The sequence below is a fragment of the Lunatibacter salilacus genome (assembly GCF_009797935.1).
Lineage (GTDB): Bacteria > Bacteroidota > Bacteroidia > Cytophagales > Cyclobacteriaceae > Lunatibacter > Lunatibacter salilacus.
This window is the reverse complement of record NZ_VOLC01000001.1, coordinates 570471-685813: the sequence shown is the minus strand read 5'-3', so window position 1 is coordinate 685813 and position 115343 is coordinate 570471. Positions and strand designations below refer to the sequence as shown.

General features: G+C 41.8%; 88 protein-coding genes and 2 pseudogenes (1 of these 90 only partly in view). 50 read left to right on the top strand and 40 right to left on the bottom strand.

Going from position 1 to position 115343, the window contains the following annotated elements:
- From FQ608_RS02715 to FQ608_RS02690, 6 genes are all read right to left on the bottom strand, one after another.
- Positions 1-731 carry the 5' portion of an ATP-binding protein gene (locus FQ608_RS02715; protein WP_158856246.1) on the bottom strand. The gene continues 454 nt to the left of window position 1, outside the view, so the window shows 731 of its 1185 coding nt (coding positions 1-731); the start codon lies at positions 729-731; its stop codon lies off the left edge, out of view.
- Between the two features lie 310 nt (positions 732-1041).
- On the bottom strand, positions 1042-1212 hold the full coding sequence (locus FQ608_RS02710) for a hypothetical protein (protein ID WP_158856245.1): 171 nt from the start codon (positions 1210-1212) through the stop codon (positions 1042-1044).
- A 364-nt stretch (positions 1213-1576) separates the two neighbouring features.
- Positions 1577-3856, bottom strand: coding sequence for a hypothetical protein (locus tag FQ608_RS02705; protein WP_158856244.1), 2280 nt, complete (start codon positions 3854-3856; stop codon positions 1577-1579).
- Positions 3857-4017: 161 nt separating this feature from the next.
- Entirely contained in the window at positions 4018-4791 is a 774-nt protein-coding gene (locus FQ608_RS02700) for a hypothetical protein (RefSeq protein WP_158856243.1), read from the bottom strand.
- A gap of 189 nt (positions 4792-4980) precedes the next feature.
- Positions 4981-6039 (bottom strand): aminotransferase class I/II-fold pyridoxal phosphate-dependent enzyme, encoded by a 1059-nt coding sequence (locus tag FQ608_RS02695; RefSeq protein ID WP_158856242.1) that lies wholly within the window; start codon positions 6037-6039, stop codon positions 4981-4983.
- Positions 6040-6046: 7 nt separating this feature from the next.
- Entirely contained in the window at positions 6047-7063 is a 1017-nt protein-coding gene (locus FQ608_RS02690) for a dipeptide epimerase (RefSeq protein ID WP_158856349.1), read from the bottom strand.
- A gap of 148 nt (positions 7064-7211) precedes the next feature.
- Here FQ608_RS02690 and FQ608_RS02685 point away from each other — a divergent pair, with 148 nt between their 5' ends.
- The 7 genes from FQ608_RS02685 (at position 7212) to FQ608_RS02655 (ending at position 19709) form a co-directional block, all read left to right on the top strand.
- Positions 7212-8690, top strand: a complete 1479-nt coding sequence (locus FQ608_RS02685; RefSeq protein ID WP_158856241.1) for a M14 family zinc carboxypeptidase — start codon at positions 7212-7214, stop codon at positions 8688-8690.
- Between the two features lie 27 nt (positions 8691-8717).
- Complete coding sequence (locus FQ608_RS02680) at positions 8718-9341, top strand: class I SAM-dependent methyltransferase (protein ID WP_234364018.1); 624 nt, start codon at positions 8718-8720, stop codon at positions 9339-9341.
- Positions 9342-9631: 290 nt separating this feature from the next.
- Positions 9632-11686 carry a M3 family metallopeptidase gene (locus FQ608_RS02675; RefSeq protein WP_394351621.1) on the top strand — a complete coding sequence of 685 codons (2055 nt, stop codon included), beginning with the start codon at positions 9632-9634 and terminating at the stop codon, positions 11684-11686.
- 595 nt (positions 11687-12281) lie between these two features.
- Entirely contained in the window at positions 12282-13367 is a 1086-nt protein-coding gene (locus FQ608_RS02670) for a DNA cytosine methyltransferase (protein ID WP_158856239.1), read from the top strand.
- Positions 13334-16210 carry an ATP-binding protein gene (locus FQ608_RS02665; RefSeq protein WP_158856238.1) on the top strand — a complete coding sequence of 959 codons (2877 nt, stop codon included), beginning with the start codon at positions 13334-13336 and terminating at the stop codon, positions 16208-16210. Before FQ608_RS02670 ends, FQ608_RS02665 begins: the two co-directional genes overlap by 34 nt.
- Positions 16146-17912: a response regulator receiver domain gene (locus tag FQ608_RS02660; protein ID WP_158856237.1), complete on the top strand. Its 1767-nt coding sequence runs from the start codon at positions 16146-16148 to the stop codon at positions 17910-17912. Before FQ608_RS02665 ends, FQ608_RS02660 begins: the two co-directional genes overlap by 65 nt.
- 6 nt (positions 17913-17918) lie before the next feature.
- Entirely contained in the window at positions 17919-19709 is a 1791-nt protein-coding gene (locus tag FQ608_RS02655) for an ATP-dependent nuclease (protein ID WP_158856236.1), read from the top strand.
- A 133-nt stretch (positions 19710-19842) separates the two neighbouring features.
- Here the strand turns inward: FQ608_RS02655 and radA are convergent, their stop codons facing one another.
- Entirely contained in the window at positions 19843-21222 is a 1380-nt protein-coding gene (gene radA / locus FQ608_RS02650; protein ID WP_158856235.1) for a DNA repair protein RadA, read from the bottom strand.
- Positions 21223-21350: 128 nt separating this feature from the next.
- Positions 21351-24161, bottom strand: coding sequence for a DNA polymerase I (gene polA / locus FQ608_RS02645; protein WP_158856234.1), 2811 nt, complete (start codon positions 24159-24161; stop codon positions 21351-21353).
- 218 nt (positions 24162-24379) lie between these two features.
- Between polA and FQ608_RS02640 the strand changes: the two genes are divergently transcribed.
- Both FQ608_RS02640 and FQ608_RS02635 read left to right on the top strand, forming a co-directional pair.
- Complete coding sequence (locus FQ608_RS02640) at positions 24380-24688, top strand: hypothetical protein (RefSeq protein WP_158856233.1); 309 nt, start codon at positions 24380-24382, stop codon at positions 24686-24688.
- 108 nt (positions 24689-24796) lie between these two features.
- A complete protein-coding gene (locus tag FQ608_RS02635; protein ID WP_158856232.1) occupies positions 24797-25249 on the top strand; it encodes a hypothetical protein in 453 nt (150 codons plus the stop codon).
- Positions 25250-25303: 54 nt separating this feature from the next.
- On the opposite strand, the gene FQ608_RS02630 is transcribed toward FQ608_RS02635, so the two are convergent.
- Positions 25304-25738: a hypothetical protein gene (locus FQ608_RS02630; RefSeq protein ID WP_158856231.1), complete on the bottom strand. Its 435-nt coding sequence runs from the start codon at positions 25736-25738 to the stop codon at positions 25304-25306.
- A 206-nt stretch (positions 25739-25944) separates the two neighbouring features.
- On the bottom strand, positions 25945-26541 hold the full coding sequence (locus FQ608_RS02625) for a hypothetical protein (RefSeq protein WP_158856230.1): 597 nt from the start codon (positions 26539-26541) through the stop codon (positions 25945-25947).
- A 180-nt stretch (positions 26542-26721) separates the two neighbouring features.
- Between FQ608_RS02625 and gltX the strand changes: the two genes are divergently transcribed.
- The 5 genes and pseudogenes from gltX (at position 26722) to FQ608_RS02605 (ending at position 30615) form a co-directional block, all read left to right on the top strand.
- The gene (gene gltX / locus FQ608_RS02620) at positions 26722-28260 is read left to right on the top strand and encodes a glutamate--tRNA ligase (protein ID WP_158856229.1); all 1539 of its coding nucleotides are present in this window, start codon (positions 26722-26724) and stop codon (positions 28258-28260) included.
- A 37-nt stretch (positions 28261-28297) separates the two neighbouring features.
- On the top strand, positions 28298-28495 hold the full coding sequence (locus FQ608_RS02615) for a hypothetical protein (RefSeq protein WP_158856228.1): 198 nt from the start codon (positions 28298-28300) through the stop codon (positions 28493-28495).
- Positions 28496-28542: 47 nt separating this feature from the next.
- The gene (locus tag FQ608_RS02610) at positions 28543-29184 is read left to right on the top strand and encodes a porin family protein (RefSeq protein WP_158856227.1); all 642 of its coding nucleotides are present in this window, start codon (positions 28543-28545) and stop codon (positions 29182-29184) included.
- Positions 29185-29407: 223 nt separating this feature from the next.
- Positions 29408-29829 (top strand): annotated as a pseudogene (locus tag FQ608_RS27365) (ATP-binding protein); the annotation flags it as partial.
- A gap of 198 nt (positions 29830-30027) precedes the next feature.
- Positions 30028-30615, top strand: coding sequence for an ATP-binding protein (locus FQ608_RS02605; RefSeq protein WP_394351620.1), 588 nt, complete (start codon positions 30028-30030; stop codon positions 30613-30615).
- A gap of 131 nt (positions 30616-30746) precedes the next feature.
- Here FQ608_RS02605 and FQ608_RS02600 read toward each other — a convergent pair whose 3' ends face one another.
- Positions 30747-32129 (bottom strand): RagB/SusD family nutrient uptake outer membrane protein, encoded by a 1383-nt coding sequence (locus FQ608_RS02600; RefSeq protein ID WP_158856226.1) that lies wholly within the window; start codon positions 32127-32129, stop codon positions 30747-30749.
- Between the two features lie 20 nt (positions 32130-32149).
- Positions 32150-35119, bottom strand: coding sequence for a SusC/RagA family TonB-linked outer membrane protein (locus tag FQ608_RS02595; RefSeq protein ID WP_158856225.1), 2970 nt, complete (start codon positions 35117-35119; stop codon positions 32150-32152).
- Positions 35120-35760: 641 nt separating this feature from the next.
- Here FQ608_RS02595 and FQ608_RS02590 point away from each other — a divergent pair.
- Positions 35761-36426 carry a YdcF family protein gene (locus FQ608_RS02590; RefSeq protein ID WP_158856224.1) on the top strand — a complete coding sequence of 222 codons (666 nt, stop codon included), beginning with the start codon at positions 35761-35763 and terminating at the stop codon, positions 36424-36426.
- Between the two features lie 43 nt (positions 36427-36469).
- Positions 36470-38173 carry a pectate lyase gene (locus tag FQ608_RS02585; protein WP_158856223.1) on the top strand — a complete coding sequence of 568 codons (1704 nt, stop codon included), beginning with the start codon at positions 36470-36472 and terminating at the stop codon, positions 38171-38173.
- A gap of 34 nt (positions 38174-38207) precedes the next feature.
- On the opposite strand, the gene FQ608_RS02580 is transcribed toward FQ608_RS02585, so the two are convergent.
- Positions 38208-39149: a class I SAM-dependent methyltransferase gene (locus tag FQ608_RS02580; protein WP_199856291.1), complete on the bottom strand. Its 942-nt coding sequence runs from the start codon at positions 39147-39149 to the stop codon at positions 38208-38210.
- Positions 39150-39377: 228 nt separating this feature from the next.
- Here FQ608_RS02580 and FQ608_RS02575 point away from each other — a divergent pair, with 228 nt between their 5' ends.
- Complete coding sequence (locus FQ608_RS02575) at positions 39378-39860, top strand: very short patch repair endonuclease (RefSeq protein WP_158856221.1); 483 nt, start codon at positions 39378-39380, stop codon at positions 39858-39860.
- A gap of 146 nt (positions 39861-40006) precedes the next feature.
- Here FQ608_RS02575 and FQ608_RS02570 read toward each other — a convergent pair whose 3' ends face one another.
- The 6 genes from FQ608_RS02570 to cysS all read right to left on the bottom strand — a co-directional run bounded on the left by FQ608_RS02570 (position 40007) and on the right by cysS (position 47749).
- Complete coding sequence (locus tag FQ608_RS02570) at positions 40007-41083, bottom strand: restriction endonuclease (protein ID WP_199856290.1); 1077 nt, start codon at positions 41081-41083, stop codon at positions 40007-40009.
- The gene (locus FQ608_RS02565) at positions 40983-42233 is read right to left on the bottom strand and encodes a DNA cytosine methyltransferase (protein WP_158856220.1); all 1251 of its coding nucleotides are present in this window, start codon (positions 42231-42233) and stop codon (positions 40983-40985) included. Before FQ608_RS02565 ends, FQ608_RS02570 begins: the two co-directional genes overlap by 101 nt.
- A gap of 219 nt (positions 42234-42452) precedes the next feature.
- The gene (locus FQ608_RS02560) at positions 42453-43904 is read right to left on the bottom strand and encodes a sialate O-acetylesterase (protein ID WP_158856219.1); all 1452 of its coding nucleotides are present in this window, start codon (positions 43902-43904) and stop codon (positions 42453-42455) included.
- 96 nt (positions 43905-44000) lie between these two features.
- Positions 44001-45158 (bottom strand): galactokinase, encoded by a 1158-nt coding sequence (gene galK / locus FQ608_RS02555; RefSeq protein ID WP_158856218.1) that lies wholly within the window; start codon positions 45156-45158, stop codon positions 44001-44003.
- 121 nt (positions 45159-45279) lie between these two features.
- Positions 45280-46266, bottom strand: a complete 987-nt coding sequence (locus FQ608_RS02550; protein WP_158856217.1) for a M28 family peptidase — start codon at positions 46264-46266, stop codon at positions 45280-45282.
- Positions 46256-47749, bottom strand: a complete 1494-nt coding sequence (gene cysS, locus FQ608_RS02545; RefSeq protein ID WP_158856216.1) for a cysteine--tRNA ligase — start codon at positions 47747-47749, stop codon at positions 46256-46258. Before cysS ends, FQ608_RS02550 begins: the two co-directional genes overlap by 11 nt.
- A gap of 153 nt (positions 47750-47902) precedes the next feature.
- Between cysS and FQ608_RS02540 the strand changes: the two genes are divergently transcribed.
- The 3 genes from FQ608_RS02540 (at position 47903) to infB (ending at position 52775) form a co-directional block, all read left to right on the top strand.
- Positions 47903-48373 carry a ribosome maturation factor RimP gene (locus FQ608_RS02540; RefSeq protein ID WP_158856215.1) on the top strand — a complete coding sequence of 157 codons (471 nt, stop codon included), beginning with the start codon at positions 47903-47905 and terminating at the stop codon, positions 48371-48373.
- 5 nt (positions 48374-48378) lie between these two features.
- The gene (gene nusA / locus FQ608_RS02535) at positions 48379-49626 is read left to right on the top strand and encodes a transcription termination factor NusA (protein ID WP_158856214.1); all 1248 of its coding nucleotides are present in this window, start codon (positions 48379-48381) and stop codon (positions 49624-49626) included.
- Between the two features lie 71 nt (positions 49627-49697).
- Positions 49698-52775: a translation initiation factor IF-2 gene (gene infB, locus FQ608_RS02530; protein WP_158856213.1), complete on the top strand. Its 3078-nt coding sequence runs from the start codon at positions 49698-49700 to the stop codon at positions 52773-52775.
- Between the two features lie 1079 nt (positions 52776-53854).
- Here infB and FQ608_RS02525 read toward each other — a convergent pair.
- Both FQ608_RS02525 and hemH read right to left on the bottom strand, forming a co-directional pair.
- Positions 53855-54787: a sugar phosphate isomerase/epimerase family protein gene (locus tag FQ608_RS02525; protein WP_199856289.1), complete on the bottom strand. Its 933-nt coding sequence runs from the start codon at positions 54785-54787 to the stop codon at positions 53855-53857.
- A 1141-nt stretch (positions 54788-55928) separates the two neighbouring features.
- The gene (hemH, locus tag FQ608_RS02520; RefSeq protein ID WP_158856212.1) at positions 55929-56996 is read right to left on the bottom strand and encodes a ferrochelatase; all 1068 of its coding nucleotides are present in this window, start codon (positions 56994-56996) and stop codon (positions 55929-55931) included.
- Between the two features lie 241 nt (positions 56997-57237).
- Here hemH and FQ608_RS02515 point away from each other — a divergent pair, with 241 nt between their 5' ends.
- The gene (locus tag FQ608_RS02515) at positions 57238-59388 is read left to right on the top strand and encodes a cation:proton antiporter (protein WP_158856211.1); all 2151 of its coding nucleotides are present in this window, start codon (positions 57238-57240) and stop codon (positions 59386-59388) included.
- A 30-nt stretch (positions 59389-59418) separates the two neighbouring features.
- On the opposite strand, the gene FQ608_RS02510 is transcribed toward FQ608_RS02515, so the two are convergent.
- Both FQ608_RS02510 and FQ608_RS02505 read right to left on the bottom strand, forming a co-directional pair.
- Complete coding sequence (locus FQ608_RS02510) at positions 59419-60675, bottom strand: cation:proton antiporter (protein ID WP_158856210.1); 1257 nt, start codon at positions 60673-60675, stop codon at positions 59419-59421.
- A 10-nt stretch (positions 60676-60685) separates the two neighbouring features.
- The gene (locus FQ608_RS02505; protein ID WP_158856209.1) at positions 60686-61516 is read right to left on the bottom strand and encodes a universal stress protein; all 831 of its coding nucleotides are present in this window, start codon (positions 61514-61516) and stop codon (positions 60686-60688) included.
- 343 nt (positions 61517-61859) lie between these two features.
- Here FQ608_RS02505 and FQ608_RS02500 point away from each other — a divergent pair, with 343 nt between their 5' ends.
- The 4 genes from FQ608_RS02500 (at position 61860) to FQ608_RS02485 (ending at position 66718) form a co-directional block, all read left to right on the top strand.
- Positions 61860-64367 carry a TonB-dependent receptor domain-containing protein gene (locus FQ608_RS02500; protein WP_158856208.1) on the top strand — a complete coding sequence of 836 codons (2508 nt, stop codon included), beginning with the start codon at positions 61860-61862 and terminating at the stop codon, positions 64365-64367.
- Between the two features lie 210 nt (positions 64368-64577).
- The gene (locus FQ608_RS02495) at positions 64578-65654 is read left to right on the top strand and encodes a c-type cytochrome (protein ID WP_158856207.1); all 1077 of its coding nucleotides are present in this window, start codon (positions 64578-64580) and stop codon (positions 65652-65654) included.
- A gap of 123 nt (positions 65655-65777) precedes the next feature.
- Complete coding sequence (locus FQ608_RS02490) at positions 65778-65972, top strand: hypothetical protein (protein ID WP_158856206.1); 195 nt, start codon at positions 65778-65780, stop codon at positions 65970-65972.
- Positions 65973-66067: 95 nt separating this feature from the next.
- Complete coding sequence (locus FQ608_RS02485; protein ID WP_158856205.1) at positions 66068-66718, top strand: hypothetical protein; 651 nt, start codon at positions 66068-66070, stop codon at positions 66716-66718.
- A gap of 4 nt (positions 66719-66722) precedes the next feature.
- Here FQ608_RS02485 and bglX read toward each other — a convergent pair whose 3' ends face one another.
- Positions 66723-69017, bottom strand: a complete 2295-nt coding sequence (gene bglX / locus FQ608_RS02480) for a beta-glucosidase BglX (RefSeq protein ID WP_158856204.1) — start codon at positions 69015-69017, stop codon at positions 66723-66725.
- Positions 69018-69256: 239 nt separating this feature from the next.
- On the opposite strand from bglX, the gene FQ608_RS02475 reads away from it, so the two are divergent.
- Positions 69257-70186 (top strand): hypothetical protein, encoded by a 930-nt coding sequence (locus FQ608_RS02475; protein WP_158856203.1) that lies wholly within the window; start codon positions 69257-69259, stop codon positions 70184-70186.
- 295 nt (positions 70187-70481) lie between these two features.
- On the opposite strand, the gene FQ608_RS02470 is transcribed toward FQ608_RS02475, so the two are convergent.
- The gene (locus FQ608_RS02470; RefSeq protein WP_158856202.1) at positions 70482-71303 is read right to left on the bottom strand and encodes an ion transporter; all 822 of its coding nucleotides are present in this window, start codon (positions 71301-71303) and stop codon (positions 70482-70484) included.
- Between the two features lie 275 nt (positions 71304-71578).
- The gene (locus FQ608_RS02465; RefSeq protein WP_158856201.1) at positions 71579-71962 is read right to left on the bottom strand and encodes a DUF983 domain-containing protein; all 384 of its coding nucleotides are present in this window, start codon (positions 71960-71962) and stop codon (positions 71579-71581) included.
- Between the two features lie 359 nt (positions 71963-72321).
- Here FQ608_RS02465 and FQ608_RS02460 point away from each other — a divergent pair, with 359 nt between their 5' ends.
- The 6 genes from FQ608_RS02460 (at position 72322) to FQ608_RS02435 (ending at position 79586) form a co-directional block, all read left to right on the top strand.
- Positions 72322-73005, top strand: coding sequence for a response regulator transcription factor (locus FQ608_RS02460; protein WP_158856200.1), 684 nt, complete (start codon positions 72322-72324; stop codon positions 73003-73005).
- Positions 73002-74255, top strand: coding sequence for a sensor histidine kinase (locus FQ608_RS02455; RefSeq protein WP_449405372.1), 1254 nt, complete (start codon positions 73002-73004; stop codon positions 74253-74255). The genes FQ608_RS02460 and FQ608_RS02455 overlap by 4 nt, the downstream gene beginning before the upstream one ends.
- Positions 74256-74323: 68 nt before the next feature.
- Entirely contained in the window at positions 74324-76657 is a 2334-nt protein-coding gene (locus FQ608_RS02450) for an outer membrane beta-barrel family protein (protein ID WP_158856198.1), read from the top strand.
- Positions 76658-76962: 305 nt separating this feature from the next.
- Entirely contained in the window at positions 76963-77739 is a 777-nt protein-coding gene (locus FQ608_RS02445) for a 3-keto-disaccharide hydrolase (protein ID WP_158856197.1), read from the top strand.
- Positions 77740-77777: 38 nt separating this feature from the next.
- Positions 77778-78590 (top strand): glucose 1-dehydrogenase, encoded by an 813-nt coding sequence (locus FQ608_RS02440; protein WP_158856196.1) that lies wholly within the window; start codon positions 77778-77780, stop codon positions 78588-78590.
- Between the two features lie 102 nt (positions 78591-78692).
- Entirely contained in the window at positions 78693-79586 is an 894-nt protein-coding gene (locus FQ608_RS02435) for a bestrophin family protein (protein WP_158856195.1), read from the top strand.
- A 124-nt stretch (positions 79587-79710) separates the two neighbouring features.
- Here the strand turns inward: FQ608_RS02435 and FQ608_RS02430 are convergent, their stop codons facing one another.
- The 8 genes from FQ608_RS02430 to FQ608_RS02395 form a co-directional block, all read right to left on the bottom strand.
- A complete protein-coding gene (locus tag FQ608_RS02430) occupies positions 79711-81285 on the bottom strand; it encodes an SLC5 family protein (RefSeq protein ID WP_158856194.1) in 1575 nt (524 codons plus the stop codon).
- 24 nt (positions 81286-81309) lie between these two features.
- Positions 81310-82695 (bottom strand): neutral/alkaline non-lysosomal ceramidase N-terminal domain-containing protein, encoded by a 1386-nt coding sequence (locus FQ608_RS02425; protein WP_158856193.1) that lies wholly within the window; start codon positions 82693-82695, stop codon positions 81310-81312.
- A gap of 6 nt (positions 82696-82701) precedes the next feature.
- Positions 82702-83532: an SDR family NAD(P)-dependent oxidoreductase gene (locus FQ608_RS02420; RefSeq protein ID WP_262885464.1), complete on the bottom strand. Its 831-nt coding sequence runs from the start codon at positions 83530-83532 to the stop codon at positions 82702-82704.
- Positions 83533-83679: 147 nt separating this feature from the next.
- Positions 83680-85035 (bottom strand): aspartate aminotransferase family protein, encoded by a 1356-nt coding sequence (locus FQ608_RS02415; RefSeq protein WP_158856192.1) that lies wholly within the window; start codon positions 85033-85035, stop codon positions 83680-83682.
- Between the two features lie 62 nt (positions 85036-85097).
- The gene (locus FQ608_RS02410) at positions 85098-86318 is read right to left on the bottom strand and encodes a Gfo/Idh/MocA family protein (RefSeq protein ID WP_158856191.1); all 1221 of its coding nucleotides are present in this window, start codon (positions 86316-86318) and stop codon (positions 85098-85100) included.
- A 34-nt stretch (positions 86319-86352) separates the two neighbouring features.
- A complete protein-coding gene (locus FQ608_RS02405; protein WP_158856190.1) occupies positions 86353-88140 on the bottom strand; it encodes a RagB/SusD family nutrient uptake outer membrane protein in 1788 nt (595 codons plus the stop codon).
- A gap of 31 nt (positions 88141-88171) precedes the next feature.
- On the bottom strand, positions 88172-91363 hold the full coding sequence (locus tag FQ608_RS02400; protein ID WP_158856189.1) for a SusC/RagA family TonB-linked outer membrane protein: 3192 nt from the start codon (positions 91361-91363) through the stop codon (positions 88172-88174).
- Positions 91364-91826: 463 nt separating this feature from the next.
- Complete coding sequence (locus FQ608_RS02395; RefSeq protein WP_158856188.1) at positions 91827-92468, bottom strand: GntR family transcriptional regulator; 642 nt, start codon at positions 92466-92468, stop codon at positions 91827-91829.
- 350 nt (positions 92469-92818) lie between these two features.
- Here FQ608_RS02395 and FQ608_RS02390 point away from each other — a divergent pair, with 350 nt between their 5' ends.
- Complete coding sequence (locus tag FQ608_RS02390) at positions 92819-93895, top strand: ATP-binding protein (protein ID WP_158856187.1); 1077 nt, start codon at positions 92819-92821, stop codon at positions 93893-93895.
- Positions 93896-93912: 17 nt separating this feature from the next.
- On the opposite strand, the gene FQ608_RS02385 is transcribed toward FQ608_RS02390, so the two are convergent.
- Positions 93913-94848 (bottom strand): hypothetical protein, encoded by a 936-nt coding sequence (locus tag FQ608_RS02385; RefSeq protein ID WP_158856186.1) that lies wholly within the window; start codon positions 94846-94848, stop codon positions 93913-93915.
- An 885-nt stretch (positions 94849-95733) separates the two neighbouring features.
- Between FQ608_RS02385 and FQ608_RS02380 the strand changes: the two genes are divergently transcribed.
- Entirely contained in the window at positions 95734-97083 is a 1350-nt protein-coding gene (locus FQ608_RS02380; RefSeq protein WP_158856185.1) for a hypothetical protein, read from the top strand.
- Between the two features lie 80 nt (positions 97084-97163).
- Positions 97164-98078, top strand: coding sequence for a glutaminase (locus FQ608_RS02375; protein WP_158856184.1), 915 nt, complete (start codon positions 97164-97166; stop codon positions 98076-98078).
- Between the two features lie 29 nt (positions 98079-98107).
- Here FQ608_RS02375 and FQ608_RS02370 read toward each other — a convergent pair whose 3' ends face one another.
- Complete coding sequence (locus FQ608_RS02370) at positions 98108-98341, bottom strand: DUF433 domain-containing protein (protein WP_158856183.1); 234 nt, start codon at positions 98339-98341, stop codon at positions 98108-98110.
- A gap of 391 nt (positions 98342-98732) precedes the next feature.
- On the opposite strand from FQ608_RS02370, the gene FQ608_RS02365 reads away from it, so the two are divergent.
- Positions 98733-99599 (top strand): LytR/AlgR family response regulator transcription factor, encoded by an 867-nt coding sequence (locus FQ608_RS02365; protein ID WP_158856182.1) that lies wholly within the window; start codon positions 98733-98735, stop codon positions 99597-99599.
- A gap of 9 nt (positions 99600-99608) precedes the next feature.
- Here the strand turns inward: FQ608_RS02365 and FQ608_RS02360 are convergent, their stop codons facing one another.
- Entirely contained in the window at positions 99609-100451 is an 843-nt protein-coding gene (locus FQ608_RS02360; RefSeq protein ID WP_158856181.1) for an endonuclease/exonuclease/phosphatase family protein, read from the bottom strand.
- A 283-nt stretch (positions 100452-100734) separates the two neighbouring features.
- Here FQ608_RS02360 and FQ608_RS02355 point away from each other — a divergent pair, with 283 nt between their 5' ends.
- Positions 100735-101898, top strand: coding sequence for an acyltransferase family protein (locus FQ608_RS02355; RefSeq protein WP_158856180.1), 1164 nt, complete (start codon positions 100735-100737; stop codon positions 101896-101898).
- 326 nt (positions 101899-102224) lie between these two features.
- Positions 102225-102614: a DUF5053 domain-containing protein gene (locus tag FQ608_RS02350; RefSeq protein WP_158856179.1), complete on the top strand. Its 390-nt coding sequence runs from the start codon at positions 102225-102227 to the stop codon at positions 102612-102614.
- A 75-nt stretch (positions 102615-102689) separates the two neighbouring features.
- On the opposite strand, the gene FQ608_RS02345 is transcribed toward FQ608_RS02350, so the two are convergent.
- From FQ608_RS02345 to FQ608_RS02335, 3 genes are all read right to left on the bottom strand, one after another.
- Positions 102690-103193 (bottom strand): hypothetical protein, encoded by a 504-nt coding sequence (locus tag FQ608_RS02345; protein ID WP_158856178.1) that lies wholly within the window; start codon positions 103191-103193, stop codon positions 102690-102692.
- Between the two features lie 340 nt (positions 103194-103533).
- Positions 103534-104295 carry an alpha/beta fold hydrolase gene (locus tag FQ608_RS02340; RefSeq protein ID WP_158856177.1) on the bottom strand — a complete coding sequence of 254 codons (762 nt, stop codon included), beginning with the start codon at positions 104293-104295 and terminating at the stop codon, positions 103534-103536.
- A 29-nt stretch (positions 104296-104324) separates the two neighbouring features.
- Positions 104325-105041, bottom strand: coding sequence for a pyridoxine 5'-phosphate synthase (locus FQ608_RS02335; protein WP_158856176.1), 717 nt, complete (start codon positions 105039-105041; stop codon positions 104325-104327).
- 159 nt (positions 105042-105200) lie between these two features.
- On the opposite strand from FQ608_RS02335, the gene FQ608_RS02330 reads away from it, so the two are divergent.
- The 12 genes and pseudogenes from FQ608_RS02330 to FQ608_RS27960 form a co-directional block, all read left to right on the top strand.
- Positions 105201-105650 carry a GatB/YqeY domain-containing protein gene (locus FQ608_RS02330; protein WP_158856175.1) on the top strand — a complete coding sequence of 150 codons (450 nt, stop codon included), beginning with the start codon at positions 105201-105203 and terminating at the stop codon, positions 105648-105650.
- A 4-nt stretch (positions 105651-105654) separates the two neighbouring features.
- Positions 105655-106200, top strand: a complete 546-nt coding sequence (locus tag FQ608_RS02325; protein ID WP_158856174.1) for a CvpA family protein — start codon at positions 105655-105657, stop codon at positions 106198-106200.
- Complete coding sequence (locus FQ608_RS02320) at positions 106184-106753, top strand: anthranilate synthase component II (RefSeq protein WP_158856173.1); 570 nt, start codon at positions 106184-106186, stop codon at positions 106751-106753. The genes FQ608_RS02325 and FQ608_RS02320 overlap by 17 nt, the downstream gene beginning before the upstream one ends.
- A 124-nt stretch (positions 106754-106877) precedes the next feature.
- Positions 106878-107543, top strand: a complete 666-nt coding sequence (locus FQ608_RS02315; protein WP_158856172.1) for a CBS domain-containing protein — start codon at positions 106878-106880, stop codon at positions 107541-107543.
- A gap of 6 nt (positions 107544-107549) precedes the next feature.
- A complete protein-coding gene (locus FQ608_RS02310; RefSeq protein WP_158856171.1) occupies positions 107550-108425 on the top strand; it encodes an NAD kinase in 876 nt (291 codons plus the stop codon).
- Positions 108426-108493: 68 nt separating this feature from the next.
- On the top strand, positions 108494-109261 hold the full coding sequence (porG, locus tag FQ608_RS02305) for a type IX secretion system protein PorG (RefSeq protein ID WP_234364015.1): 768 nt from the start codon (positions 108494-108496) through the stop codon (positions 109259-109261).
- Between the two features lie 95 nt (positions 109262-109356).
- Positions 109357-110094, top strand: a complete 738-nt coding sequence (locus tag FQ608_RS02300) for an isoprenyl transferase (protein ID WP_158856170.1) — start codon at positions 109357-109359, stop codon at positions 110092-110094.
- Positions 110095-110099: 5 nt separating this feature from the next.
- The gene (locus tag FQ608_RS02295; RefSeq protein ID WP_158856169.1) at positions 110100-112811 is read left to right on the top strand and encodes a BamA/OMP85 family outer membrane protein; all 2712 of its coding nucleotides are present in this window, start codon (positions 110100-110102) and stop codon (positions 112809-112811) included.
- A 2-nt stretch (positions 112812-112813) separates the two neighbouring features.
- Positions 112814-113338 carry an OmpH family outer membrane protein gene (locus FQ608_RS02290; RefSeq protein ID WP_158856168.1) on the top strand — a complete coding sequence of 175 codons (525 nt, stop codon included), beginning with the start codon at positions 112814-112816 and terminating at the stop codon, positions 113336-113338.
- A 20-nt stretch (positions 113339-113358) separates the two neighbouring features.
- On the top strand, positions 113359-113901 hold the full coding sequence (locus FQ608_RS02285; RefSeq protein ID WP_158856167.1) for an OmpH family outer membrane protein: 543 nt from the start codon (positions 113359-113361) through the stop codon (positions 113899-113901).
- Positions 113902-114034: 133 nt separating this feature from the next.
- Complete coding sequence (locus FQ608_RS02280; RefSeq protein WP_158856166.1) at positions 114035-114430, top strand: hypothetical protein; 396 nt, start codon at positions 114035-114037, stop codon at positions 114428-114430.
- Between the two features lie 295 nt (positions 114431-114725).
- Positions 114726-114794, top strand: a pseudogene (locus tag FQ608_RS27960) (type II toxin-antitoxin system VapB family antitoxin); the annotation flags it as partial.
- Positions 114795-115343 lie beyond the last annotated feature (549 nt).

Here is a 115343-nt window from a genome sequence, read left to right as displayed (position 1 = left end):
ATAATGAAAATCAGCTTTTTCATATTTTTGATCGTCTTATGAGTCAATTCTTCAAATGGTGCGATATCCATTTCCAAGACCAGGTTCGTTGTTTCTAAAAGCCTTTGTTTGTATAAATCTTTTCCTTCTCTGTAAAATGGATAATACCCAAATTCAAGGTACTGCTCAAAAAGAGATAGCATATCCAATCGATCAGATAGTTCTTCTGATAGCTCTTGATGTTTTTCAAGCAAATCCGTTAGCTTCAATGGTTGGAGGTTTAATCCTTTTTCGAAGTTGATAAATTCTCTAAAGGAAAGCCCTGCTAGATGATAAACTGCCGATCTTCGGGATAGATCTGCCTTTCCTTTACTTAATTCCAATATAGAAGAACCAGATACGATAAAACTTGCGTCAACATAATTGTCATAGATTGATTTTAAATCCGAAGACCAATGGGCATATCGGTGAACCTCGTCCAAATAAAATCTACGATATCCTTCCTGGTATAAGTCTTCTATTAATTCAACCAATCTATTTTCCTCAAACCAATAGTCATCCAAGCTCAGGTAAATGGACTTCGAATTACCTTCCTGCATATTTTGTAGCATAAGAGTGGTTTTTCCAGCTCCTCGATGTCCAAGGATAACAACCAACCTTTGTGTCCAATCAATTTGACCGATAAGATATCTTTTGAAGGTAGGAAGGGTGCCATGTTGTTTCCTTCTTGAGATTTCTATTAACCGTTTCATAATGTTTTATCTAAAAAACAAAAATAACTAATGTTTTTTAGATAAAACAAAATCTATAATTGTTTTATGTGAAAAGCACAAAGATTATTAGAAGCTTAGTTAGTCCCACTCGAAATTGTGACTTTCTCTGGACGGTTCAAATGTATGCTTGAGTGCATACAATACCTCTAATTTCTGTTTTGATAGGTTCCTCTTTTCGATCAACTCAGGGAATGAAATGGACAAATAATCCCCGGGAATCCTTCTCCCGACTGCCCCCTAAATCCCCCTGAAGGGGGACTTCAAATTCCGTGGATTGAGATGATTTTTCTCACTTGACCGAATCTAACTCCCTCCCTTTCAGTTGAAAATCCTGTGATAGCGTAGCGGTGACAGGAGGGAGGGCTGGGGTGGGGCAACTACGGAGCTGGATTCCTACTACTAGGTAGATTAGCTCCACAAACCCCATAAAAAAGAAAAAAGCTATGAAATAAAATCTCATAGCTTTAGTCAATTAACAATAAACCCAAAATAACCTGCTGTAGGAGAAGGAGTCGAACCTCCACGGGGCAGTTAGGCAAAAACACGAGCTCGATGTTTGCTTTATCCTGAATTCCCCACCCCCGAGACCGGAGGGCATGTCTGCCAGTTTCATCATCCTACAGTATAAAAGACCATTTGTCTTTGTTTGATATGTCAAAGGTAATAGATGACTACTTATGTTGCAAATAAAATCATAAAAAATTTAAAAAATATTTTTATGGCAACGTTTTACCAGTTTGGTTGCTAATTCCATAATTGGGCCTTGATCCGTATAGTCTCCTTCTTTACCTTTGATTTCGCAGGTTGTCTGTTTGGTCGAATCCCTATTGTTTTTCAATCAAATAATATATCGTTTGAAACTCAGACCCAGCAATAATAGCCTTTTGATCATGGATGGGAACTGTCCGAGAAGTTTTATTCCCATCATGATCCAATACTGAAATGGTGTAATCGTTTCTCGCTGGAAGGTGAATGGTAAGATCAAGAGGCTCCAATAAAAGCGGGCTGCTTCCCTTAGCGATCAACTTGTCACCGGATTCGCTATATTCCATACCAGTATTTCGACCTCTTGCTACGGTAGTCAATAAGATGCGGTTGGCCGTCTCCAAACCTTTATCTTTCTCCAAACTACCCAAAAGAATGACTGCAAAGGGATTTGATGAGGTAATTTGCCAGTCTCCAAGTTCGATTGTTTTGTCTGGTAAGAAACCCACTACTCCTTTTGTACCATCGGTGTTGATGGTAAAGTATCCCTTATCTCCATAATGCCAATCCAACTCTCCCGTTATCGACTGTATCGAATTTTCCGTCAAATTATGATATGCTGAAATATCTGGTAATTTGGTTTCTAAGTGTTCATCGGTAAAGGCGATCGGCATCCGTCCTATGGCTAAGGTGTTTGGAGTGAAGGTTCCTGCAAATTCTTTATCGTCGAACCCCTGAGTTACTTTTTCATCAAACCCCAATTTTCCATGCTCCAAGGAAGGAATGTGTACATTTCTGGTGGTTATCACGTCACTTTCTGTGACATCTCCACGGTAGATCATGCGAGCTAGCGCTGGATAGAGTCCCATATGAAGCGGACTTGTGGCGTTGTACACACCATGATGCTCAGATTCCAGGAAAGGTGAAAATCGAGGGATATCCGTGGCAAAAGAAAAAGAGGCATCCCATCCCTGCAATCCCATGCCATATGCTGCAATAATGGGGGTTGCCTCGGCAGTCCATTCATTCGGAACCAGACTCATCCATTCCGAAAAAGAGAAAGGTCTATCGACAACCTGCTGCATGCCGCTAGATAATAACCCCGAACCTGGATTTTGAAGCATGGATGAGTTCTTGACATTTCCGGTGTCCAGACGGTGGCCGCCAGCTCCCCCGCCGAAATAATTGTGGCGGTCGATCATTCCTACACTATAGTCAGCGTGCAAATTGTAGAAATGTGAGATTCCAGACCCTGCTTGCCAGCATGAGCCAACCAGTATTCCTTTATACCCTACATCTCTAACCGCCTTTTCAAATTTTTGATAATATTCCATCTGTTTTTCATATAAGAAAAGCATCTTGTCCAAAAGGTGTTGCTCGACTGTGCTATTTTCACGGACAGCCCTATCATAAGCCTGCGAAAAAAGGCTGTGGTTGGGTTGGGGGTAAATGTTAAAATCCTTTAAAGATTCGCTCTCGGGCAAGACCTGGTCCGCCGATGTTTTTTCGAGAGACCTTCGGGGTTTTTTGAAACCCCAAAGGTCGGCTTCGGGATTTACCTCTATCCCCCATGCTTTCTCAAGTTGTTCTTGAGATCCATACCTATCCAGCAGCCATTCCGAAAACATCCGACACAGTAGCTTTCGGTAAGTAGGAGCTTGGTCTAAGGACCGCTCAATGGCACTCCAGAAAATATTGTCTTCATTTTGAAACTCGACAAAGGCCAGACCCGGATCATCTGCGTATCGTTGACCTGTTATGGGATTCACATGGCTGAGCATATTGACGGTCAATGCGATATTGAGGTCCTGCAGATCCGGGGCAAAATTCACCAAACTGGACGTTGATCCATTTAGGTGGGCCCAAGGATATGAGAGGTTTTTGATCTCTTCATAGGCTATAAGGGAGGAACTGTCACCGGGAAGAACCTTATGCCCGTAAATATGCGACCATCCGTAGTAAAGGCCTTTTTCTTTCAGTTTTGCATGAAAGTAATCCAGACGGCCCATCTTATCCGGATCAAAGCGTGTAGAGTGCACTCCGTCATTTGCATTCCAAGTGAACTTGTGAAAGCGGATGGCATTTACGCCATACTTGGCCAGAAAGTCAACAAACTGATCTGCGAGTTCCTCCTTCGGGTAGGTATTGCTGCCATTGATATTAGTTCCCCAGAATTTCACGGGTGTTCCGTCCTCAAAAAGCAGGTTAGCTCCTTCCATTGTAACAAAACCATGCTTGCCTGCTGGGGCTTCGAGCCAATCCTGCATGCCGATCTCCCCTTTTTCAGGGCTACTAGTTGGCTGAAAGGCAAACCATTCCGTCTCTTTTTTAGGGCTCCAAGTTAAACTTAAAAAAATAACAATTGCGAAGATTAGGTAGTTTTGCACGAAAGAAGTCATGAGAAGATGATTTTGGGTTATGATGCTTAAAGTTAAGAATCATACATAACATCCTACCCCTTTTTCATCCATTTAACTCTTTAGGGCTGCCTTTTTAATTGAGAGTGAAAAATTTGACTATCCGTTTTTCATTTTGTCGTTTTAAATGAAATTTTTAGGTGTTACAGCTGAAAAAACAGCCCAAACACCGCAAACTGCACCAAGGTAAAGTTGTAGACCTCATCCACATTAGCTCCTCCCTCAAGAATCCTATACCCAGCTTTTATGTCTGTTTTAGCTGTTAGAGGAATACGGGTTCCCAAAAACACATCAAAGGCTCTTCCGGGCCCCCCGGCCAATCCATCTCCTTCTAGGTAAATTCGGGTTCGATTTTCCAGTTTATATTCGGTATAGAGATGTAGCAGAGGCACAAATCCGATATCATCTTTGCGGTCCGCAGTCCCCATTTCATTATCAAGCCTAACGCTGGCATCGCGAATTTTCGCCGTAAATCCCGCTCCCACTGTCCAAGGACCGTTCACAATGAAATCTCTACGGTAGGTTAATCGATAGCTGTTGAATTGATAAAATCCTTTTAGTGTTTCTCCAGCATCAAATGTCGAGGTTTGAAAGTCAATCGCTTGATTGGGTGTTCCCGTATAGTTCACAAACAAGGGAGCGATCAAACCAAAAAGGTGATTTCTTTCGTTCCAGGTGTAGCCAACCCTTACCCGGAATGGAACTACAGCGCCTTCCACATCAAAATCATTTTTAAAACTAAATAATGTTCCTGTTTCATTGGGAATCCGCACGTCGTTATACCCCAAAAAGGCCAACCCCGATTCAGCGTCAATAGACCATTGCGCTTTGCTTGGGGTAATTTGCAGAAAAATGAACGCAATGAAAAAGATACTGCTTATAACTTGAATGCGAGGATTGAATGGTTTAAAGTTCATCGTAAAATTTTTTAGTTGAATAACCTAATTCAAAATTTGTGCCCCTATAGGAGATAAAAGCTAAGGTAAGTTCTTTTAAATGGTGAATCCTTTCTGTTTTGGACGAATTTTGGATAATCATTCAACGAAAAGAATAATTATGTATCTGCGCGGAGCGAATAATAATTTCGACAGCTACTTAATTGCTACTTAATTCTTTAAGCTTTTTAAAACAGTTATCAAATGAGACAAATCCTCTCTACTATGAGTGGCGGTAAGAACCAGTCTGTTCAAAGAAGAATCCAAGGGTCCCGGATAGGGAAAAGAAGACGCAATAATTTTTTCTTCAAGAAGTTTTTCTACCCAACCTCTCTCCTGAAAAGTCACCACGGGAAATCCATCCAGCATGGTAAAATCCAGCATGGATTGAATGCTTTGAAAAACGGCTGCGGTATTTTCACGAAGCTTTTTGTGTTGGGCTTTATATAAGTCCTGCCCGTTTAGAAAGGCATGTAAAAATGCTGGAGCTGGCGGGGAGGAAGATCGGAAAATAGGAAGTCCATCGACCTTATCCAATAGATTTTTTGAACCTAAAATTACTCCCGCAGGCAGGGATAAGGCCTTTCCCAGAGACCCACACACCAACAAATTTGGTGTTACATGCTTCCATTGACTATAGGTACCAAAAATAGAATCTCCGACTACCCCGAAAGCATGGCTGTCATCAATCAACACAAAGTACTCATTTACAGGTGCCAACTCCGTAATCCAGCCAAAATCGTGTATCTGTGGTTTCAAGGGGTTGACAGCGTTCGATAGAATCCCGATTCGTTGCCCCATCAAGTTTTTGGATTTTTCCAGGCACTGTTGGGACCAGGAATCAAAGCTTTGGTGGGGATTTCCGCTTTGGCCTTGTGGCAAAATAGCTGGATGGGCATCCGGTGCAACCCATATTAGATCCACCTCCTTTCGAAGAAACTCCACAGCCAAGTGTCCAGCTAAAAAACCGCTGCTAAGTAAGCGTACTTTTTCCGCCCCTGTTTGTGCTGCAAAATATAATTCAAACGTATCATAAATCGCCAGCTGCACGTTGCTATGTCTGCTTGAACCATGGTTGGCTCCGTATTTTTTTATTCCCTCAATAAGTAGCTTTTCAAAGGCTGGAACTTGGGACATACCCAAATAGGCAGTACCTGCAAATTGCAAGTATTCCTCTCCTTCTGCTACCAGCCTAGAGTTGGCTCTGTCTGTAACAAGATGTTTTCCCATCCCTCGATTAGCCTTCAAGCAATTTGGCTCCCGTTCCCGGCCGATCAGGAAAAATGACCCCATCGGGTGAAATTTTCACCCCGGCAGCAATATCCTTAGACAAAAGCATTGCACCGTCCATATCCACATAATCCAGAATCGCTGCCAGATGGGCGATTGCTGAGATTCCTACCGAAGATTCCGTCATACATCCTACCATGGTTTTCATACCCAGACTTTTCGCCTCTTTAATCATGCGAAGCCCCGGCGTTATCCCTCCCGCCTTTACTAACTTGACATTGATCCCATGAAACAATCCATGGCATTTTTTGACGTCGGATTCAACAATGCAACTTTCATCGGCAATAACCGGCAGGGCACTGTGGTTGAAGACTTCCTTCATCCCCTCCAAATCATCTTTGCCCAGGGGTTGTTCCATAAACTCGACTCCTAGGGATTTTAATTCTACTGAATAACGGATCGCCTGCTCTGCAGTCCAAGCGCAGTTCGCATCAATGCGGAAGATGGCATCGGTATGTTTTCGGAGTTCCCGGATAATTTCCATATCATGATCAGTTCCCAGCTTTATTTTATAAAGTGGCCAATCAAATTCCTTCATTTTGGAAACCATTTTTTCCACAGACGCTATCCCAATGGTGAAATTGGTCAAGGGGATGTTTTTGGGATCAAATCCCCAATACTCATATAGCTTTTTCCCCTGTTTCTTGGCAAAAAGATCCCAGGCCGCCATATCCAAGGCACATTGTGCAAAGGGATTGTTGGAAAAAAGAACCTTGGTTTTCTCCCAGAGAACTTCTGGGTGCTGGATGGACTCCTTTTCGAGTAATGGCTTGGCTGCTTCCAAGGTGGCGGTCATATTTTCCACATTCATCCCGTAAAATGGGTTGGTGGTAGATTCACCCAAACCATACTGGTCCCCGTCGGTCAGCTTTACAATGATGGTCGTCTGAACATCCCGGCTTTGATGGGCAATGGTGAAGGTATGTTTTAGGGGCAATTCTTTAACCAAAATTTCAATATGCATAGCTTGTTTTTCCAAGTAAAGTCAAAATTTAACCCCATTTCTACAGGGATTCAGGGTATAAAGGTAGAATAGATTATTTTCATTTAGAATTAAAATAATGATTTTGATTGTACCTTTAGGGAGTAAACCACCAATCCAACTCTTGAATATGCGAAACATATTATCCGTCGGTTTTCTTTTCTTTCTTATTAGCTTATCCACGTCCTGTTCCCGCCCTGAAAGGAAACTTGATGCTCCAACTATTGCAGTAGAAGACCTTCGCCGGGCCGCTGAAATGTACCGTGAGAAAGCATTTCCGGTACGTCGGTTTTCCCATGCAGACATGATCCCTCATATACATAAGAGAAGTAATTTATTCTCTCAGGAGATCTTGGGCCAATCCATCGAAGGGAGGGATATTTTCAGGCTCGATTTTGGTCAGGGAACGAAAAAGGTGATGCTTTGGTCCCAGATGCATGGCAATGAAAGTACCGCCACCATGGCCCTGTTTGATCTGTTTAATTTTCTGGAAGGGGCTGATGACGGATTTGAGGAAATTCGAAATACCCTTGCTGAAAATCTGCATATCCGCTTTATTCCCATGGTAAACCCCGACGGTGCGGAACGTTTTGTCCGCAGAAATGCCTGGGAGATAGATTTAAATAGGGATTTTTTACACGGCACTTCGCCTGAAGCAGTGATTTTAAAACAGGCCAGGGATAATTTTGAGCCGCGGTTTGGATTTAACCTGCACGATCAAAACACATACTATACCGCCAAAGGCTCACGCAATCCAGCCACAATTTCCGTTTTAGCTCCCGCCTACGACGAAGCCACAAGCATCAACGATGTTCGAAGCAACGCCATGAAAGTTATCGTGGGAATGAATGAGATCTTGCAGAAGGAAGTGCCCGGCCATGTAGGCAAATACAATGATGCTTTTGAGCCTAGAGCCTTTGGAGACAACTTTCAGAAGCGAGGTACCAGCACTATCCTTATTGAATCGGGTGGTTATCCCAATGATCCCGAAAAACAATATATCCGGCGGCTGAATTTTATGATTATTTTGAACGCACTATACCAAATTGCCACCGAAGGATTTACTGACTATACAGTGGAAGCCTATTTCGCCATACCTGATAATGAGTCACGTTTGATGGACCTGTTAATTAAAGGCGTTGCTTTAAACGACAGTGTAAACTACAGGGTAGATCTGGGAATTCGTAGGAGAGAGGTGGAGGTAGCTGATCCGCTGGATTACTATGTTTCCGGAAGTATTGCAGATTTGGGAGATTTGTCGGTTTTTTACGGTTATGAGGAAATTGATGAATCTGGCTTGGTGATAGTTCCAGGAAAGACCTACGAACAGCCAATAAATTTTGATAGTTTTACACCAGATGATGCAGTTGAATTACTTCGTTCCGGATATTTGGCAGCAACTACCGCTGAAAGTTTTTCAGGAGCTCTGCATAATTTACCGATAATTGTACTGTCGGGAAAGAAAGAGATCCCTTTTGGAACAGCAATCGGAAGCCCTACTAATTTCTTTTTGCAAAAAGAGGACATACTAAAGTTTGCAGTGATTAATGGATACCTTATTGATTTGGCAATTCCCGAGGCTATTCGATGGAAACAGAAGGTTTTATAAAAAAACGCTAATTTTTAAGCAGTATATATGATGAAAAAATCAACAGTAGAAGATATACGCAAACGATTTGACGGGGACGTAGAGCGGTTTTCGCAATTAGAGACCGGACAACAAGCTGTCATTGATGCGCCTCTGATGATGGAATTAATTACAGAAGCAGCGAGTAAGTCAACCCCTAAGGCAAAGCGAATTTTGGATATAGGATGTGGGGCTGGCAACCAGACATTAAAACTGTTATCGGGACTACCAAACCTTAATTGCGACTTGTTGGATTTAAGCGGACCCATGTTGAAAAGGGCCTATGAGAGAGTGTCAAATCAAACGAATGGATTAGTACGAACCTTTCAGACGGATATTCGGCATGCGGATTTACAGTATGATGCCTATGACATACTCCTAGCCGGAGCGGTTCTCCACCACCTTCGAGATGATGAAGATTGGTTACGAACCTTTACCAAGTTATTTAGCCTTTTGAAGCCCGGAGGAAGCCTATGGATTTCAGATATGGTTCACCACGATGATCCGGCTATTCAGGAGTTGATGTGGAATAGATATGGTAAATACCTTACGACGCTGGGAGGTGAAGATTATAAAGAAAAAGTGTTTTCCTACATCGCTATTGAAGATTCTCCAAGATCACTCACTTATTAAATTAACTTATTGCAAGAAGTAGGCTTTAAACAGGTCGAAATTCTTCATAAAAACAGTTGCTTTGCCGCTTTCGGCGCAATAAAATAAAAGTTAGTCAAATTGATCAGCGTCTTCGAACCGGTGAAGTTCCACTGGTCAGATTATATCTGGAACCATCGGAAGCTTCTTAGTTGTTTCTTAAATCAGAAAACTGCTAACATTAAGAATATATGATGCGTACATCGATAGTTCTAATTATTGTCTCTGCCCTCTGGATAGGATGCGATACCAACGAAGAAAAAACAGATATTATGAATCCATTCTTTGAGGCGTATGACACGCCTTTTGAAGTTCCCCCATTTGATAAAATCAAAAACGAACACTTTGCTCCGGCTGTCAGGGAGGGAATTGTACAAAAGGAAAAAGAAGTAGACGCCATCGTCAATAATCCGGAAGCACCTACCTTTGCAAATACTGTCGAGGCATTGGAATATTCGGGTGAAACCCTGTCAAAGGTCTCCCGGGTTTTTAGCAATTTAAATTCGGCCAATACCAACGACGAGCTGCAGGCCATCGCAAAAGAATTGGCCCCGGAGATTTCCAAACACAGTGACAATATCAATCTGAATGAAAAGCTATTTGCCCGGGTGAAAACCATTTGGGATTCAAAAGATGATCTTGGGCTAAATGCCGAGCAACATATGTTGCTGGAAAAAATGTACAAGTCATTCGTAAGAAACGGGGCAAACCTCAATGAAGCGGATAAAGAAAAATTGCGTGAGATCAATTCAAAGCTATCATCGCTAACCCTTCAGTTTGGTCAGAACCTGCTTGCGGAGACCAATGCCTACCAACTGTGGATTGATGATGAAGCGGATTTATCCGGTTTGCCTCAGGAACTCGTAACCACCGCATCAGCGGACGCAAAGGCAGCCGGGAAAGAAGGTCAGTGGTTGTTTACCCTCCAAAACCCCAGCATCATGCCCTTTTTGCAATATGCGGATAATCGGGAATTGCGAAAGCAGATTTGGGAGGCCTATAAAAACCGGGCAGATCAGGGGAATGAATATGACAATAAAGAAGGTCTAATCGAAACCGCAAACTTACGCCGTGAAAAAGCCCAACTCCTAGGCTATCAAACCCATGCGGACTATGTATTGGAGGAGTCCATGGCAAAAAATGCCGCAAATGTCTATACCTTACTTAACCAACTTTGGACCCCTGCCTTGGCGAAGGCAAAAGTCGAACGGGATGAAATGCAGGCCATGATTAATTCTTCTGGTGAGAGTTTTGAGCTGGAGCCTTGGGATTGGAGGTATTATGAGGAAAAGCTGCGGCAGCAGAAGTTTGAACTCGATGAGCAGGCCATTAAGCCCTACTTTGCCTTGGACAAAGTGCAAGAAGGGGTATTTATGGTGGTTAAGAATCTATTTGGGTTGACCTTTGAGTTGATTCCTAATATCCCTACCTACCATCCCGATGCGAAAGCGTATGAGGTTAAGGAAGCGGACGGTACCCATGTAGGTGTATTGTACATGGATTTTCATCCAAGAGCTTCAAAGCGTGGAGGAGCATGGATGACTTCTTACCGGTCGCAGAAAACCGAAAATGGAGAGAGAAAGGCACCCATTATTTCCATCGTCTGCAATTTTTCCCGACCTTCAGGAAATGCCCCCGCACTCCTGACATTTGATGAAGTCACTACCTTTTTCCACGAGTTTGGCCATGCTTTGCATGGGTTGCTTTCTAATGTGCAGTACCAGAGTTTGGCCGGCACATCGGTTCCAAGGGACTTTGTAGAGCTGCCTTCCCAAATTATGGAAAACTGGGCTACCGAACCGGAGGTGATGAAACAGTATGCGATTCATTACGAAACGGGAGAAGTCATTCCCGATGAACTGATCGAGAAATTGACCAAAAGTGGAACCTTCGGTCAGGGTTTTGGCACAACGGAATACTTGGCGGCGTCTTTACTTGATCTGGATTACCACACCCAAACCGAGCCGATTACTGAAGATGCTACCACCTTTGAAAATGAATCCGTAGCGGAAATGGGATTGATTGATGAGATTATACCGAGGTATAGAAGCACCTACTTTCAACATATCTTTAGCGGCGGTTATTCTTCCGGCTACTACAGCTATATCTGGTCGGGGGTATTGGATACAGATGCTTTCCAAGCCTTTAAGGAAACGGAGTTATTTAATGCCGAAAAAGCCTTGGCATTCCGAAAGGAAATCCTTGAGCGTGGCGGAACAGATGACCCAATGAAAATGTACGTCAATTTCAGGGGAGCAGAACCTACGATTGATGCGCTGTTGAAAAAGAGGGGATTGGATGAGGCGAGTTTGTCGGTGACGAAGTAGATTCATTAGGGTGAGAAATAGAAAAAGCTGATTTTTGGCTGGCTATTTCTTACCTTTTCTTATTGCGTTGGCGTCGTTGTATGAAAATCCGGCAAAAAGATTGGTGAGTTAATTCACTGCATTTTGGTTTGTTTAAACGTTTTACAAAAAGTTAGAAGTCAATAACTAACCATTTTAAAATAATTTTGATTATTGAGTATTCTGCTCACAACCCTGAGTAAATGGTGCTTTTTAAGAATCGCCTGTATTAGTTATTGTTTTCCCAGACAATTTGTTTTATTATTGTTTAAAGAAAATTCAAGAGAAAATTTCAAGTAAATTAACTTAATCATGGATCTTTAAAAGAACAGTAGAGTTGTATTTTTACATGTTAAGATTGAACTTAGCGATAATCATAATTTAATTAGACGAATCGGCAGGTCAAAAAAGTTTCAAAATTAAATGTCAACATAAATCGGTTGATCTTTAAGTAATATTAGCTGATATTTTGTGAATTGAGCGAAAATCATTCTTATTTGTTGGGTGGGAGTTTTCAGATAGTCTGATTTAGATCTTAAATGCATCATATGTTTAGAAACCTAAAGTGAGAGATAGAATGGAAAAAATAGATTTGAAAGCAGTAGACTTCTTCTGTGGTGCAGGCGGGGTAAGTTGCGGATTCAAAAATATTGGTATCAAAGTACTTGCTGGTATTGACATTGACCCTAAATTTAAGAGGACGTATGAGGAAAACAACGGGGCTGGATTCTTGAATATGGATGTGTCTAATCTCGCACCCGATAAGCTTTGCGATTACATTCCGATAGAAAAAAATGATAACAATCTTATCTTTGTAGGTTGCAGCCCTTGTCAGTACTATTCAAATCTTAAATCTGACAAAACCAAATCAAAACAAGGGCGTTTACTGCTGGAAGATTTTAAGGAGTTTGTACTTCATTATCTTCCAGGATTCGTTCTTATTGAAAATGTTCCGGGACTTGAGACGAAAGCTGGTAGCCCTTTACATAATTTTAAGAAAGCATTAAGCGGGCAAGGTTACGTTTTTGACCAGAAGATACTCAATGCAAAATATTTTGGAGTACCTCAAAACAGACGTAGGTTTGTTTTAGTCGCAAGTAGAATTTCGGAAACTATCTCACTTCCCAACCAGAATCTAAGGAAAGAGCAAATTGTAAGTGTGAAGGATGCTATCGGCAATTATGAGCAATTTCCAAAGATTGCAGCGGGAAATGAAGACAAGTCCAACTTCCTTCACGCAACATCAAGATTGTCCAAGCTTAATCTTGAACGATTGAAACATACTCCAAAAGATGGTGGATCCAGGAAAGCATGGGCCTCCAATGAAAATCTCCAACTAGCTTGCTATAAAAACCACGATGGGCACCACGATGTTTATGGACGAATGTTTTGGAACAAACCTGCCCCAACACTCACTACTCGCTTTATTTACACCAGCACTGGAAGATATTCGCACCCCGAACAGAATCGAGGAATATCTTTGCGTGAAGGAGCTACTCTCCAAACATTTCCATTGAACTATAACTTTTATTCTTCTAACAAAGGGGTTATCGCTACAATGATTGGAAACGCAGTTCCTCCAAAGTTGGCAGAAGCAATTGGACAAGCATTGATAGAACACTGGGATAGATGGCAAAATTTAGAGCAAAAGCAAGAGCTGTAGAACTTTTAGGTAAAGGACAAATTGCAGATCTCCCCACTGCAATAACGGAGCTTTGGAAGAATGGCTATGATGCCTATGCAAAAAATCTCGTTTGTCGCTTATTTTTAGAAACATACAAAGACAATAAAAAGCCACTTTTTTTAATATCAGACGATGGTTTTGGAATGTCAGAAAAGGACATAATTGAAAAATGGTTTGTTCTCGGTACGGATTCCAAAGCTCGCGGGGAAAAAATAGAGCCACATTTTGGATTAAGTAGAAGAACGCCAATGGGTGAAAAGGGAATCGGGCGACTTTCTGTTTCGTATTTGGGAAATCAGCTCCTTATGTTGACTAAAAAGCAAGAAAAAATAGCTAACGCCTTTCTTATTGATTGGAGGATTCTGGAAAACTATGATTTCTATTTAGATGATCTCAACATTCCTCTTTTTTCTTTTTCAACTAAAGACGAATTTAAAAAAAAGGAAACTATTGCCGTAGCAGAATTCCTTCAAAACCTAGATGAAAAACGATGGGGTGAGCAAAAGGATTTAAGAAAGCAAATTTTAGATGATTGGAAACCACATTCACCTGCCAGTTTTATTTATGAGGAGATAATTGCTGATTTTCTAAATAAAGAATATCACGGAACCACATTCTTGGTTTTTACTCCACATGAGCAACTCATTGAACTTTCCGACAAAGATCGAATTGAACTAAAAAAAGATGGAGCTTTAACTGATTTACGTTCCTCACTAAGTGGAATGCATAATGATTTAAAAAATTCAAAGAAAGATTTTGAGACCAAATTCATAGTACACGATTCTTCTGGAAAATACGATCTTACCGATGAGTTTTTTACGCAAGAAGAGATGAGAAATGCTGACCATTGGTTAAAAGGAGAAATTGATGAGAATGGATATTTCTCTGGTGAGATCCGCATCTTTAACCACCGTGAAAAATACACTTTCAGACCAAATCGACCACCCGGTAAGACAAATTATGGTTCATTCAACATTGAATGGGGCTCTTTGGAAGGGGACCAAAAAAGTTCACTACTAAATTCGGAAAAGTACAAAAGGCTTAATGAAAAACTCGAAACATTCGGTGGTTTATATGTTTATCGAGATGACTTTAGAGTTTTACCCTATGGAAGGAGTGAATTTGATTTCTTAAAATTTGAAGAGCGAAGGGGGCGTGGTCAAGGGTATTATTTCTTTGCTCATAGGAGATTTATAGGCTACATTGATTTAACGAGAGAAAAAAATCCCAATCTTAAGGACAAGGCTGGGCGAGAAGGGTTTATCCAGAATAGGGCGTATCGTGATTTTAGGGAAGACCTTATTGAATTGTTTGTGGATATCGCAAAGCGATACATGCGTAAAACTCCAGAAGGAGAAAATGCGACATATCGACAATCTCAGTTAGAGGAAATTCAAGAAAAATACACCCGGCAACAGGAAGCTGCGAAAAGGAAAAATGCCAAAACTAAAAAGGCATTTCTTGAGCAACTTAAGGAAAATAAACCGCAAATTGTCGATTTGCAAACTGAAATTTTAAATTTAGCTAGGCAGTTGAATGTAGAAGCAGACCAGTTGGAAATTAATTATAACAATTACAATAGGTTGGTTTCGAAACTCGAAGATAGAAGAGCGGAAATGAGAAATTTAAAACTGGTTAAACCACAAGCTGTTAAAATTACTAAGAGTCAAGAAAAAGAATATCTGAATTATCAAAAAGAATATGCAGTAGCTGAGGATAGAGTTAGTTCGTGTATAAAAATAATTGAGGAAACGCGTAGTAAAATCAATGCTGAGAATCTGAAACTCGAATACAGTGAAAAGTTTCGATCCCACTTAAAATACATTGAAAAACTCTTTTCAAGTTTTCAAAGTATTGGCAAAGAATCATTTAACCGAGTCAATCACCTATTATCAGAAGAGCTGACTGCACAGATTGATCATTTTATAGAGCAAAGCAAAATCACCAAAATCTTGCCAAATGACAGTATCAAAACTGTATCTAGCAAAATAAATATTCTAGACCGAATGGCTGAAGATCAGAAGACTCAAATTGAGCATTCAATAGGAGGGTTTATTAACCATCTTTCAAACCTACAGATAGATGTTGATGATGATTTTTTGAGGGAGTGGTATGAGAAACAAAATCAAAATCTCGAGGAAAAGTTGAGTGATTATGAGGAGTTGGCACAACTTGGTATGTCAATAGAAATTATTGACCACCAGTTCAATGTAATGTATTCTCAAATGAATGATGCTGTAAATGAAATTGATCAATACTCTAGAAAAAATAAAGAAATTGAACCAGCATTCAAGCAATTAAAAGGAGCTTTCCAACACCTTGAAGGAAATTACAAATTACTCAAACCATTGTATCGAACCAGTCGTAGAACAAGAGAGGTAATAACTGGTAGGGAAATAGAAAGCTATATAAAGGAGTTTTTCCAAAATGATTTCAAGAGATATAGAATAGATTTTTCAGTAAATGATGATTTTCGTGAATATGAGTTCTTCACATATGATTCAATTATCAAACCGATATTTCTTAACATAATTAATAATGCAAATTACTGGCTAATTCCATCAGATAAAAGGATCATTAAAATTGAACTGGTCGATGATGAAATTCGGATAATGAATTCTGGAGAACGAATAGATGATGCCTATTTGGAAGACATTTTTACCTTGTTCTTTACCAGAAAGAGAGATGGTCGTGGAATAGGACTTTATTTGGCAAAGAAAAACCTTCAATCGATTGGTTATGAGATTTCTGCAACTAATGAAAAGAGTATTAACACGCTTAATGGAGCTTGTTTTGTTCTTAAAAAAGAAGATTTTAAATAAATTCTATTTTATGGCTAACGATAAGTCAACAAATATTGCAGAATTTTCATTTTCAGATGTAGCCATAGACGTTATTCGAAATTCTATTAGATCGGCAATTTGCATTGATGATAAATATGCATCAGCTTACGAAGAAGATACTTCCAACTTGATTGTTGATGAACCTAGAATACTTCATAAATCATTCCGGGAGGTCGGATTATGTGATTTAGATATTTACCGATTTACGACTTACGAGGCGACATGGAATCCAAGTGTTATGCTGTCAAATAAAGATCTTCTCATTTTAGATTGGGAACTTGACGCTGATGGAAATTTTGACAATGCAATTAAAATCCTTACTAAGGTAATTGAGTCAAAAAAAATCCCATTTGTATTGGTTTATACCTCTACCCCAGACCTCCATTCTGTAAGTAAAGCTCTTATACGTGAGTTTTCACCATATGATAGAGAAGTTTTTAATATAATTTCAGAATCGTTAAAAGTAAATTTTACTCCTATTTCTGACGATCCAGAGGCAATCGAAGCCGATCTTTTTCTTGAAGAAAACACAGAACTTTTTTATGAGTATGTATTTAATTGGAACAAAAGAGATGAATTTGTAACTAACATATTGGCAAATTTTCGTGATAAATTTTCTATAAAAGGGCAAATTAGAGAAAGTGGAATTCGTACAAAAGTATCTGCCTCACTAAAAGCAATCATTACTCAACATAATGATGAACTGTTGGAATTAGCAATGATGTCTATTGCTCAAGAATCCGAAACTAAATCAGCATTTCGAATCGAACGAATCAGTATGGCACAACATGCCTTTCGGTTGAATGGAGCAATTGTTCTTGTATATCATAAGCAAGATAAAGAAGATGGGATCAAACCGGAGGATTTATTCAAAGTCTTTGCCGAAGCGGTGGTAAGTAATCCTCACAACTATCTTAACATACTTTCTCTTGAATTGAAAGACAGACTACGTGAATCATTTTCAAAGATTGGCACCCAATTTTCGAAAACTGATGAACAGGCCTTCTTTTTTCACTTAGAGAATTACCGGACTTTAAATAATGGTGAGGATTATGATTTGAGATCCATATACGATTTTATTTTAAAAAGCTGGATAGGCGAACTACATCAACAGAAGATAAATGAGCAACCAAGGATTTTACAATTTGCCAACCATAGATTTGGGACCCTAACATCACCACCTCCAAAGGAGCTTGCAGCTAACAATACTATTCTTGTTAAGGAGTTGGTTAGGTATTGCGCTTATGTATCTACTACAAAAGTTATTAACAGAAGTGACCCATCCTTGCGATTTGGTGACCTATTTTTAAATCCAGCAAATTCCAATGAATATTTCCTTTGCATAACTCCGTCATGTGATTGCTTGCACCCTGAGAAAATCAACAATAATTTCTACTTTGTCAAAGGGGCAAATTCAAACGACTTTCAAGCCATTCAAGAAGCAGAAACAGGTTTCCTTTCTTTCGTTCTACGAGATAATGAACCTAAGTGTATTAGGTGGCAGTGTAAGCCCTTTACAAGTTACATTACCGCAAATGATATAAAGCAATTGAGAATTAACTACTGCGGTTCGGAAATTCCGTTGCAGCATCTAATTATACTCAAGGAAAACTACACACAAAGAATAGCTAACGAGTCTTTTGGATATGGTCACCGTGTAGGGGTGGATTTACCACATTAGTAATTTATGGAAGTGATAAAAGTCATTAATTCTATTAAAAAAGCAGGAGGACTCAAACGATACATTGATTTCATTCAGTTTCCTTACTACCGAAATATTGAAATTGATACTAGAATTTCTTTTGATTTTCCTTTAACAGTTTTCATCGGTCAAAATGGATGTGGTAAAAGTTCTTGTCTCCATGCTCTTTTTGGGGCACCAGATAGATACACACCTTATAAATTTTGGTTTGACACCAAAGTAGATCCAATTGTCTACTATGACGATGCCAAAAGGAGACATTCCTTTTGGTACTCTTTCCGTGATTCAAAAGGAAGCATTAAGGAAGTTATAAAAGCAAGAATAAAACGAGAGGATAATCCGAATTATTGGGAAACCAGCCGCCCTTTAGTTTGGGCAGGCATGAAGGCAAGAAAAACTCGAGATTCGCCATTAAAAAAACAAGTGATATACCTTGACTTTAGGTCAGAATTGAGTGCATTTGATAAGTATTATTATTTCGGAGATATTAAAAATACAAAATCTAAAAACAAGCAAGAATTTATACGAAAAAAAGCGACGTCCCTTCATAACGTTTTGTCAGGAAAAGTAGCATTTATAAAAAATAGATTTGGAAAGGTAAACCAGGCACTAAGAAATTTAACTGATTCAGAATTAAAGTGGATTTCTTTTATTCTTGGTAAACAGTATATAGCGGGTAAATATCTGGAACATAAATTTTATAGAATTGAAGGGTATTCAGTAATATTCAATACGAATCATGCTAAATATTCAGAAGCATTTGCAGGTAGCGGGGAAGTGGCCATTGTAAGGTTGGTGCTTCAAGTTTTGGACGCCAATCCATTTTCATTAATTTTACTAGATGAGCCAGAGGTTTCTCTTCATCCAGGGGCACAAGGCAGGCTTCAATTGTTTTTGTTAGAACAAATCAAAATAAAAAAGCATCAGGTCATCCTTACAACCCATTCGCCTTCCATTGTAAAAGGTCTTCCAAAAGAAGCGATAAAAGTATTTTATCAAAATCCGAGAAACGGTAGATTTCTTGTAAAGGAAAATCTTACTCCTGAGGAAGCATTTTATCACATTGAATTTCCGATTAATACTCGCAAAAATATAATTGTAGAGGATGTTCTGGCGCAAGAAATTGTGTTAAATGTTCTTGAAAAAATGGGAAAAGAAACCAAAAACCTCTTCAATGTGAAGTTTAATCCAGGAGGAGAAACTGTTATTAAAAAGGAATTCATTACGGTATACTGCCGCGAAAAGAATTCTAAGGACTTTATTTTTTTTGATGGAGACCAGAAACCAGTGGCTCCCCATTACGATTGGCAAAATTTTTCAACCAGTGACCTAAGTGTTAATTTCCTAAAGGGTAAAATTAAGGAGCAAACAAAAGTGGATATCAAGTTCTCAGTGGATAGTGGACAAATTGGAGGAAATGAGCAACAGCAATTAGATTTGTTGAAATCCTATATGGATTATTACCGCAAGAATGTTTCTTATTTACCACAAAGAACCCCAGAAGACATAATTTGGAGTGATGAACTTGCAGAAAATTTAGTCAAAGGAGTGATATTGAATCCTTCGGAAATAAAAATAATTTTGTCGGAACTAACTAAAATAAAGGAAACAAAGCTAAAATTCGCTTTCATGTCTGACAAAGTCCAAGGAGAAAGTAGTGCTGATGCAATTTCGAGCATTCACAAACAGTTTATCCGACGCTGGTTAAATATAGAAAATCAGGATTTTAAAGAAATTAGAAATGTTATTGCCAATATTATTGAAAATAAAGAATGACATTAATACTGAAAAGTAACTTGCACAAAAAATACACAAGTTCAACTAACAAACCGAATAGAGTGACATTATTACAGTCTTCTCGGAGCTTCTAAATTTTTAAGAAAGACATAAGTTAATCCATCCCCAAAACTTACGAAAACAACTTCCTATACATCTCCTCCAACTTAATAAGCGGAACGATTTCAATATCAAACTTGGATTCATTAATTCCCTTTACGGCATATTTCGAAACCAAAATCTTTTTGAATCCCAACTTTGCCGCTTCGGCTATCCGGTTTTCTATGCGGTTGACTGCCCGGATTTCGCCACCCAATCCTATCTCTCCCGCAAAACAGACAGAGGCATCAATGGGCGTGTCTTCAAAGGAAGAAATCAACGACGCACAAACCGCCAAATCCAATCCCGGGTCATCCACCCGTAAGCCACCTGCAATATTCAAAAAGACATCCTGCTGTCCCAAACGCATACCTCCCCGTTTTTCCAATACGGCCAAAAGCATATTTAGCCGCTTTGCATCGTGGCCTGTACTACTGCGCTGCGGTGTACCATAAGTAGCCGGGCTAACCAAGGATTGTATCTCAATAAGTAATGGCCGGTTTCCTTCCAGCATTGCCCCGATGGCCACCCCATTCAATTGTTCCTCACGCTGTGTCATCAATATCTCTGACGGATTGGTGACCATTCGGAGGCCTTCGGCATGCATTTCATAGATGCCCAGCTCATTGGTGGAGCCAAAGCGATTTTTTGAAGTCCGCAAAATGCGGTAGCTTAAATGCCGGTCTCCTTCAAACTGAAGTACGGTATCCACCATATGCTCCAAAACCTTTGGACCCGCAATTGCTCCATCTTTGGTAATATGGCCAATTAGGAATACCGGCGTGCCTGTTTCCTTGGCAAATTTCATGATCTCAGCCGTACATTCCCGTACCTGACTGACCGATCCGGCAGCAGATTCCACATATTGGCTGTGGAGGGTTTGAATGGAGTCGATGATAAGTAAATCCGGTTTGAGGTTTTCTATTTGCTGAAAAATCTGTTGGGTATTGGTTTCGGCCAACACATAGCAGTTATCTGACGAATACTGCATCCGTTCGGCACGCATTTTAATCTGATTTTCACTTTCCTCCCCCGAAACATATAAGACCTTAACCTGATTGAGCAGCAGTGCAATTTGCAGCAAAAGGGTGGATTTACCAATACCGGGCTCTCCACCAATCAGGATTAATGAACCAGCTACAATTCCCGAACCTAAAACCCTGTCCAATTCCGTGTCTCCTGTCACCAGTCTTGGTTGTTCCTCAAAATTTATTTCGCTTAACTTCTTTGGGGTAGCACTCTTTTTCTGAGTTGCTGATTGGTTGGTCTTCCAGGATCCTTTTCCGGTCTCTTCCTTTTGTACGACCTCTTCCACATAGGTATTCCACTCCCCGCATGCTGGGCACTTGCCAATCCATTTGGGACTCTGCGACCCGCAGTTTTGGCAGAAGAAGGTGGTTTTTATTTTAGCCATGGGGTATTTCGGTAGTTTTAATGTAAGAGAATAAGGATTCGTCTTTCAAGGGATACAAGATAGATTGCAAAAAGAGGCCGATGATTAGACCTCTTTTTGCTGAAGAAGCGGATTATAATTGATAAGAATTAATGCGCTTCCAACCAGTCATTTCCTGTTCCGACCTCCACTTCGATTGGGATACCGATATCCACTGCACCCGACATAAGCTTTGGAATTTCTGCCTTCAGCAGCTCCACCTCATCTTTATGTGCATCAAAAACCAATTCATCATGTACCTGAAGGATCATCTTGGATTTGAGGTTTTCTTTTTTCATCCAGTTATGCACATCGATCATGGCCACTTTGATCATATCAGCAGCCGACCCCTGAATGGGTGCATTGATTGCATTTCGCTCGGCAAAGCCACGCATGGTGGCATTCCTGCTGTTGATATCCCGCAAGTAACGGCGTCTACCCAAAACGGTTTCTACGTATTCCTGCTTTCTGGCATTTTCGATACAACTGTCCATATAGGCTTTCACCGCTGAAAACTCCTTGAAATAGGCATCAATAATCTCTTTGGCCTCCCCACGGGGTATATTTAACCGCTGCGAAAGCCCGAAAGCGGATATTCCGTATATAATCCCGAAGTTGGCTGTTTTCGCTTTTCGGCGCATATCAGAAGTTACCTCTTCGAGGGGGACTTGAAATATTTTTGCGGCCGTGGTGGCATGAATATCTCTGCCGTTTTTGAAAGCTTCGATCATAGATTCATCCTTGGAGAAGGCAGCCATAATCCGCAATTCAATCTGGGAATAATCCGCCGCCATAATAATATGATCACTGTCCCGTGGAACAAAAGCCTTGCGTATTTCCCTTCCCCTAGCACTCCGGATTGGTATATTTTGTAAGTTGGGGTTGATTGATGAAAGGCGGCCTGTAGCAGCGACAAATTGGTTATAGGTCGTATGAATTCGTCCAGTCTTCGGGTTGATCAACTCGGGCAGGGCATCTACATAGGTTGATTTTAATTTTACCATCTGCCGATAGTCCAAGATCGCCTGGGCAATTTCATGTTCCCCAGCCATTCTGCTGAGTACTTCTTCACCGGTGGCAAACTGGCCGGTTTTTGTCTTTTTAGCTTTCGGGTCCAGGTTTAGCTTGACAAATAGTATCTCTCCCAACTGTTTTGGCGAACTTAAGTTAAAAGGTTCTCCTGCCAGTTCATACACTCTTTTTTCTATAACCTTACTTTCCTCGTCGAGAACCTTTGAAAGTTCAGAAAGTGCTTCCGTATTAATTTTTACACCTTCAAACTCCATGGCCATTAGCACATGGATCAGTGGGTTTTCCACTTCATGAAAAAGCTTTTCCACTTTGTTTTCTTTGACCTGTGGATCCAGTTTGTGCTTTAATTGTAAGGTAATGTCAGCATCCTCTGAGGCATATTCGACTACCTCATCCACATCTACATCCCGCATATTGCCTTGATTTTTTCCTTTCTTTCCGATAAGGCTTTCAATAGACACAGGCTTATAGTTCAGGTATTGCTCGGAAAGCCAGTCCATGGAATGCTTCCCTTCCGGCTCAATGAGATAATGGGCAAGCATGGTGTCATAAAGTGCTCCCTTGACGGAAATACCGTAATTTCTAAGCACCAGCAAATCATATTTAATATTTTGGCCGATCTTGATGATGTTTTCTGAATCAAAAACTGGTTTTAACCATTCCAAAATTTCCCTAGCGGCACTTTCATTCTCCGGAACTGGCAAATAATAAGCTTCCCCGGGAATATAGGCGAAAGAGATTCCGACAAGCTCGGCTTCGTTTGCATTGACAGAGGTAGTCTCGGTGTCCATACTTATCTCTTTTTGTTGCAGCAGGTAGTTGACCAACTCTTCCACGGCCTCCTTGCCTTCCACTTTGTGGTAAATATGAAGGCGGCTCGCTATCGAATCATGCTGTTCTACCTCAGGAATGGGAGGGACCTCCTCAGTTTCCGCGGTTTCAGGCTGATCCATACCAGTGAATAACCCCAACTGCTCATCTACCCGGATTTGCGGCTTTTTAATAGCCTCACCAAATACTCTTTTTGTCAACGTTCTGAACTCCAATTCCGCAAACAGCGCCTTTAGTTTCTCCTCATTTGGGCTATCATAACGTAGTTCCTCCTCCACAAAGTCAATTGGTACTTCCTGACTGATAGTTGCGAGTTCCTTGGAAAGTAAGCCCTGCTCGGCAAAATTCTCTACATTTTCTTTTTGTTTGCCCTTAAGTTCATGGGTGTTTTTGAGCATCTCTTCAATGGTGCCGTAGGCTTTGAGTAGCTTCACCGCTGTTTTCTCTCCTATTCCGGGGATTCCAGGAATATTGTCTACCGCATCCCCCATTAGCCCCAAGATATCCCGCACCTGATCCACATGCTCAATATCCCATTTAGCACAAATTTCTTTTGGCCCCATTACGTCTACTGCATTTCCCATAAATGCCGGCTTATACAAGTAGATATGATCTTCAACCAATTGCCCGAAGTCTTTATCGGGTGTCATCATATAGACAACAAAACTGGTGTTTTCGGCTTTTTTTGCGATTGTGCCAATGATATCATCAGCCTCAAATCCGTCAAGTTCCAAAACAGGAATATTGAAAGCCTGCACAATATCCTTTACCCAGGGAATGGCTACCGCAATATCTTCCGGCTGTTCCTGACGGTTTGCTTTATAAGCTTCAAACCTGATATGGCGAAAAGTAGGGGCGTAGGTATCAAAAGCTACAGCTATGTGGGTGGGTTTTTCCTTTTCCAAAACCTCCAAAAGGGTATTGGTAAATCCAAGCATTACGCCTGTATTGAGTCCTTTGCTGTTAATTCTAGGATTTTTGCTAAAAGCAAAATGCGCCCTGTAGATAAGGGCCATGGCATCTAATAAAAAAAGTTTCTTTGATCCTTTGGTAGACATAATGATGAGGGAGTTGATTAAAATTGGACGGTTATTCTTGAATCTGTCCAATCAGAGGCTAAATTACAAATTATTAAATAAAGACATTTAAGAAATGCTTTTTTAGAAATTGAATAAATTTGGTAAGATTCTTGGTAGTAGAATTTTGGACTTGCTAAAATTTCACGTAATTTTAGTAAATCAGTCAATCTATCTTTCAATTTTAACCCTTTTATCACATGAAAAAGTTAGCATATTTTTTATCAATGGTATTCTTGCTTACCGCATTTTCACCTGCTGCGATGGCAAAAGATGGAAAAGAGCCATCTCCTCTTAGTCTGGAAGACGAAATAAGACTTGAAGAAATTAATGAACGTGTAATGGAAATCAAAGCAATGAACTTTGCAGAGATGACCAAGACAGAAAAGAAAGAGATCCGAAATGAGCTTCGAGAAATCAATAAAGAAGCCAAACGTGTCGGCGATGGCGTTTACATTTCTGCAGGTGCGATTATCATCATTTTACTAATATTGTTGATTATCACATAACACAAATTTTCCGACCCGTTTGTTATCCTAATGAACTAGCATTATCTACAACCATGCCTAATTTGGCATGGTTTTTTCATATATACTCTTAAAATCCGAAAGGAGGATATGATGAAGAGATGGATGATAATGTCAATGATTGCATTTGGCTTCCTTTTTATGGCCTCATGTACCTCGTCCAACCGAGCCATGCAGGGCGGAGGATATGGATACTATGATCCCATGTACTATGGACCTTCAGGATATTATTATAATCCTGGAATGTACCCGAGGAACAATGTAATTATACAACAAAATAGAGAACAGCCTAGAAAACGATTATTTGCACCTAGGAGTAATAGGAGGCCCGCAACAGCGGCTCCCCAAAATCAGCGGGGAACTAACAACCGATCAACTGTTCAGCCTAATACCCGACAAAGAAATGCTCCTAGTCAAATGAACAGGCGCTCTACTACGCCAGGGAGAAGGAGTACAGTTGCTCCACAGAGGAACTCATCTCCCGCGCCAGCTCAAAGAAGTGCTCCAACAAGGAGTCCAAGTAGAAGTAGGGGGAATAATTAATATGAAATAATCAAATATTAGAGAGGTGCTGAATTTTCAGCACCTATTTTTATTTTATGAGGGCAATGTTTTGACGTAATTTTTGGTCTTAAATGCTCTAGAAAGGATGACAGTTAGAAGGATGATCCAAAGTATCTCATTAAAAGTTAAGTGAAATATGCTTCTTTTATTCCATCCCAAGTTGCCTATATAATAAAAAAGAAACCACCCCAACGAAATTAGTTTCCCTACAGCTCCAGCTAGCATCAGATAGAACCAACTTAGCGGATAAAATGCGCTTAGAAAAATACAAACGCCTACCACCATACCAAAGGATCCAAACCAATTGGTTGGCAAGTCAGCTTCGAACTGCCCCATGGAAAGCCATTTGAGTAGCGGGTTTCCAAACCACTTGAAAAAGGCTCCCCATATGAATGTATAGATACCAGAGACCAATAAAAGCCCCCGAAGAGGCATGCCGAAGGTGGGAATATTAAGACTGTTGTCCATTACCAATGGGATTACCGATTAAAATTTACGCATTAATATGCCTTTCTGATTGCGAAAGTACATTATAAAGACCCATTATTAGTGGTATTTGTTACTTTTCATTGAACCCAGAAGATTTTCATTGCTGACGCATAAAAGTTTTTTCGATTAATTTTCTTTGAAACCTATCACCTAAAAGGCTATAAAGAACTGCAAAAAACTACTCGTCACTCCCGCCCTATGAGTCTATAGTAGTCCTTGCAGGTGATTCTCAAAGCATCTATTTCCTGAGTTGAAGTAAGTATGGGAATCCAAGAATCTCCTACTTTGGCTTCTACCGCAACAGGTTCGTCAAGATTCAACAGCGGAAAGATTTCTTCCACAAATTGATAATGGGAATACCGATCTCCCTGATAAAATGAACTTTTCCCCTTATCTCCGGGTGATTTTTCCCATCGAATTTCGAGGGGATTTTCGTGTTTTAATCTCCCTTGAGGCTCTAGATAAAGGTAAGCGGCATCTTTTACCCGATTGATTATCAAAGCAGCATTCAACGTATACCCTGATGTATCGGTTACCCGCTTTTCATATCGAAAGATGTCCATCTTGGCAGCATGATGTCTTTCCCAATCATAATTATGCTGTCGGAGATTTTTGAAGTAGATCCTGTTTGCGTCAGTTACAAAAAACTCATCCATGCTCCCTGTATTATCAGCCTTTCTATCATTAAAAAGAGAAAGCAGCAACACCAGGCCAACAGATACAGCACCGAAAATCTTAATAATTCGGAGAAGCTCAGGAGATAAAGCATCGTTGGTAGCCATAGGTGTTTTGATAGCTTTGGAAAACTTCAGGACGAAGATACCACTTTCATCTTTGACTCAAAAATAACCCCGCTGCTTAATAGAATGTTTGATACTTCAGAATAGTTTGGATGTATAACCCTTCATTGACTATAATTTTTTATCTTTGCGGGTTGAAAAAGAGAACTATTTCCAAATAAGATGAATAGAGAAGTACGCGTAAGATTCGCCCCGTCACCTACTGGAGCCCTGCATATAGGTGGGGTTAGAACTGCCTTATATAATTACCTTTTTGCAAAAAAGAACGGAGGGAAATTTCTGCTGCGGATTGAAGATACAGATCAGACGCGCTTTGTACCCGGCGCAGAGAAATACATTAAGGATGCGCTGGAATGGTTGAATATCAGTCCTGACGAGAGTCCATGGAATCCCGGTGACTGCGGCCCATACCGTCAGTCGGAGCGTAAAGCCATGTATATGGATTATGCCTTAGACCTGTTGGAAAAAGGACACGCATATTATGCATTTGATACCCCAGAGGAGTTGGAGGCCATGCGGGAACGATTGACCGCTGCGAGGGTGGTATCCCCCCAATACAATTCAATTACGCGTACCCAAATGAAAAACTCACTGACCCTGCCTGCTGATGAAGTTGCGGCAAGGTTAGCTTCCGGCGAACCTTATGTAATTCGGGTGAAGATACCCCGAAAAGAGGAAGTAAGGCTACAGGATAAAGTAAGAGGATGGGTTATGGTGCACTCCAGCACATTAGATGACAAAGTTCTTATGAAATCCGACGGTATGCCCACGTATCATCTGGCCAATATCGTGGATGATCATTTAATGAATATCACCCATGTGATTCGGGGGGAAGAGTGGTTGCCTTCAGCACCACTTCATGTGTTATTGTACCGCTACTTTGGTTGGGAAGACACAATGCCCGAATTTGCCCATTTACCGCTATTACTTAAGCCTGACGGTAATGGAAAGCTATCTAAGCGGGATGCGGAGAAGCATGGGTTCCCTTTGTTTCCGCTTTCATGGCAAGATCCAGTTAGTGGACAGATTGCTGATGGGTTTAAAGAAGGAGGATATTTGCCTGATGCATTTCTGAATTTCCTTGCCTTCTTAGGATGGAATCCTGGCGATCACCGGGAATTGTTTACCTTGGATGAATTGGTAGAGGCTTTTTCAATCGAGCGAATAGGAAAATCCGGTACTAAGTTTGATATCAATAAGGCTAAATGGTATAACGAACAGTACCTTCGACGAAAATCAGATGCCGAATTGGCAGCATACCTTACTGAGGGCATGGAGGCAGAAGGTTTACAGATTCCTATGGAAAAGGCAGAAAAAATTGCTGCCATCATGAAGGAACGCGCAACTTTCCCTGCTGATCTCTGGAAAGAGGGTCAATTTATGGTTATTGCCCCTGAAAGCTTCGACCAAGAGATTGCAGCCAAACGCTGGAACGAAGATTCCGTTAAAGTATTGAGCGTATTTAAGGATATTCTTGAAGAACTGGAAGGCGAGTTGCTCGCCCCTCAGGCCAAGGAACTGCTCAATCAGGCAGCGGAAACGGCGGAAGTCAAGCTCGGAAAAATCATGCAGGCGGTAAGATTGGCTATTACCGGTATAGGTGCGGGCCCGGATTTGATGGAGGTGTTTGAAATTTTGGGTAAGCAGGAATTAATCAAAAGGATTACTTTTGCGTTAAATACATTGGAAATCAAGGGATAGATGAGAACATTTATCTCTCCAGAAAATGGAGGTGAATATGACTAAGAAATCAAAAAAAGAGGATACACCACGAGTTAATCCTGAATTGGAAGGCTTCAAGATGAACATAAACTCATTTGGAGAAATATCCAGCTCGTACTCAATTGATAAAATCAATGAGTTTCTCAACAAAAATGTCGATGACAAAAAATTGAGAGACCGGGATAATTTGGAAGAAACAAAAGAAAAAGAATAGCCGCTTTTTGCGGTTGTTCTTTTTAGTATTTCTTATCCGATATGTGAATGAAAATAACGAAAGTTGTAGGCTTGATAGCCTTTATTTTTATCGCTTTAGGAGTGCAGGCGCAGACCAGCATTGGTTTTAAGGCAGGCTATACATCTTCAAGCGCAAGTTATCGTATTACATTGGGTTCTTTTCCCCGTTCGTTGACTGGATTTAACGCTCCAACTTATTCTTTTGTCATTGAGCAGTTTTTTGATAAGAATGCCGGTGCGCAGATCGAATTTCAAATGCTTACAACCGGCTATGCCGCTACCGATACCATCAATATCGGGAATGAAGCACGGTTTGACTATTTTAAAGTTCCAATCCTGTCAAATTTTTATTTAGGTAATTCCGGCAGGTTTCATATCAAGTTAGGCCCACACGTTGGTTATTTGCTTCGCGCTCGGGAGATATCAAGGCCTATGGAGGGGGACTTGGTTATTCCTACCTATGGGCAGCCCGGTGATGACCCAAACCGTATCATGTATGGCTTGACTGGTGGTGTCGGTTTGTCCAAACTTTTTGGCAGGCATACAGTGCAGGCCGAGGCGCGATTTTCCTATGAATTTGGCCGTCCCGAATCCCAAGACCGTATTTTTGATTTGAACTTTACCCAGCTGGAATTTACCCTAGCCTATTTATTTATGGTAATAAAGTAGTCCAGAACAGCTTTTCCCAAATTTAAAATTTTATTTACCTCGGTTGTATTACGATTTCCAAGCCATTATCTATTTTCCTTCTCTTCATGGTGAGTTCCTACTTCCAACATGCAGGATGAAGGAAGCATTTTTTATTGTTTAGTAAACTATAATAATGTTTTTCAATAAACAATAATATTGGTTTGTAGGCGATAATATTTTATATTTGAGGAAAATTAATCTGATGATATCCTGGGAATTACTAAAACAAGTAGCACAAAGCCAAAAGAATGATATTCAAAAAAGGTCCTTTGAACTGAAAAGGGAAGAAATAAAGGATTATTCGTTAGCTGAGAGCTTTGCTTTAATAATATCGGGGATACGGCGCTGCGGTAAAAGTACACTTTTAGTACAGTTACTTGAAAATCAGTATCCGAAGGCTTTTTATTTAAATTTTGAAGACCCGAGGCTTTATGGTTTTGCTTTACCGGATTTTCAAAAAATCGATAAACTGATAACCGAGAGTAAGGTAAAAGTCTTGTTTTTTGATGAGATACAGGTAGTGGAAGGTGGGAGCTGTATGTTCGTCAGAAACTAGACCAGCAAAGTTATGAGATTGTAATCACGGGATCAAATGCATCTCTACTCAGTAGAGAATTGGGCACCAAACTAACAGGCAGACATATTACTAAAGAATTGTTTCCATTCTCTTTTGATCAGTTTTGTGAGTATTTGAAGCTGTCAAGAATTAAAGAAAGTACGCTAAAGTATTTCGAAGTAGGTGGTTTTCCTGAGTTTATAAAAACAGGACGTTTGGAGCTTCTTCATCAGCTGTTTGATGATCTACTTTTAAGGGATATAGCAGTGCGATACGGAGTGCGTGATATTAAATCTTTGAAGAGTCTTTCGGTTTATTTGATGTCGAATGTATCGAAACTGGTTTCCGGAAACAATCTTCGGAAAGTTTTAGAGATCAAAGCAACCAGTACTGTGATGGAATATTTTTCCTATTTGGAGGACAGCTGGCTTTTCTTTTTTGTTCCTAAGTTTAGCTATTCACAACGAAAGCAGCTCATTAATCACAAAAAAGTATATTCAATAGACACGGGGTTGGTTTCAGCCAATTCCAGATCTTTTTCTGAGGATCATGGAAGAAGGTTTGAAAACATGGTTTTTCTCCATTACCGAAGGAGGTATCAGGAGATCTATTATTTTTCGGAAAAGCAGGAATGTGATTTTGTGATCTTTGATAGGAGGGGTTTGGTAGAATTGGTGCAGGTTTGCTATGAAATAAACGCTGATAATCTCCAACGAGAGTTGGGAGGGCTTTGGGAGGCGATGAGATTCTTCGATAAAAGGACAGCTATTTTGGTCACTGCGACCCAAGAAGATGAATTTGAGGAAGATGGGTTTTTGATTATGGTTTTGCCTTTTCATAAACTCGCTGGTTGAACGTCAAAGAAGCCCAAAAATCTTGATTTTAGGCCTCAATACTTAACATGCAGGCTGGTACTTGGCTTGAAAATTTCAAAAAAAAAAGAGATGCCAAATGACATCTCTTTTTAACATAATTCAAAGTATAATTAATCTGAAACATATTGATCCCAGCTTACCTCGGCCTGTGGGTGGGGGAATTGGCGGAATATGGCACCCTGATCAAACGATGTAGGGATTTCATCCATCCTATCGTATCTCCTGGCATCTATCCATCGGTGTCCCCAAGGTTCAGCCCAAAGCGAATACCTGCGTTGGAAAAGGATTTCGTCAATTAAAGCCTCCTGCGTTGTAGCACCGGTGTAATTGCCAATTTCTGCTGCGTTGCGGATGATGTTTATGGCATCCACCGCCTCGCTGGTTTGGTTTAAATTAGCATGTGCCTCTGCTTTTAGGAGGATCAACTCTTCATTTTTGATGAATGTGATAGGAGTTGTATTGGTTGTCCAACGGTTGTCTTGGTGTGTTCCTATAAGGGCTCCCGCGGCGTCCGTAGTAATAGTCACCGGTGCTTCACGTTCAAAAAACTTGTTCCGAACCCTAAGATCACCAGGAATGGTATCCGCTAATACTGATGGATGTACGACTATTATCGTGTTTACAGCTGCATCTAATACATAAAATAGTGGGTTAAACTGATCTGGTGGTCCATTGTATGGGTGTGCGGGACCCAGATCCAGATTGCCTTCTAGATCCATAAAGGATGCTTCCAGTGCAGTCAATACACCTTGCCAGTCTTTTCTATAGGTATTTGCCCTAGCTAAGATGGCATTGTTTACCTGGCGTAAGGCAGGTATGGTATTGAATTGGGCAAATCCCGGTGTAAGTGTCATAGGGAAAGTTCCTGTGCCTGCAGCGGTTAAACTTTGATCGGCCTCTATCAGCAAGGACCGTACATGGTCCATCGCCTGGTCATAAGGCACATAGGAACCGGGGTTAAGTACATCGGATACGTCAATCCTGACTCCATTATCATAGACAAAATTGGCTGGAATCATAAATTGATACCCCTGAATCATCTTTGCAAAACCCGTGATGGCATCTCTCTCTTGTGCAGAAATAGAAGTAGTATTTGCCGCAGCGTTGATTAAAACTTCGGCTTGGAGGACAGCTTGGTAGGGTGTGGCATATGACCCACCTCCTGTTGCTCCAAATCCAAAATAAACCCGATCTGGCACCCTTCCGGCTTGGCCAAGCCAGTCTGTTTGAAACCTCGGATCAGATCCGTTGAGATACCAAATTTCTCGGCCAAAGGTATTCCAAGCTTGGGAAATATTTGTAACATATCCTCTATGCCTGGATTCAAGCCCGGTAAGGACAAACTGAATTTGGGAACGCGTGGCATTATTTGTTACACTTCCCACAGATGGATTGTTTGGATCATCAATCTGATCCAATTGCAGCGGGTTACAACCAAATGTAAATAAACCCGCTAAAGCAACAGCAGAAATATAGCTATTAAATTTTTTCATTTCTTTCGTAGGTTTAAGAGTTAAAAATCCAGATTCAAGTGGAAAAAGATTCTCCTTGGAGTTGGATAGGGAGCAATATCCACATTGTTGTCAACGGATCTTGCTCCAAATGTTGACGTTTCGGGGTCATATCCGTAATAATCTGTAAATAGGAATAGGTTATTTCCAGATACACCCAATCGGATATTCTCGACCGCATTTCCAAACATATTGGAAATTGCTGTTTTGGGAACGGTGTAGTACAATCCCACTTCCCTAATTTTAATGAAAGTGGCATCCTGTACCCAGCGTCCAGCATTGTTGTAAGGAGCCGGTGGCCGCTGACGGCCATTAGGTATTCCGTCCCCATTATCATCGTCAAACCAGCCGTTAGTAGTTCCACCTGAATCAGACAAAAACGAAGTGAGGTTGATATTATCCCCGCCGTTTCTCCACTCCGTCATAATGGATAGCTCGAAGCTATTGTAGATATTGAAGGTGTTATACATGGAGGTTGTGAATTTGGGCTGACCATTACCCCAAATGGTAAAACCTCCGGGAACGCTTGGGTCAGCTGGAGTACCTACAATGGTTGTCGGAGAGTAGTTCTCTGCATAGAGAAACGTCCCTAAACCCGTTCCAAAGGCCCCAAGTGTATATAATGGGATACCTAAACGGGTCATATTTAGTCTGTTTTGCCAGTAAAGTACCCTTGAAAACCACTTGAAGTTGGCTTTGTCTACTATATTGGCAGACAATCCCAATTCAATTCCTTTGTTCTGCAATTCTGCTTCATTACTAGGAGTCGTCGACACACCGGTAGAAGGAGAAAGGTTTAGGTTTTGAATATTGTTTTGGGTGTTTTTGATGTAATATGTGGCCTCTAAGGCGATGCGGTTATTCAGAAAACCCATGTCTACACCAAATTCTAATTCGGTTGCAGTTTCTGGAAAGATTGAAGTGTTCCCCACTTGTGTGCCAACTACTGACCCCAACAGTCCGCCGATATTGGCACCCTGTAATGGGGTAAATGTATTGCCAAACGCTACTGGACCGGCAGTTTCGCCGTAAGCGATTCTTGGCTTAAGCTGACTGATGGCACCAACTTTCCAGAAGTCAAAATTAGCGATATTCACAGCGACTGAGGCTCTAGGAAACGCATAAAATTGATCCTTGTCGCCGTTCAAGCTAGACTTATCCCAACGAATGCCTAGGGTTCCGATGATTTTATCGTCAAAATTCGCTTCCTGCTGTAGAAATACTCCTGCTTCCTGTATTTCAGAATTATAGTTCACCGCTATTTCTTGGACATTAGCCTGTCTCAAATTCGTTTGGCCTGGCACCAGCCCTCTACCACGATTAAACAACTCACTATTTCTGAAATCCAATCGAACAATACCTCCTTGGGAGTTCATATTTACCTTTCCCAAATTCCAGTTGTACACTAGGGCGGCTTGAAAATTGGAATTAAATGTTTCTTGTCTACCTACATATAGATCTCCTGGATTCGCTTGGCTTCTCTGGAATTGTAAAAATTCAGGCAAATAGACCATCGTACTGTTTTGTGTATAATCCAGTCCTCCCGCAACATTGGCACGGAGAAAACTATTGTTAGTTTTCAAAATGTCCACATCCATGTTAAAGGACTGTACGAATCGATTTACCTCCGATTTATTGATCCCATGGTCGGTTACGGCGATTGGATTTTCCGCAAAGTAGGGATTATTTGGATATACGCCGTTCGCGTCTGGCCTTAGGTCGAAATAATTGGGCACATAAGCGATGCTGTATCCTATACTCGCTCCAGAATTATTCTGATTACCCGTGAACCCTCTGTCTGTGTTTGATTTGATATAATTGGAAGTAAAACCAAGCCGGATATTGTCATTGAGTTTATGGTCTACATTTGCTCGAATAGAGTACCTATCAAAACCGGTGTTTTTAACCGTCCCGTCTTCTGAGGAAATATTTCCCGATAAAAAGAACCTCGTCTTGTCATTTCCTCCAGAGACATTTAATCGGGTGTTACTTAACACGGCTGTATTATTGTAAAAATAGTCTTCGTAATCAATTCTATCTCCTTGGCGGAATCTAGCCAACTCGGTGGCTCTTCGTTCTTCCGTTGTAAAGAAAAAGTTTATTTTTTCTTCACTCCAATCATCAACCCCTAATAATCTCAGTGGTGTAGCTACACCTATATCTTGAGAAAGAGAGACTTTAGTTTTACCAGCCACACCCCTTTTGGTAGTGATGATAATTACTCCGGCATTGGCCCTAGTTCCATAAATTGCCGCCGCAGATGGTCCTTTAAGGATTTCAATTGACTCGATATCCGCAGGGTTGATATCCGCCAGGCGGTTTGCGCCATCGTCTTGAGTAGAAGCACCAGCACCGGTAACCGCAGCCCTTCCAGTCTGTTGGAAGGAATTGTTGATGTAGACTCCATCCATGATGATTAGCGGTTGGGACTGACCAACTAGCGAGGAGATTCCCCGAAGTTGAATAGATACACCTCCACCTGGCGCTCCACCGTTAGACCGGATGGTGGCACCTGCCACTTTTCCGTAAAGGGCGCCATCAGTAGTCTGCACGGTCGTCGTCCCAGTTAATTCTCTTGCCGATACCGAACTTACCGCATTGGCAAGGTTAGAACGCTTTACCGTAGAGGCCAAACCAGTGATGACTACTTCCTCCAAGTTGGTAGCATCTTCTCTAAGCGCAATCTGCAAACGGTTGTTGCTACTGCTTACGGAAACTGTTTGGCTAAGATAGCCTAGTGATGAAATCACTAAGGTCGCTGATTCATTCGAATCAAAAGAAATACTGAATCGGCCATCGATATCCGCAACGATCCCCCTTGTTGTATTCCTAACCAATACACTTGCCCCAATAAGAGGTTCTCCTGAACGGTCGTCGGTTACCTCCCCCGTCACCGTGTACTGGGCAAAGCTAATTCCTGCGCTTAGCAACAGAAATAAAATGCTTAAGGTGAATTTGTAAATTTTTACCATTGATTTTAGATTAAGATTTAAATCATTTAACTGCCAAAAAATTAACCTGTTCTAGATCTAATTTTTTGGTAAACATATTAATAAATTAATTTTGATGAAAGTCAAACATGTAAAATATTAGAATAGTTTGAACAGCTTTTACAGCTAATTATATTAATAATTTAGTATTTAGTTTGTTTTTTGGTTAAAAAAAGCATTTTTTTAAAAAATGAATAATTTTACCCCTATTTTTTATTTTAAAAATTATGTTTTTATGCTTTAATTAATTTTAATATTTTTTGAATATAAGATGTATAGCCAACTATTGATTTTGCTCGCAGATAGGACGGAACTTTTTGATTACTATTCGGATTTGTTTTATTTCTCTTTAAGGTTACTTATATTCGTTTTATGAAAAATTTCCACCAGCGAATATAATTTTAGTAAATATTTGAAACAGAAAGTTAAATATCAATATAGTTTAAAATACCTTAAAGATATCTAATCGGAAAAGATTTTTCATTTTCCGTAAGGGTTTAAAGGGCCAGATATAGAAACAAAGGCATCATTTCGAACTGTCTCTCTACCTTAGTTCCCAAAGATCTTGACTTTAATTATAGTATATCCTTAAATTTTTGCGATTTGACCATCAAAAACTACCTATGAATAAACTCACGCAGCAGCCAATCACGCAAATTTTTAATTGGGCCCAAGTATTGTGGGATTATCACCATACCAATCACAAGTTGTTGCCTTCAGATTGTATTTTGGTACTGGGGAGTAATGATGTCCGTGTTGCGGAAAGAGGAGCCCAACTATACCTACAAGGAATGGCTCCTTGGCTTCTTTTTTCTGGGGGATTGGGTAATTTCACCAAAGGGCTTTGGGATGAGGCCGAAGCGGACAAGTTTGCCAAGATTGCCTATTCCCTAGGCGTTCCCCGCAAAGCCGTACTAGTGGAAAATAGGTCCACTAATACAGGCGAAAATATCAGGTTTACGAAGGAGGTATTGGTAAATCAAGGGTTGGATCCTCAACGTTTTATTGTGGTTCAAAAGCCGTTTATGGAACGAAGGAGTTATGCTACCTTCAAGCAAAATTGGCCTGAAAAGGAGCTGGTCGTTACCAGTCCCCAACTTGCGATGCAAGATTACCCCAATGATGAAATCTCTTTTGAGCTTATGGTCAATGCCATGGTTGGCGATTTGCAACGGATCAAAGTGTATCCGGAATTGGGTTTTCAAATCTATCAGGAAATCCCCGAGGATGTCTGGGCTGCTTTTGAGGGATTGGTAGACGTTGGGTACGATAAACATTTGATTTCTTAGGGTAATTTCTTATATTGGTTTCCCAAAAAAAACCAACCACCCAATGAATATCCCACTGACCCGAGGTTTTTTTCTTTCTCTGTTTGTACTTATTGGAAGCTTGCTTGCCCTACATCAAAAGGAGTCGGCATTCAAAAAAACATCTTCATACCGACATCAATCCGATAGACTTCAAGCTGTTCAGACGTTTGCTGATCTATTGTTGGAACATGGTCGGGACACGTATCGGGATCAACATACTCCATTATTTGTTGATGGTTTACGGGTCGCAGATCTTACTGCAGCTACTTGGGTTCACGAAGGGAACACTTGGATTCCCTCGAACTTGGCAAATCAACAGAACCTCCTCCGCACCTTGGTGGGCTTATCTAACCTTACAGGTGATGATAAATACAAGCTTGCAGCAGGTTCTGCTCTTAGTTACGGATTTGAGAATCTCCAGCATCCAAACGGTTTACTTTATTGGGGGGGTCACCGCTTTTTGGACTTGGCCTCCGGAGAGCATGTGGGTGAAGGATATAGGCATGAATTTAAGTTCACGCTGCCTTATTATGAACTAATGCATGAGGTCAACCCGATAGCGACAGAACGGTTTATTCGAGCTTTTTGGAACGCCCATGTGATGGATTGGAGCAATCTGGATATGAATCGGCACGGTGATTACGAAGATACCATGGGAGATTTATGGAATAACAAGTTCATAAAAGGTACCCCATTTTTTGAAGGCGACGGGCTTACCTTTATCAATGCCGGGACGGATCTGATTTATGCGGGATTGATGCTGTACGACTTTACAGGGGAACAGGGTGCCTACGACTGGTCCATGCGACTAGCCGGACAGTATGTACAAGCCCGACACCCGAAGACCGGATTGGGCGTGTACCAATATAGTAAACCTATTCGAAGGGATACTCCACCAGCGACTGGACCCTTACCAACCACTTCTAATTACGGGGATAGAGCAGAAAACCAGTTTGCCGCAGAATTTGGCGATGTGGCATTGGAAGGATATATGTTGAGAAACCCCGGAGCCATTTATGGAAACAACGCTATTATCCAATTGCAAATGGCCGAAAAGTTAGGCAATAAGGGGACAGATTTGCTGGAGTGGACTATCTCCGGAATGAAAGCCTGGGCAAAGTATGGTTATGATCCAAAAAAGAATTTGGCCAAGCCCATCTGGGCTGATGGAACAGACCTAACCGATTACGCAATCAAACGGGATGGCTATTTCGGCAAAGATGGAACGGTTTTTTCCTCCGCAACCGTCCCAACGCTATTATTTTGGTCGTATGCGTTGGCCTATCGGCTTTCAGGAGACGCTGAACTCTGGGCTGCTTTTCGTCAGATGGCAATAGGATATGGATTGGGGGACGTTGGAGAATCTCCTGGGCAGGGAATGGAACTAGCTCACGATGCCTCATTCTCAGACCCCATGGTAATTTTTGCATTGCTAGAAGTTAGCCAAATTACTGATCATCAAGGATACCTTGACCTGGCTGTACTTATAGGAGACAATATCCTAAAACAGCGTATCCACAATGGGCTTTTTGTGCCAAGCAAATCACATAGTTTTGCATCTGTCAACGCCATTGAACCATTAGCACTGCTATCCTTAGAGGCAATGGTTCAAGGAGACCTTACACTTGTGCCAAAGTATAATGGAGGAAGTGGATATTTCCATGGTCCGCATGATGGCTTTGGAAGAACTACAGACCGAGTGGTTCTTTGGGATGCAAAAGAATAGTATTTTTATGTTTAACGTATAAATCTCAAGTAATTTATAGAATTTTCTGCATGTAAAAGGAGCCAGGTTCCATATCGGGAGTTAGTTTGGGGCATTTTTGTTTGAGCTTCTCAAAATGATTGTGGTGGAGGTAATTTAAGGCACCAAGGATTTTCCAGCTAGGGTTTGACGTCAAAAAGGCCTCAAGTAGATATTGTTCATTCCAAAACCTTATCTCACCAATCACCCATTCCTCCGGATAATCATGGGGTGAAAAAATGTCGTGAATATGGACAATAACTCCAGGTTTTAAGGTAGGAAGAATCTCCAAATATTCGAATAATACATCTCCCTGTGGTCGAATAATGTGAGAGGAATCAATAAAAAGAACATCGTTTGCGCCCAGCTGTTGGAAAAATGAAGGGTCTACCTGTTCTACTTTCTTTCGGATAATTTGGATACCCAGTTTTTCCAGCCAGGGCATTTCATAGGGTTCAATGCAGGTGTGATCACAGGAATAGGAAGCGTTTTCCAATTGGTTTTTCAGTATTGCTGCCCGGGCCATTTTAGTGGAGTTGCCGCTCCCTATTTCAATGATTCGAGAGGGCTTAATGGTACGGATAAGCTGATACCAATATTCGGCATCACCCGGTCCAAAGGCCCCATTATCGTAATGAAAGCTCAATTCGTCCGAATAGGTGTCTTTAAAAACAGTTAGTTCCTCCTCAAATTGAAAGGTGTCCAAACTTGACAGCTGCTCGGGGATGTTCCAATCGATTCCTGGCAGATTTCTTTCAGTAGATAGTGGTTTTATTAGGTGTTTTTTTTGGAAAAGCGGCTCGTAATAGTGATCCCTTATTGGCATCAATCCGATTGACAGTAATGCCTCCTTGGAGATGGGAAACTTTTGAACCCCAATCTTCCGAACAAATCGAAGGACCAAGGCAGATACCACTACAGCGGGTAAAAACAATAAATCTATAAGGGGCGTTTTCATCAGCCCTCGCCGGAGCTTTATAAAGGTTTCTTTCATTATCTTTCCCGCAGATGCAAGTTTGTGTTTTATCGGCGCAAAGGTAACCAGGCTCGGAGAAAAAAACCATAATCCCGTAATTTTGCGTTAACGGTGCAAAATAAACCGCTCGGAACCAAAAGCGATAATAAATCCGTTTTCCCTAGACAAAGTAAATTTATTTTCACTTGTAGTCTTCTGATTTCCCCTTTCATGGCCAAGAAGCGTCAAAACACACCCTATGTTTTTCCGAAAATAGCAGTTCCCGCTTTTTGCGAGGCGAATGGATTCTACACTACGGCAAAGCGCTCTGAAAACATGTCACGAATCCGAAGTTCGGGAACCAGACCGGAAAAGCGGCTCAAACTGGCACTTTGGCATGCCGGTGTGCGCCATCGAAGTAATACCCGAAAGTTACCCGGAAAACCCGATATCTGCCTTATCAAGTATAAGCTGTTGGTCTTTGTGGACGGTTCTTTTTGGCACGGGTATAATTGGGAGCATCGGCAACAAAGCATCAAAAGCAACCGGGACTTCTGGCTATCCAAGATAGAGCGAAACATTCAGCGGGATAGAGAGATCAACGGGTTTTATCGAATTCAAGGATGGACCGTGCTTCGTTTTTGGGATCATGAAGTGAAAAATGAGCTGGGAGCTTGTGTCAAGCAGGTGCTGGAAGTTGTTGATTCGTACTAAATCTCTTTTAAAAGAAATATTTTTTTCGGTTAACTTATATTGCCGATAATTTTTAAACCTAACGTGTTTGAATGCGACACGAAATTTCTAATATTTCCAATTCCCCATTGATTGCTTGTAGCGATTACGACATCCTCTAATTTTATTCAATTTTCCATGGATTCCATATAGCAATCTAAAAACTCTTCAGTAATACCTTTTAACTTTCGTTTTTGACATAAAGCGTATAATTCTTCCACTGCAGAATAAGGGAAAAATTTAACGTTCAAATCTTGGAACAGAGGTTTAGCTGATTCCTGTATAACTTTTTTTCTATCATTATCCGAAGCAACTACTACATACCTGGTAGGAAAGGGAGGAAATCTATCCTTAAAATGTTTCATTCTCGTTAAGCCACTGGTTACTCCTGTGGAGTGCTCGATCTCCATCACTGCAGGCATTAGCCGACCATTTTTGAACCAAATGCAATCAATCAGCAGAGCCGCCTTAATGGCATCAGCATGGGACCTTATCAATACCTCATCTTCCAGTCTTGGAATGATTCCATCAAATTCACCTAGTCTTTTATTCTGATATAGAATTCCTTTATCATTTTGAGCAATCCAGGTTTTGTATCCCAGTTGCTTTCCAATAAAATATAACGCGACCTGAATTTGGGCATGTCGTCTTTGAATTTCTATATCTAATTTTACCCCTTCAACTGGGTCCGGCAATACTAAGGAGTCATAATAAACTTCCAAGGCAGGTATTTCCGAAATAACCACATCAGTTTCGGCCAAAACAGTAACTCCATTCTCATGAGGACTATCAGGATTCCAAATGATATGTTTGTGCCCCTTTTGAATATTTGTTTTCGTGTTGATACTTTCAATTCTTCCTGGATAACAAAAATAAAATTGAGGCGTATGTGCCAACAATGCTTCAAGAACGGATCTGGAGTTATAACTTGCGCCAAAAATTCGGTCCACATTGATTGGTTGATGTGGTTTTATCGCATTGGCAAGCCTCCATAGCATTTGAGATGAAATTGTTACAGATTTATTGCTTTCTCTATTTTCTCCATTGCTTGGGTTCCACCTCCGAAACCGTATGGGACCCTCTGGTAATTCTACTAGTTCTACACTAATAAGACCCCTGTTCTTGGGGTTCAAGTACTGATAGCTGTTCTGCTTGGAAAGTTGGTCTATAAAGGTGGCCAGGTTTTGGGCTGTCAATTTCTCCATTTAACAAAGGTTTATAATCTGGAATAAAAGTTGAGATGAAATTCAAAATAGTTAATGCCAACCCTTTGCCTGCTAAATAGGGGACGCCATTTCCAATTGCTTTAAAAGAATTTGAAAGGGTTGTATTTTTAGGAATCTCAAACTCCACGGGCAATGATTGAATGGACAGCGCCTCAGCTACCGAAATTCTTCTAGCCTTATAAGGATGAAGATGCACTTCATTGTTACCATAGGCTGCGGTGGGAGAATATCTCCATCTATGAAGACGCTTGTATGATTTCTTTTTATCATCCCCTTCCAAGATCCGTTGGAATTTCGCCAATCCCGCTTTCGGCTTAAAATACATGTTGGCATTTGGATGTGATCCAACATCATTTTTATCAAACCAGTGTTGAACTGTTAGCTCAATTGGAATATTATTAGGTATAGATTTTTCTAAATCAGGGAAGAACTCTTCTTGTTGTGGCCACTCAAGGTTGAATATTTTTTTTGAATCATAGTGCTTTGCGCAATTCCAGTCAAAATCCCATAAAAAAGAGGTTCCATTGTTCTTATACTTATTCTTTTTTAAAAATTCAGAATGAAATCCAATCAAAATTATTCTATCCCGATCCTGCGGCGCACCGTATTCAATAGCATTAATTAGCTTTTCGGTGAGAAAATAGCCACTTGAGGTTAATTTGTCTTTTAGAGACTCATAAAACTGTCTATGTTTCTTGGTTCGCCAAAGGCCTTTTACGTTTTCAAATAAGAAGAAATCCGGTTTGGTTTTGCAAATCAAATCCGAATATGATCCTGATAGTTTTCCATTCTCACCTTCTTTACCTTTATTTTTTCCACCTACAGAAAAATCAGGGCATGGAGGGCCTCCTATAAAACCGGTAATCTCAAATTCTTCTTTAGCTATTTTTAGATTGTCTGAGAGATTTGCTAGCTCATTTGCTTCTAGAAAATCTTCTATACTTCTGACATGATAGCCAAATTTGGGGGCGGAAATTTTAAGCTTCTCTCTCGATCCCTTATAGATTTCTACAAACGGCCCATGAAATTCGTTCACAAAAACAGTTTCAAAACCCTTAGTCCTCTCAAACCCCAAGTCCAAAAAGCCAGCTCCCGAAAAAAATGAGAAAATTCCTATTTTATTTTTCATAAGCCATTTCAAATATATTTCTTAAAACTACTAAAAATACCCCCAATTTTAAAATGGAACTATGGATATTTAAAGTTTACTGAACGAAAAATAAATTTGGTTTATTTTCACTTTACCCATTTAAATTTTTAACATCAATTAAATAAAAAGCACAAAGCCTCCAAAGCTAATTACTTTAGAAGTTTTGTGCCTTTCTTTAATTAAATAAATGTACTGTGGCTACTTTTTTCCGTAAGTAATTCCTTGCCAATCATCCGTGCGGAAGGGATCGGCAGGCAAGCCTTCTTGATTGTAAATATTTACATCGTCGGGATTATCCGCCCAACCATAACGGACGGCTACAGGATTGGAAATCTTACTAGTCTCTAGGATAATATCATTACCATCTTGACGCCCCTTCACCCAATGAAACACTTTATCGGCACCCGCAACGGCAAAACCTTTGGCATAACCGTATTTATCCTTCACAACAAGACCGGAACCTACCTGATCAAAACTTACTCTAACGGTGTTACCTTCCACCTTCATTGATTTGTAGGTCGGTCCGCTGTGAACAACACTCTGTCCGTAGGCTACTTTCTTGGCGGATGCGGCTAGACGCTGACCCACTGTCCATTTGTCCCGCGGATGTATATCATTAGCTTCGCCTTTGTCGATGATAACCGCCTGTCCAGTATTAGGCAATGAGAGAGCCATGGACTGGGCTTCACGAAGCTCTGCCCAGTCGCTGTCCTCAGGATTATCTTTGGGCTGCTTAAAATTAGCCAGTTGAACCCATAGGAAGGGAAAATCTCCCTGACCCCAGTGATTGCGCCAGTCTTCTATCATAAGTGGGAAAATTTCCCTGTACTGATAGGCACGGGGCGCATTGGATTCTCCTTGGTACCAAAGTGCTCCTTTGATGCCAAAAGGAATAACGGGCTCCAACATACCATAAAAGAGACTGGTGGGCCAGCTATTGGGCTTGCGGTCATCGGGGTTGGAAAAATCCTTGGGTCCATCAGTAAGATTGGACTGCACCTTTTCAGTAAAATCAACGTGGGTTTTTAGTGCTACCTCAGAAGTCCAAGCCTCGGAAACTGTTCCTCCCCAGTTGATATCTAAAAGACCAATGGGCACATCCAAATCGGCCTGGATCTGTCTGGCAAAATAATAACCAATAGCAGAGAAATCGGCAACTGATTCGGGAGTACATACCGACCATTTGGCCTCAGTCACATCATCGATGGGCTGCAAACTAAGGTTGCGGCCAACTTCAAAAAGGCGAATCTTGGGATAGTCGGCTACTTTAATGCTGTCTTCGCCATTGTTTGTGTTTTTGAGGGCCCATTCCATATTGGACTGTCCACCCAATAGCCAAACATCGCCGATTAATACATCGGAAAAAACCACAGATTCTTTTCTGGTATTGACAGAGAGGCTATACGGACCTCCTGCAGGAAAAGCGTCCAGTTTTAGCGACCAAGTACCATCCCGTTCAGCACGTACCCGGTATTTTTTGCCGTTAAATTCCACATTTACCCATTCCCGTGAATCTGCCCAGCCCCAAATCGGGATGTCAAGTTCCCGCTGAAGAACCATATGGTCGGCAAATACTTTCGGTAATTTAAGTTCAGCGTGTACTTGGAATACCAGCAATAGTAGCAGGCTGGCTAATAAAATCTTTTTCATTTGATTGGTGTTTGGTTAATTTTGAGTTAAAAGCAGGTGAAAAGATACGCTTTTTGTAGTTAAAAAAGTCAATTTTTTATTTTGAGCGGCTTGTGATTATTCGCAAATGGAAGTTCCATCTTCTATTTGAACCTCATAAAACTTCGGCGACCTGCCAAATTCCCGAAGATAGGAGGCGGAGATCTCCGCAATAAAAGTCTCTTTTTCTTGTTTTTTGATTAGGTTGAGAGTACACCCTCCAAACCCCCCACCCATCATCCGGGCTCCCAGTACAAAATCCATCGATTCAGTCTGCTCCACCAAAAAATCCAGTTCGGTGCAACTAACTTCATAACTCTTGGAAAGCCCTTCATGCGATGCATACAGCAGCCTGCCGAAATTTTCCAGCTTGCCATTTTCCAAGGCGTCACAGGCGGCAAATAGTCGCTGATTTTCCTGTATCACATAGGCACAGCGGTGATAGACCTTTCCGGGTAAAAGATCTTTAATATGCGCTAATTGGTAAATACCTGCATCCCTGAGACTGTTGATTTCCGGGTAATGTTGTTGAAGGATATCCACACCAGTTTGACATTCTTCCCGGCGGGTATTGTAAGCCGAATCGGCCAGCGAGTGGGAAACCTGTGTGTCACATAAAAGGAATTGGCAATCTCCCAAGTTTACAGGAAAATATTCGTATTCTAGGCTTCGACAATCCAAGCGGATGGCGCTATCCTGTTTTCCCATCATGGAGGCAAACATATCCATGATACCACATTTTACTCCGGCAAACTCGTGCTCGGCTTTCAGGGAGATTTTTACCAGATCTAAGCGGTCGATTCCAAGGGCAAATAAAGCATTTAAGCCAAACCCTACTCCGTTTTCCAATGCCGCAGAAGAGGACAGACCTGCCCCTATGGGAATATCCCCACCAAAAATGCAGTCAAATCCCTGTACGGGATGACCATCTTGAATTAATGTAGCAACAATTCCTTTGATAAAAGTGATCCAACCACCCCCTGGTTGGATTTCATCAAGCGAAAAGCTGGCCTCCTCCTGATAATCTAATGAACACACCCTACACCTATCTAGCCCATTCTTTGCAAAACCGAAGTAAATGGCCTTGTCAATGGCTGCTGGCAACACAAATCCCTCGTTATAATCTGTGTGTTCTCCAATCAAATTGATACGGCCCGGAGAGCGAACAATAACTGGCTGGGTACCGTATTTTTGGGTAAATTTCTCTTGGATCTGATTTGGAATTGGTAGAGACATTTGGTCGTTTTAGAATGAATTAGTTGAGAAATCCCGTAGTTTTTTCAGGGAAAGCTATTCAAGATAAACGGCGGAAGTATCCATCTTGTATCGAGTAGACGAATGATCATCCGATGATATCTTACTCCTGATAAAGGGCAAACAGCACCGTCTCTCCGACTACCTGCAGGGTTTTTCGGTCGATCAGGTCCATATTATCCGCATGGGTATGGTGATAATGGCCAAAACCGTAGTCGGGACTGTATTCAATAATGTTGATCATGGGGATATTGGCATCTTGGTTCACAAAAAGATGATCATCTGTAATGGCCTCTGTCTGACGCATGATAAAGAAATCGCTGTGGCCCAAGTGGTGTCCATAGCGCCATACCTTATCCACCACATTTTTGGCATACTGCATGGAGTATCCTTCTTTGTAAAACCGGGCTCCCTTGCCACCAACCATATCTACCAGAATACCGAAGTAAGCTCCATAGCCGGCCTGATGGGGGTTTTTGGACCAGTGTTGAGAACCAAGGCACCACCAGATTTGGGAAGAATTTTGGCGACGGGTGTGTTCAGGTTCACCGTCATCCTCTCCATCGAAAAGGATAAAATCCACTCCCACGTTTAATGGAAGCTCAGAACTGCTAATTACCCGAGCAATTTCAAGCAACACTCCCACTCCGCTTCCTCCGTCATTGGCACCGTCAATAGGCTCGCTGATTCTCTCAGTGTCCTTATCCGCAATTCGACGGGTATCCCAGTGAGCTGCTAGCAGAATACGCTTTTTCGCCGAGGGGTTGTGGGAGGCGATAATATTGGTGAGATTCCAGGTGAGGCCGTCGTGTGTTTTGGCTGTAAACTTTTGGGGCTGAACTTCCAATCCAAAGGAACTGAATTTTTCTATAAACCAGGCGGCCGCTTCCTGATGCTCCGGAGTATTGGGTACTCTCGGACCGAAGTCTACCTGCCGTTGTATATAGCTGTAAGCCGAATCACCTGAAAAGGAAGGGACTGCATTATAACTAATTTCTGCTGGGGGAACCGTTTCTTGGGAGCCTGTCCGCTCACAAGCTGCTCCAAAAAAGAGCAACAGCAGGCCCAAAATCCAATACTTACTCTTCATATGCCCAGTCAATTTTATTTTTCATGTCTTTTACAATTATTCCCAACTGCTTCAAGGCAGACCGGATTTCATCCACTTTTTGGTAGTTGCGGGCCGTCTTTGCTTCTTGATACACCAGTAAAAGAACGTCAAGGAGCGACTCTTGTTCGGATAATTTTTCTTCTTCCAAACCCAATATTTCCGTTATAAAACGTTCAAAGGTTTGAATCATTTTGTCAAAAACTTCCTTTCCAAATGATGAAGCGGTTAACTGTCCGGTATATATACTGTTTATTTTTTTCAGTATGTTGAATAGATGGCCGATAGCTTGGGCCGTATTGAAGTCATCATCCATGGCTGCCATTGCGCCATCGAGGCTTTTTTGTACCTGCTTTACTTGGTCTGCATCCACGGTTACTTTTGAATCCTCCACATAGGTTAACAATCTAGCGATGCGGAGACCGTTGATCAGTTTTTTATATCCTTTCTGGGCTGCCTGCAAAGCCTGATTGGAGAAGTCCAATGTAGAACGATAGTGGGCCGTGAGTATAAAATACCGAATCGTCATTGGGCTGTAGGCCTGCTCAAGAACATCGTGATTACCTGTGAAAAGCTGCTGCAAGGTGATGAAATTTCCCAGCGATTTGCCCATCTTCTGCCCGTTTATGGTGATCATGTTATTGTGCAACCAATATTTGGCTGGATCGGTATGGTTGCAGGCATTTCCCTGGGCGATTTCGCATTCGTGATGTGGAAACATCAGGTCCATGCCCCCACCGTGTATGTCGAAATGATTTCCCAGGTACTTGCTGCTCATGGCAGTACACTCCAAGTGCCATCCCGGAAAACCTACACTCCAGGGAGAATCCCATTTCATAAGGTGTTCGGGAGAAGCTTTTTTCCAGAGGGCAAAGTCCAAAGGATTTCGTTTTTCGGACTGTCCGTCCAATTCCCTGCTTCCACTTAGAAGCTCTTCGATTACCCGGCCGGAGAGACGTCCATATTTTATTTTTTCATTATATTTTAAAACGTCGAAATAAACACTGCCATTGATTTCATACGCTAGGCCTTGTTCGAGTATGTCGGCAACCAGTTTGATCTGCTCTGGAATATGCCCCGTAGCTCTTGGTTCAATACTGGGCTTGAGGGTTTGTAGCATATCCATGTCCCTATGATAGGAATCCGCAAAGTATTGGGCGACCTCCATGGGCTCAAGTTGTTCAAGTTTGGCTTTTTTGGCTATTTTATCCTCTCCATCATCCGAATCCGCCTCCAAGTGACCTACATCGGTGATATTTCGCACGTACCTGACTTTATAACCCAAGTGTGAAAGATAGCGGAAGACGATATCGAAGGTCACCGCTGCCCGTGCATGGCCCAAGTGCGCATCTCCATAAACGGTCGGACCACAGACATACATGCCAACATGAGGAGGGCTAAGGGGTTCAAACTTTTCTTTTTTTCGAGATAGGGTATTGTATAATTTGAGGCTATGAGATTGCATCCGGCAAATTTATCAAACTTTCAATACTTTTTTTAGGAAAATAATTTTATTACCTTTGTAGCGTATACGAAATCAGCTAAGAGGGGACACACAGTCCCCTCTTTCATTATGGCTGTAAAACGTAGAAAGTATAAGTGGCCATTTAGGTAAAATATGGATTTGGAACAAACGATAACAGAGATTGTGGAAAAGCATCTACCGGATGATTCCCACTTTGTCGTGGAAGTAAAACTAAGTCGCCAGGGACCAAAGAGAGCACTTAATATTTTGATTGATGCCGACAATGGTGTGAATATTGATGGCTGTGCCAAGGTTAGCCGGGCTGTTTCGGATGAAGTGGAGGCAAAAAACCTGATTGAGGAGGCCTACATCTTGGAGGTATCATCTCCCGGTGTGGATTATCCGCTAAGTTCCCGCAGGCAGTACCAAAAAAATATCGGCCGTAACCTAAGCGTTCAGCTAGAAAGCGGTGTCACGACGGAGGGTTTACTTAAATCTGTGATTCAAACCGGTATCGTTTTGGCAGTAACAGTGAAAGAGAAGGGAAAGAAGGCTACTGAAGAGGAAGTTGGCGTAGCCTTTGATCAAATTAAAAAGTCAACAGTAATGGTTTCTTTTAAGTAAAAAAAATGGATGCTAAAGTTTTAATTGAATCGTTTGCGGAGTTTGCAAGGTCGAAAAATGTAGACCGTCCCACTATGATCCGGATTTTAGAGGATGTTTTTAGGGCGATGATTCGTAAAAAATACGAAACAGATGAAAACTTTGATGTCATCATCAATGCGGATAAGGGGGATTTAGAAATCGTTCGTATACGGGAAATCGTAGATGACGATTCAGAAGACATCTGGGATTATGACAAAATCAGCTTATCTGAAGCAAAGAAGATCGAACCTGATTTTGAGATTGGTGAAGAGACCTACGAGCGTATAGAATTGGAAGATTTTGGTCGGCGAGCGGTTATGATGGCCAGGCAGACACTTATACAGCGAATTAAAGATTTGGAAAAAGATCTTTTGTTTCAACAGTATGAAGAGTTGGTAGGTGAAATTGTGACAGCTGAGGTATATCAAATACTTGGTAGGGAGACCCTATTAATGGATGCTGAAGGCAACGAACTGATTATGCCTAAGGGAGAGCAGATTCCAAAGGACCGTTTTCGAAAAGGTGATTCTGTACGGGCGATAGTCCATAAGGTAGAGATGAACAACGGGAATCCTCGGATTATCCTTTCCCGCACATCTCCTATTTTCTTGGAGCGGCTGTTCGAAAATGAAGTTCCTGAAGTCTATGATGGATTGATTACCATCAAAAAGATCGTTCGGGAGCCAGGAGAGCGCGCAAAGGTAGCCGTTGAGTCCTATGATGACCGCATCGATCCTGTTGGAGCCTGTGTGGGAATGAAAGGAAGCCGTATTCACGCTGTGGTACGGGAATTGCAGAATGAGAACATCGATGTGATTAACTTCACCGAAAACTTAGATCTTTACGTTTCCAGAGCCTTGAGCCCCGCTAAAGTTTCCTCCATCCAAGCAGATGAGAGTAAAAAACGCCTTTCAGTGTTTCTAAAGCCGGATCAGGTGTCCTTGGCAATCGGTAAGGGCGGTTTTAACATCCGTTTGGCCAGCAGATTGGTTGGCTACGAGATTGATGTGTTCCGTGAGCTGTCCGATTATGAAGAAGAAGAAGATGTTGACTTGAGCGAATTTTCCGATGAAATAGAAGATTGGGTCATAAATGAATTCAAAAAAACAGGGCTTGATACGGCTAAAAGCGTGTTAGCACTGACAAGAGAAGATTTAATACGGAGGACAGAATTGGAGGAAGAAACCATCGATGATGTCTTTAGAATATTAAAACAAGAATTTGAGCAATAAAATCCGATAGATTATTCGCTATCTGGCTTATATTTGCAGATTATTAAAAATACAGGAATAGGTTTTTGCGTATGTCAGAAGAAAAAATGATGCGATTGGGCCAGGTTGCCAGGAAACTCAACGTAGGTATAGCTACCATCGTGGAGTCAATGGGCAAGAAGGGCATTGATGTAGAAGGTAACCCAAACTCTAAAATTAGCTTGGAGCATTATAATATGCTGGCTAAGGAGTTTAAATCTTCTGCACAAGAAAAGGAGGAGGCCGCTCATCTCTCTATAGGCAAGCGCCATAATGAGACATTCACGATAAAAGCTGAATCTGATGCCGAACCTGAAAGGATTAGGAAATCTGAACCGGAAAAGCCTGCTCCAAAACCTCCGGTAGTAGCAGCGAAACCTGCTCCAAAACCACCGATTGAAGCGGCTAAACCGGCTGAAAAACCCGCGGAGCCGGAAAAAGTAATTCCCGAAGCACCCAAACTTCAAGGAATTAAAGTAGTAGGCAGAATCGATTTGGACGCCAAGAGAGAACCTGATCCCGTAAAGGCTCCGCAGGCCCCGAAACCGACTCCCGTCGAAGAGCCTAAGCAAGAAAGTAAACCAGCGGTAGAAGAACCAAAACCTACCCCTAAACCGGTGAAGGAAGAACCAAAAGCAGCCGCTCCCGCAAAGCCTGAACCGGCACCCGAAGCAAAGGAGGTAGATTCTTCCCCTGCACCTGTGGAGGAAAAACCAAAACCCGTAGCACCGCCTGTGCCCAAAACTGAAACCGCTCCCCCCGTTAAAAAAGAAACTCCAAAGGAAGAGATAGAAGTCCCAAGTTCGAAGGAATCTGTTGGAGAAACTGAGTCAAAAGTGAATCCACCAGAAGAAGTAGAAAAGAAAGAAGGGCAGGTCATCTCCGCAAGAGCAGACTCCCTTAAAGGCCTTACCGTATTAGGTAAAATCGAACTGCCTAAAGACAAGCCGAAAAAGAAGTCCAAGCCAGTGGCTTCCTCAGACGAGCGGAATAAGGAAAAGAAAAAGCGTCCACGTAAGCGGATTGACAATCGTGCCAAACCGGGAGAAGCAGGAGACAAGCCTGCAGGAGCCAGTCCAGCTGGAGGAACTCCAGGTCAAGGCCGTCCACCGGCAAGAAGAGGACCGGGAGGACCGGGAGGTAACCGACCTGGTGGAGGTACCGGTTCCCCTAACCGTGGTGGTGGAGGCGTAGGCCGTCCGCTACCTGGAGGTTCTAGGTACCAAAAAGCTGAACCTACCCAAAAGGAAATTCAGGAACAAATCAAGCAAACACTTGCAAGATTGCAAGGAGGAGGTTCCAGGGGTGGTGGTAAAGGCAAAAACCGCAGAGACAAGCGACAGGAACGAAGCAAAGAAGTAGAAGATCATATTGAGGATGGAAAAATTCTCAAAGTAACGGAGTTTATCTCCGCCAATGACCTCGCATCCTTGATGGATGTATCCGTCAATGAGGTGATTTCAGTATGTATGTCTCTCGGTATGTTTGTTTCCATCAACCAACGGTTGGATGCGGAAGCCATTACAATAATTGCCGACGAATTTAACTACGACATAGAATTTACCAAATCCGATGAGGAGGAGGGAGAGATTCTGACAGCTGATACTCCGGAAGAGCTAAAAGACCGGGCTCCGATTGTAACAATCATGGGGCACGTCGATCACGGTAAAACATCCCTTTTGGATTATATCCGTACAGCAAAGGTAACTCATGGAGAGGCAGGAGGAATAACCCAGCACATCGGTGCATATGATGTGATGACTAATACAGGTCACAAAATTGCGTTCTTGGATACACCTGGCCACGAAGCATTTACCGCCATGCGGGCAAGGGGAGCCAAAATTACGGATGTCGCCATCATCGTGATTGCTGCTGATGATAATGTCATGCCCCAGACGAAAGAAGCCATTAACCACGCCCAAGTAGCGGGTGTACCGATGATCTTTGCTATAAACAAAGTGGATAAGCCTAACTCAAATCCAAATAAAATCAAAGAAGAGTTGGCCAACATGAACTTGTTGGTGGAAGATTGGGGTGGTAAATACCAGTCCCAAGAGATCTCAGCCAAAACTGGTCAGGGAATTGATGAACTGTTAGAAAAAGTATTGTTGGAAGCTGAAATTTTAGAGCTAAAAGCAAATCCAAATAAGAATGCTGTTGGTACTGTAGTAGAAGCTTCCTTGGATAAGGGAAGAGGATATGTGACTACTATCATGGTGCAGGCTGGTACTTTAAAAATAGGCGACGTGATCTTAGCTGGACAGCATTATGGACGTGTCAAAGCAATGTTTGACCACTTGGGCAAAAAAGTGGAGGCAGCAGAGCCTTCCACACCGGTTCAGGTTCTAGGACTTAGCGGAGCTCCTCAAGCGGGGGATCTCTTCAAAGTATATGATACTGAAAGAGAGGCCCGTGAAATAGCCAACTCGAGGGAGCAAATACAGCGTGAGCAAAGTCTCCGTACCAAGAAGCACATCACACTGGACGAGATCGGTAGGAGATTGGCCATCGGTAGCTTTAAAGAACTTAACATCATCATCAAAGGTGACGTGGATGGTTCGGTGGAAGCACTGGCAGATTCCTTACTGAAGCTTTCTAAAGATGAGGTAAATGTAAACATCATCCACCAGGGTGTAGGACAAATTTCCGAATCGGATGTATTGCTTGCTTCTGCGTCGGATGCCATTATCCTCGGATTCCAGGTAAGGCCGTCGGCAAATGCCAAGAAGCTAGCCGAGCAGGAGGAAATCGAAATTCGACATTATTCTGTAATCTACGATGCGATCAATCAGATCAAAGATGCGATTGAGGGTATGTTGGAGCCAGAATTTGAAGAGGTTATCACTGGAAATATAGAGGTGCGTGAAGTATTCAAAATCTCCAAAATCGGAACTGTGGCGGGATGTTATGTTACTAACGGTAATATCAGCCGTAAAAACAAGATCCGAGTTATACGTGACGGTATTGTTATCCATGAAGGAGACATCGACCAATTGAAGCGATTCAAGGATGATGTGGCCGAAGTGAAAGCAGGCTACGAATGTGGTGTTTCCATCAAAGGATTCCACAACATCGAAGTCGATGATACCTTCGAAGGCTATAAGATGGAGGAAATTAAACGTAAAAAATAAGGTCAATAGGCCTAACAAAAAAAGGACGGCTGGGAGGCTGTCCTTTTTTTGTTGTATTCTGACTAAAGCTGCTATGGTTTTATTGTTAATTTTTAAATTAGGAGGAATACTCTCTATAATTCTATTAGTGGCCGGTTTTGTGCGACCGGTATATGTGTTGTGGTTTTTGCCAAAATGCAACAGGTTGGGGGTCCTTTATGGATATGGGTCGGCCTCATTAGTCTGCTGGTCGGGGTACTTTGTGACGGACTATTTCTTTAAAGTATAATCTAAATATTTCGCTCAAAAAAAATGTGACCACGGAGGTACACAAAAGACATAGGTATTTTCTTGACGTTGCGTCCGTTGCGAGAAAACAGTGACCACAAAGGACAGGGAGGTACACAAGAGACACATGGATTTTTTTGACGTTGCGTCCGTTGCGAGAAAACAGTGACCACAAAGGACAGGGAGGTACACAAAAGACACATGGATTTTTTTGACGTTGCGTCCGTTGCGCCTTCTTTGCGGTCGTTGCGAGAAAACAGTGACCACAAAGGACAGGGAGGTACACAAGAGACACATGGATTTTTTTGACGTTGCGTCCGTTACGCCATCTTTGCGTCCGTTGCGAGAAAACAGTGACCACAAAGGACACGGAGGTACACAAAAGACACAGGGGTTTTTTTGACGTTGCGTCCGTTGCGCCATCTTTGCGTCCGTTGCGAGAAAACAGTGACCACAAAGGACACGGAGGTACACAAAAGACACATGGATTTTTTTGACGTTGCGTCCGTTACGCCATCGTTGCGACCGTTGCGTGAAAAAAAGGTAGCAACATAGGGCACATAATTCACATAGTAGTATTCACAATCGATACGTTCACTGCGACATCATTACGGCCGCAGCGTGAAATAGGGGTGCCCCAAAGAGAATATTTGCATATTTAAAAATAAATGTTTTGAAAAAATCCCTATGAGAGCGATGTTACTCTGTGGTAATAAAAAAAAACAGCTCTATATTGAATTCGGTGATTTATGTTACCACATAGGGCACATAGTTTTAATTTCATAAACTACTTGGTGAATTATGCTGCTAGGTTAGAGATCAATATTTAGTTGCTCTCCGACAGATCGGATATGGGCTGCGGCTTCATCGTATTCCGCTTCTGAACTTAAATGCTCCATCATCAGGGGGATATTTGGCAATTTGCTTAATTCGGTTAAGAAAACGGAGTAATCCATAACGCCCTTTCCGGGTGCTACTTCTGTAAACTGGGGCATGTAATAGTCTTCTTTTATCACGATGTCTTTGCCATGGCAGCTGCGGATATACGGACCCAATCTGTTAAAGCAATCTTTAATCAGTTCGGCATTGCCATAAAAGAGTCTGGGACTTACTATTAAGTTCATCGGATCCATATGGACTCCAAATTGCGGATGGTCTATAGCTTTGATAAGATCCAGGTAACTATCTACACTATCCGGAAATGCCCAAGGCATCTGTTCAATGGTAAAATGGGTCCGTGTTGGTTTAACGGATTGGAGAATTTTTCGGGTAACTTCCACAACCTGGTCAAAGGTTTCTTTGGTCAGATTGTCGGCATGGGGACCGGCCCAGTGTGTGGGATTTTTTGATCCGCTGATATTGACACAACAGTTGGCGCCGATCTCATCAGCTAAGGCCAGAGAGTTGACGCATTTGTCAAAAGCTTCCTTTGCCATTTTCGAATCCGGACTGATTGGATTGCTCCAGGCACCTACTTCTGAGATGACAATATCAGCTTTCTTTGCTGCCTGTTCATAGGCCCTGATTTTGTCAGAGGAGGTTCCAGTGCCCACAGGACAATAGGCTGCCCGGTATCCTTTCGCCTTTACGGCGGCTACCCACTCTTCGGGATTATTTACCTTTTGGTAGATGGGTCCTCCCAGTCGGATGGAGGATTTTGTGCTTGCTTTAAGGGGATTCAGGGAAGCCCAGCCTACTGCAGCGGTAGCCAGGAGGGCTTTTTTATGAAATGCTCTTCGGTTCATGGGTTTAATTTGAAGTCAATATATCAAAATGTGAGGTAACTAACAAGTTTTAGTTGAAACCCACTAGTTGCTAATGCCTAAACGATCTGAATGTGGTTTTGGCGGGAATTTGAGAGAAGTACAGCCGTCTTTTCGGCCAAAACCTAAAAATATATCACTATTAATCCAGGGGTTGCCCCCTAGCAATTTAGAGGTTAAACCCCATTCGGTTTATTGAGCCCGAGTAGGAGGTGATTAATGAGGAAATTATTTGGTGAAGAATTTTTTTTATCAAAATTATTGGCTCCTGTGAGCTCTCTGGTTGAATGGGCGAAAGTGATATTGCGATAGATTGGGAGGGGATGTTTGATTCCGAGACCTATTCAAATTCCGTAGTCGCTAGCGTAGATACGGTTTTTCTTTCTCAAGTGGCTGATAGAAGTGAACTTGAAGCGTTTATTCTTGCCGGAAATTCTTTTTATTTTCAATATAGAATTGGTGGCTATCCTCGTAAACAGTTCAATATTTGCAATCCTTCTCCATTTGTAACCATTTTTAATATATCTGAAATACCGTGTCACCAAGAAAATATCTTTCGTTGTAAATTGTAGCGATTCTCCTTTCGCATGCGTTTACCAAGAAAACCCGATATCGATTGACGAACAATTTGAAATTCATTTTGAAGTCAATTAAAGTTATCTTATTAAAAACATCAAATAAACCCTATTTTGGTCGTAGGCCATACCTGTCTAGTCGGCAGGCAGGTTTTAATTATTTCTAAAACCAATAATATCTACTAATATCCAATATCAACGAATATCTACAAATATCAAATTAACCCTATTTCAGCCATAGTCCATACCCTGAACCGCTACGCTCCTCAGGGTCTACGCTTCGCTCCGATTTCCACTATATTTCCACGCTAATATCCATCAATATCTAATATCAATGAATATCAAACTTTCAATATTTCGGCCGCAAGGCCATATTTCAACAATACCCTGAACCGCTACACTCCTCAGGGTCTGCGCTTCGCTCCGATTTCCACCATATTTCTAATACCAATATCCAGTATCAACGAATATCCAATATCAACAAATATCATTTCCCGATATTTCGGCCGTAGGCCATATTTCAACAATACCTTGAACCGCTACGCTCCTCAGGGTCTACGCTTCGCTCCGATTTCCACCATATTTCGTTCCCTCTCCACCATCTCCTTCACACATTCCACCCACGTATCCCGTGAGTTCAGGCTGGGGACCAAATTCCAGGCCTCTCCGCCCTGCTCAATAAACTGCTCTTTATACTCTTCACCTACTTCCACAGTGGTTTCCAGGCAGTCCGCCACAAAGGCAGGTGAGAAGACCAGCACTTTTTTGACGCCTTTTCCCGCCAGCTCTTTAATGACCTCCTCGGTATAGGGCTTGATCCAGGGGTCATTTCCCAAGCGGGATTGGAAGCAGGTTTGTATTTTTTCGGCAGGTAGAGCCAGTTTTTCAGCGATTAATCGGGTAGTTAAAAAACACTGTGCCCGGTAGCAAAACTGATTTTTCTTGGTATAGTTGGCACAACATTTATCACTTAGCTGGCAATACCCATCTACTGAACCTTTTTTGATTTGGCGCTCGGGAAGGCCGTGGTAAGAGAACAAGTAAACGTCATAATCCTCCTTTTCCATCATATCTCGGCCCAGTTCTGCCCAGGCCTCAAGGAAAACGGGGTGCTCTACAAAATTATTGATAAAGGTGATATTTGGGATAATCTGCCATTTTCGGGCTTCTTCCATAACCTTTTCTATTACCGACCCATTAGTAGCAGAGGCGTATTGCGGGAAAAGAGGAAGTACGATGATTTTTTTTACATTGGCTTTATTGAGTGCCAGTAAACCATCAGCTATACTGGGCGTTTGATAACGCATGGCCATCTCTACGTGATAAATCGATGAATCAAGTTTGGAAACTAGTTTATCCTTTAGATCTTGGGTGTGGAAAAGCAGAGGTGAACCACGGTCTGTCCAGAGTTTGCGGTATTCTTTGGCGGACTTTGGAGCCCGAAAGGGCGCAATGATCAGGTTTACAAGCATCCAACGTGGAATAAAAGGAATATCAATCACCCGTCCATCCATCAAAAATTCCCGAAGGTACTTTCTTACGTCGCCGGTTGCGGTGCTGTCCGGTGTTCCCAGATTAACCAGCAATACGCCGATCTTTGCTTTGTTTTTACTCATTCGATTTTTACTGATATATGAAGTTTCAACCTTGTTAACCAAAGGTAACCCCGAATGTTAAAAAATGGAAGAAAATTCATTTTAAGATGTCCAAAGCGCCGATTTCTATGATCAATTATCAGGAGTAAATAGGGACTAAATAATAATTTCTAATACGTGAATGTAAATGAAATCCTATCTTGATTATCTTTGTTAACGTCCCTATAACCTGAGTAAAAATTTATCCCTATAAGGTCCTACCATGATTCTACTCAGCGAGTTGAATTTTTCTTTGCCGCTTCAAAATCCGGTACTAAAATTCTCTATCATTCTTTTTATCATCTTATTTGCTCCGTTGCTGTTAAATAAAATTCGGGTGCCACAGCTTATTGGACTTATTATAGCTGGCGCCATTGTTGGACCGAATGGATTTCATTTGCTAGCACGAGAAAGCAGCGTGGTCCTTTTTGGAACGGTGGGATTATTATACATTATGTTTTTGGCGGGACTGGAAATTGACCTGGGGGATTTCAAGAAAAACAGAAACAAAAGTATTGTTTTTGGGCTGTATACATTCTTGATACCAATGACACTTGGTACACTGGCGGGCCTTTACATTCTTAAATTTAATTTGATGACGTCGGTGCTGTTGGCCTCTATGTTTGCTTCGCATACGCTGATTGCGTATCCGCTTATCAGTAAATTGGGAATTGCCAAGAACAGAGCAGTGAACATCACTGTAGGAGGAACTATGATTACAGATACCTTGGCCCTCTTGGTGTTGGCGGTAATCGCAGGGATGGCTGTAGGTGAAATCACCAATGATTTCTGGATACGGTTGGGGATATCCATGGTGATATTTGCTTCTATAGTGATTTTTGTATTTCCTCTTGTAGGTCGGTGGTTTTTTAAGAATTACGAGGACAATATTTCCCAGTATATTTTTGTGTTGGGGTTGGTGTTTTTGGCTTCATTCTTGGCCGAAGCGGCTGGGGTGGAGGCAATTATTGGAGCTTTCTTGGCAGGCCTTGCTTTGAACAGGCTGATACCCCATACCTCCCCGTTGATGAACCGCATTGAATTTGTAGGAAATGCGCTTTTTATCCCGTTTTTCCTGATAGGGGTGGGCATGCTAATCGATTTCCGTGTTTTTTTTGTGGATATACAGACCATCTTTGTGGCGATAGTTATGACTGTAATAGCGACTGGGTCAAAATACCTTGCGGCATTTCTGACTCAGAAAACGTATAATTTTACTAATTCCCAGCGTGATGTAATGTTCGGTCTTAGTAATGCACAAGCAGCGGCTACTCTAGCAGCCGTGTTGGTGGGGTATGAAATAATTCTAGGGGAAACGGCCGACGGTCAGCCTATCCGCTTACTGGATGAAACCGTTTTGAACGGTACAATATTGATGATTTTGGTGACCTGCACCATTGCCTCATTTGTAGCGCAGCGGGGCGGAGCAAAAATAGCCTTGGAGGAAATGGATAGCGATACCGAGAATACAGCTGATACCGAAGGTGGAGAAAAGATTCTCATACCGATAAACTACCCAGACAATATAGAGGAATTGATAAACTTGGGAATTACCATAAAATCCCAGAAAACAAAAGATGGGCTGGTAGCACTTAACATTATTCCTACCGACACGAATGATGTAACCCTGGAAAAAGCCGCAAAAAAATTATTAGAAAAAGCTAGCATAGCTGCCTCTGCGACGGATAATCAATTGACCGAACTTATCCGCTACGATTCCAACATCGTTCAGGGTATTACAAACGTCGTGAAAGAACAAAAAATTTCTGATATCATTCTTGGGCTTCACAAAAAGCAGGGCCTTTCAGATTCGTTTTTGGGTAACTTAACGGAAGGCATCCTTAGCCGCATCAACGTAACCACTCTCATTTATCGCTTCACTCAACCATTAAATACAATCGGCCGATATTTTATCATTGCACCCGTGGATGCGGAAAAGGAAATTGGCTTTCCCTTCTGGCTCCTTCGGGTTTGGAATATTGGAAGGAATACTGGAGCGAAACTGGTTGTTTATGGAACCAAGTCTTTAATCGATTACGTACAGGAGGTTCATCGTAACCATGCACTTGAAATCGAGTTTCGGGAGTTTTCCGAGTGGGAGGACTTTTTGATTATATCCCGAGACATGAAGGATAATGATGCATTGTTTATTGTTATGAGTCGTAAAAATGAAGTTTCCTACGACCCAATCATGAAAAGCATACCCAAATACCTTAACAGGTATTTTCAAGCGTATAATTATATTCTTGTGTATCCTATGCAACAGGGATTATCAGACTTCAAGGCAGGAAATATTTTCAGTCCATTTGTCAGTAATTTTGATCGTCTGGATGATATTGGACAGACCATCACGGCGCTGTTTAAAAGGAAATAACAGACAGTCCTTGGACGGAATGCATCGAGCTTAGACAATCTCCGGATCGGGAAGATCCTTTGTTTTTTTCATGCTCCATTTCATCAGAGGCCCAGAAGTCATACTGGTAATAATGGCCATCACTACGAGGGCAACGAAAAGCTTTTCGTCAATAAGACCATTTTCCAAGGCGATCAGACCCAAAATGATCTCCATGGCACCTCGAGCATTCATTCCAAACCCAACGGCCAAGGACTCCTTGAGATTGAATCCTCCCCGAAATGCGCCAAAACCGCTACCCACTATTTTTCCAACGAAGGAAATACCCAGAACGGCCAAGGTAAGCATCAGGTCAAAATTGGTCACAAAGTTGATCTTAAGCCCGATGGACACGAAAAAGAGCGGGGCAAATATGTTATTGATAAACTGATGGACAATCTCTTTGGCCCGTTCTGACATATGTTCGCTATCGCCCAAGGCTATTCCTAACAAAAATGCACCAAAGATTGCGTGAATTCCCAACCACTCCGTGAATGCGGCGGAAATAAAACAAAATGCCATAGCAAGTGACAAGACTCCTCCCGGCCAGGCTAGCTTTTTATTAACCCAGGGAAGTGAGCGGTTAATTAAAGCCTTCCCGACAGTCAGCATAAAGAATGTGAATAGAAGCGTAACCCCAATTGTTTGGAGCAGGGAAAGGCTGCCAGATTTTCCCATAAACGATAAGATTACCGAAAAAATCAACCAGCCAATGATGTCGTTAACCATGGCCGATGCAACGATAAGCATCCCCATTTTTGTCTTAAAAAGGTTTAGATCCATCAAAATCCTCACTACAACGGGAAGGGCGGTTATAGACATTGCCGTTCCCATAAAAAGTGAAAACAGGAGCCTATTTCCTTCAGCCAATCCAAAGAAATCAGGGAAATAGTAAGGAAACACAAACCCCAAGGCAAATGGAATGACCAATCCCAGCAAACTTATATTTAGGGCAGCTTTTCCCTGTGACCAAACCAAATGTAATTCCACTTCCAATCCGGCTATAAAAAGCAACAGGATCACTGCTACCTGGACAAATCCATCCAAAGCCAAATTTGCGGCTGGATTACTCAAAAAGAGTGATTCGAAGGTGTCAGGAGAAATTGTGCCAAGAATAGTCGGACCCAACAGTATACCCGCAAGCAGCTCCCCCACGACAGCCGGCTGCTTTAGCTTTCTGGCCACCTCGGCAAAAATCCGGGCCATCAGCAGCATCGTAGCCAATTGCAGGAGTAAGTTGATTACTTCGTTATGGGACAGACCGTTCATGTAGGAGTATCTATTTTTTTATTATCAAGAGGTTACACGGCAGATTTCCAAGAATATCTTCGATATCATGGGGGAAAAGCCGGTCAAAAAAGGTGAGGTTTTCGTGCCCTCCCAAAATCAACAAATCTGCGTGGATGCTTTCAGAAAACTTGGCCAATTCATGAGCCCAGCGGCCGGAGGTGACTTTAATATTAATTTTTAATCCTTCATGATCAATCGTATTTAAAATATCCTCGACATAGCGGATTTCCTCGTTCACCATTCTCTTACGCTGTTTTGAGGCTTCCTCCTCACTGTCCTCCCCGATGGTTGCCATCTGTAAGCCATACATTTTGATTTCGTTGAGAATAAAAACCTGCTTGGCCTGCTCCAATTTGCATATATCCACTGCTTTTCCGATAACATAGGGGGTTTGTGGCTGTTGGGTACCGTTAATAACTATTTTCTTAAAGGCGGCAGGTTGGACAGAAGGTTCAATTAGCACCAAAACCGAACACGCCGCTTTACGAATTATTTTTCGGGCAATACTTCCCAGGTAATATGTGAACAGCACCTCTTTTTTCATAGCCCCTGCTACCAATAGATCAACATTTTCAGTGTTGCAAATCTGTATGATTTTTTTTGCAGGCTTGCCTTCTTCCCAGATAATCTTCGTTTGCTTTGGGTCTACAGCATGTTTTTCTAGAATAGCAAGTAATTTTTGCTCCAGTTCTTGGGTTTTTTTGCCAATATGGATAAGCACCAAGGATGCCTGATGAAGATCTTTCAGTCGCTTAGTCTCGGCAATTAAGGCCTCAATTCTAGGCGAAAAGGCGATGGCAAGGGCAATCTTTCGGTACATATTTTTTGTGGATCTATATCAAAAATTAAAGTAGACAAAAATTTCGGAAAATACGGTGCCATTTAAGAATTATCTTCCACGCGCATTTTTTCACGCAGCGAACGCAACGAAGCACGCAACGGTCGCTGTGTAAAATTTTAAAACAATCAAAAAGCAGAAATTTCGTAAATTAATATAGATATACCTCATTTCAGTTGAAATTTTTAAAAATCTTTACTTCGCTGCGTACGCTGCGAAAAACCGTTGCGATCCCCGCGTGAAACCCGTTCTCGCATAGACCCACACATTGATTTCTCTCCGATCATCCTTTTTAATTTGATTACTTAACGGGATAGTTGTTTCTTTGCAAAAACCTAACTATAACAACTACGGAACCAACTTCATGTCAGGCAGCTATGGATTGAAAAGTGCGGGAAGCGTTTTATTTTTATGTGTGGTAACCATATCTGCATTCGCACAGCAAACCAGCACCATTACCGGAAAAATAAATGATCCTGAATCAAAGGAGGGCTTGGAATACGTGTCAGTTGCGGCTTATTCTCCCTCAGATTCCAGTTTGGTGGCTGGGGGAATAACTGATGTGAATGGTGAGTTTATCTTGGAACTAAAGCAGGGTAATTATTACCTACGCCTTAGATTTATAGGTTACGAAGAAAAAATCTTGGAGGAAATAGCTGTCAGACAATCCACGCTCGCTCTGGGAACAATATCCTTAGAGTCGGGTGAACAGGCACTTGGAGAAGTGGTCGTTGCTGCGGACAAACTTGCCGTTAGGCATAAAATAGACCGACAAGTGTATGGAGCCTCCGATTTTGAGGCAAGTGTGGGGGGAACGGCTTCTGACTTGATAAAGAATCTTCCTTCCATTTCCATGAATGCAGAGGGGGAAATTTCCGTCCGCGGAAGTGCAGGGTTTGTAATTCTAATTGACGGGAAACCGGTGCAGGCGGATGCTACTTCCCTATTAAATCAATTGCCTGCCAATGCCATCGAAGACATTGAAATCATCACCACACCATCTGCCCGCTATGATCCTGAAGGGAAAGCAGGAATCATCAATATTGTGACAAAGAAGGGCAGTACAGATGGAACTTATCTGTTGGTAAATGCTCTCGCAGGAGCTCCCAGCCTGGATACACACGGCAATGCCCGGTCTCCGCAGCGGCATGGAGGTGACTTTACCTTTAATGTTCGGAAAAACCGTTGGGATATTTCACTTGGTGCAGATTATAACCGAAACGACGTCGCGGGATTCCGGGATGGACAGGTAGAAACTTACGTAAATAATACTGTTACTTCTTTTCCTTCAGAAGGGGAAAGGAGTTATAAAAAAGAAAACTATTCGGGACGTGCAGTAGTCGCTTATACGTTTAACCCAAAAAACACGATCAACGCATCCGTGTACGGCGGCAGCCGTATGGAAACCCGCTATGCGGATATTTTATATAGTCAAACACGAACGATTGTTGGAGAGGAGAGTCCTTACGACGCCTTGAATTACTTCAATATGAACGAGCGCGAGCGTAAAAGCCGTTTTTTTATTGGAAGTCTGGACTATACTACCGTGTTTGAAAATAAATCCACCCTTAGCGTCTCGGGCTTATATGAACATACCAACCTGACAGGGCCTACCCGCAATCTAAATTTAAATCCATTAAATTACGCCGATACGTTGGATTACCTTGCCATGGATGAATATAATCCGTTGGACGGAATCCGTGTGAATGTAGATTATTCCCTTCCTTTAGGAAAAGCCTCTACCCTAGTCACGGGTTACCAATACCGTCACCTCAAGCACGTAGGTGAGTTTGCTTTTCGACAGAAAATCTTGGGTACAGGGGAATTTGAAGAGCTGGATGCCTTTGGCAGCGACGTGGATTTGTTCCGAACCATTCATTCCATGTATGGAGAGTACCAATACCGCGCTGAAAATTTGTCAATAACCGGAGGAGTCCGAGTGGAAGATACGGACCGAAGACTAGACGATTACGGGCAGCAGCAATCCTATGATCTTCAGTTGCTCAACCTTTTTCCAAGCCTCAGCATCAACTACAATACTGAAAAAGGAATAACCTGGAAAGGAAGTTATAGCAGACGCATTGAGCGGACCACAACATCTATGATGAACCCTTTCCTTTCACGTAGGCACTCCGAAGTACTGGAGGTGGGAGATCCAAATTTGCAACCGGAGCTGGTCGATGCGGTGGAAGTCGGGTTGGTGAAAAACTTGGAACGTCATTCACTATTTGCCAATGCGTATTACAGGCGGGTCAAAGATGCCATCAACCGGGTCAATACGGTTTATAACGACTCGATACTAATGCGGGTCTATACCAATGCGGGTGTTTCCCAAGTTTATGGCGCCGAGGTTGGTGCTGACTTGGAGCCCACGGACAATTGGAAGGTTTTTTTGGGAGGCACCTTGTATTATTTTGATTTACAAGGAACCGCGGTAGGGCAGCTGGTGCAGCGGAATAGTTGGAATTATTCTTTCAACGTAAATAGTAGCCTGGATTTGGGAAGTGATTGGGACTTGGTCTTTAACTTGAATTATCTTTCACGAATCATCACCGTACAGGGGGAAGACAGCCGCTTTTTCTCACCAAATATGACGGTAAAAAAATCTCTGTTGGATAACCGCCTATCCTTTGCGTTGCAATGGAGAAATATTGGAATGGGCGTGTTGGATTCTAATCGTCAGCGGATTAGCGGTCGTGGAGAAGGATTTTTTACATCCACCCACTATATCTACGAGCGGGATGTAATCCTGCTGACGGCTTCCTTCCGCATCAATCAACTAAATAGAAAGCTCAACTTTACCAAGAGCGAATTTGGAGATAGGGAGTTTTGATCTGTTCAAATGATCGTTTTCCCTTAATGGGGTAAACATCTCGATTCTCCCTTTGTTGAGATTTTCCGTAAGCCAATTAAATTCGAAAAGGGGATAATAGTAATTTTTTTGGAAATTATACCCAAATTCAATTTTAATCTATAGTGTGACATTCATCACAACAAATTACCTCTTGAATAAGCTAAATTTGTGAGTCAAAGAGTTTGCTTCATGAAAGATAGTTTCCAACTATTAATTAATATCTTGAATTTGGTTGTAGGGTTATTGGTCACCATTACTTTACTGACCATAGTCATTATCGGAATAATTGTGATGACGTTTAATAGAACTTCTTCGCAAACTTCAGATCTGATCGCGTCTGCTGGGACGAAAGTGATTCCTGTTGCAGCGGACACTTACCGGGGTGTAATTTCAAAGGAGGGTCTGTGGAGTGCGCCTGCTTGGGACACTATGGAGCACGAACCCAATTCAAATTTGATCAAATACGGCAAAGAGCTAATTGTCAATACTTCCGAATTCTTGGGGCCAAACGGTAGTGTTTTAAAAATAACCAATGGTATGAACTGCCAAAACTGTCATTTGGATGCTGGAACGGCACCCTTGGGAAATAACTATTCAGCCGTTTTTTCGACATATCCAAAAATTAGGGGTCGCTCAGGTAAAATGGAAGATATACCCAAAAGGGTTAATGACTGCTTTGAACGAAGTCTTAACGGAAAGGCTCTCGATATAAACAGTAAAGAGATGCAGGCAATCACGGCGTATATGGAATGGCTCGGAAAAGATGTACCAAAGGGAGAGGCACCGAAGGGTGTCGGTATCTATGATGTCCCCCTTCTCGACAGAGCCGCTGATCCGATTAATGGAAAGGCTGTTTATGCTCAATTTTGCCAAAGCTGTCATATGGAAAATGGCCAAGGAATGATGAAAGCCAATAAAACAGGATATACGTATCCTCCTCTTTGGGGAGACAATAGCTATAACAATGGTGCAGGATTGTACAGGTTGTCCCGGTTTGCAGGGTATGTAAAAACAAACATGCCCTTGGGAACAACTTTCGAACGGCCTCTGCTAACAGATGAACAAGCTTGGGATGTGGCTGCTTATGTCAATACGATGGAAAGACCCCAAAAAGATCTTTCAGGGGATTGGCCGGATATTTCCAAAAAGCCCATGGATCATCCATTCGGGCCGTATGTTGATGAATTCAGCGAAGAACAACATAAGTTCGGTTCCTTCCAAGCGATTAAAGATGCAAAAGAAAAGGCGGTGAAACGAAAGTTTTGATCCTCCTATTTTTATCTACACTATTCCGGCTTTCAAGTTTTGCGCAAGAAACAGATCACATTCTATTTCAAAACCAACGCTTATAAATGAAGTGAGCGGGAGATCTTTATTCTGAATCAGCTTTTGGTAAATCAGCAGGTATCCTATCCCAAACAGGGAGACTTTTTGGTGGATAGAAAATATACCTTTGAAGTGGGAGGAAAGGGAAAGACATGCAGGCAAATTCAACACCTTCCAGATGCCTTTACAGCAGCAGATGGAATAGAATTGGGTATAGCAACTAAGATTCCGATCTGGCGCTTTGGGTTTTTATATTGAAGGATCTTAAGCACTTGCCCATTCAGGTATAATAAGCTTAAAGTTCATACTAAATATTCTGCCTAAGCGTTTTCTTACTGCAAAATGAGACAGCCATGGTCAGATATGCCACATTTTACATTTTAATTATACTTCTTTTTTCTTGTGCAGAAGATCCTCCTATACCTGAAGAGATTGAAGGAGTTGAAGAAAAGGAAGAAACTGAAGAAGTCAGGGAAGATTTAAATCGTATCATTTGTGAATTTGATTTGAGTCAGGTAGGGGATGATTTGCCCTTGTTTGGTGACTGGGAGTTTGCCGGTTTTCAACATTTGGAAACTGGGGATTTTCACCATTATACCTGCTTTGCAAGATGGGCTCACCTGACCCACTATCAGGGTGGCTTTAACGAAAATATGGATGAATATTATTTTCCACTTTATTTGAAATTAATTGAGGAAAAATGGCAGGAGGAAGGAGACAACTGCAGTGGAAAGTTTAAATTGGAAAGCCGGACACATCAGGGAGTCCTACGCTCATGTTTTTCGGTTGGTGAACAGGGAGAAATTAAGTTTGAAGTAGAGCTACCCTATTGGGAATTTGGGAATAGTACTGTAATCTTTCCAGAGGAAAACCACCATATTCAGTACAGCCATGGGTTGGAAACCGCCACTTCCTATGAAATTGAAGCTAATAGGCTGTATGTTAATTACGACAGCGAAGTTTACCGGATGGTGTTTGTGGAGCTTGTTGAGGAAGATGAATAGCATATCAATTCCAAGTGATACTCGTTACTTTCACCTCGCTGGCGTTGCCACCGATCATAATTTCAAATTCGCCAGGTTCCCAGAGATAATCTATATCGTAATTGTAAAACTTGAGGTCTTCGATAAAAATTTCAAAACTGATCGTCTTTGTTTCTCCGGCCTTTAGATTTACTTTTTGAAATCCCTTTAACTCCCTCATTGGCCGGGTAATGCTGGCAACTACATCCCGGATGTACAACTGCACTACTTCTGCACCATCAAATTTACCCGTGTTGCTTAGTTCTATGCTTGCTGTAAGTTTTTGGTCACCTTTTATTTGCTCATTGCTTACTTTTATACCCCCATAGTTAAATGTTGTATAACTTAACCCATATCCAAAAGGATATAATGGCTCATTGGGTACATCAAGGTAATTGGATCGGAATTTTTCAAACCAGGCTCCCTCAGCTAAAGGACGGCCGGTATTTTTGTGATTGTAATAAATCGGAATTTGTCCGGTATTTTGGGGGAAGGTCATGGTGAGCTTGCCCGAAGGATTGACGTCACCAAATAGTACATCGGCTATGGCATCACCAGCCTCACTTCCCGCAAACCAAACATTGAGTATGGCATCCAGATTTTCATTTTCCCAAGTCATGGCTCTGGGTCTGCCTGTAAAAAGCACCAGAACTATGGGTTTACCCGTTTCTTTCAATGCCTTTAAGAGATCCCGCTGGCTTTCTGGAAACTCGATATCGCTAAGACTGGAAGCTTCCCCGCTCATCTCTGCAGCCTCACCCAAAGCGGCTACAATCACATCCGCCTGACTGGCAATTTCGACCGCCTCCTGAATCATCTCTTCGGCGCTCCGCTCATCCCTGAGGGTCGGCTTTCCGAAAATGCTTACCCGGGCTTCCAAGTCAGCATCATTTACAATATTGGCACCTCGGGCATGAAGTATTTTTGCCTGATCTCCCAGCGCATTTTCAATCCCATCCTTTAAAGAAACCGATTCATCAAAACGACCGGCAACACTCCAGGTACCTGCCATATTTTCACGGTTGTCGGCCAATGGGCCAATAAGTGCAATGGTGCCATTTTTCTGTAAGGGAAGCACTTGATTTTCGTTTTTTAACAAAACAAAACTCTGAGCCGCCACTTCACGGGCAAAGCGGCGATTATCGGCCGTGAATATTTCTGTAGTGGCTCTTTCTGTATCGCAGTATCTATAAGGATCTTCAAATAAGCCCAGTTTAAACTTGGCAACCAATATCCTACGGCAAGCGGAATCGATCTGTTCCTCAGTGATCTTTCCTTCTCCCAGCGATTTTTCTAACGTAGTAAGAAAACCCTCGCCCACCATATCCATATCCACACCAGCCTTGAGGGCAAGTGCCGAAACATTTTGCAGGTCTCCCAGACCGTGGTCAATCATTTCATTGATGGCTGTATAGTCGGTGACCACAAATCCGTCAAATCCCCATTGATTGCGCAACATCTCCGTCATCAGCCACCTATTCCCACTGGCAGGGAGGCCATCCACATCATTAAAAGCTGTCATCACCGTTCCCACGCCAGCTTCGACAGCTGCTTTGTATGGAGGAAAATACTCATTGTACATACGGTTGCGGCTCATATCTACGGTATGGTAATCCCTTCCTGCCTCGGGGGCACCGTAGAGAGCAAAGTGTTTGACACAGGCCAGAATAGTATGAATATCTGAGAGGTCATCGCCCTGATAGCCTTTCACCATAGCTTCCGCTATTTTGGCACCTAAATAAGGATCTTCACCATTGCCTTCCGAAACCCTGCCCCAGCGGGGGTCGCGAGAGATGTCGGTCATAGGTGAAAAGGTCCAATTGATTCCATCAGCGCTGGCTTCTTTGGCAGCCATCCGGGCAGTTTTTTCAATCAGATCCATATCCCAAGTGGCAGAAACGCCTAAAGGGATAGGAAAAAGGGTTTCATACCCGTGAATTACATCCATCCCGAAAATCAGGGGTATACCCAAGCGACTTTCCTCGACTGCTATTCGCTGCGCTTCCCGAATTTTTTCCACTCCTTTTAGATTAAACAAACCGCCGGTTTTGCCATCTTTGATGTTTTGGCCCAGGTCTGTACTTGTTGCCTGACCCGTAGTAATATCCCCACCCGCCGGAAGGTTTAATTGTCCAATCTTTTCTCCCAGCGTCATAAGAGCAAGGACGGAGTCCGCCTTTTGAATATATTTCTCATCCTCGGAGAGACGCGTTTGGGAGCTATCAAATGAAAAGATCAATATGGATAAGCCTATTAGAATAATGGTGATATATCTATTCATCGAAGTGTCTTTTTTGATTGAAAAAAAATACTAAGTATAGATACGGATTTTAGCAACAAAATGCAATTTTTTCAGCTTATTTATCAATATTTAATTAATTCACTAAACTGTAAAATAGCAAAACACTTTAAAAATATATCCCAAAATTAGATCGGCAGTCCAACTTGGCTTTTTCTTTTTAAATTAATTTGTTTGCTCCTTGGCCTTTTTAGTTTAATTTAATTGAAAATCCGTTTCCTATGATTGTCCGCATAAGCTTACTCCTTTTTATTTGCCTTCACTTTTCCTGTAAGTCAGTAAGAGTCGTTGAGGAAAAAATTGAGGACTACCAAGGTTCCTGTTATAATTTTTTGGAGGGGATTGAGGCAAGCAGACCTGACGAATTCGAAAGGGATGATTTCGATGAAGACCTACAGGAGATTTTTAGCGACAAAGCATTGGTTATTGCAAATGCGTTAAATCTTAAAGAACAATTAAGGGAGCTCATTCACTTTGATGACATTGAAAAAAACCGTATAGAATACTTTATTCAATACCAGGAAATAATCAACAAAATTACCTTGTCTGAACTGGAGGTTTCTTCCCTCAACGCCGCTGTTTCCTGCGAGGAGGACAAGACCCAACAACTAGCTTGGTACCTGGATAGGCAGGAATCCAACGTGTCAAACCGAAGAACCATTGCGGGTATTTTCACCGACGCCTCAGCCAGCTTAATATCTGGAGGTATTGTATTATGGGCAGCAGGTGCCAATACATTTAGGCAATTACTTGGTGTAGGGGCCTCACTGACCCAAATAACGCTCAACCTGATCAGTAAAAGAGAGGTGTTTAAGGTCCGCGTATCGCATGAAGTTAACTTGCTTCGGGAAATTTACGATGACGATGCGGGATGGAGTAATTTTATACCCCCGGCTGTATGGTATTATATTCATGAGAAGCGGGTAGCTATTCAGGGAGGTTCTATCCGGGAGCAAATGTTGAAAACCTGGAATTCCTTGGAAATACAAAATGACCTGGATTTATATCTTTCTGACGGAGGCGCTTATACCGAAGAACAACTCCGGTCTAGGGCTTCCATGCTGGACCTATTTTCATCCAACATCGAACTGATGAAGCAGGACTTGTTGGCGTTTAGAAGGGAGATAGTGGATTATAAAAGAGAAGAATGATTTTTTAACCTTGTGTAAAAAATCCCCACCTAAGGGAAAATTAAATTCAGAAGGTTCTTACCACTTGATTAGCCTAATTCACTTAAGGCAAACTTAAATCCACAGTACTTTCTTGTAATCAGATGATCCTTATGAAAAAAACCTTCCAGGTTTCATCAGTTAATTGAACAATCACCTGGTCATTAACATAACCTGGAAGCTTTAAGGACTTTGGTATGTTTTTAAGTTTGTGAATTCAACACGCTTCTAGAAAGATAGTCCAAGTGCTTCTTGGCTACAAACATGATTTAGTATTTCATCCGTCAAGCTGCGCCCCACAGGATTTGCAAAATTTGGCATCCAAGGCATGATCTTGAAGCGTACAGTTGTGGCAGATCTTGTGGCGAAGCTTTGCTTCATTTCGGTTTTTGGCAGCGGTAAGCTCTGAGGTAACTATGCCGGTAGGAACTGCTATAATGGCATATCCCAATAGCATGATGATGGATGCGATAAACTGTCCAATATTGGAGGCAGGAGCAATATCCCCGTACCCTACCGTAGTAAGGGTGACAATAGCCCAATACATGGATCTAGGTATAGAAGAAAATCCGCTACTTGGCCCTTCTACGATATACATCAAGGAACCCATTACCAAGACAATTGTCAATACTGACCCCAAAAAAATCTGAATTTTTAGACGACTTTGCTTTAGCGCACTTACTAGAATTTGGGCCTCATTGACATGCTCGGTAAGCTTTAAAATCCGTAGAATGCGCAAAAACCGAAGGGCACGAATCACTGTAAGGTACTGACTTTGAAAGAAAAATAGGCTAAAATAAGTAGGCAATATGGCAAGCAGATCCACAATGCCATAGAAACTAAGTACATACCCTATCTTTTTGTTGCTTAACCAAATTCTTAGAAAATATTCCAGAGTAAATGCAGCCGTGAAAAACCACTCAGCGGCATACAGGAATGTACCGAATTTTTGGTGATATTCGGAAACGGAATCCAGAATAACTACCAAAACACTAAGAAGTATCAGCACCAGCAACACCACGTCAAATCGCTTTGATGCTTTGTCGTCTGATTCAAACACGATATGCGCCAATCGGGATTTTGAAGGAAATAGAGACATAGGACTGGTGTTTGCCCGAAATTAATCTTCCTTTTGTTACTTTCCTAGAAAAGGGCCATCCTTGTGAAACCCCAAACAACGAAAAGCAATAATTCCAAATAGCTAATCAAAAAAACTCCATTAGTGTAAAGTCAACGGTGAGTTGCTCAAATATTTCCCGCAGAACCTGTTCCGACTTTTCGGGATGCCGCAGAACTTGACCTGATTTTTCGGGATTTACGCAGAATATATCAGCGCAAATCAGCGGGAAACCATATGTCATTATTAACTGGACACTAGTTACCTTTATCCCAAACCCCTCCAAATAGATAAAGCATGATAACTTTGGAGTACCGCAGATTCCACGGGGCTGAGATAACGGCAGGGATTGAGATGGACCAATAATAAATCCAAAGCGGTGGATCATTTAGTAGCCAATAAGTAGCCGCCCAAAACACGATAAAAATAGCAACTCCGACTGCATAGGTAAAGAAAAGTGAAATCTGATAAAAACCGGGCTCCGGCATAAACATAAATCCACACACCTCACAGGATGTCTTCAATTCGTTGAAATGCTTCAGGTTTGTGGCAGGTGTTTTGAACATGTCACCTTGCGTACAAATCGGACATTTGCACAACGCCATAGCTTTCAACATGGGCATTTTTTGTGGTTCCGTCATTACTCTTCAAATGGGAATTTTTTATACAATACGCTATAGCAAGAAATGCGCTACTAATTTGTAGTAATCTACTGGTTTCTACATTAACCTTTCTTCTGTAAACCTAGGCAAAGGTCCGATTTATCCGCCTAAAAGACGAAGACAAATGGAGCAATAATTAGGACTTTTCGGAAATACCCGGATAAAAATCAGAAATTGGCAAGTGAAATGGCTATCCAATACATTGATGCCTGTACTCGGAAAAATGAACCATGACATGTTCTCGTCAACCGAAACATCGAATTCAGAATTGCTTCAAAACTTTTGATTACCTTTCACCCATTACTGATCACTTTTCATTGCTTTGCCCAACGAAACCTATGAAAATATTACTGATTGAGGATAATGCGGAATTGATGCAAAATATATTGCGTTATCTCTCTAACGAAGGTATTCGCTGTGAAACAGCCCAAACACTCTATGAAGCAGAAGATAAATTGTTGGGGTATGCCTATGACTGCATATTACTTGACCTTATGCTTCCAGACGGAAACGGACTCACCATTTTACAGGTCATAAACAATCTTAATCCACGCCCTAATGTACTGATAATTTCAGCAAAAGATTCCCTTGATGATAAATTGGAGGGGTTGGATTTGGGAGCAGACGATTATCTTCCGAAACCCTTTCATCTCGCAGAGCTGCTAGCTAGAGTCAAAGCACTTTATAGAAGGTCAAAACTTGGAGGAAAGGATGAGCTGAATTTCAACGAAATCACTATAGAGCACCAAAATTTGTTGGTTACCATTTACGAAAAGCCAGTAGAACTCACGAAAAAGGAATTTGACCTGCTTGTCTTTTTTATCACAAACAAAAACAGGGTGTTAGGCAAACAGGCGATTGCCCAACACTTGTGGGGAGACTATACAGATGATCTGGCTAATTTTGATTTTGTCTACCAACACATCAAAAATTTAAGAAAAAAAATATGTGCCGCAGGGGGCAGGGATTACTTGACCACTGTTTATGGAATCGGGTACAAATTTGATGAAAATGCCCTATGAAGCTTCTGAACCACTTGACCATAATGTATTTGATATTAACCCTTCTTGCTTTGGCTATAGGTGGGTTTTTTATTTTCCGTAAACTGGAGTCAGAGATTAATTTTGAATTGGGTATGGAGCTAAATAGGCAAGTGGATGCCTTTGCAGATCGAATCCGCCAAGGCGCACCACCGGAGAGATTGACCAGTGACCGTTTGGAAATTTTTGAATTGAGTTATTCTCTGCCGGAAGAAGAACTTACACTTCGCGATACCCTCGCCTATCATGATCCGATGAACCAAAATGAGATTCAGCTCAAGGGAAGCAAATCCTATAAAATCGGGGACAAACACTATAGGATATCGTATTACAACTTGGTCGTGGAAACCGAGGATATTACTGAAACAGTTGTTTATACCATGCTGATCGTTCTCCTAGTTCAGTTGCTTTTCATCGGTTTTTTCTTTCGGGGTGTTTCCAACAGGATCCTCAAGCCATTTTACCACACATTGGATCAAATCCAACAATTTAATTTTCAAAAAAATCTACCCTTGGATTTGGACAGAAGCCAAATTAGAGAGTTTAATGAACTTAATGACTTTTTAGAACGGATGTCTCAGAAATTGCTAAAGGACTATAGGCAGATCAAGGAATTTTCAGAAAACATCTCCCACGAAATCCAGACGCCTGCGGCGGTGGTCAGAGGCAAGCTGGAGCATCTGATGAATTTAGAGATTAACCGCGAGCAGGCTGAGCTTATTCACTCAGCCTATCAAAACAATGAGCGCATTCACCGGATAGTGCGCTCACTAAGTCTGTTGGCCAAATTGGAAAATGAGGAATTTGAAGCACCGACGCCCATCAATCTTACAGAAATTTTACAAAAAAACTTGGAAATGCTGGAAGAGTTAATTCATCTCAGTGAATTGACCTTGGAAACAAACCTTGATCCTAGCGTGATGGTCAATATGCACCCATTTATTGCCGAAATAATGATGCATAACCTGCTTAGCAATGCTATTAAACATAATCAAAAGGAAGGTTGGATTAGGGTGACACTCACTCCGGACCTCTTACTAATCGACAATTCGGGATTACCACTCAGACAAAATCCGGAGGAGCTACTTCAGCGATTTAAAAAGGAAAGCCCACACCCTGAATCTGTGGGGCTTGGCCTTTCTATTGTTAATCAGATCTGCAAAACATATCGATTCACTTTTAGTTATACTTCGGCAAATGAAACTCATTCCGCAAGTATAGGCTTTCGATAACAACTTCAAAATTGGTACAGATTGTTTGTCTAAACTTGTTACGAAAACTAATAAACTGTACTACCCCGATGAAGCTTACCTCAATTGGATTTTTGACAATGTTGGCCTTTTGGATGATCTCCGAAGGAAGTGCCCAAACGTTCCCTGTAACGGGCACCTTGGAAGATTCTGAATCCGGAGAACCCTTGGGATTTGTGCAAGTAGCTTTTTTTTCCTCATCCGATCAATCAAACCCCGCAGCTTATGGAGACACAGATGAATCAGGAAAATTTTCCGTAGACACTCCCCCCGGAAGATATACCTTTAAAGCTTTTTTTATAGGATACGCGGACTTGGAAGTCCCCGGGATACAGGTTAATGGCCCTAATAACTTAGGAAAATTAGTCTTGAAAGGTGAAAGTCAAAATCTCGATGAAGTTGTAATTGAAACCAACAAACTTCCTATCCGAACCAACATGGAAGGGATGGTAATTACCCCAGAAAATAACATTGCAAATATTGGGGGAACCTTATTGGATATCCTTAGGAATACGCCTTCAATATCTGTTTCAGAAGACGGGGGTATAGCGCTGCGTGGAAGTACAGGCATAAATATCCTGATCAATGGAAGAAACTCATCACTTACTCAAAACTTAGACCAACTTCCAGCTAGTGCGGTGGAGGAAATTCGTATAATAAACAATCCGAATGCCCGGTTTGATGCGGAGGCCGAAGGGGGCGTGATTGATATTATTTTGAAAAAGGGGCAAAATATGGGAACGCATGGTGGTGCCGAAGCCACGCTTGGCACCCGGTATAGAACTAATCTTGGTGCCCGAATCAACCATCGAAGTGTCAAATTAAACACCTATGCGGGTTATAATTACCGGGATTGGAAAAACGTAGGAACAAGAAGGACCACAAGGGTGATTTTTGAAGATGATGAAAGGCTTCAACAGACTACCAACAGTACTAATCGAAATGCGGGGCATAACGCAAATTATGGAGCGGACTATTACTTTGGAAAAAACGTGTTGAGCTATGAAGGGGTACTTCAGTACAGCGAGGATTGGCAAACCAACACCCTTTTTGCCCAACTTAGCAGGGGGCCTGAAAATGTAGACGGTTTCAATTATGTTCGAAGGAACAATGAAAATGAGACCGATCTGAGTAATGACAATGCACTGATATTCGAAAGGGCCTTTGAAGGTAAAGGGCATCTATTACGTGCATCAGCAAGCCATTCCTATACCAACCAATATAAAACGCAAAATATCGAGATTTTCAATGAGACCCTGGATCCTATTCAGGAAAATCTGACAGGGAGAGAGCTGGCCTATACGGATGAGGTTCGGAATATCAGTGTCGTTCAAGCAGACTATATCCGCCCTTTGGAATCTGGGAAATTCGAAACTGGGCTAAAATCAAACATTCGAAGATTTGACAATGATTATCAATATTTCCGATTTAGTGAGACTGAACAAGAATTTGTCAGAGACGAACAAATAAGCAACCGCTTTGATTACAAAGATCAGATTCATGCAGCATATGCCGTATTTTCCCGGACAAACCCGAAATTTGAATATGCTCTTGGGCTAAGGGGAGAAGTAACGCGGGTAGATACCTACCTGCACAATACCGACGAAAGAAACAAACAAACCTATACCAACTTATTTCCCAGTGTGCAGGGACTTTATAACCTAACCGATGCCCATGCACTAAAGTTTACCTATAGCCGAAGGATAGATAGGCCTACCGCATGGAGGTTAAATCCCTTTCCGAATATTACGGATAGTCTTAGTGTAAGGCGGGGAAATCCCAACCTCCAACCGGAGCTGATCAATTCCTTCGAGCTAGGTCACTTAGCTAACTTCAATAGGTCCAGCTTGACAACCAACTTATTTTACCGCAAGGTAAATGGTCAGCTGGACATGATCACTACCGTAGAAAATGGCATTTCCTATACACAGCCTGACAACCTGCTTTCCGCACAATCATACGGGATCGAATGGATTGGTACAGGGGAAATTACATCTTGGTACACCGTTAATGGTAGTATTACAGCGTTCCGGATCTCAGTAGACGGATCGAATATAAGTGAGGAATTTACCAATTCAGGCTTTGCATGGAATACCAAATTCACCCAGGATTTCAAGTTGCCATTGGCTCTTAATTTTCAGCTTGTGGGCAACTACGATTCACCGGAAATCGAAGCCCAGGGTAGAGATAGAGCCCAGTATTATATTGATGCCAGTTTGCAGCGTTCCTTCTTTGCTGACAAAGGAAATCTATCCCTTAGCGTTACTGATATTTTCGATACACGAAGATTTGCGGGAAATGCCCTGACGAATAGCTTCTCCCAAGAATTCTATGCCAAGCGGGAAACACGGATAGTGCTCCTCTCAGCCAGATTCAATTTTTAATGTTTTCTATTTAAAGTTGCTAAACCACCCCTTTTACATAAGATGTTTGATTAGAGTAATAGATTTGATAAAACCCGGACTCTCTAGATCCGGGCTTTTTTTTGCCCAAAAGAATGTCTATGAATAGTATCGGTACCCAATGTTTGTTTATTCATTAAACTTTTCGCACTTTACGGCTAATGATACAGGAATGCTTATGGAAATCAAACAAACAAAACCTCTGAAAATCGAGACCTATTGTGAACAAGTCTTGAACCGTAACATTCAACAATATAGGCAAATTCTACCCCACTATCTCCTTTAACATGACCTTAAGAAAATTAACTCAAAAGAACCATTATAGCTTACTTGTTTTATTTTTTCTGACTGTTTCCTCCTGTCAGAGCTCCAAACAGCCGTCTAATTCCATGGACGGGTTTGAGCCAATTTTTGACGGCCAATCCCTCAATGCCTGGGAAGGTGATCCTGCCTATTGGAGGGTGGAAAATGGAACGTTGGTAGGAGAGGTAACGCCATCTACGCTGTTAAAGCGTAATACCTTTATCATTTGGAGGGGTGGGATTACAGAAGATTTTGAATTTAAGGCGGAATATATGATTACTGAAGACGGCAATAGCGGGATAAATTACAGAAGTGAGGAAGTTGCCGGAGTTCCCTTCGCATTGGCGGGATATCAGTGTGATATTGATGGGAAAAACAGGTATACGGGGATGAATTATGAGGAAAGAAAGCGAACCACCCTTGCCAATACCGGGAAAATAGTGGTATTGGCAAGGGTGCCGGAAGCTGGAAAGGCGCTCAGTGAAAACATTTCCCAAAACCAATGGAAGCCGGCAAAAGTAACGGGAGAAACAGGAGATATCGATGAATTTAAAGCCCAAATAAAGCCAAACGTATGGAATCAGGTACATATTATTGTCCAAGGAAATCGCATGCGGCATTATGTCAATGGGAATTTGATGAGTGATGTTACCGACAATGACAATGAGCATAGAAAGCTCTCTGGATTATTGGGCGTGCAGGTGCATGTTGGACCCCCCATGCGGATCGCATATAGGAATATGATGATTAAGCATTTGTAGTGGAATATTGTTGGTATGTTAATTGAATTAATTTTTCAATGAAAAATAATAAAAAAGGAAAACTGCATAGACAAACGGCTATTGTAACGGGAGCCAGTTCCGGCATTGGCCAGGCTATTGCCGTCGCATTGGCAGCGGACGGAGCGAATATTGCGGTGAATTATTATTCGGATGAAAATGGAGCCAAGGAGACCCAATCGCAAATAGAAGCAGTGAATGGCCATTGCATACTTGTAAATGGAGATATTGGCAAGCAACAAGACGTCAAACGTCTTTTTGATCAAACCAAAGAAGCCTTTGGTGATCTCCACATTTTAGTAAGCAATGCAGGAATACAGAAAGACAGCCCCTTTCTGGAAATGTCCTATGAAGATTGGGATGCCGTGATAAAAACGAACCTTTATGGAGCTTTTATGTCGGCCAATGCTGCCGCAAAAGCATTTGTTTCACAAAAATTGGATGAGGCTATTTCAAAAGCAGCAGGGAAAATTGTATTTATAAGTTCCGTACATGATAGGATCCCCTGGTCCGGCAGAGTAAATTACGCCACTAGCAAAGGAGCAACAAAAATGTTAATGCAATCCGTGGCGCAGGAATTGGCGCCCCACAAAATTCGGGTAAACAGCATTTCACCGGGAGCTATTAAAACTCCCATTAACGAGGATCAGCGGGATAGCGAGGAAGAAGTCAAGCAGATGCTCGCAAAAATTCCCTACGGGCGGATTGGAAAACCCGAAGAAATCGGCAAGGCCGTAAGTTGGCTAGTCTCCGATGAAGCGGATTACGTAACTGGCGCAACCCTTTATATTGACGGTGGAATGACCCTTTATCCTTCATTTGGGGAGGGTTAAATTGGTTAATACAAGGTCTGCTGAGGTTGAATTAAAATACAATATAACTAGATATATTGGCCGTAATCTTGCTTCATTTAGGATTGGCATCAAATAGAATTCATGCTTATAAACCATAAAGTACCTTACAGATACATTCTGAATTCCGTCAAGTACCGACTAACTTATGTATTGGTGTTTTCTGTATTGGTTTATTTTCTTACGGTGGTTTATAATGAAACATTACCTGATATTCCACTGGCTATACCCGCCTTTATTGGTACGGCGATTTCCGTATTGCTTTCCTTCAAGTTAAACCAATCCTACGACAGGTGGTGGGAAGCACGGAAGATATGGGGAAGTATCGTCAACGATTCCCGAAATCTGGTATTACAACTGCAGGCTTTATCCGTCAAAGGGGATCCAAATCTCATTAAAAAAATGGGCCACAGGCAAATTGCTTGGACCTATGCCCTTTCCAAATCATTGCGGGAAAAAGATCCCATGCCTGAGGCAAGTAAGTGGATTGATTCCGCTGAAATCGCTGAATTGGGAGATCATAATAACAAAGCCTTGGCACTGCTGCAATTTCAGGGAAGGGATCTGGCCAAACTCAGGGAGAGCGATCAATTGGATTCCTTCGGTCAGGTCCAGATTAACAGTACCATCACACGGTTGTGCGATGCCATGGGAATGGCCGAAAGGATAAAGAACACTGTATTTCCCATTACCTACCGGCTTTACCTGATGATGATCATTTATCTGTTTATAGCCCTGCTTTCCATTTCACTCCGGGAAATGGAGCTATATTTTCAATTACCGCTATCGCTGCTGATTTCATCCATCTTTTTACTTTTGGAAAAAACGTCTACCAGCCTCCAGGACCCCTTTGAGGACCGCCCTTCCGATGTGCCGCTTAATGCCATTAGCAGGACTATAGAAATAAATCTGAAGCAGCTACTAAAAGAAAAAGAAGTTCCGGCGCCATTTCCGAGTTATGGGTTTTATTTGGATTGAGGGAGAGGTTCTACAAGCTAATATTTGCCTTTTATACACGGAATTTTTAGAAAATAGTTATTGATGTCGCCTTCAGTCATTAGAAAATTCATATTTATGTATTCGCACTTAGCAAAATTGAAAATCAAGCATATTTGATATAGAATCCCAGCACGATGGCAGTTATAATTGCCCACCAAATAAAAGGATTTCGCCATCCCTTTTGTTGCTCTCTTTCACTCTGAGGCAGCGAAAGACTATCTCTGTTCCATATCAGACCCTCTAATTCTTTAGCAGATTTTGGTTTGGTAAACAGACTAACCAAATAACAGGCAGCAAGGCAAATCCAAAAAACGATACCGGTTCGGTTGAAAAATGGCATTTCTGGAAATAGAAACTCCACCAACAGGGAAAGTGGTATGGTTAATATTCCCGCTGTTAATGCTCCGCTATTAGTGGTACCCTTCCACAAGATACCCATTAAAAACATTGTGGCTATTCCCGGTGTGAACAAACCATAGGCATTCAACAAATATATAAATATCGGTTTTTCTGAATATAGTACTAAAATCCATGTACACAATATGCCCAAAATTATTACTATCACCCCTGTCGTTCTTCCAAAACGAACAGATTGTTTTTCGGTGGCTAGAGGTCGGAAAAATGGAAGATAAACATCTATAGTGAGAATGGTCGTGCAGGAATTGATTGCTCCTGAAAGATGCGACATTACTGCGGCTATCAGACCTGCCATAACTATACCTACCAAACCAGTGGGTAATAGGTGTTCGACCAGCATTGAAAAAAGGAGGTCAGGTTTTTCCAAGTTGGGAAATAGTTTAGGAGAAACTATTGCCGGAATAACTATTAACAGTGGAATCAGGAACTTAAGATAATCGGCAAAAATAACTCCCATCCTTGCATGCCATTCACTTTTCGCAGCCAATGTTCGCTGCACTATAAACTGGTTTGTAGCATTGTAAAAAACACTTATGCACAACAGTCCCCCCAGATACATCGTCCAAGGAAAATCAGGATCATTGGCAGGCAACATTAGTTCCCAGTCCTTAGTTGTCTCTAGTATGGCCTCAAATCCCCCTACAGCATTAATTGTAGTAAATGACAACGCTACCATTCCTATTATTAATACTGCCAATTGCACCATTTCTGTCCAAACTACAGCCCGTAATCCTCCCATTACAGTGTATAAACCTGTTGTAAGAGCTAGAAAAACAACACTTCCCCAAAGTGGTATTCCTAACAGAGACTGTAGTGATATCGCTCCTAGATATAATACCGCACTGATTTCTACAAATATATAGGTAAGTAATACCAATAAAGAATATATAGTCCTTGATCCTGATCCAAATCGCTTTTGGAGAAACTCAGGCATAGTATAAAATCCATTCCTTAGATAAAAGGGAAGAAAAATCCACAACAATGCGTTAAATCCTATTAAGATTGCACCCCATTCCACAACTACAGCGACAAATCCCCTGTCATAGGCCAGCCCCATTACTCCGACAAGATGGTGGCTACTGATATTCGCCGCAATGATACTTCCTCCTATCATCCACCAAGGCAGCCTGTCTCCCGCCAAGAAATAATCCCTTTTATTGTTAATCTTGTTTTTCTTGGCTGCAAACATCCCTAGGGCCAATATTCCAAGAATATAAATTAGAAAAATACCAATATCAAGATTTGTAAAATTTGAACTCATTATATGTCCGGTAAATTGAATAAATCAGCGAAGTAACTCGATGGCCTCATTGATGGAAATATTTATTAAGATTTCTAGCGAACCTGCCGCAAATGGTGTTTGCCAAACAGCGTATATGTTTTTATCGTAAAGATATTTGGGTGGTAAATAACCAATGTGACCATTGGCTACATTAATGACTGCAACCGGACGCTTGTCAAAATTGGCTCGAATTTCCATTTGAAATATGGAATAAGCTTCGTTTGGATGGGCTATAATGATACTATTACCCAATTTCCAAACCCAAAGAGGGACCTCTACGGAATCCCTGTCTCCCACAGATAACCTTACTCCTCGTTTTCGTCTTAACCGTTCTATTTGAACGGGGTCTGTGCAGGCTTGGAGTTCCTCTTCTATTTCTGCTAATTTTTGTAAAGGTTTGAGATTGAAGTTGACGTTTACCTTTTTAGCTTCGAGCGCAGGAGATGCTATTTTCTCGGTTTGAGACCATAGCGCGAGGGGTGCACCTGACTCAACTAATTTCTTTAAACTAAGCTCCCTTTCGTCCGGAAGCATAGATTCCAACGTAGACAGACAGGAATATCCAAGTTGTCTCCCGTGTTTATCTGCAACTGAGGCATCACCTACATATTGCTCCGGTGGTGCAAGATCACCGGAGGCTCCTTGCAAGAAGATACAATCAGCACCTGTGTGGGAAAAAATTGTTTCCCTCAGTGCCCCAATAAAATCGGGCGATATTAGCGAATTTTCCCAAGCTAATGTTGTAGGGTGACAGGCATAATTGACAATAACTGCCAACATTTTTCCTGATTTGTTTGTAATTCTTCCGATTAATAGGGTGTCATCTGCACTTGAATCGGGATTGTATCCGACAAAATACATATCTTTTAAGCTATCGTACAGATCTCTATTTATAGCTAAATCACATTTCCCATATTTCCAAGTAAGAAACCCCTCCTCGGAGATTGCAAGTGTCTTCCTAATAAGGTCAACTGCCGCGTCCCTCAAAAATTCCAAGTAGCTTTTAATCAGATCACCTCCTTCCCTGTCAGTATCATCCCGTGACAGACTGGGTCCAGAATGAGTATGGGTAAGACTTAAAATCAAATTTTCGATTTTCAGACCCAAAACTTCAAGAATATGGTGACGCACGAAATTTTCGTCTAGCATATTCTTCCACCAACCTAAATCCGCTGATAATAACACGAACGGTTCTCCTCCACTTAGAGGGCTAAACGTTACGGCATGAAGGTAAAGGGCACGGTGGATTCCGTCGGCGGTATTTCGTTTTGCTGCTCCCCAATTACGCGAGTAAATTCCTGCTGGCGGTGAGATATCCCTTTTTCCAACCCCAATTTTTCCAGTAAAAGATGAGTTATCTAAGTTTGAAGTTTTCTCGGTGTATTTCATTTGATATTAAGAAAGTAATGACAGGCCTCCGTCTACCAAAAGAGTAGATCCCGTCATATGCTCGTTGCTAAAATCACACAACCATAGCACTTTTTCCGCAATGTCCTCTGCATTGAGCACTTTTCCTACAGGTACCTTTCTTTCAGCCTGTTCTTTTGCGGCTGAGTTTGTTTCAAAGATTTTTTTACTCAATCCAGCGTTGACATAGCCGGGAGCTATTTCGTTTACTAATATATGATGGGGGGCCAGTTCCAAAGCAAGGCATTTACAGAGCATGCTTAAACCCGCCTTTGAAACGCTATAAGTAGGAAGGTTAGGATGGACGGAATGGGCAGCCCAACTGCCGACTAGGACTATTCTTCCGGCCAGATCCAATTTAATCATTTCGGCAGCAGCAAATTGTGAAAGATAAAAAGCTCCGTTCAAATTTACCTTAAGTTCATCTGACCATTGTTGTGGACTAACTTCCATGATCCCAGCTAAAGTTGCAGTAGCTGCATTTGGAATTGCAATGTCAATAGTGTTTAACTTATCGACAGTTTCTGCTACCCACTTCTGTACCTGAGTTGGATCAGCAATATCAACTTGGGAGTAGATTATGTTTTTTGTTTCAGATAATTGTTTTACTTCTTCTATAAATTCTTGGGCTACTACTGTCGAATGGATATCGCCAACAGAAATTGAAGCACCTTTTGTGGCGAATAGGCGAACGATATCTCTGCCGATATCGCCTAAACCACCGCTGATTATTACTGTTTTACTTTTAAACATTTTTGTAATTTTGTTTCCGATCCCCGAAACTACTATTAAATAGTAGTTTCGGAGCAGTGTTCGCACCTTTAAGGAATATTACTCGATGATGTTTTTAATCTTAAAATGGTAAAGCCACAATAGCAGTCGCTCTTCGCCGAATAATCGCACGGGAAAATTGATCAACTTTGGTCTAAACAGACTTTAAATTTCTTAACCAATATTTCTCCGTATCTACAATTTGGCCAATTTTGGCTTTTTTTCCAACAGTAAGCGAAATACATTCTTTGTTTTTTCCAACGTCTCTTCTATATCCGCGGCCGTATGTGCATAGGAAATACTACCTTGTTTAATCGGCAAGGGAAAATTAAAAATTCCCTGTCCAATCAACGCAGCCCTGTACTCCTTATCCAATTCAAAGTTATTATTGAGTAAAATATCATGAAAATCCTTTGGAGCATGGTCCATAAAATAAAGGCAAAACGCAGATCGCTCTCTCGCAAGATGAAAGGGGAGGCTGAATCTGTTTAGAATTTCATTAAGACCGGATTCCAATAAATCCCCCATTTTTTCTACATGTCGGTAAACCCCGTGTTCATCGGAAGCAAGCTTTTTCAAAGTAGCAATTGCGGCGACATTGGTAATGGGATGAGCGTTGAAAGTTCCGGCAACCAACACCCTGGTTTGCTTTTCGGTATGAATAAAGTAATCCATATATTTTTTCTTTCCTGCTATCACCCCGATAGGATATCCGTTCGCAACAGCCTTTCCGAACGTACTCAGGTCAGGTGTAACGCCGCAGATGCTCTGGTACCCCCCCAACGCATGGCGGAAACCAGTCTTTACCTCATCAAAAATTAATAAAAACCCTTCCTGATCTGCCAAATTCCTTAAACCGTTCAAATATCCTTCTTCAGGTTTTACGATGCCAACATTTTGCAAAATTGGCTCAAGTAAAACACAAGCTACAGGATACCTTTTTATAACATACTGAACTGATTTGAGGTCATTGAAATTGACAATATGGACTAGTGATTTATGACTTTCTGGAATGCCTCCGGAAAGTGAGTCAAACGGATATTCTCCTGGACTAACTCTTTCCCCTATTTCTTCAAATTGACTAATCACATTTGCAGAAACATCATTATGCCAGCCATTGTAACCTCCTTGAATTATAATAATATGATCTCTCTGGGTTACCGCACGTGAAATCCGTATTGCATGGTACGTAGCCTCGGAACCCGTGCAGGTAATCTGAAGGCTCTCTGCAGTTGGTACACATTTGCAAAACAACTCAGCAAGTATTCCCTCATGGTCTGTAGGGCCCGACCCCATTAATACAAGATTATCACCTATGGATTGTATTATTGCCTCGTTGACATCGGGGTCGTTATGGCCAAGAAATGCCGAAGCAAATCCAGCCTGATAATCTATGTATTCATTTCCCTCCATATCCCATATTCTGCTTCCGAAGCCCTTCGAAAAAGATATATTTGGATCCGATTTACGGTTCAGAGAAACCACACCTCCTGGTATCCATTTTTCGTTTCTCTTCAGTAAATCGCCTGATTTTGGCCAGCTATTTATCATTTATTGTTTTCGTTATTTTAATAGTAATTCTATTATCACGAACCTGTCCTTGCAATCGCATTTTAAAGATCAAAATTTGGTATGTCCATCCACTCTCCGCCTTTCAGGGCAGACTGGTGCGCTACGAGACCTGGGGCAGTATAGGCGATAGCCTCGTGAATATCCACCAATGGTTTTCTATTTTTGATTATGGCGTCGATGAATTCGTGAGTGATAAAGGTATGAGATCCATCGTGTCCACTTTTATGACGTAAAGGCTTGGGTAGCATATCAGTGTCCCACCAATTCTTTTGCTCATAATTTGAGATTTCCGCTTGTTTGAATTGAAACCCAGCATCGTCTTTTCCAAGTTCTTCGGATGCATTTACCATAGTTTCCTCTAGTCCATTCGGGTCTTTACCATAAAGACTCATCTTTGTGCCATGCCATTCACCTCTTTCCGTACCCATCAAGGCACCTTTCCAGCACACTGATATCCTGCTAGTATTCCCTTTATCGGTCTTAAAAAGTGCCGTTTCATTCCAAAACGGGTTATCGTACGGGTTTCCCACTAAGGCATCGCTAGCATCCCCCCATCCAATACAGCTAACTTTCGTAAATCTTTCACCCGTAACAGCTATATGATAGGAAGTACAGTGTGTGGGGTACATCATAGGAGGTAATCCATGTCTCCAAGTGGGCTTTCCATTCTCAAAAAACAATACCTCAAGTCCGGGATGATGATAATCAGCTTCTACCCTGAAGATCTCCCCAAACTTTCCCTCTCGAAACAACTTTTGGGCAGAGATCACAATTTGGTGAAAAGTACTCGTTTCAGCCATCATATAGGTAAGTCCAGATTGCTTTACTGCATCTTTTAGCTTTTCACAATCCTCCAAAGACCAAGCGACTGGAACTGCACAAAGAACATGCTTACCCGCTTTAAGGCTGGCCAATGTGTGGGCAGCGTGGTCAGGTGCGGGAGTTGCGATGAAAACAGCTTCTACTTTAGGATCTTTGAGGAGTACTTCTAGAGATTCGTAACTTTTCTTGCAATTATAGACCTGCATCAAATGGTCTCTTCGATCCTTTCTAAGGTCACTCACGGCTTCCACAACACAGTTTGGATGTTCATGAAAATAAAATCCTGCTCCAAAACGGCCACCTATTACGCCGATTTTTACTTTTCTGTCTGTCTGAGGCTCGCCTGCAAACGCAAAACGGGGGCTCAGCAGTACAGAAGATCCTATAACCCCTGCTGACTTCAGAAATTTTCTGCGGTTTAATGGGTTTCTATTTACCATTTAATTTATATGTTTTTTAGTTGAAAATGTTAATTTAATAGCCTGGATTCTGAATCAAAACGGGACCGTCATTAGTCTCGCTTAAATCGATTTGAGCCTGAGGAATGGGGTAAATTTCATTGACTCCCCTGGTAAATGTGGCACCTTCCATATAAAAGAAATTATAATCTGCAATATTAGTTTCGTGCAGGATATATTGGTTTAGGGTCTCGGCCATATAGCCGGTACCATTGTCATAGCGCTGTAAATCAAAAAACCGATGGTGCTCCATAGCCAATTCCAATTTGCGTTCGAACCGGACTGCTTCCCTCGCAAAATCCTGCCCTTTAATCATAAACTCTCCATTATAGAGCCCAACTTTATAGTTGGCTGCGGGTTCCTCGGTATATCCAGCCATGGGATTGCTATTGTCTAGGTATTTCTTAACCCAACCCATTGGATTTGCCGCTCTTGCCCTAATACGGTTTACGTATTGTTCTGCAAGTTCTAAACTTCCTATTTCTACTTCTACTTCCGCTCCCCATAATAGCACATCTGCAAAACGAATCATGTTATAGCTGTTTGCACTACTGTTGTTTTGTCTTGCCTGGGGCTCTGATTGGGGGTTGGCATTTTTCATATGAAGGTATGGTCCCCCTACGCTTTGCTGTCTGACCCATGACATACCAGGATTGACTCCCCAATCTAAAAAGGGAATTCCTCTTCTGCCCACTATCCAGTCCAATCTGGAATCAAGTGTACCCTGATAGGGTGTAAATGGCTCGGTAGAGGCGATGCCCAGATCATGGTCTACGTCTGAGTCATTGAAGGAATAAATCAACGGCAACCCGGTTTGCTCATCTGTTTTATAGGAATTAACAAGACTAAAAGATGGTTGATAAAAACCATAACTCGGAAAGGGTCCACCATAAGGTCCTGCATGGCCTTCTCCGCTAGGAACATTTCCGTTATTACCACCCGCCCCATCGTTGACCGAATGCATGACGGCAAATACCTGTTCTGGACCGTGCTTAGTGGAAGGCCGGAAATTGTCAAAGTAATGTGCATTTAAGTCATACTTAATTCCGTTGGTAGTCACTCCATTTAAAATAATGTCATCCAATACGGGCTTTGCTTCATTGAATTTTTGCTGAAACATGAAAGTTTTCACCAGAAATGATTTTGCCGCCCATCTATTTGCCCGTCCGACTTCACCTTTAGTTTCGGTAAGATTATCTCCGGCAAAAATGAAATCGGCCTCAATCCGATCCCAAACCGGCTGCGTATTTGAAACATTAAAATTGTTATTTCCAAAGCTAATAGTCTCATCCAAAAATGGTATATTTTTCCACATTAAGGCCGCTTCCAAGTGATAAACCCCCCTAAGAAACCTAGCTTCTGCTTCAACTTGGATGGCGTTTTCCGGAGAAATAGCCCCGTTTTCCCTGACTGTCTGCAGCAGCCGGATCACATCATTCGCTCGCTGTACACTAGAATAAAGCACCCTCCAACGGTCATTAAAACCGGGAGTGGCAGCGGTGTGGATATAGCTTTCGTATTGTGGTACCGGTTGCAAAGCTCCTGCTTCTGTCCCAGTATGTGCATCGTCCGATGTAACTCCTCCAAAAATCCACTTGCCCGAAGGCCAACTTCCACCTGCCGTTCCTCCGTTATTAAGCAGGGAGTATGCCCCGATCAGCACTCCATTTAGTCCTGCCTCCGTAGCCATTACATCGGATGAAAGGGTTGCTTTGGCTTTTATATCGAAATAGTCCTCCTGACACCCGAAAGTAATTGCCAAGATTACAAACGGCAGAATTTTGGAAGTTATCTTACTTTTCATATTATTATATTTTCAGCGGATGAATAATTAATCAGAATGATACGTTTAAACCTAGAAGAAAGCTTCTTTGATTGTTGGGATAATTGGCTATATCTATCCCGAAGTTTGAGCTATTACCAGCTAGTTCTGGATCCAATCCTGTATAGTTAGTGATGGTAAAAAGGTTTACAGCTTGGGTATAGACCCGTAGGCGACTTGCTTTTATCCTATTTAGGACATTAGAATTAAACGTATAGCCTAAAGTCAATGTCCTCATCCTTAAATAAGACGCATCTTCAATTAAATAGGAATTGAATGCTCCCGCAGTACTAAAACTATTTTGATTCTCCACCTTTGGAACGTTAGTATTGGTGTTTTCCGGTGTCCAAGCATTAGAAAGCACGTTGCTTTTGGCTCCTACATAGGTTCCGAAAAAATGTGTATACACAGGAATTGTATTCACCGCGTCATTTCCCTGAGAGCCATAGAGAATAGTTGATAGGTCAAATCCCTTGTAAGCAAGATTTATATTAATCCCGTAAGTAAAATCGGGATTTGGATTGCCGATGAAGGTCCGGTCTTCTGGAGTTATCTGTCCATCCCCATTCACATCTCTGTACCTGAATCTACCCGGTTCTGCTCCACTTTGTGTAGGAGCGGAATTCACTTCTTCTTCGCTGTTGAAAAGCCCTATTACCTCATATCCAAAGAAGGAACTTACTGGATGCCCTTGTTGGTTCCTAACCATATTGCCAAGTTGTTGGTGGAATCCTACGTCAAAGTACCCCGGTTCGGGAATGCTAACAATTAGGTTTTCGTAAGCGGTAATATTACCTCCGATAGAATACTCGAAATTGTTGTTAATATTACCTTTGTAGGTTAAAGAAAAATCGACCCCAGAGTTCTGAATGTCTCCTATATTTATGGTTGGCGGAGTAGCTCCTCCCGCAGTAGCAAGTACGGGTTGAACAAACAGCAGTCCATCAATGGATTTCCTATAGTACTCAAAGGAGAAATCCAATTTGTTGTCGAGAATGGAGGCGTCTATTCCGAAGTTTGATATAATATTTCTCTCCCAACCTGTTCGTGGATTACCATTTCTTGTTTGGAAAAAGCCTTGTATCACACTGTTGCTAGTTCCTCTAATGTCATAGTAGGCATTGGCAATTCCGCCGCCGAAAAGGTTAAATTGATTTTGCATATTAACATTATTCTGTGAGCCTAATATCCCATAGCTTCCTCTAAGTTTTAAGTCATTCAGCCAGGTCAAATTCTGCATAAATCCTTCTTCTGATATCCTCCAGCCTAGAGAAAAGGACGGAAACATTCCGAATCGGCTCTCTGGACCAAATTTGGAAGAGCCATCCCTCCGTATGGTCATTCCTAACAAATACCTATCATTATAAGAATAGTCAAGCCTACTAAATTTAGAGAATAAGACATCTTCATAAAAGCTGCTATAATTTTGAATGTTGGTAGTACCAGTGCTCAAACTTCTATAATCCACGTCTGTGGAGTAATAGTTTTCTCTGGAACCCCCTACACTTCTACCTTGGTTAGCTATAGATTCCGTACCAAGTAGCAGGTTAATACTGTGAAGTCCTAGCTGCTTGCTGTAATTTAGCGTATTGGTCCACATTATCCGGGTGGAGTAGGCGGAATTTTCATTATAGGAATTGGGATTTAAAAATCCCTGTATATTTTCATAGGCGGTAAAATTGAATCCATAGTTATATGCGTTTGTAACGACTCCAGCTAGGGTTGTTCTTGCAGTAAAATTCTTCAAAATATCCACCTCTCCGTACACATTCCCGGCAAGGTTCCAAGATCGGGACATATTATCGGCTGCCCGCTCTTGTGCGGCAATTGTGTTTAGATTACTTCCCAAGTTGATGCCAGCACGGGTGCCCCCGTAATTGCCTGCAATATCCCGAGTAGGTACGATTGGCATCATGCTATATGCCCCGGCAATACCCTGAAACTGATTCTGTGTAGTAAATGATGGATTTTCTCTGTAGTATATGTTAAGGTTCTCCCCAATCCTAACATGCTTCCCCAACTTAAACGTTGTATTGATACGGGCAGTGTAACGCTTTAGGGAGGTATTAATTAAGGTTCCTTGCTGGTCAAGATATCCAAGCGAGACCATATAAGTAGCATTGTCATTTCCCCCACTCACGGTGAGATTTTGTTCTGACATTGGAGCTGGAGTAAAAAGTTCTTGGAACCAGTTGGTGCCAGGTTTATTTACTTCTTGAATTAAATAACTGTTTCCTGGGGTTGCCAGATCCAGAAGATACCTTGATGGATCCACCACAGGGTCGCCTGCCATTCCAACTCCAGATCCAGCGGGACTTGAATACATGAAGTCAGGTACCCCATTTCTAAAAAGTGCATTGTTTGGATCTGCGATTAACGCAAGCCTGGCAAATTCCTGCGAATCCAGAACAATATCAAAGGGATTGCCGGGCAGAGGCATTTGCATGCTATAATATGAATCATAGGAAAAAACAGGCGCCCCGGACTTCCCCTTTTTTGTGGTTACAATAATTACTCCGTTAGCTCCCCTAACACCGTATATCGCAGCAGCACCAGCATCTTTTAATACCTGGATTGATTCCACGTCATATGCGCTTACATCGTTCAGATCTGCTTGTATGCCATCTATTATCACCAATGGCTGGGTATCCCCAAAAGAACCAATACCCCTGACAAAAATATTACTTCTGGATCCCGGGGAACCTGAACTTATCACATTTACGCCTGCTGCCTGGCCTTGAAGTGCTTGGACCGCAGATCCTGCTGGGACGGATTTCAACGCATCAACATCCACAACAGAAACCGCACCAGTAATGTCTTTCTTCTGTTGGGTAGTGTAGCCAGTAACGACAAATTCATCCAAAGTCTGGGTGTCTGAATTTAACATTACATCAATCACGCTTCTATTTCCGACTGGAATTTCGGCAGTTTCAAATCCTATAAAGGATACGATTAAAGTTGTATTTGGACCAGCTTGGATGGTAAAGTTGCCCTCCATGTCAGTAATGGCACCTATAGAGGTGTTTTTTACTAAAACTGTAGCTCCAGGTACAGCCAAACCCTCATCCGCTGAAACGACCCTTCCCGTGATAGTCTGATTGTCCTGTGCTAGAACAGCAGTAGTAATTAACAAAATCAATGCGAGGGTAACAGACAACCATTTTCGGGCGGAATGATTTACTAAACTTGAATAGTTTTTTTTCATAATGTGCATTTTTTATCCAAATAAGATTTGAATAGTCGAAGATTTTGGGAGACCGTGGACTAATTTTTGTTTACCAATATTATGTAAATTTGTTTACAGAAAAAATAATTTTTAAATTATTTTCAAAAAATTTGGTTGTGTAGATGATTTGTACAAGGTTTTATCGCCTAAATTTACTTTTTGGACTAGTTAAAAATCAAGATAAAATTCTGTTTTTATTTGTGTTTACATAAGAATTCAAAAATAATCTATGCAAAATTTGAAAATAGAGCTATTAAGGCCTTTTTTGTGAAGTTATATTTTGATAGCTTCTCGAGCAAAAGCGATTGAAGTGGTTATAAATGGGCAAATAGAACCAAATACTTTATTTCTTTTTTTATGTAAGCAAAAAATCATTAATTTGGTAATATTTTATTTGATGTAGACGCCGGGAGTTGTGAATCAAAAAACGAATTTCCGGTATTTAATAGGATAAATCTAACGTTGTTCTTTCTCCCCGAATTAGATGCTTTACAAGAGTTTCTTCAGCTATAGCCAAGTTACCCGATTTAAGGGCACTAACTATGTTTCTATGTTCAACGTCAGTCAGTTCGTAATCTTTCATATGAATCTGACTCTTGCCTAATTTTTGGTGAAAAAGTGGAATGTTGCTCACCTGATAAATTTCCTTTAGACGGTTATTATTTGAAAATTCAATCAATGTTTCATGGAATCTAACGTCCGCTTCACATGCCCCTTCAAAATATTCCCTCTCCACCATCGTCGAAAAATCATTGCAAATTTCCTCTAGCTTATTAATTCTCTCTTCATTTCGATTTTGAAATACAAGTCTAAGAGCACCCATTTCTATAATTTCTCGGATTTCCCTGATCTCCTTTACGTCTTCCGGAGTTAGTGATTTGACAAAAAAGCCACCCTTTTTTCCAGAAACAATCAAGTTCTCTCCCAAAAGTCTTGTAAGTGCTTCTCTCACGGCCATTCTGTTAACATCCAATTTTGTGGCCCAGTAATCCTCCTTCAAACGCATCCCAGAAATTAGTTGGTTGGAGAGAATCTTCCTCCTTAATTCTATATAAACCCTGTTCGCTAAAGAATCTTCCTTCATTTTAACTCAATTATCGGACCTATTATGCTTATAGAAATGACTCAGATTGTAAACAAAAATAATAATCCAAATTTAGTCAAATTATCATATATTCCGAAAAATCTCTAGTGCAAGATTGGAACAAAGTGTTAGGGTTATCGGGCACCTGGATGATCCAATACCCAATGGGCCATTAATTGAAGCCCACTTTTGTAATTTTTTTGAATCCACAAAGAAAACAAAACTGGTAATGCTTTTAGAATTAAGATGTCTGGCATCTTTCTATGTGTTTTTTTATACTATATTGGTGGTCACACCCACCAATATATGATATTTTTGTTTGTTATAACAAACAAAAATGGATGCGTTAGTTGGCTAGGGGAGTTGGCAAAACAACCCTATTACTTCAGAAAATCCAGAAGGAATATGCACGTAGTTCAGAAGCACTTTATATTAGCTTGGATCATATTTGGTTTGCTACCCATAGTTTGATTGATTTGGTAGACGGATTTACCAAGGCGGGAGGAAAGGTCCTTTTTATAGATGAAGTTCATAAATATCCAACTTGGTCTGTTGAGATAAAGAATATTTATGATTTTTACCCGGAGCTGAAAGTAGTTTTTACGGGGTCGTCTATGTTGGAAATATTAAACGCAAGAGCTGACCTGAGTAGAAGAGCACTGATTTATGAGATGCAGGGATTGTCATTTCGGGAATATTTAAATGTTGTAACCGGAAATGAATTTCCCACGCTAAGTCTAGAAACAATCCTGAAAGATCACGCAAACCAATCAAGCGATATAACCCAAATCATAAAACCCCTCAAATATTTTTCCGAATACCTCAGAAATGGCTATTATCCGTTTTTTAAAGATTTTAAAGAGCTGTATCCGGTTCAGGTGCGGGCAATCGTAAACCTAATAATTGAAATAGAGCTTCCTTTACTTCGGAAAGTTGATATCGCCTATTCAGGGAAGATAAAGCAGCTGCTGTCGATAATAGCAGATGCGGTTCCTTTTGCTCCCAATGTCAGCAGTCTAAGCCGGAAGATAGGCATCAACCGCCAAACTTTACTGGCCTACCTCCACTACCTGGAGGAAAGTAGACTCACAAAAAGTATAAACAGGGAAACCCAAGGGGTATCCCTCTTACAAAAGCCCGAAAAGCTGTTCTTGGAAAACACGAACCTTTCATATGCCTTGGGAAATAATGTGGATGTTGGTAATCTGCGGGAGACGTTTTTTCTTAACCAGCTTTCTTACAAACATCAGGTCAATTATCCTGATTCATTTGATTTTCTGGTGGATCAGAAATATTTCTTCGAGATTGGAGGAAAAGAAAAGAAAGTTAGTATTCAGGAAGATAAGCGGACATATGTAGCCGCCGATGAGATTGAGATTGGCTTTGGAAACAAAATCCCTCTTTGGCTATTTGGGTTTCTGTATTGAAGCCTTTTCAGTATTAGCTAATCTATCTCTTTAAATTCGTATTTCCCAGTTGGGCTGGTTTCGATCCATTTACCCAGAATTTCTTTGGATTCGCCAGTGCTTTTGCTGGTCAAGGTCATCCTAAAGGAAACGGTGCGACGCCGCAGTTCCACATCTGTACCGAATCTATATACCCCGGCAGGGACTGGAACCGCTACCATCACCTCAGGTTTGTAGGGCTCGTAGACGATCCCGCCATAAATTTGATTTCGATCCGCAAGTAAGATGTCCCCCGAATAAATCTCCGATGGTATGGACACACTAACAGAATCCTTCGCAAGCCAGATAAATGCGTCTGGATCATCGCTCGCAAAGTAAGAATTGGTTACCAAGTTGTATCCATTGAATGGCGAGATCTTTATTTCTTGAGGGGTAAGTAAATCGAACTTATATGTTGCAACTTGATTTCTCATATACAAAGAATCCTGATCGTCCGAATCTAAAAAGTATTCAATACCTTCCATGCTGTAGCCTGCCGAAATCGCTTGGTCTATAATGAGTTCTCTGGATTGATCACCGCTTTGGAGTATAATTGTAAAGCTAAACGGATTTTCGGAGCCATTTTCCTGTAATGCTATGTTGATAAACCCGGTGTTTTCAAGGGTCACAACAAACCCTCTATGTGATCCTGATGCTACCAAACTCCCGGATACTGTCAGTTCCAGCGGATGGTTTTGGCGGATAATTTCCCCGTCGGCAGTATAGCTATCCCCAAACATGCGTTGGTTTCCATTGTTATTTACAATTCTAGCGATTTGCCAGTCTCCTACACCCAACTCCATCACATATTCTCCGCCTTCTCCGGCAATGTCAATTTTGACTACGTTGGGGATGGTTACTGGTTCTTCCGGTTTTTCACACGCAACGAACACGAGGGAAAGAATCAGTATAACGAGAAGTAGGTGGGGATTCATTGTTAAAGAAGTTTAAAAATTATCTATAATTGAGCTACGAATAACATGTTTAAATCTATATTATACATGCAATAATATATAAATCTGAATTGATCCCCTAAGAATTTAAGATAGTTTTAGATTTTTTATTGGAAACTGTATGTATCTGCATGGTTTTTATCGATGTTCGAAGCGTTCAAGGTGGAAAATTTTTCAAACTGCTGGCTGCGTTTTTTAAATCCGGTGGGCATGGATAATCTACCCGTTTCATATCGTCCGTCCCTTCGGGAATTTGGGGTGGTGTGGTTCTTTTTGGTCCGTAGGTTAAAACCTACGGCTACTATGTCGGTCGTGCCTACGGCACTGCTTTTTTCCCGAATGGTACCATGCTTTTCGGTCCGTAGGTTAAAACCTACGGTTTCTATATCGGTCGTGCCATGCCTACGGCAGGAAATCCTACGGCACTGGGAAAGACAAAGATTCCTTGTGAGTCAAATCCTAGTTGTATGTTTATTTATAAGGTAAGGACAAGAGATTTTATCGGGTAGAAAGAGACGTTTCGAAGCAAGCTCCGTAGGAGCGGCCGACATAGTAGCCATGGGTTTCAACCCATGGACATTTGCAAACAACAACCCGTGGAAAGTGCCGTAGGCACGGCCGATGGTTTTTTGCCGCAAAGTTAAGCTCAGCTTTGGAGGTGCGGTTAGGGAATGGAAAATACCATTTTCATAAGCCTATATTATTAAACTAGGGAAATGGACGGCCCATTATTCTAATTCATTTTGAAAATTCAATCCAATCGTTTTATATCATCCAAAACTATATCGTTAACATTTTTTAACTAATCCCGTAGAATAATTAATTCTCCTTTCTTTTAACTTTCTTTCAATTCAAATATTTAATTGCATGAAAACAATTTTTAAAGGATTACTTGTCATATTCTGCCTTTCTATTGGATTTAATGCCAATAGTCAAAATCTATTTAATGTTGAATTATACGGAGGGCTCAACAAAAATTATTTTCAAACAGGTGAACCAACTGCGAATCCGGATCTGCGGTTTTCCGGTCCATTAGGGCAACATGCGGGAATTAACTTTCTACCAAGTATCGGTCAAAACTGGCAAATGAGCATCCAAACCGAATGGATGCGATCGGCAATCCGGTTGGAAAATGCAGATTTCAATAGTAGCAACCGGTATAACAGTTACGGCAATTACGCTTTGGGAGCTCGCTATAATATAGATAAGATAACACACGTCTTCTACTTTCAGCCAGCTTTCGGCATTTCTATCAACAACTATCTAGAGCCTATGGAGGGTGCTTTTGGAGCTTACAGTAAAAGGGATATTCATTTCACCGCGAGAGCAGAAGTTGGCGCAAAAATTTACAATAAAAACAGAAATTACCTGCTTTTGGGACTTCGACATCAACAGGGTTTTGGTTCCGGCAACCCCTATGGGAGTGAACAATGGACCGACATTCCCATATCAGGCAATGCATCTTATACCGGAATGTTTATCGGTTATGGAATCAATACAGACAATTGGTTTAAAAGAAGCATGGTTAAGATTCCAAAGCCAGAAATTGAGAATCCATGGTCGGACGGGATATATGCCATAGCATCAGGCTCTCTCCGTCATGTAATTGACCCGGTCTATGATCCTACCGACGATTTTCAAAAAGTGAGCACATCGTATATGGTTGGATTGGGATACCGACAAGGAGACTTTTCTGTAGAAAGCGGATTTTCTCATTTTAGAGCAAGAAATGTACATGAGCTTTTGAGCCCTGAAGGTATTTCTGTTACAGTAAGTCACAGAACATTTGCCGTTTCTACAGTCCCTGTTACCCTAAGATATGATAGGCAACTTCCTACAAATGGGAAGATCCGCTTGGGAGCGTCATTTACTTCCCATATCCCGGTTGGATATCGAAATAGTGGCGCAGATTTTATTAATTCAGCAGGATCAAGATTTGTAGATGGGGTAGAATACCCATTTGAATCCCAAAGGACTGGGTTTGCCTCTAATTCAAGAAGGGTATTCTTCAATTCCGGCCTCTATACCGAAATGGCACTTTTCAGAACAGGGATGATCACTTTTAAAGCATCAAGAAATTATGGCAGTCCAACTTTTGACCGTGTTCAGGTGGACTATCAGGTAAGCGGAGTTCCAGACTCGTTTGAAACAAAGGGAGACCTAAATGGATGGTTGTTTGAAGTTGAATATAGATTGCCACTAAATCATATCTTTTAGTATAAAAAGACAAAACATTAGCAGTAGAAGATTTTCTTCATTGAATTTGAACCATCGGAGAAAATCATCACTTTAACTATATGGACTATCAGCATTTAATTGAAGAAGTTTACCAAGAGGTAAGAAGTAAGGATCCAAGAGGAAAGGTTGCAAACTACATCCCGGAACTTGAAAGTGTAGATGGGGAGAAATTTGGGATCGCCTTGGTGGATCTTGAAGGAAATGTGTTCGGGGCAGGGGATTATCAAGAACCGTTTTCCATTCAGAGTATTTCCAAAGTCCATACACTCACTATGGTGGCACATGTTTTTCACGAAAAATTATGGTCGAAAGTTAACGTAGAGCCCAGTGGCAATCCCTTCAATTCCATCGCCCAGCTGGAATTTGAAAAGGGTATACCCAGAAACCCGTTTATCAACGCGGGTGCGTTGGTCATCACAGATGCGCTAACTTCCAAGTTTGAAAACCCAATTGAAAAAATTACCCGATTTATTAATGATGTTTCTGGAAAGGAATGTGTCAAAATCAATCAGGATGTAATGGATTCCGAATTGGATCATTCGGAGCGGAACACGGCACTTGCCTATTTTCTAAAGGCCTATAAAAACTTCGATAACAAGGTGGAGGATGTTATAAACACCTATGTATCACATTGTTCCATAGAATTGTGTTGCGTGGATTTGGCGAGATCCATTTCCTTTTTGGCAAATGATGGTTATTCCATTTACGCAAAGCGGGAAATTGTAACAGAAAGCGTGGCAAGGCGGATCAATGCCCTGATGTTAACCTGCGGATTCTATGATGAATCGGGGGAATTTGCGTTCAGGGTAGGTTTGCCCGGGAAAAGTGGCGTAGGAGGAGGAGTGGCAGCGGTGATGCCCCACAAATTTAGTATAGCTGTATGGAGTCCGGAATTGAACGAAAAAGGAAACTCCGTAAAGTCCATTCTGGCTTTGGAGCTGTTGACGGATAAGTTGAAGTTTTCTTTATTTTAAAAGGGGAATGTTAGCATCCAACAGAAATATCATGCTGCAGGAACTTTGGACTCTCTAAAATCCAGCATCTTTGCTGCGTATGCGAGGCAAGCTAAAATATCATCTCTTTCCAAACCTTTGAATTCTTGAAGTAAATCCTCCACAGAATCCCCTCCTGCTAGGTATTCCAAAATATAAACCACAGCATACCTTGTATCCCGAATGGTTGGTTTACCATGTGCAATTTCCGGATTGATTGTGATCCTATTTAATAAATTTTCCATATTTTCACATTATTCTTAAAATATAAATTTTTAACGCATCAGTTAGGTAAAAGTACAATTTTTGACAAACTTTTGAAAGTTGAATATGTTTTCAATTTAAGGTTCTTTAAAATAAATTATCCATTGTTGAGTTTTTTGGCCACAGTTAATTCTTTTCTTGCCGTCTAATGAGCTTAATGGGGATATTGGTGACGGATGCTTACTATTTCCTCTTAATCAAAAAATACTGGCTCCAAGTTCATATTGGAGTAGTCCAATTATATTTTTGCATTTATTTCTTTAGGTTATCCCTCTAGCTGAAACCCTAAATTCAATTAGAATGCGTTAACTTTTTGTACTTTTGAGGAAACCCCCTTTTTTTTTTGAAAGATCCTGAAAAGTGTGTTATTAGATGGTACCGTGGCTTAAAACATTTCGAAACCCCTATCCTTATTATTATAAGGAAATCCCGGTTGGTTACCTTGCCGCCACAATCTTTCTGATGAGCATGGGCTTCAATTACCTGTTCGAACCCTTTGAGGTGTATCGACCGGAACACCGTATGGGGTATTTTTGGATATCAATGGTACACTCACTAAATGCCCTTTGGATTGCCTTAATCTGGTTTGGATTTTGGAACCGTCAGGTGAATGAAGAAAAATGGACAGTAGGAAAAGAAATGCTATTGATTGCTGGCTATCTAATAATGGTTGGTATTACCCAATTTCTCGTGCGGGATATAATCTATGACAACCCACTAAACTGGACAGGGCGGTATTTGTATGAGGAGATCAGAAACACCTTACTAGTGGGGATATTATTTGCCTGTATTTTGATACCGCTGAACTTTTTGCGCCTTCAGCGCCGTCACCGAAATCAAGCAGGTCATTTCCAACCTATTCCCGTTGGGAACCAAGAAAATCCTACCCCCAATCCGATTTTTATAGAAACCCGCCAGAAGAGTGACGACTTCACAATTGATCCTTCCATTATCCTTGTAGCGAAAGCGGAAGGAAACTACCTGGAAATTTATATTACTGCTGGTTCTAAAACAGAAAAACTTATCAAAAGAATGACACTGAAGGATCTGGAAAACCAACTTGAGCATCTGCCTAATTTCTGCAAAACACACCGATCTTATCTGGTAAATCTCGGTGTGGTAGAACAGGTAAAAGGAAATGCCCAAGGGCTACAGCTTGTTATTCCAGGATTAGATTTTACTGTCCCCGTATCCAGAACTATGATCCCATTATTTGAACAACAGTTTACAGATCAATAGCTTCAGCCACTACCAATAAATTTCCGCCATCACAGGGAAATGGTCGGATGGATAGCGGTTGTGATAGGTATCTGTCAAAACGCCGTATCGGCTTACTTTGATTTTATCGTTAACGAATATATGGTCTATCCTTCTATCGCTACTTTTCGTCAGGTCAAAGCTATTGAATGTGCCATTATTCGCATACTTAATTCTCGCGGTATCATAGCTGTCCGAAAATCCAGGGGCATCCCGCATTACCTTATACGGATCTGAATCCTGATCTACATTGAAGTCTCCGGTAACGATAACCGGATTATCGGCGTCTGATAGTTCAGCTACCTTTTTCAGGATAAGTCGGGCACTCTGCACCCGGGCTTCCCATCCCACATGGTCAAAGTGGGTATTGAAATGGAAAAAAATATCGCCGCTAAGCTTGTCCTTAAACTTGCCCCAAGTGACAATACGGGGAAGAGCCGCATCCCAGCCTTTTACGGGCTTCGTAGTATCTTCGCCGAGCCAGAAGGTATTGCTTTCCAATACCTCAAATTTATTTTTATTGTAGAAAATGCAGGAATATTCTCCCTTTTCCTTGCCATCATCCCGGCCTACACCGACAAAAGCAAAATCCTCCAGGGCGTTGTCTAAATCCATAACTTGATTATGCAGTCCTTCCTGGATCCCAAAAATATCGAATTGGTGGAATTTGATTAAATCGAATACGGCTTGTTTTCTATTCGCCCAGGTATTGGGAGCATCGCCTGGGTTATCGTATCGGATATTGAAGGTGGCTACTCGCAGCTCTACGGACTGTGCGGACGCCGTGAATAGAACAGCCAAAACTAGAAGGGCTGAAAAGATGGACTTTTTCATGTGTTTATAGTTGTTTTTTAAAGGTCATAACTTGTCCCGAGTATCGGGATGGAATCTCGCAATTATAATCATCCCTCCGTGTGAGGTTCTCCTCATGCTCGATTTCATTGGGTAGTTGTTGTATATATTGGCTGCCACTAAAGTAGGGTCATTGCGGCAAATAACCAATCGTTTTGGTTTAAGTATAGGCTAATCCTTGCAGTTCATCCCAAAACATTGACAGTCATCACAAGGCCATTTTGCATGTCGAAACAGCCCTTACATTTGCCAAAAAGAAAAATTTATGCGCAGATACGATCTAGATTGGCTAAGGGTCATCGTTTTTGGATTATTGATTTTCTATCATGTAGGAATGTTTTTTGTTCCATGGGGATGGCATATCAAAAACGATATTATTTATCCGGAACTCCGCTGGCCCATGCTTTTTGTCAACCAATGGCGGCTTTCCATCCTATTTGTGATATCTGGTATGGGAACCTACTATGCCCTCTCAAAAAGAAGCGGCCTTCAGTTTTCCGGAGAACGGATCAAACGTCTTTTCATTCCCTTAGTCTTCGGAATGGCATTTATTGTGCCTCCCCAAGTATATTTTGAACGTTTGGATAAGGGTCAGTTTTCTGGTGGTTATCTAGACTTTTGGCCGGCATATGCCTTTAATGGCGTATACCCTGCGGGAAACTTATCCTGGCACCATCTGTGGTTTTTGCCTTACTTGCTGGTGTTTTCGCTGGTGTTGGTTCCGGTATTTATTTACCTGCGGAATCATCCCCAAGCAAAGCTGCTTAGTTGGGTTCGGACTTGGGCAGGCCGTCCTTTTGGATTGTTTTGGATGGTGATCCCGCTGTACTTTTGGGAAAGTTTGGTGGAGCCCTTTTTCGAAAGCACCCATGCCCTTGTTGGCGACTGGTTTAATTTGATTAATTATGGTACGTTGTTCTTTTATGGGTTTTTGTTGATTTCCGTGCGCGAGACATTCTGGAGAACAGTGGAAGCCAATCGGAGGAAATACCTATACCTTGGGATAGTTGCCTTTTCGCTTATGGTTGGGCTGAGGCAAATTTATGCGGATTCGACAGTTGTCCATTTTATCGAAGCGGCGTTCAAAGTTATAAATACCTGGGCATGGATCATGACACTCTTTGGCTATGCCGCTGCTTACCTCAATCGACCTAGCGGAGCCCTCAGTTATGCCAATGAAGCCGTATATCCGTTTTATATCCTACATCAGACTATTACCATTGCCTTGGGATTCTATGTCATGCACCTCAATTGGGGCTTGGGAGCAAAGTTTGCATTTATGTCGTTGGGTACATTTGGGTTCGCTTGGGTGCTGTATGAGGTAGGGATCAGAAGGTGGAATTGGGTAAGGCCGCTGTTTGGGTTGAAAGGTATACGCCACGCCACGCAGGTTTTACAGCGGAAGGTAAAAATAGAGACAGGTGAATAGCGAATAAAATTCACCAAAAGCTTTACACCTGATTCTTTCCAAAATCAAGTAATTGAAGAAACCTCACCGGATCGAAAATTCCTGGATAGATCTGGAAAAATAACAAAATTGTTATTAAATTTAAGGTGTCATTAAAATAGGCGAGCGATATAAAGAAAAGCAAAAATAGAAGGGAACTGGAAAAAGACCTGCTGTTCTATCTCAGGTAGAACCAGAAAATTCCACCAGATTCACGGGGAAAACTTGACATGGTTATCAGTGACTTGGTGGAAAAGTTAAAAGAATCTTGAACATCGTGCCCGTCTGGTGACATAAACTTTGACGCAATGGAACAAAAGATAAAAGAACTCAAAAAGCGTTCCCGTAGTGCCAAACAAAGTGATCTTGCACTGATAGACGACGAAATGGAAGCACTTGCATCGGAAAATCCAGAGGAATTTGCAAAAGCCATGCTGGAGGCTGCGAGGGAAACAGCAGTAGAGGCCCATAGACTCCTGATTAAGGAGAAGTTGGCGATGGTCCTGCCGATCGTGTCTGTCTCTTACCTAGCTAAGACGTACTTCGGCAAAACTCCTCAGTGGTTTTACCAGCGCCTAAACGGAAATATTGTAAACGGTAAACAGGCGGCATTTTCGACCGAAGAACTGCAAAAGCTGACTTTTGCCCTGGAAGATATAGGAAACAAATTAAAACAATCGGCTTCACTTATTCAGTGATACCGACCTTTTATACGAGAAAGGCCGCAACTGCCTCCCGAAAACCAGCAACTGGAAAAACCTGTTGTCAATAACCTAAAGATCAAATATTAACTTAGCATTCAAATTGGAGGCCAGTCGAGTAGCTTGTTTGATTGCTTTTTTCTTTTTTGAATATACAAAAGTCAGCACTGGGTTAGCTTCATCCGAATAGAGCAATGTCTTGAAGTCGGTTACTTTGCCGGAAAATGTGGGACTAATTCCGTTTGGAACATTGGTTCTGATATAGCTGTTTGTAATAACCTTTACGGTAGAAATGTTGGCAAGCGCCTTCCATTCACCCAATTTATATCCAACAATTGAAATATAGGTTTTGATTCTTTTATTGCGTAAATCTATCAGCGTTCCTTCATAGGAATTTATAATAATAAGGCCAAGGACGATTGCTCCACCTCCGACAAGTAAAGTACGAACCAGTGTATCGTCATTGTTAAAAATTACGGTACTTACTAATGCCACCAAACCAGCAACAATTAGCAACGGTCCCAGTATATGCGGGCCGGATACTAAGTTTCTCTTTTTGAAGTTAAATTCATTCATAGCAAATCAGCTTGTGGTGCATATCTCGTAACTGGATGATTTTCTTGCACTCATTAGATAACCCCGATGAAAGAGGTTTTTGGGATAGACGAAGTTTCTATCTCTGGGTGTAGTATTCACTACACCAATTTATCACTTATTTGATACAAACACGAAATCTTCATAAAGCCATTTGTAATGGCATACTGCCAATTATTATTCCTCCATTTACCCCTTCGCCATTTATTTCACAAAACGAGCGCAAAGATTTCGCATCGGCCAAGATTCTCAGATAAGACATTAGTTTTTTAAAATCTCTATGCCTTCTTTGTGTGCTTTGTGTTCTTTTTTACTAAAACAACTACTCCCCCAAAAACGCCTTCACCGTCTCGATCACTGCGGCAGGCTGTTCCGCATGCAGCCAATGCCCCGCATCCTTAATATAGATAAGATGATTATTGGGAAAGTAGCGATCCATATCTGCCCGGTCCTTGTCCTGAATATACTTTGAATTTGCCCCGCCCATAAACAAGGTCGGTTTATCAAAGCTACCTTCACCATCTATTCCTTCGCCCACAATTTCTATTTTTTCGGTAATTACTGGGAGATTTACTTTCCAGGCAAATTTGCCATCTTTGCGAGTCAAGCTCTTTAATAGAAACTGCCGGATACCTGTCTCGTCAATATACTCGGCCAGTTTGTCATCAGCTTCCTTCCTGGAACTGACCGTTTCCAGATCGATTGCATTGAGCCCTTCCAGAATTTTTTCATGGTGGACAGGGTAATACCTTGGCGCAATATCCGCCACGATTAACTTCTCTACCCGATCCGGATGCATCAACGCCACAAACATAGCTGTTTTGCCACCCATGGAATGTCCCATAACGAAGGCTTTTTCCAGTCCTTCCTCATCCATCAATTCCACGATGTCCTCGGCCATTACCTTATAGTTCCACTCATCCGAATGGTCCGAATCCCCGTGGTTTCGCTGGTCTACCAGATACAGCGTATAGGACTCACTCAGTTCTTTGGCTATACTCATCCAGTTGTCAGCTGACCCAAAGAGACCATGAAGGATGATCAGTGGGGAGCCGCTACCGGTTTTTCTTACATTCAGTTTCATAATAACAGGGTTAGGATAAAAATTCGGTTTTAAAGTTCGAGCTGCCTTCTATACATTTGTATGGTATTCTCCAAGCCGTAATAAAGCGCATCGCAGATCAGCGCATGACCGATGGAGACTTCGCCCATCCAAGGAATATTTTGCTTCAGAAATGCTAAATTATGCAAGTCCAGGTCATGTCCCGCATTGAGCCCTAGTCCCAATTCACGTGCCAACACCGACACTTCCACATAAGGTTTGACCGCATTCTCAGGGTCTGAGGGGAACAAGCTGGCATAGGGTTCAGTGTACAATTCCACCCGATCAGTGCCAGTAAACTTGGCAGGTTCAAAATATTTTGTTTCCGGATTGATAAAAATGGATGTCCGTACGCCATACTCATGCAGCTCAGCAATTATATCCGTCAGCATGTCCCGGTGGCTGATTGTATCCCAGCCTGTGTTTGAGGTAATGGCTTCTGGCGGATCCGGCACTAAGGTAGCCTGCGCTGGCTTGGCCAGACGGATAAGCTCCATATATCTTTTGTCCGGATAGCCTTCGATATTAAACTCGGTGGTCACCGTATCTTTCAGCTGCATGACATCATCGTACCGGATATGCCGCTCATCAGGTCTGGGATGTACGGTAATTCCCTGAGCGCCGAATCGTTCCGCATCCTTGGCAACCCGCACCACATCCGGGTTGTTACCACCCCGGGCATTTCTCAGGGTAGCTATCTTATTAATATTTACACTTAACTTCGTCATATTTGTAATTAAACTTTAATTTTGCATGATTAAGCTTCTCCAAAGATAAACCGAACCTTTCAAAATTTGGTTTGGAAACCCATGAAATAGAAGTAACGTTTAAAAATATTCATTGGATAACACTGCGAAAATCCATTTTATAACCGAACCCATACCATTATGAGTCTGAAATTAACGATTGAAGGAGAAATCAAGAAAGCCATGCTGGCCAAAGATAAGGATAGATTGCGTGCATTGCGAGCCATCAAATCGTTGATCCTGCTGGAAGAAACCAAGACGGGTGGTGATAAAGGCCTGTCTGAAGATGAGGAGATCAAGATTTTGACCAAAGCGGCCAAACAGCGTAAGGATTCTGCCGACATTTTCCAACAACAAAACCGTCAGGACTTGGCGGAAGTTGAGCTGAGTGAACTGGAAGTAATTCAAGAATACCTGCCGAAGCAGTTGTCAGAGGCGGAATTAGAAGCTACCCTGAAGGAAATTATTGCCCAAGTCGGTGCTGAGGGCCCCAAGGATATGGGAAAAGTAATGGGAGTTGCTTCAAAGCAACTTGCAGGAAAGGCAGACGGAAAACTAATTTCTGAAAAAGTTAAAGCCCTACTGACTTAGTACGTTGAGCCCGATAGACATCATTCTTCTGATCATGCTGGCCATAGGAGGGTACAGCGGCTATAAGCAAGGGCTATTCATTGGCTTGTTGTCTATCGTGGCCTTTTTTATAGGTATTATCTTTGCTTTCCGGTTTATGCATTGGGGTGCAGCCCTGTTGGCTGAGCAGGTGGAGAGCCTCACTTTTATGCTGCCGTTTATTGCTTTTGTTCTTATATTTCTCATTGTCACGATTACCATCCGCATCCTAGCATACTTCGTAAAGCAAGCCCTACATCTCACCATTCTTGGTGTCTTTGACAGTTTTGCCGGAGCGGTCTTGGGCATAGCCAAATGGTGTATTATGATCTCATTGCTTCTTTGGGTAGCGAATTCCTTTGAGTTTCATTTTCCGGAAAGATTAACTGAGGGATCCGTCCTCTATCCGCTTTTGATTCCCATCACACCTACTTTAGTTGCATTTCTGGATCAGTACACACCCATTATCGAAAATACCATCGCAGCTATAAGATCATTGGTAAATTCCGGCACAGGTGATTCTACTAATTGATAATTTTGATTCCTTTTCCCATATGCTGGCCGATTATTTCCTTCGCACGGGTGTGGAATTGCGCATCGTCCGAAACGATGTCATGGTGGAAGATTTGAAACGGGAGAGTTATCAAGCGCTAGTTATTTCACCTGGCCCGGAAACCCCTTCAAAAGCTGGCAACTTGATGGAAATTTTGGGATATTATGTGGATAAGTTGCCTATTCTAGGCGTATGCCTGGGACATCAAGCCATTGGGCAGTATTTTGGGGCTGATTTGGTAAAAAGTCATCGGCCCATGCATGGAAAAGTCTCCTTGATAACCCAAAAAGGAGCACATCCTCTTTTTGCAAACCTGCCCAAAGCATTCCAAGTAACACGTTACCATTCCTTGGAGCTTACAAACCTGCCGGATACGCTTGAACCTATTTTGGTCGCTGAAAAAGGAGAGATTATGGGAATTGCCCACCGCAGTTTACCCATCATTGGTGTTCAATTTCACCCCGAAGCACATCTGACAGACCATGGGCTGGAACTGATTGCTGCTTGGGTTTTGTCAGTTCGCAGTCTATAAATCCTTTGTACCCGACAATTTTTGCCGCAAAATTCTTTATTTCGTCTTATTTTTCGCAACATTGAACATTGCGAAGCGTCTCAACGTTTTGTTTTTAAATACATTTTAATAACTTTAACGGAATATGCAGGCATACGAATTTGTCAACAACCTAATTCCTCCCCTCAAAATCACCGACAAGGTGGGGAAGGCTTTGGCGTGGATGGAGGAAATCAGGACAGATGTCTTGCCTGTCGTCCACGAAGGCCATTTTATGGGATTGATTACAGACGAGAGGATCTATGAGGTAAATGATCCCAATCTGACTTTAGAATCAATGGACCTGATCGCCCCTGCCAATTTTGTTTATATGGATCGACATATCTATGAAGTGCTTCGCGTTTCGTCTGAAAACCAGAATGGGATGGTTGCCGTGATTGACAGGGATATGGTTTACCAAGGCGTTGTGACTGTAGAAGATGCCATCACAGCATTCACAGATTCCATTTCGATTCAGTCCCAAGGAGGGGTGTTGATTCTTTCCATGTTTATGACAGACTACAGTCTGTATGATATTGCCCGTATTATCGAGTCAGAGAATGCCAAAATTCTCAGTAGTTTTATTTCGGGAGATCCGCTGGATGACAGCAAAATTAAAGTTACACTCAAATTGGATCAAACAGAGCTTAGGCATATCAAGGCTACTTTGGAACGTTTTGGCTATAAGGTTATCGATCAGTATCAGGAAGAATTGAGCATAAGCAGCGATCAGGACCGAATCGGCAATCTGCTGCGTTTTTTAGATATTTAAACTTTGATGAAAATAACCTTACACGGGTTAAATTTTGAACCTGAATTTAAACCCTATATACAGCATCTCATAAACATCCTCGACCAGAAGGGATTTGAGACCTACGTGACCCAGGCATTTTACCGTTCTTTTCACAAATTGGGTTTGGATGCCAAAAACACCCGGGTACTTGGAAACCGGGAAGAATTACAGGACATGGATTTCGTCATATCCGTAGGGGGTGACGGTACGTTACTTGACGCGGTATGCTATGTAGGTGCCTATGAGACGCCCATTCTGGGAATCAATACAGGCCGGATGGGGTTTTTGGCTACGATTGCCAAAGATGACATCGCCCATGCCGTTCAGGTTCTGATTGATAAAAAGTACAGTCTGGAAGACCGCAGTTTGGTAAGGCTGGAATCTGAGCCCTCGCTTTTTGGAGGGATAAATTTTGGGTTAAATGAATTTACTATTCATAAGCGGGATACCTCTTCCATGATCACTGTACATACCTATATTGACGGAGAGTATTTAAACAGCTATTGGGCGGATGGGTTAATTATATCCACTCCTACGGGATCCACAGGCTATTCGCTTAGCTGTGGAGGACCGCTAATCTCTCCATTGGCCAAAAACTTTGTCATTACTCCCGTAAGTCCCCACAATCTCAACGTAAGGCCTATGGTCGTGTCAGACGAGAGCGTAATCTCTTTTAAGATTGAAGGCCGAAGCCAAAAATTTCTGGTATCTTTAGATTCCCGGTCTACGCCTATTGACGCATCCGTGGAATTGAAAATCAAAAAAGAAACTTTTGTCACTAAATTGGTCAAATGTTACGAGTATAGCTTCTTCGATACATTAAGGCAAAAATTGAACTGGGGCTTTGACATGAGAAACTAGTTTTAACAATATTTAACCCGCCAAATACCTTTCCGGGTTTTTTATTCGTTAGGGACTTTATAAATTGCATGGACTTGAATACACCAACACTTCGACTTGTACGCATTGTAATCATTTGTATCACAGCTACCTGGCTAATAAATAATGATGTACAAGGCCAACAATATGAAGTTGGTTTGGGACTGGGAGGAGCAACTTATACCGGTGATATAATCCGGAGTATTGACCCCTCCCAAGTGGGTATTCAAGGTACGTTATTTGGCAGACGAAATTTTGACAATGCCTGGAGTTTACGGGGAGGAATTTCCGTAGCCCGGCTAAACGCAGCTGACAGCATCTCCCCGATTGATCCTGTCGCCTTGTCGCGCAACGCGCATTTCCATGGAACCCTTTTCGAGGTGTCAGCGATTATGGAGTTCCATTTTCTGGATTACATGGCCCATCAGTCGACGACACGATTATCACCGTTTGGATTCTTCGGGTTGGGATATGGTGTATTTATGGCCAATGGCCAATCCCATCAAGGGGATCCCACTGATGAAAGTTACCGTATGGGAGGTCCGGTGATACCCTTTGGCATAGGCGTAAAATATAAGCTCAAGGACAGGGTATTGGTGTCCCTTGAAGGGGGGGCCAGAGCTACATTTTCCGATGGCTTGGACAAAATCGGGAACGAAGGGATATATTATCCCCGGTTTATGACCGATCCCTCTACCGGAAGTCAGGTAGTAAATCCTAACGGCCTCAATTTCGGAAACAACTCTGACAGAGACTGGTATTACTTTTTAGGCATTACAATTAGCTACTCCTTCCATCAAGTAAAATGCTTTAACTAGCTTTAACGATTATTAATTAGCCATTAAGGTAGAACTTTCAAAAAGAAGTGTCATTTTTGTACCTTAAAAAAAATAGAGTACCGATTAGATTGCCCATGAAGGACATAATTGACAAGACTAATATTCCCCACCACATAGCGGTTATCATGGACGGAAACGGCCGATGGGCACAAAAGAAAGGTGCCATGAGGGTTTTTGGGCATAGAAACGCGATCACGGCAGTGAGAGAGGCCATTGAAGGATGTGCTGAATTGGGGGTGGGATATATTACCCTGTATGCCTTTTCCACGGAAAATTGGTCCCGGCCTCAGGATGAGGTGGACGCATTGATGGAAATATTGGTACAGGCCATCGTGGATGAGGTACCTACCATGATGAAAAATAATATTCGGCTGACCACTATTGGAGATATAGCCTCCTTACCTGGCAAGTGCCAACAACATTTGGAAGGCGGTATTGAAACTACAAAAAACAACACCGGCCTAACCGTCGTTTTGGCATTGAGTTACAGTGGAAGGTGGGAAATACTTTCATCGGTTAAACAAATTGTCAAAAAAGTAATCTCTGGAGAGCTTCCAGAATCAGCAATAGATCAGGACGTGATTTCGTCCCATTTGAATACATCGGATATACCAGATCCGGAATTGCTAATACGAACCAGTGGTGAATTGCGAATCAGCAATTTCATGCTCTGGCAGTTGGCTTATACAGAGCTGTATTTTACAGAGGTATTGTGGCCGGACTTCCGCAAAGAGCATTTACACGAAGCAATCCTGGCCTACCAAAAGCGCGAGAGGCGCTTTGGTAAAACAGGAGCACAGATTAAATCATAATGTTGATGAAAAAGAATTTACTTGTTGCATGTTTGTTGCTATTGGCAGGAGTCGCTGAGGCCCAGATTCGTTTGGGTCAAAGTCGGTATTCCGACCAAAAGCCGGTCAACATCATTGACTTGGATTATTCCAAACCAAAGAAATTCAGAATTGCGGAAATCCAGGCCGTTGGACTTAGTACATTGGATGAAACAGCCATTATTTCCCTAGCAGGACTACGGGTAGACGATGAAATCTCCGTACCCGGGGATGTGATCTCAACTGCCCTCAAAAAGCTGTGGAAACAGGGGATTATTGGGGACGTCAAAATATTAGTCACTAAAATTGAAGGTGATGATATCTATCTCTTATTGGACCTAACGGAAAGGCCACGATTTAGTCGTGTGGAGTTTACCGGTGTTAACAAAACCCAAGAGGGAGAATTGAAAGACAAGGTTGAGATTCGTGGCCGGGTAGTACGGGACGATGTTCTCAATAACGCACAACGAAAAATCAAAGATTACTTTGTGGATAAGGGCCATCTAAACGCCCAGGTTAAAGTCACTCAAGAGCGGGATACCACCCTTCCTAATAGCGTAAAGCTTCGATTTGATGTGATTCGGGATAGCAAAGTCCGAATTAATGAAATAAAGATCGATGGAAATGACAACATCGCTGACGGCAAAATCAAGAAAAAGCTGAAAGGAACTAAAGAACATGCGAGGCTTTATATTTTCAAAGATTTGGTTTCCCGCTTACTAAACACCACACCAAAAACAGCCAAGGAAGCTATTGCCTACAGAAACCCGGTTTCTAATGAGCAGATCGAAGAGTACATCAACAAAAACTTCAAACTAAACTTCTTCAACGGTTCCAAATTTGTCAGGTCAGATTACCGGGATGACAAGAACAAGGTGATCGCTTTCTATAACAGCAGGGGATATCGGGATGCCGAAATCGTCAGCGACTCCATTTACTCCTTTGACAAAGACCGGATCAACATCGATATTCATGTAGAAGAGGGAAAGCAGTATTATTACCGGAACATTACCTTTTCCGGTAATTATATCTATGAGAGCCCCGCTTTGCAGGCCAAATTGGGGATTTTCAAAGGGGATGTGTATAATAAAGAGCGACTTGACAAACGCCTAAATTATGACCCTCAGCGGGGAGACGACGTCAGTTCCTTATATCAGGATGATGGCTATCTTTTCTTTACGATCGATCCCGTGGAAGTGAATGTGGAGGCAGATTCCATTGATATCGAGCTTCGTATATTTGAAGGCCCCCAAGTGACGGTAAACAGTGTCTCCATAGAGGGGAATGAACGTACAAGTGACCACGTCGTGATGAGGGAAATCCGGATCCTTCCCGGTCAGAAATTTAACCGAAGCGCCTTGGTCCGAACTATTCGGGAACTATCCCAAATTGGCTATTTTGACCCGGAAAATATAGAACCGGATATGCGTCCTAACTTCGAAGAGGCTACTGTGGATATCGTCTTCAAACTCGAAGAAAGACCTAATGACCAGATCGAACTGTCTGGGGGTTGGGGCGGTCTATTCGGCTTCGTCGGTACGGTAGGCCTTACCTTTAACAATTTCTCCATTAAAAACATCAAGGACTTCTCTAAGTGGCGTCCACTTCCAGTAGGAGATGGACAAAAAGTATCCCTACGGGTGCAGGCCAACGGTCGTAGTTTCCAAAATTATAGTGTTTCGTTCACGGAACCTTGGTTTGGAGGACGTAAGCCAAACGCACTTAGCCTAAGTTTGAACCACTCCATTCAGCGGCAAATTGATTTCTTCAATAGAAACAATATTGGTAATGAATTGGGATCATTCAAAATTACCGGAGCCACCTTGGGATTGGCCAAGCGGGTTACCTGGCCGGATGATTATTTCCAAGTCAGCAATTCACTGCAGTTTCAAGTGTATGATTTCGACGAATATGGTAACTTCTTCGGATTGAGTTACAACACCGGTGTTGCCCGCAGCATTGCGTTGAACACGACCATTGCCAGAAACAACATTGACAACCCGATCTATCCGAGGTTTGGTTCTAATATTATCTTGAGCGCAAGTGCTACGCCGCCATACACGTCCATGAACAAAAATATCAACCGGGAATCTCCGGATGAGCAGAAATACCAATGGTTAGAATATCACAAGTGGATGTTTGACGCCTCTCTGTATACGCCGTTGTTTGGATCAAATAAATTGGTCTTAAGTGCACGTACCCACTTGGGCTTTGTAGGATCTTATGGCGACCGCATAGGTATTATTCCTTTAGAGCGATTTGTGCTCGGTGGGGATGGTATGAACATGATGAACTTTGCCTTAGGTCAGGAGATTATAGGTCTGAGAGGATATGAAAACCAGTCCATCACACCGGGTAGAGACTTTAGGGGCCAGGCAAATGCACCTGTTCCTTATGGCGGGGTTGTATATAACAAACACGTAATGGAGGTTAGGTTCTTGGTATCACCCAATCCTTCCGCGACCATCTTTCTGTTGGGTTTTGCCGAGGCCGGCAACAACTGGGGCAACTATGCCGAATACAATCCGTATGACCTCAAAAAGTCAGCGGGATTTGGTGCACGGATATTTATGCCAGCCTTCGGGTTATTGGGTATTGACTGGGGATATGGATTTGATGAGGTTCCTTCCCTACAAAACCCCAACCCGGGACCAAGTGGAGGAATGTTCCACTTTACTATTGGGCAACAATTCAGATAATTATGGAAAGAGGATTGAATTTGCTACTTTTGCTGTTCCTTTTTCCTGCCCTCACCCAGGCACAGAAAATCGGCTATGTGGATACCGAATACATCCTCAACAAACACCCTGATTATAAGACGGTGCAAGGTGAAGTCGAGACTTTGGGTAATGAATGGAAAAAAGAGGCACAAAATTTGGACAGTGAGATAAAAGAACTGTATAATGCCTTAAAAGCAGAAGAAGTTTTGCTTACAGAGGAAATGTACGAGGAGCGGATGGCGGTGATAAAAGATAAGGAGAATGCAGCCAGAGCTTTTCAAAACAGGGTTTTTGGCCCAAATGGACAGTTTTGGCAAAAACAATCAGAGCTAATGCAGCCCCTTCAGTCCAAGATCTATGATGCGATAGACCGGGTTAGTAAGCGGAATGCAATAGCAATATTGTTTGACAAAGCGTCAGGGCCAACTGCCATAATTTATACAGATCCAAGACACGATTACTCTGATTTTGTATTGGAAGAACTAGGATTAGAAGAAAACAATTAAAATTAACAAAAATTAACACTATGAAAGCAAAAATCATCCTATCAGCAATTGCAGTGCTTTGCTTTGGATTTGTAGCTACCGCACAGGAGCTGAAAATTGGGTACACCAATGTAGAGTACATCATGAGCCTGATGCCAGAGATGGAGCAGATAGATGCGGATGTAACCGATTACGGTGCACAATTGGATCAACAAATTCAAACAAAAACTCAGGCATTTCAACGCCAAGTACAGACTTATCAGCAGTCCATGAATACTATGACTGAAGAAGCGAGAGGTACAAAAGAACAGGAGTTGACGCAGATGCAGCAGGAAATCCAAAAATTCCAGCAGGACGTTCAGGCATCTTATTCCAGAAAATTGCAGGAACTGTTGGAACCTGTACAAACGAAGGTGTACAACGCGATCAATGCAGTAGCCGCAGAAAACAATTACACGCATATTCTTTCTGAGTCTGCAGGGCAAGCTGGACCGATCTTACTTTATACGAAAGACGATGATCCGTTTACCAATCTAGTATTGGCCAAGCTTGGGGTTACTCCTCCTGCTCAACCAGTCAATTAAATAATATATTTAATAAATAATTGAAAGCCCGAGTCCTTGGATTACGGGCTTTTTTTTATTTTTACCAGTAAATTAAGATTTATCGGAATTATATCTGATCTAATCGATACTTTTAAACAAACTACAGCCCGTTATGAATCTTTCTAACCTTATTTTAATTGTCTGGATTTCTTTTTTTTCTTCCTCACCGGTTCCTCTTTCGCAAGCAGTTGCTTATGATTTGGAAGCTTCTGAGGTTGTATGTCATACCACGGATACCGGCGATAGGTATTTTTCCTACCTGGTTACAAATGTGGGAAGTGAAACTGCTCCCGCGGGTAGTTATCAGGTGTACTTCAAGGTGAATGGCAAAATGATAAGTTTTGAACGGGTAACTGGACCCCTTGAAGCGGCTAAATCCATACTTTACACCTCCGAGCACAAGTTTGACCCGAATCAGAAAAAGAGGGTATTAAAATATAATTTGATAATCAACACCAAGGATTCTAATAAGGATAATAATAGGAAGAGTGGGGAGATTTCTCTTTAAATCGATATTGTTGATACTTATTGATATTGGATATTAGTAGATATTGGAAATATGGTAGAACTACTATAGCAATATGGCCTACGGCTGAAATAGGGTGGAAATCGGAAATCTCAATAAATTTTCAAGTTTATAGATACTAATGGATATTGGATATCAATTGATATTGAAGTCGGTGAAATACAGTAGAAATATGGCGTTCGTCCGGAATAGGGCGGTGGAAATTTGAACCCTCCGTTGTGGATAGGTCCATCTGATATTAATGGATACCTGCCTATCGGTCAGGTAGTCAGGATTAGCTAAGGGACTGATTCAGATGAAAGATGATTTTGATGCACCGTTAGATGATTTTAAAGCGTATACGTGATGAATGATTGCACAGGCCAAAACTGAGGGATTGTATTTAGTTACGAAGGACCAAATGTTTAAAGGTTATCCTATTACTGTTTTGTGGGATGATTAGATGCTATTTTGTTTATAATTTAGAATTTTCCCCGCCGCGTCCGCCGCGCACATCGCTGCGCCCGCTGCGAGAAACTTTTTCACGCCACCACCACTGCGAAGGTTTATATTAATCTGACCGAATTGAATAAGATAGGATATCGCTGGCCTTGTTGTTTTGCATCAAATTAAAAAATAATCCGCTGCGTCCGCCGCGCGCATCGCTGCGCCCGCTGCGAGAAACTTTTTCACGCCACCACCACTGCGAAGGTTTATATTAATCTGACCGAATTGAATAAGATAGGATATCGCTGGCCTTGTTGTTTTGTATCAATTTAAAAAATAATCCGCCGCCTCCGCCGCGCACATCGCTGCGCCCGCTGCGAGAAACTTTTTCACGCCACCACCACTGCGAAGGTTTATATTAATCTGACCGAATTGAATAAGATAGGATATCGCTGGCCTTGTTGTTTTG

Bases quoted from the DNA above. Each gene is read 5' to 3' on its own strand.
- FQ608_RS02710 (WP_158856245.1), bottom strand. From the start codon at position 1,212: ATGAGATTTTATTTCATAGCTTTTTTCTTTTTTATGGGGTTTGTGGAG.
- FQ608_RS02705 (WP_158856244.1), bottom strand. From the start codon at position 3,856: ATGACTTCTTTCGTGCAAAACTACCTAATCTTCGCAATTGTTATTTTT.
- FQ608_RS02700 (WP_158856243.1), bottom strand. From the start codon at position 4,791: ATGAACTTTAAACCATTCAATCCTCGCATTCAAGTTATAAGCAGTATC.
- FQ608_RS02695 (WP_158856242.1), bottom strand. From the start codon at position 6,039: ATGGGAAAACATCTTGTTACAGACAGAGCCAACTCTAGGCTGGTAGCA.
- FQ608_RS02690 (WP_158856349.1), bottom strand. From the start codon at position 7,063: ATGCATATTGAAATTTTGGTTAAAGAATTGCCCCTAAAACATACCTTC.
- FQ608_RS02685 (WP_158856241.1), top strand. From the start codon at position 7,212: ATGCGAAACATATTATCCGTCGGTTTTCTTTTCTTTCTTATTAGCTTA.
- FQ608_RS02680 (WP_234364018.1), top strand. From the start codon at position 8,718: ATGATGAAAAAATCAACAGTAGAAGATATACGCAAACGATTTGACGGG.
- FQ608_RS02675 (WP_394351621.1), top strand. From the start codon at position 9,632: ATGAATCCATTCTTTGAGGCGTATGACACGCCTTTTGAAGTTCCCCCA.
- FQ608_RS02670 (WP_158856239.1), top strand. From the start codon at position 12,282: ATGGAAAAAATAGATTTGAAAGCAGTAGACTTCTTCTGTGGTGCAGGC.
- FQ608_RS02665 (WP_158856238.1), top strand. From the start codon at position 13,334: ATGGCAAAATTTAGAGCAAAAGCAAGAGCTGTAGAACTTTTAGGTAAA.
- FQ608_RS02660 (WP_158856237.1), top strand. From the start codon at position 16,146: ATGAAAAGAGTATTAACACGCTTAATGGAGCTTGTTTTGTTCTTAAAA.
- FQ608_RS02655 (WP_158856236.1), top strand. From the start codon at position 17,919: ATGGAAGTGATAAAAGTCATTAATTCTATTAAAAAAGCAGGAGGACTC.
- radA (WP_158856235.1), bottom strand. From the start codon at position 21,222: ATGGCTAAAATAAAAACCACCTTCTTCTGCCAAAACTGCGGGTCGCAG.
- polA (WP_158856234.1), bottom strand. From the start codon at position 24,161: ATGTCTACCAAAGGATCAAAGAAACTTTTTTTATTAGATGCCATGGCC.
- FQ608_RS02640 (WP_158856233.1), top strand. From the start codon at position 24,380: ATGAAAAAGTTAGCATATTTTTTATCAATGGTATTCTTGCTTACCGCA.
- FQ608_RS02635 (WP_158856232.1), top strand. From the start codon at position 24,797: ATGATGAAGAGATGGATGATAATGTCAATGATTGCATTTGGCTTCCTT.
- FQ608_RS02630 (WP_158856231.1), bottom strand. From the start codon at position 25,738: ATGGACAACAGTCTTAATATTCCCACCTTCGGCATGCCTCTTCGGGGG.
- FQ608_RS02625 (WP_158856230.1), bottom strand. From the start codon at position 26,541: ATGGCTACCAACGATGCTTTATCTCCTGAGCTTCTCCGAATTATTAAG.
- gltX (WP_158856229.1), top strand. From the start codon at position 26,722: ATGAATAGAGAAGTACGCGTAAGATTCGCCCCGTCACCTACTGGAGCC.
- FQ608_RS02615 (WP_158856228.1), top strand. From the start codon at position 28,298: ATGACTAAGAAATCAAAAAAAGAGGATACACCACGAGTTAATCCTGAA.
- FQ608_RS02610 (WP_158856227.1), top strand. From the start codon at position 28,543: ATGAAAATAACGAAAGTTGTAGGCTTGATAGCCTTTATTTTTATCGCT.
- FQ608_RS02600 (WP_158856226.1), bottom strand. From the start codon at position 32,129: ATGAAAAAATTTAATAGCTATATTTCTGCTGTTGCTTTAGCGGGTTTA.
- FQ608_RS02595 (WP_158856225.1), bottom strand. From the start codon at position 35,119: ATGGTAAAAATTTACAAATTCACCTTAAGCATTTTATTTCTGTTGCTA.
- FQ608_RS02590 (WP_158856224.1), top strand. From the start codon at position 35,761: ATGAATAAACTCACGCAGCAGCCAATCACGCAAATTTTTAATTGGGCC.
- FQ608_RS02585 (WP_158856223.1), top strand. From the start codon at position 36,470: ATGAATATCCCACTGACCCGAGGTTTTTTTCTTTCTCTGTTTGTACTT.
- FQ608_RS02580 (WP_199856291.1), bottom strand. From the start codon at position 39,149: ATGAAAACGCCCCTTATAGATTTATTGTTTTTACCCGCTGTAGTGGTA.
- FQ608_RS02575 (WP_158856221.1), top strand. From the start codon at position 39,378: ATGGCCAAGAAGCGTCAAAACACACCCTATGTTTTTCCGAAAATAGCA.
- FQ608_RS02570 (WP_199856290.1), bottom strand. From the start codon at position 41,083: ATGGAGAAATTGACAGCCCAAAACCTGGCCACCTTTATAGACCAACTT.
- FQ608_RS02565 (WP_158856220.1), bottom strand. From the start codon at position 42,233: ATGAAAAATAAAATAGGAATTTTCTCATTTTTTTCGGGAGCTGGCTTT.
- FQ608_RS02560 (WP_158856219.1), bottom strand. From the start codon at position 43,904: ATGAAAAAGATTTTATTAGCCAGCCTGCTACTATTGCTGGTATTCCAA.
- galK (WP_158856218.1), bottom strand. From the start codon at position 45,158: ATGTCTCTACCAATTCCAAATCAGATCCAAGAGAAATTTACCCAAAAA.
- FQ608_RS02550 (WP_158856217.1), bottom strand. From the start codon at position 46,266: ATGAAGAGTAAGTATTGGATTTTGGGCCTGCTGTTGCTCTTTTTTGGA.
- cysS (WP_158856216.1), bottom strand. From the start codon at position 47,749: ATGCAATCTCATAGCCTCAAATTATACAATACCCTATCTCGAAAAAAA.
- FQ608_RS02540 (WP_158856215.1), top strand. From the start codon at position 47,903: ATGGATTTGGAACAAACGATAACAGAGATTGTGGAAAAGCATCTACCG.
- nusA (WP_158856214.1), top strand. From the start codon at position 48,379: ATGGATGCTAAAGTTTTAATTGAATCGTTTGCGGAGTTTGCAAGGTCG.
- infB (WP_158856213.1), top strand. From the start codon at position 49,698: ATGTCAGAAGAAAAAATGATGCGATTGGGCCAGGTTGCCAGGAAACTC.
- FQ608_RS02525 (WP_199856289.1), bottom strand. From the start codon at position 54,787: ATGAACCGAAGAGCATTTCATAAAAAAGCCCTCCTGGCTACCGCTGCA.
- hemH (WP_158856212.1), bottom strand. From the start codon at position 56,996: ATGAGTAAAAACAAAGCAAAGATCGGCGTATTGCTGGTTAATCTGGGA.
- FQ608_RS02515 (WP_158856211.1), top strand. From the start codon at position 57,238: ATGATTCTACTCAGCGAGTTGAATTTTTCTTTGCCGCTTCAAAATCCG.
- FQ608_RS02510 (WP_158856210.1), bottom strand. From the start codon at position 60,675: ATGAACGGTCTGTCCCATAACGAAGTAATCAACTTACTCCTGCAATTG.
- FQ608_RS02505 (WP_158856209.1), bottom strand. From the start codon at position 61,516: ATGTACCGAAAGATTGCCCTTGCCATCGCCTTTTCGCCTAGAATTGAG.
- FQ608_RS02495 (WP_158856207.1), top strand. From the start codon at position 64,578: ATGAAAGATAGTTTCCAACTATTAATTAATATCTTGAATTTGGTTGTA.
- FQ608_RS02485 (WP_158856205.1), top strand. From the start codon at position 66,068: ATGGTCAGATATGCCACATTTTACATTTTAATTATACTTCTTTTTTCT.
- bglX (WP_158856204.1), bottom strand. From the start codon at position 69,017: ATGAATAGATATATCACCATTATTCTAATAGGCTTATCCATATTGATC.
- FQ608_RS02475 (WP_158856203.1), top strand. From the start codon at position 69,257: ATGATTGTCCGCATAAGCTTACTCCTTTTTATTTGCCTTCACTTTTCC.
- FQ608_RS02470 (WP_158856202.1), bottom strand. From the start codon at position 71,303: ATGTCTCTATTTCCTTCAAAATCCCGATTGGCGCATATCGTGTTTGAA.
- FQ608_RS02465 (WP_158856201.1), bottom strand. From the start codon at position 71,962: ATGACGGAACCACAAAAAATGCCCATGTTGAAAGCTATGGCGTTGTGC.
- FQ608_RS02460 (WP_158856200.1), top strand. From the start codon at position 72,322: ATGAAAATATTACTGATTGAGGATAATGCGGAATTGATGCAAAATATA.
- FQ608_RS02455 (WP_449405372.1), top strand. From the start codon at position 73,002: ATGAAGCTTCTGAACCACTTGACCATAATGTATTTGATATTAACCCTT.
- FQ608_RS02450 (WP_158856198.1), top strand. From the start codon at position 74,324: ATGAAGCTTACCTCAATTGGATTTTTGACAATGTTGGCCTTTTGGATG.
- FQ608_RS02445 (WP_158856197.1), top strand. From the start codon at position 76,963: ATGACCTTAAGAAAATTAACTCAAAAGAACCATTATAGCTTACTTGTT.
- FQ608_RS02440 (WP_158856196.1), top strand. From the start codon at position 77,778: ATGAAAAATAATAAAAAAGGAAAACTGCATAGACAAACGGCTATTGTA.
- FQ608_RS02435 (WP_158856195.1), top strand. From the start codon at position 78,693: ATGCTTATAAACCATAAAGTACCTTACAGATACATTCTGAATTCCGTC.
- FQ608_RS02430 (WP_158856194.1), bottom strand. From the start codon at position 81,285: ATGAGTTCAAATTTTACAAATCTTGATATTGGTATTTTTCTAATTTAT.
- FQ608_RS02425 (WP_158856193.1), bottom strand. From the start codon at position 82,695: ATGAAATACACCGAGAAAACTTCAAACTTAGATAACTCATCTTTTACT.
- FQ608_RS02415 (WP_158856192.1), bottom strand. From the start codon at position 85,035: ATGATAAATAGCTGGCCAAAATCAGGCGATTTACTGAAGAGAAACGAA.
- FQ608_RS02410 (WP_158856191.1), bottom strand. From the start codon at position 86,318: ATGGTAAATAGAAACCCATTAAACCGCAGAAAATTTCTGAAGTCAGCA.
- FQ608_RS02405 (WP_158856190.1), bottom strand. From the start codon at position 88,140: ATGAAAAGTAAGATAACTTCCAAAATTCTGCCGTTTGTAATCTTGGCA.
- FQ608_RS02400 (WP_158856189.1), bottom strand. From the start codon at position 91,363: ATGAAAAAAAACTATTCAAGTTTAGTAAATCATTCCGCCCGAAAATGG.
- FQ608_RS02395 (WP_158856188.1), bottom strand. From the start codon at position 92,468: ATGAAGGAAGATTCTTTAGCGAACAGGGTTTATATAGAATTAAGGAGG.
- FQ608_RS02385 (WP_158856186.1), bottom strand. From the start codon at position 94,848: ATGAATCCCCACCTACTTCTCGTTATACTGATTCTTTCCCTCGTGTTC.
- FQ608_RS02380 (WP_158856185.1), top strand. From the start codon at position 95,734: ATGAAAACAATTTTTAAAGGATTACTTGTCATATTCTGCCTTTCTATT.
- FQ608_RS02375 (WP_158856184.1), top strand. From the start codon at position 97,164: ATGGACTATCAGCATTTAATTGAAGAAGTTTACCAAGAGGTAAGAAGT.
- FQ608_RS02370 (WP_158856183.1), bottom strand. From the start codon at position 98,341: ATGGAAAATTTATTAAATAGGATCACAATCAATCCGGAAATTGCACAT.
- FQ608_RS02365 (WP_158856182.1), top strand. From the start codon at position 98,733: ATGGTACCGTGGCTTAAAACATTTCGAAACCCCTATCCTTATTATTAT.
- FQ608_RS02360 (WP_158856181.1), bottom strand. From the start codon at position 100,451: ATGAAAAAGTCCATCTTTTCAGCCCTTCTAGTTTTGGCTGTTCTATTC.
- FQ608_RS02355 (WP_158856180.1), top strand. From the start codon at position 100,735: ATGCGCAGATACGATCTAGATTGGCTAAGGGTCATCGTTTTTGGATTA.
- FQ608_RS02350 (WP_158856179.1), top strand. From the start codon at position 102,225: ATGGAACAAAAGATAAAAGAACTCAAAAAGCGTTCCCGTAGTGCCAAA.
- FQ608_RS02345 (WP_158856178.1), bottom strand. From the start codon at position 103,193: ATGAATGAATTTAACTTCAAAAAGAGAAACTTAGTATCCGGCCCGCAT.
- FQ608_RS02340 (WP_158856177.1), bottom strand. From the start codon at position 104,295: ATGAAACTGAATGTAAGAAAAACCGGTAGCGGCTCCCCACTGATCATC.
- FQ608_RS02335 (WP_158856176.1), bottom strand. From the start codon at position 105,041: ATGACGAAGTTAAGTGTAAATATTAATAAGATAGCTACCCTGAGAAAT.
- FQ608_RS02330 (WP_158856175.1), top strand. From the start codon at position 105,201: ATGAGTCTGAAATTAACGATTGAAGGAGAAATCAAGAAAGCCATGCTG.
- FQ608_RS02315 (WP_158856172.1), top strand. From the start codon at position 106,878: ATGCAGGCATACGAATTTGTCAACAACCTAATTCCTCCCCTCAAAATC.
- FQ608_RS02310 (WP_158856171.1), top strand. From the start codon at position 107,550: ATGAAAATAACCTTACACGGGTTAAATTTTGAACCTGAATTTAAACCC.
- porG (WP_234364015.1), top strand. From the start codon at position 108,494: ATGGACTTGAATACACCAACACTTCGACTTGTACGCATTGTAATCATT.
- FQ608_RS02300 (WP_158856170.1), top strand. From the start codon at position 109,357: ATGAAGGACATAATTGACAAGACTAATATTCCCCACCACATAGCGGTT.
- FQ608_RS02295 (WP_158856169.1), top strand. From the start codon at position 110,100: ATGAAAAAGAATTTACTTGTTGCATGTTTGTTGCTATTGGCAGGAGTC.
- FQ608_RS02290 (WP_158856168.1), top strand. From the start codon at position 112,814: ATGGAAAGAGGATTGAATTTGCTACTTTTGCTGTTCCTTTTTCCTGCC.
- FQ608_RS02285 (WP_158856167.1), top strand. From the start codon at position 113,359: ATGAAAGCAAAAATCATCCTATCAGCAATTGCAGTGCTTTGCTTTGGA.
- FQ608_RS02280 (WP_158856166.1), top strand. From the start codon at position 114,035: ATGAATCTTTCTAACCTTATTTTAATTGTCTGGATTTCTTTTTTTTCT.